A 115,343-nucleotide genomic window follows, 5' to 3' on the forward strand; every position below is an offset into this window, starting at 1 on the left:
CTGATTCTTTAAATATTTGGGCTAATTTATTTTGTTCTTCAAACTCAGGTATTTCATAATTAAATTCTTTTCTAGGATACTGTAAAACTATCCCAGGATGATAATATTTTAAATCAAAAGAATTTATATAACCAGTGGATGGAGCTAAATAGCCATAAAATTTATCATAATATCCATCTAATTTATAAACATGAATATTGTCTTTTTCTCTATACTTTGCAAGTTGTAATTTATCTTTCATCCCCTGTTCTTCAAATATTTTGTTTGCTTCACTTGTTTTCATAACTAATCTTTCTATTGGTAAATCGCTTTTTATAATTTTGTTCATTTGTTTCTTTATTAAATTTAAATCTTCTGGAGTTATATTTTCCTTTTTATGTATTTCTATATATAATCCTTTACTAAGAGAATGCTCTACACTGGTCTTTGCATCTTTAAATATATCTTTTGCAGCTTTTATAAATACAAATGTTAAAGTTCTGACATATACTCTAAAACCATCTTTATCCTTTATATCTAATAGTTCAATTTGACTATCTTTATTTATTTTATAGTCTAAGTGCATAATTTCATTATTAATACGAACACTTAAATAATTTCTATGAGTCTTATAATTAACTTTTTTAATAACATCTTTTATTGAGATTCCTTTTTCAAATTTCAAGCTTTCATTTCCATCTATACTAATATTTAGATCCATTTAATCACTCCTTTGATTGTATCAATTAAAATATATCTTAATATATTTCTAAAATAATAATTTAACTAAAAAATACTTTTTAGTATCTCATTATATTTATATTCTAATGGTATCTCAAAAGATTTACCATTTAAATATTCTAACCCATTATCTAAATTATTAAATTTAATTTTGTATGATACTAAAAATTGTGAATTTAAATTTATATTTTTATTTATCTTTTTATTTGTATATTTTTTATCTCCTACTATAGGATGATTAATAAAATTTAAATGTGCTCGTATTTGATGAGTTCTTCCTGTAATTAATTCAACTTCTAATAAAGTATATTCATCACTAAAAACTAAAGGTTTAATTCTAGTTTCAATCTTTTTAGAATTAGAAGTATTCTTATCAGTTATTTGAACCATATTATTTCTACTGTTTTTTATAATATAATTTTCTAATAACATTTCTTTTTCTACTTTACCATACACCAAAGCTTTATAATATTTATCAATATTTCTATTCCTAATAGCTTTATTAATATTTTTAAGTGCATTATAATTTTTAGTTCCAATTATTATTCCTGATGTATTTCTATCTAATCTATTTGATATTGCTGGGGTGAAAGTTTTCTCTAATTCAGGATTATATTCTTTTTTATCTATAAGATATTTAATTAATGCATTTGATATACTTTCTTTATCATCTAAATGTGAATGAGAAATATCGCCTTTCTTTTTATATATTAATATTATATTCTCATCTTCATATATTACATTTAATTTTATATTTGATTTTATTTCTTCATAATCACTTCTAAATTTATTAATTGTTTCCATAGATAAATATAACTTTAATTCATCATTTATATTTATAATATCATCTGGATAGGCTCTTTTAGAATTTAGCTTGATCCTCTTTTTTCTTATCATTTTTTGAATAAACCCCTTTGGTGCTTTATCCATATATTTAATTAAAAACCTATCTATTCTTTGTCCAGATTCATTTTCTGTAATTTTTATTTTTATCATCTTATACCAACCCTTATTATATAGTATATAACTATAATAATACTAATTTACTCATTAATACAAGGAATATTTTGCATATTAACTAGAATTGATTATTATAGCTTAATTATGATATGATTATATATGGATTTTAAATATTTAAACCTATAAGTTAGAAAGGAGAACATCATGAAAAACTTTTTTGAAAAACTAAAAGACTTTATATATGACTACATAGATTTTATAACAGTTATTTTAGTTATAATATTAATAGGAGCTATTATTTTTTGGAGATTAGATATATTATTTACAGATACTGAAGTAGATAACCCTAGTAATGAAAATAATACTAATGTAGAAGAACCTAAAGAAGAAAATAATCCTAATGATGAAAAAGAAGATGAGAACAACAATAGTGATGAAAGTGAAGAAAACCAAAAGGATGAAAGTGAAGAAGACTCAACAAATAAAGAACAAGAACCTTCTAATGATGTAGAAATCAATATAGAAGCTGGATCCTCATCAGAAAGTATTGCTGATACATTATTAGCTAACAATATAATCGATGATAAAAGAGAGTTTTTGCTTCGTTTATCAGATCTTGGTCTAGAAACTAAATTAAGACCTGGTACTTTTGTACTAAATCAAAATGATAATATAGATACTATAATTAAAACTCTTGCAAATCAAATTTAAGAAGGTGGCTAAGCCACCTTCTTAATATTTTACATTTACATATTCATCTATTAATGATTTCCTACTACTATCTATAAATACTTTTTCCTTTTTTAATATATCTAATATTTTAAAACTTTTAGAATGAAGTATCGCTTTATCATAATTTTTTAAATGGATTTCATATAATCTTCCTTGAAGACTATCTGAATTAACTTTTATATAATATGCTTCCATATTTTCAAATTTTAAAAATTTAAGTAACTTTAAAGTTGATTTATCTTTTTCTCCATAATAAAAATAACCTTCATCTAAAAAGGATTGATAATATTTTAATGGTTCACCTTTATCTTTTAAGTTTTTTGCTTCCATATAGTAATATTTTGCTAACATATTATAATATTGATAGTTATACATTCCTTTTTCAAAACTATCAATTTTTTTAAATGGTTTTATGTTTAATTTTTCTATAAAATTCACATTGGCCATTATATACTCTTTTTTAGAAATATCTCCTATTTTAAACTGCATTATTAAAGACTCTCTATGTTTAAAAAACTTCTCAAATTTACTTTCTTGCTTGTCACAAATCATTTTTACACCCTATCTATTTAAAATATCTATCTCTTTATTAGTTAATTCTCTATATTCGCCTAATTTTAAATTTGAATCTAATTCCACATTTCCCATTGATACTCTCTTTAAATATACAACTTTTTTACCTAAAGAAATAAACATTCTTTTTATTTGATGAAACTTCCCTTCTCTTATTATAACATAGCATTCAGATATTTCATTAGATTTTTTTATATCTAGTTCAGCAGGTAGTGTTATATCTTTTTCTCCAATATCTAATCCTTCTTTAAAAGCTATTTTATCACTTTCATCAAGATATCCTTCTACTTTAACATAGTATTTCTTATCTACATGTTTTTTAGGAGATAATAATTTATGAGCAAGATCACCATCATTTGTAAGTATTAATAAACCTTCTGTATCTTTATCTAACCTTCCCACTGGAAATGGATTAAAAGCTTTATATTCATCATCTATTAAATCTACTACAGTTTTACTATGATTATCTTCTGTAGCTGATATAACACCAGATGGTTTATTTAACATTAAATATATAAATTTTCTATAATTAATTTTTTTATTGTTAAATTTTATATTTTCTTTATAAGGGTCTATTTTAATAGAATTATCTTTTATAATTTCATTATTTATCTTTACCATACCAGATTTAATATTTTTCTTTATATCTTTTCTCGAGCCATATCCTAGATTAGCTAAGATTTTATCTATTCTTTCTTTTTTAGACAACTTAATCTCTCCCATATATTTTTTATTTAGAATACATTTTATATTTTAACACATACTAAAATTATTCTAAAATAAAAGGAGGTAAATCTATGTCTGTTGAAAAAACAAATTCACATCTTCCTGGAGTACAATGTAGTGTTAACACATGTTATTATTATGCTGAAGGTAACTATTGCAGTGCTGAAAAAATACAAATAAAACCAAAGAATGCTCAAAGCGTACAAGAAACTGATTGTGGGACTTTTGAAAAAAAATAGATAAAGGGCAATTGCCCTTTATCTAAATTTTTTTAAAGCTTTTCCATTTAAATAGTCACATTTGTGTCCTTGTGTTATTTCATTATCTATCATTTTTTGTAATATTTCTTCCTTTATCTTCCACCAGCTAGTATCCCAATTTACAAAAAGAGTGTCTTCCTTTGGTGCTCTACCTATTAATCTTTCTATTACGATATCTCCTTTTAAATATTTTAAAAATAATATTACACGATTTATATATTCATCTTTAGATATAATATTTATTTTATTTTGCTTATACATATCTCCTAAGACAGTATTTTCAACAATATAAAGTGAATGTATTTTAACTTGATCTATTCCAAGTGATGATATGATTTTAGCATTTTCAATTACATCAACGTTATCATCCCAAGGAAGATTTAATATAAAATGTACACATATTCTAAAACCATATTTTTTTATTCTTATTACACTGTCAATAAGTTCTGCCAAAGTATGCCCTCTATTTATCTTTTTTAAAGTATGATAATTTACTGTTTGAAGCCCTAATTCTATTGTTATATTTATACCTTTTCTTTTACTAAATTCTTTTAAAAACTCTAAATATTTATCTGATATAGAATCTGGTCTTGTAGATATTGAAACTTCTACTACATCCTCTATAGCAGATTGTTCTACTAAATACTTAAATTTTTCAAATTCCATATAAGTATTAGTGAAATTTTGAAAATATGCTATAAACTTTTTAGCTTTATACCTTTTTGATATATATTCTTTATTCTTTTCTAATTGTTCTTTTACAGAAATAGAATTAGATAATGACTCAAATCCAGTTCCAACCTCTCCACAAAAAATACATCCGCCTGTTCCAACACAGCCATCTCTATTAGGACAAGTTGTTTCTATATTTATAGGTAGCTTATATACTTTTTCTCCATACTTCTCTTTTAAAAATTGAGAGTATACTCTATAATATTTATTTTCATCCATTTAAATCACCTTTTTCTCTTGAATATTACCATTTTAACTTAAATTCTCCTAATTATCAATTAACAAAAAAATAGGCAGCTATTTAGCTACCCATTCTTTATTATATTTTATTTATACTCTCTTTTACTGACCATTTGAATTTATATAAAAATCCAGCAAGAACTACTGCTGCCGCAATGATTCCTACAGGATATGAAATTGTCTCTGGTAATTTAAACCCTTCTGGAGCTTGCAATATATAGGTGACACTTACTGCTGTCATAAAAGTACCTGGAATTGTAGCAATCCAATGATTCTTATCACTTACTATTAAATAAGCTGCTGTAGCCCATAAAACTATCATTGCAAGTGTTTGATTTGACCATGCAAAATATCTCCAAATTATAGTAAAATCTATTCTTGTAAGTAAAAATCCTACAATAAATAAAGGAATAGCTACTAATAATCTAGATTTTGTTTTAGATTGTTTATAATCTACTGCATCAGCTATTACAAGTCTTGCACTTCTAAAAGCAGTATCTCCTGATGTAATAGGAGCTGCTATTACTCCAAGCATAGCAAGTATACCTCCTACTCTACCTAAAAGTGAAGTAGATATTGTATTTACAACACCTGCTGTTCCTCCTCCATTAACTAAAGCATCATTTAAACCAACTACACCACCATCAAAGAATGTCATTGCAGCCGCTGCCCATATAAGAGCTATTATTCCTTCTGCTATCATAGAACCATAAAAAACTCTTCTTCCATATTTTTCATTTGGCAAACATCTAGCCATCATTGGTGATTGAGTTGCATGAAATCCACTTATTGCTCCACATGCTATTGTTACAAAAAGCATAGGCCATAATGATAATCCAGAAGGATGAAAATTACTTAAAGTAACTTCTGGTATATTATACCCTTTTATCAATAACATAGATCCAATTCCTACAGCCATTATAAGAAGAGCGGCTCCAAATAAAGGATATACCTTAGCTATAATTTTGTCTACTGGTAATATAGTAGCTAAAAAGTAATATACTATAATAATTGCTAACCAAATATTTAAGCTACCTAGTCCAGCAAAATTTAAATTAGCCAATAATTGTGCAGGTCCTGTCATAAAAACAGTACCAACTAATATAAGTAACACAACTGAAAATACTCTCATAACTTTTCTAGCATTTTCTCCAAGATAAATACCTACTATTTCTGAAACACTTTTACCTTCATGTCTTATAGATAGCATACCTGAAAAATAATCATGAACTCCTCCAGCAAAAATACTACCTAAAACAATCCATATAAATGCTGCTGGACCAAATAAAGCTCCCATAATAGCCCCAAAAATAGGTCCTAAGCCTGCTATGTTTAAAAATTGAATAAGAAATATCCTAGGCCAGCTTAAAGGCATAAAGTCTACTCCATCTTCCATAGTAATAGCAGGTGTTTTTCTATTCTCATCTACTCCGAAAACCTTTTCCACAAAGACCCCATAAGTAAAATATCCTAAAATTAAAATTACTATTGAACTTAAAAATGATACCATATAATCCCTCCTATAAAATTTATAGATTCATTATATAATTAATATACATATATTAAACTATTTTTAGCTTAAATGTATTAATTAATATATGAACTGCAATATAGGAAGTTAAAGTGATTTTAAATGATATTCATTATCGTCTTAAATTGTTTTACTTGACCTCTACTAACTGGTATGTGTTCATTATAACCTTTTAACTTAACATTATAAGTATTATTGAACCATGGTTCTATTTTTTCGATATAATCAATATTTATAATAAAAGATCTATGAGATCTAAAAAAATTATTCTTGTTTATATTTCTTTCTAAATGTGAAAGTGAATCATGATATATAAATTTGCCTTTTGTTGTTATAATAACTGTATTTTTGTCCTCAACGGTAGAAAATATAATATCTTTAGTTGATATAGGATAAAAAGCTCCATCTTTATATAATGTTAATTTAATACTATCTGATTGCTTTTTACTTTGTAACTGGTTTACAATTGTATTAATATTTTGTTGCATTTTTTCATCATTTAATTTTAAATTTTCCCTTATTTTTTTTAGTGTTTTTTCTAGTCTATTTTCTCCAATAGGTTTTAATAAATAATCTATTGCATTTAATTCAAATGCTTTTATTGCATATTCATCATATGCAGTAATAAAAACTATTAAAGGAATTTTAGTATTCTTCGTATTTATAATTTTATCTGCTAATTCTATGCCAGAAATTTTAGGCATATTAATATCTAAAAATATAATATCCGGTTCAAACTTTTGTATTAAATCAAATGCTATAATTCCATTATTCGCTTCATATATGATGTCTATATCATCATACTTTTCTAATAAATATTTTATTTCTTCCCTTGCTGGAAGTTCATCATCTACAACTAAAACCTTTAATTTCATATTATCACTTCCCCTTTTGGTAATAATATACTTACTTCAGTACCCATATCCTTATTACTTTTAATATTTAAACCATACTCACTTCCGTATATTAGTTGTATTCTTTTATGTACATTTAATAAACCTATAGATTTGTTATTTATATTTCCTGACAATATATCTTTAATCTTTTTATCTTCTATACCTTCTCCATTATCTTCAACAGTAATATGAGTCATGTCATCTTTACTAAATGCACTTATGATAATTTCTCCTCCTTCTAACTTGTTCATTATCCCATGCTTTATAGAATTTTCAACTATAGGTTGTATTAAAAGTGGTGGAAGTTTAACTTCTAAGTTTTTTTCTATATTAAACTTAATATCTAATTTATCTCCAAATCTTGCTTGTTCTATCTCTAAATAGGATTTTACATGTTCTAACTCTGTAGATAAAGTTACCAGCTCTTCAGTTTTATATAAGTTTTTTCTGAAATAAAATCCTAAATGTAATAATAATTCTCTTGCTCTATCAGGTTTTGTTCGTATTAAAGAAACTATTGTGTTTATAGCATTAAATAAAAAATGTGGATTTATTTGTGCCTGAAGTGCAGTTAGTTCAGATTTAGTGGCTAGTTCTTTATGCTCTTCAATTCGTCTCAATTCAATTTGAGTAGAAAATAAAGAGCCTAGTCCAAGTGCAAGTTTTACATCAACTGGTGAAATAGAACTCTCTCTTGTTTTATATAATTTTAAAGTACCAACTATTTTTTCCCCTTCTTTTAATGGTACAATTATAGCTGATTTTAATTTACATCTATCTTTTTTGCATAGGATTTCTATTGAATTATTAGCTATTTTATATTTGCCTGAATATATAACTTGCTTTGTTAAATCTGTCTTTATTTTATTCTCTGCAAAATGATGATCTTCACCTTCTCCTTTATGAGCAAGTATAATATCTCTATTAGTTAGTGCAACTGCTTTAAATGAAGTCATCTCATATATTATATCTGCTACCTTTTTAGAAGTTTCAATATTAAAACCCTGTCTAAAATGTGGCAAAGTTTCATTTGCAATTTTAAGTGCTCTTTCTGCTTGAAATGCACCCTCTCTTTCCTTATCTTTTAATACACTATTAACTATAGCAATAGTAATAGATATCCCTATTGCATTGGCTATTATCATGGGGATTCCTATTATACTGACAAGATTTATTGCTTCACTTAAGGGAGTAGCTACAGTTATTATTATAATCATTTGAATTATTTCTGCAATAGCACCAAAGAATAGAGAAAATAACCATTTATTATTAGAGCTAAAAAATTTTTTACTAAGCATTCCTGCCATTATGCCTTCTACTGTAGTTGATATTGCACATGCAAGAGCAGTAAATCCTCCTATATCTATACTCCATCTATGTACTCCAGCAATAAGTCCTGACATCATTCCTACAAATGGACCTCCAAAAAGTCCTCCTACAAAAACTCCAATTATTCTAGAGTTAGCTAATGCACCATCTACAGGCATGCCAGAATATGTTCCTACTATGCCTAATATACCAAAAAAGATAGAAAAAATTATCTTGTCTATATAGTTTGACTTTCTCTTAGAAATAAGTTGCCTTACTACTGAAACTTTAGATAATATAAATGAAAGTATCGCTATTATACTTATGCTATTAATCAAACTTCCTAAAATATAAAAAATCATTTTTATCCTCTTTTCAATTTGAAAATTTTATCCTAATTTATCCTATCATTTTTTTTAGATTTTGGGAAATAATAAATTATATATTGGAAAGGAGGAATATTTATGAATATAAAAGAAGGTTCTATTCCAACTGCACTTGGAGCTGTTGTTACCACAGCTGGATTAATTTCAAGACAAAAAGCTAAAAAAAGTTTAGCATGGGGAGTAGTGGGTTTTGGTCTTGCACATATAGTTTTAGGTGGTATAGATTATTTTCAACATAGAAATGACAATCTATAAAAAATAAGTGAAATGGCCTAGGCCATTTCACTTATTTTTTATCTACACTATATTTGTTTTTAAGTTCATTTGTTTTATCAATATAAATTTTATTTTGCTTCATTCCAATAAGTTGTTGTTTGATTTGATCTCTTACTTCATCTAATAATAATTGCTTCTCTTCTTTTTTATCTTCTAATTTTATTATATGATAACCAAATTGAGTTTTTACAGGCTCACTTATTTCTCCTACTTCCATATCAAATGCTTTTTCTTCGAATTCTGGTACCATTCTTCCTTTAGTAAAATATCCTAAATCTCCACCTTTTTCTTTTGATGGGCAAGTAGAGTATTTTTTAGCTGCTTCTTCAAAACTTAATCCTTCCTTAATTTCTGATAATGCTTTTTCAGCTTCTTCTTTACTCTCAACTAAAATATGTTTAGCTTTAGCTTGTTGTCCTTCTTTAAATGATTCTTTATTTTCATTATAATACTCAGTTACTTCTTCTTCAGATGCATCTGCACCACTCAATAAGCTTCTCATAGCATATTGCTTTAATAAACTTGATTTTGCTCTTTCCATTTCAAGTTTAAATTCAGCTTCTTCGTCCATATTTTTATCTTTTGCATCAAGGTAAAATAATTCTTGGTTAATTAATTCTTCCAATAATCTTTTTTTACCTTCTTCTGAATTAAATTGCATAGCTTGTTGTGGGCCTAGACTTTGAAGTAATTGCTGAATATCTTGTTCAGTTATCTCTCTTCCTTCTACTGTTGCTAATACTTTATTGTCCATCTAATACTCTCCTTTATAATAGTTTCATTATTATAATAACAGATATAATTATATCTGTCTAATTTAACAAAAAAAAAGAAGCTAAATGCTTCTTAAAGTATAAGATATAAAATTGTATATAATCCTGCAATTCCTATTAAAGTATATATTATTCTTGATATAATACTATCCTTTTTAAACAAAGCTTCAACTATATTAAGTTTAAGTATTCCAACAAGACCCCAATTTAATGCACCTATTAAAATTAATAAAACGGATAAAAGATTTATTATTTTCATATTGACTCCTCCTCAATTCAACTATTATTAATTTATATTTGAATAAGAAGAGAAATATTACTTTATATTAAATACTTTTTTTAATTCTATAGCTACACCAGAATTGTTGTTATCTTCACTAGAAATTATATCAGAAACTCTTTTTACTTGTTTATTAGCATTTTTCATAGCTATTCCAAAACCAGAATTTTTAATCATTTCCATATCATTATTATCATCACCTATTGTTACTATCTCTTCTCTAGAAATTCCTTTATCTTTAGCATATTCTAATATACTATTCCATTTTGACCCTAAAGGATTCATTATTTCGAGCATTGGACCTACCTTTTTTAAATTAGTCATTATATGATATGAAAATCTTTTTTCACTTTGAGAAATTGTATTAATAAATTTATTTAATTTTTCATAATCACCAAAATAACATAATACCATAATATTATTTTCTTTATATTCTAAAAAGTTATTTACCTTTTTACATCTATCTTCTTTATTGTCTAGATAATTATTATATCCTGTATAATCTTGATTTTTTTCTATTAAAAAGTCATAACCTTTTTCATATCCATTTATGTGAACTATGGGGTATAAATTATTTTTCTTTCCTTGTTCCAATATATAAATAAAATCTTTTTTATTTATATATTTTTCTAAAATGATTTTATCATCCTTTATATTTCTTATTACATTGCCATTATTTGATATAATAACTATATTTTTATTTAAATCTTTCATGAAATTCTTTGCAGCCCAATATCTTCTACCTGTAGCTATTACTATTTCAACACCTTTATCTATTAATTTTTTTAGTATATCTCTGTTTTCAACAGTCAGTATTTTATTGTCATCTAAAAGTGTACCATCTAAATCAATAGCTACTAATTTATAATTCAATTATATCACCTCTTATTATAGTAAATATAGGATAGCTTAAGCTATCCTATATTTTATAAAATTCATCAAATGATTTTTTTGTATAATAATGATCATCTACAGTTGTAAGTTCTCTTATGGAATGCATAGAAAGCATTGGTCCTCCTATATCAATTGATCTAATATCTAGTTGTGTTGAAGATATTGGGCCAATAGTAGATCCTCCTCTAACATCTGATCTATTTACAAATTTTTGATATGGAATACCTGCATTCTTACATATCATTTCATAAACTGCTGAAGTATCACTATCAGTAGTATATGATTGATTTGCATTTATTTTTATAACTGGACCAGCTTTTAATACAGGTTTATTTGTTGGATCATGTTTTTCAGTATAATTTGGATGTACAGCATGAGCCATATCTGCTGAAATTATAAATGAATTATTTAAACCCATCATAAACTCTTCTCTATTTTTATTCTGTGCAATTGAAATTCTTTCTAATATATTTTTGAGCATAGGCGAAGCTGCTCCTTGTTTTGTTCTACTACCTATTTCTTCATTATCAAAACATGCTAATACATTTGTAGCATATGTAGATTTTGAATTAATAATAGCATTTAATCCTGCATGAACCATCGCTAAATCATCTAATTTACCTGTAGATATAAACTCTTCATTTAATCCTATAATATTACCTTTATTATATTCATATAAAAATAAATCAAAATCTATTATATCTTCCATATTTACATTTAAATTATTTGCAATTTGTTTCAATAAATAATTTTCCTTTTCAAATTTTTCATTTATTAAAGATACTAATGGTAAAGTATGTTTTTGTTTATTTAATTCAATACCTTCATTTACTTTATTATTCATATGAATTGCAATGTTAGGAATTATTAAAATAGGTTTATTTATGTTTATTAGTTTAATATCAGGTTTTAACATATTATCGCTTTTTAAGCTAACTCTACCAGCTATACTTAAAGGTCTATCTAACCAAGTGTTTAATATAGGACCACCATATACCTCTGTATTTAGTTTTAAATATGTTCCAGCTTCTACTATTTCAGGATTTGGTTTAACTCTAAATGTAGGAGTGTCAGTATGAGCACCTATTATCTTAAATCCATTTTGTTCTATTTCCCCTTTCCCTAGTACAAATGCTATTAAGGCTGAATCATTTTTAGTAGTAAAGTATTTTCCTTCTTTTTCAATATTCCATTTTGATGTTGATTTTAGTTCTTTAAATCCATTTTCTATAAGTATATTTTTTATATTTTCAACAGCATGGAATTGAGTTGGACTTTCATATATAAATTCAATCAAGTCTTTTGCTAAATCTAATTGTTCAGACATTTTTAATCCCCCTTTATTTCTTATTCACCTTCTGAAAATAATTCATAATACGCTTCTGATACTATTTCAAATTCTTCATCATCTTCTATAGTATTAAGTTGTACTTCTCCACCAGTTTCTACATAACTATATAATAATACTCTTTCATCATCTTCAGGAAGTAATGCAATATACTCTTTATCTTCCACTTCAAATATTCCTAATACATAAGTTTTTAATGTCGTATCGTCATCTAATGTCAATTCTAACATTTCTAATTCTTCATGATTATGATCGTCATGATCATGACATCCACATTCATGGTTATGTTCGTGATCATGGTTACTATTACATCCACATCCATGGTTATGTTCATGGCTTCCTTTTTTACAACACTCTTTTTCTTCTTTACTCATTATAAAAACTCCTTTTATTTTATTTTTGATAATACTAACTTTAAAAATTCCCACATATTTTTAGTTGAACTAATACTTAACGCTTCATCAGGAGTATGAACATCATACATGTTAGGACCAAAAGATATCATATCTATATCTCCTAATTTTTCTTTAAATATACCACATTCTAACCCAGCATGAATTGCTTCTATTTTTGGATTTTCTTTGAATTTTTCTTTATATGCCTTTATGAAAACTTCTCTTATATATGAGTCTTTTTCATACTGCCATTCTGGATATTCTGCTTCTTGAATCAGGTTTCCTCCAATAAATTCTGATAATACTTTCTTTCTATCTAATATTTCTTGTTTTAATGTTCCTATTGAACTTCTAATAGCTGATTCAAATACAATTTTTCTATCAAATGTTGTAACTACACCTAAGTTAGTAGAGCTTTCTACTAACCCTTCTATATCCATACTCATAGTTTGAATTCCATTTGGTATAAGTCTATATAATAATAATAATTTGTCTAAAGTTTTTCTAGAGAAAACTCTATTAGCGTCACCTTTTATCCTATCAATATTAATATTAATGCCTGGGTCCTTTGTTTTTAATTCATTTGCAAGAATTTTATTCCAGCTTTTTATTTTTAATTCTAAACCTTTAAACTCTTCATTAGATAATACAAGTTTAGCATCGGCCTCTCTAGGTATTGCGTTCATTTTAGCTCCACCATTTACCTCATATAATCTTAAATCTATTTCCTTATTTAAATCATATAATATTCTACCTAAAATTATATTTGCATTTCCTCTATTTTTATCTATTTCCATTCCTGAATGTCCACCTTTTAATCCTCTAACAGATAAAAGATAAGATTCCGTATCTCTACTACATGTTTCCCATGCTATTGGCAATTCAATTTTAGTTCTAAGTCCTCCTGCACAGCTAACTAAAAATATCCCTTCTTCTTCAGAATCAATATTTATAAGTATTTTACCACTAAGATTTTCTTTTTTAACTTTACTAGCCCCAACTAAACCTGTCTCTTCTTCAGTTGTTATAATTACTTCTAACTCTGGATGATCTATATCACTTGAAGCTAATAAAGCAAGTGTATATGCAACTGCTATGCCATTATCTGCTCCTAAGGTAGTACCATTTGCTTTTATTAAATCTCCTTCGATTTTTAAATCTAAAGGATCTTTACTAAAATCATGTTCAGTATCCTTATTCTTTTCACAAACCATATCCATATGTCCTTGAAGTATTACAGTTGGAGAATTTTCATATCCTTTAGTTGCCTTCTTTTTAATTATAACATTTAGAGCCTCATCTTGAATCACTTCTAAATTATTACTTCTTGCAAATGAAACAAGATAATTACTTATATTTTGTTCTTCACCAGAACAATGAGGAATCTTAGTAATTTCTTCAAAATAATAAAAGACATCATTTGGTTTTAAATCTCTTAGTACTCCACTCATATAAACATCCTTTCTTTTATACTTGACATATATATTATATACCATGATTTAAAGATACAAAACTATAAAGATTTACTAATCTAAATTTTCTATAACTTCATCAATAGTTCCTCCACCTAAACATACATCTCCATTATAAAAAACAACACCTTGACCTTCAGTTATTGCTTTTTGTTTTTTATGGAAAATAACCTTGGCTTTATTGTCATTAAGTGGTATAACTGTAACATCTTGATCTCTTTGTCTGTATCTAAATTTAGCTGTACATGTAAATTCTTCTGTTGGCTTATTATTACTTATCCAATTGATATTTTCAGCTATCAATCCTTCTGAAAATAATGCAGGATTATTGGAGCCTTGAGCAGCATATAAAATATTGTTTTCAAGGTCTTTGTAAGCTACAAACCAAGGTTCACCAGTTCCAACTCCTCCTATTCCAAGTCCTTTTCTTTGACCTTTAGTATAGTACATAAGTCCATTATGTTTTCCTAAAATTTGGCCATCTATACTTCTTATTTCACCAGGTTTTGCTGGAATATAGTTATTTAAAAATTCATCAAAATCCCTTTCACCTATAAAACAAATTCCAGTACTATCTTTTTTATCAGCCGTTTTCAAACTATACTCATGAGCAAGTTCTCTAACTTTTGGCTTATCAATATCTCCTAAAGGGAACATTGATTTCGATAATTGATATTGATTTAATTGACATAGAAAATAAGATTGATCCTTGTTATTATCTTTACCTCTTAAAAGTTTATATTCTCCATCTATATACTTTATATTTGCATAATGACCTGTAGCTATATAGTCTGCTCCAAGTTTAAGAGCATGATCTAAAAATGCTTTGAATTTAATTTCTTTATTACATAATATATCAGGATTAGGTGTTCTTCCATTTTTATATTCATCTAAGAAATAAGTGAATACTCTATCCCAATACTCTTTTTCAAAATTAACTGTATAATATGGTATATCAATTTGTTGACATACTCTTCTTACATCTTCATAATCTTCTGTTGCAGTACAGTATTGTTCATCTTCTTCATTCCAATTTTTCATGAATATCCCTACAACTTCATAACCTTCTTGTTTTAATAATAATGCTGCAACAGATGAATCAACTCCTCCACTCATTCCTATTACAACTCTTGTATCTTTTTTTGATTTGTTCATAATACCTCTCCTTAAAATCTTTATCTATATTTAATATTATCTTTACCTAAAATATATTTTAAAATGTATAAATTATACTTCTCTATATTATAACATAAAGTAAGACATCCGCTAGGATGTCTTTATGCTGATTTTATTTCATCATTTTTAAATTTATTTTCTAATCTTTCCATATTAAACTCTTTTGTCATTTTAAATATTATTGGACTTAATGCAACTAGAGCTATTAAATTTGGTATTGCCATCAGTCCATTAAATATATCAGAGAATGTCCACACTATTTGGATTGGAAATACTGCACCTGAAAGACATAATATTACCCATATAATTTTGTAATAAGAAATTGCCTTCACTCCAAATATATATTCTAAACATTTAGAACCGTAATAATACCACCCTAGAATTGTTGAAAATGAAAAGAATATTAATCCTAAAGAAACGATATATCCTCCTATAACAGGTAATCCAATATCAAATGCATAAGTAGTAAGAGCAGCGCCTCTATAGCTTTCTTCGATAAACATAACTCCATCAGTTCCTATATTAACTATACCTGATACTAATATAACTAAAGCTGTCATAGTACATATTATAAGGGTGTCTATAACTGAACCTAAAGACCCTATAAGACCTTGAATTACAGGTTTATCATTAGTAGAAGCTGCATGAGCAATTGCTGCACTTCCAAGTCCTGCTTCATTTGAAAATACTCCTCTTGCTACTCCAAATCTGACAACTGTGCCTAAAACTCCTCCTCCTACTGCCTTACCAGTAAAAGCATTAGAAAATATCATACTAAAAGCTGTTGGAATAGCACTAATATTCATAAATAGTACAATTAATGCTCCGATTATATATCCTATTGCCATAATAGGAACCACTTTGTCTGTTACTTTACCAATATTTTTAATTCCACCTATTATAACAGCTCCAACTAATAAAGCCATTACTATTCCAGTAATCCACACGTTGACACCAAAAGATTCATTTATTGCTCTAGAAACAGAATTTGCTTGAACCATATTACCAATTCCAAATGAGGCAAGAAAACCAAATAATGCAAACGCTAACCCAAGCCATTTAAAATCTCTTCCATATTGCTCTTTCATACCTTTTTCAATATAAAACATAGGACCACCAGATTTTTCTCCTTCTTCATTTGTAATTCTATATTTTATAGCAAGCAATGCTTCACCATATTTTGATGCTCCACCAAAGGCAGCACTTACCCACATCCAGAACACAGCACCAGGACCTCCTGCTACTATTGCAGAAGCAACTCCAGCAATATTACCAGTCCCTATAGTAGCTGCAAGAGATGTCATTAAAGCTTGAAATGGTGTTATATCACCATCACCAGAATGCTCCTTAGAAAATAATAATTTCAATGATAAAGGTAACTTTCTAAACTGAATAAATTTAGTTAATAAACTAAGAAATAGTCCTGTTCCTACTAATAATACAATCGTTACTGGTCCCCAAACATAATCAGAAATTTGACCTAAAAATGCGTTAATACTCTCCATATACACCCTCCTTTTAGTAAGAAAAAGCAATTTTTTTACTCTTTACAATTTCTTAATAAAAGTATATTGTTTTGGTTTCACAAAGTTTCAAATAGTAACAATTAATTTTCAGAATATTCAGTGTTTATTTTTTCACAATGATAGGCTAGACCATATAAAAATTTTTTTAAATCTACTTTTCCTCTTTTGGAAGTTATCCCCTTTAGATAATTCATTTCAATCCTTACTTGCTCAAAATTAAATAAACTATTTGAATAATCCATAAATATTTCATTCATAAAATCCTCTAGTCCAATACTTGCAATATTCTCTATTGCAACATTTGCAGCTCGTCTCATTCTTTGTTCCATGGTTTTTGGATTATCAGTATATTTCTTACATATTTGCTTTAATGAAAAGTTTTTATTTTTCAACCCATTTTTTATGATATTATCAACAATTATTATTAAGTCAGTTGAACCTGCTTCCCCTATTATTCCCAATCTATATAATACTTTTTTTAAACAAATTTCATAATTTTGCTTTCTATTTGATTTTATATTACCCCCACCTATTAATTGTCTAATATTATTTATTTTTTTTTCTCGTTCAATATTATTAGTTACTTTATTTATTATAGTTTCAATCTCTATCGCATTTATCGGTTTAGTAATATAGTATTCTATACCATTCTTATAAGCTTTTGCTATCATATCTTTAGAATTTACTTGAGATATCATAATAAATTGAATATCAGGATAGATATCTTTTATTTCTTTAACTAAAGAAATTCCATCAAGTCAAGGTAAAAAAAGATCAATAAGTACTATTTCTGGCAAAAACTCTTTTATTTTTTCTATGGCATCTTTACCATTTAAAGAGTAATCAATTACATTTCCTAAACCTCTATCAGAAATAATTTTCTTTAATACTTCTACAATGCTAATATCATCTTCTACAATAAATATATTCACAATTATTCCCCCTCTAAATAATTTATTGGTATTGAAATAGTAAAATTAGTACCTATATTTTCTATTGAAAATACAGATATTTTACCATTAAAGTCTTGTTCAACTAATTTTTTAACTAAATTCAATCCTAAACCTCTTGAAACATTTCCAGTTTCGTAATTAATTTTTGTAGAAAAACCTGCTTTAAAAATATTCTTAATGTATTTTTGCTTTATACCATTTCCATTATCCTTAATTATAAATATATGACTTTTTTCATTTTTACTATGTATTAATTCTATTCTACCTTTATCCATAGATTCAATACTGTTTGTTAATAGATTTCTAAATATAGAAATTAATTCATAATGTTTATGTGTATAAAAATTTTCATATTCAGACAAATTTAGATCTATGAACTTATCCTTATTTTTAATCATTATATATAAACTATCTTCAAGTATTAAAAGGATTTCTTTAAAACTCATTCCAATTTCTGAAACATTAACTTTTACCACATCTTCAATTCCTTCTAATACTAAGGCATACTCTTTTTTAATTTCATGTACATTTTTTGCTATATCTAGTGAGTTATTTTGCCAAGATTCTTTATTATTTTTTTCTTTTATATTTTCAAATAATTTATATGCATCTTCCATAACATTTTCTATATAAATCATATTTTTTTCCATCCAATAAATTTGGGTTTTTAACTTAGATGACATCCAAACTAAATCTCTATATCTCTTTTCATGTTCCTCTTTCATTAATAACATATTATAATATTTTAAACCTGTTATAAAAATAGCTGAAATGCTTGACCTTACTATAGCAACTATAATTAGTAATTTTATTACTTGAATATAATTAATATTTTTATTTATATTTGCAAGTATAAATATTTCAGTTATGTTTGACAAAAAATCTATTAAAATTAGAGATAAAAACAAATTATGTATTTTCATATTTTTGTTTTTATTAACTACATAAACAAAACATAACCCATATATAGTATAAAAAATAACCTCAGGCCAAAATAAAAAAACGTTTTCTAAAACCCTACTTTTACCAAATGAGTAGACTATGATTCTTTGTATATATAAAGCTATACCACTTATAAATCCAATATAATAAACTCTCATATCTCTATATTTATATATAATTACAGGTAATATTATAGCACCAAAAGAAAATCTGAAATTAGAAAAAAATATATCTATATAAATTTGTGAAGCTAAAATCATAACAACTAACATAATTAATATTTTCTTTATTTTAATAATTAAAACCACCTCACAACTATAATACCATTTAGTATAATTATATCATTACTAATAAATTTTTCATAAAAAATAAAAAAAAGAAATTATGAACTCATAATTTCTTTTTAAATAATATACTGCCTATATAAATATAATTTAAAATTTTATATATTTTTTTAATAGACTGATAGTTGGAACTCCCAATATAGTTACTACTACAAATTCCCCAATGGCTACATAAAATATACTTGGTATTAAAGGTAGTCCAATTAATATATTTAATTGAAATCCTATTATTAAACCATTTGATATAGCAGGAAAAAGCGAAGCAATCCATATGTTATTTATTTTACTCATAGGATAAACTGCTAATAATGTAGCAATAGTACCTATTAACATATCTAATATACCTATGGTACTCCACATATTTGCAATAAATGTTCCTATAGTCAAAGACCATATATACATAGGATTATAAAAAGCTAAAAGTGTTAACATTTCAGAAATCCTAAATTGAATTTGTCCATAACTAAGAAATGGTAATGCAACTGTTAAAATAACATATATTGATGCTACAATACTTATTTTTGTCAATTTTTTTGTGTTAATTTTGCCCAAAATTTTACCTCCTTGTTTTTTAATTAGTGGGACCAAGGAAACACTATATAATTCTTAAATTATCTTTTTAATTTATCTAACTCTTCTAGTAAATTATCATTTAATATCTTTATATATGTTCCTTTCATTCCTAAAGATCTTGATTCTATAATACCAGCACTTTCTAGTTTCCTTAATGCGTTAACAATTACAGAACGAGTTATACCTACTCTATCTGCAACTTTACTAGCTACTAATAATCCTTCATCACCATCTAATTCTTCAAATATATGGTTTAAAGCTTCAAGCTCAGAATAAGATAACGTTTTAATCCCCATTTGAACAACTGCTTTTTTTCGAGTTTTTTCTCTTGTTTCTTCACTTTTAGAGCGTAACATTTCCATAGATACAATTGTTGCACTATATTCAACTAAAACTAAGTCATTATCTGTAAATTCATTTTCAGGTCTTGCTAGTACTAATGTTCCTAATCTTTCTCCATTTCCTTTCAACGGAACTATTGTTGCGAATTTATCATAACTTTCTCTGTCTTCAGTAAATATTTCTAATAAATTATCACCTGTTATATTGTGAATTACAGAATCAACTTTTAACAGTTTATTATTATATTCTATAGGAAAATTCTTGTTTCCTGTTTCAGGATCTACAATGATAGGGTTTTCAGCATCTTCTCTCAAACTAAGACCTATCACCTTTCCTTTTGAACTTATAACATACGTATTTGCATCTAATACCTCTTTTAAACTATCACTAAGCTTTGTAAAGTTTACAGGTGCATTTCCTGCTTCTTGTAAAATTTTATTAAGCTTTCTAGCTCTTTCTAATAATGTTGACATACAATTCTTCCTCCTTATTAACAATTACATTAAAATAATATTTGATTTATTTAAATCTTTAAAATATAAACTCTTTTTGAACAACACAACATTAAAGATTCTATATTATTTCGACTTATTTTGCAAGTAATGTTTATAAATTTAATTATACCCTAAATAATTAAATTATAAAAGTAAATTGCGTAAAATATTTTTAATATTTAGAAAAAACTGATAGGACTTTAGTACTATTTTTTCATTATAAATTCATTCTACTTTTATAAGTATATTTAATATTTCTCAGGAAACCTGTAATTTACTATGTTATAAAATGTACAATTAAAAATGATTTGTTAACTCTTTTTATAATTTGTTTTAATAAATAAATTTATACTTTATTTAAGTTATACTATTATTTATAATTATTGTAAAAGGAGTGATTATGTGTTTAAAAAAATATTTAGTTTTTTTATTATATTTATTATATTAATTTCTTTAATAACTATTAGTTCAGCACAAAATTTAGATTCATTAAATAATACTATGTATGATACTGTAGTAAAAAAAATTGAAATTTTCACAGGGAAAGTTTTAAAAGAATATAGTACGAATAATAATGATAAAATCCAGTTAGACTTTGAACATATTAATACTTCTTCTAAAAATAATAATATTAAAAAATTTTATGAATTAAAAAATACAAATGAAGATGATAAAGACAGCAATTTAATATCAATAAAGAAAAATAATGGACAAGCTAATGAAAAAGTAAACTTAGATACAAAAGTTAATATTGATTCAAAAAATAAAATCAAATCTAATTCTATTAATAATGATGAACCTAAAAAAGAAATTAAAGCTAAAGAAGATATAAAACCTGAAATTAAAACTAAATCTAATGAAAAATCAAATATTGAAGTTAAACCAAAGCCTAATACTGAGACTAAAAATAAAAATGAATCTCCCCCTAAAGTTGAATCAAACACAAGTACAAATACACAGCCTAAACCTTCTGTTCCTACATCAAGCTCTAGACAGTTTGAACTAGAAGTTATTAAACTCGTAAATATTGAACGTCAAAAAGTAGGGCTAGTTAATGTAACTGAAAGTAAATCATTAACTAATGTTGCAAGATATAAATCTAAAGATATGATAACTTATAATTACTTTTCTCATCAATCTCCTACATATGGTTCTCCATTTAACATGATAAAAAAATTTGGAATTACATATAAACATGCAGGAGAAAATTTAGCAGCAGGCCAACCTACACCTGAGTCAGTAGTAAATTCTTGGATGAATTCTCCTAGTCATAAAAAAAATATACTAAGTAATAATTTTACTAAAATAGGCATTGGATATATAAAAGATGATAATGGATATCCTTTTTGGACACAGATGTTTATAGGATAACAAATAAAAAAGAAGACTAATATTAGTCTTCTTTTTTATTTGTTATAATTCCATCTATACTAGCATCTAAAATATTTCTAAGTGCTTTAGTATTAAGTTTATTACTTGTATTTTTATTAGTTATTTTATTCCAAATCTTATTATACATTTTATCACCCAATATTAGTTTTTCATAGAATTTAATTTTTATTATATTAAAAAAAGGATTTTATGTTTTTTTATAGAATAATATCTATATACTATTATCATAAAAATTTTAAGGAGGACTTAATATGATTTATACTATTATAATTCTATCAATCTTATTAATTATTTCCCTAACATTATATGTTAGGTCACTAATAAGACTGAAAAAGCTAGAAAATCAAATGAACCTTATTTCTACAGGTGATTTTACTAAATCATTTAATACAATAAAAATGGGACAATTTAAAAAGTTAGGAATAATAATAAATAACTTACTAATGAATTTTAGAAAATTTATAGCTAATGTAAATTCCTCAACAGACCATGTCGAAGAATTTATCACAAATATGACTAATAATGCTAAAAATTTAAATGAAGGTGCTAGTCATAGCGCAAAAGTAATATCTGAAATAGCATCGAGTACAGAAAATCAAGCATCATCTATTATACAAGCCCATGATTATACTGAAAAAATAATAAAAGATTTTAATATTATTACTTCTAAAACAGAAGATGCAAAAAATAAAACTATATCTACTAAAAATATTGTACATAAAAACAATGAAATATTTAATTCATTACTAAATTCAATTAAGAAAAATACTAATAATAGTGTGGATTTAGTAGAAAAAATTAATAAACTTGAACAAAAAGCTAATGAAATAAATACAATAACAAAATCAGTAAATGATATATCAGAAAACACAAATTTACTAGCATTAAATGCTTCTATAGAAGCTGCTCGTGCAGGAGAAGCAGGAAAAGGTTTTGCTGTAGTGGCTAATGAAGTAAAATCACTAGCAAATGAATCCTCTAAGGCTTCAAATCATATAAGAGAGATTATAGAGACAATTAAAAACGAAATTTCAGCTATAGCAAACGAAATGCGTTCAGATTCAAATGATATGAAAAAAGATATATCAATTGCTGATGAAGCTAAAAATCATTTTAATAATATATTAAAATCTACTGAAGAAACAATGGATGTTATAGAATTAATAAATAATCTTGCAAAAGAAGAACAAGTTGTTATAAATAATATAAAAAGTTTTATGGAAGGTGTTGCTGCTACTTCTGAACAAAATACCAGCGCTACACAAGAAGCATCAGTTACAATAGAACAACAAGCTAATATGATAAATGATATGTTTAATTCTCTTAAGGAATTAGGAAATAAAACATCTGATATAAAAAAAGTAATAGATTTATTTGTAAAATCTTTTGATGTAGATGATAAAACTCAAGAATTAATTAATAAAGGGATAGATAAATTGTGTACTATGACTGAAAAAGATTCTATTAGAAGTTTTGATAGAGTTACTTCAGAAGATTATATGCAACAAGTAATAGATAAAAATCATAATTTTGAAATTTTAACATTGTTAGATTTAGAAGGGAATACTACCTCTATAAGTTATAGAAAAGACTTAGATTTAGGAAATCATGAAGATTTATATGACAATTTTGCCCATAGGGATTATTTTAAAGAGGCTATTAAAGGAGAAATTTATTTATCTAAACCTTATATTTCAACTGATAGTTTTAATTATTGTATAGCAATGACTACTCCTGTAAAGGACCAATCAGGAAATATAAAAGGTGTATTGATGGCAGACTTTAAAATTTCATAATATAAAATAAAAACTTTTATTCCTCTAGAGGAATAAAAGTTTTTATTTACTTACTATTTGCTGGTTCTATATTTATTTTTTTACCTTTAATCTTGTTATTCTTCATTATATCTAAAACTTTTTTACCATTTTCTTTAGGTACTTCTACAAAGGTAAATTTATCATAAATATCAATTTTACCAACTACTTCTCCTGGTAATCCAGTTTCTCCAGCTATTGCTCCTAATATGTCTTTTACTCTAATTTTATGTTTTTTACCAATGTTTATAAATAACCTCACCATGCCAGGTTCAGCACCAGTATTTCCAAAGTCTAAATCAGAAGAATCTTCTTTTTCTTCAATTCTACCCATTGACATATTAAGTAATGCTGCAGCAATATCAATTGATGTATATTCATCATCTAATAATTTATCAATATAATTTATTTCTTTAGTTAATTTTTCATTTTCAATTATATCTTTTATCTCATTTAATATTTTATCAGCCTTTGCTTCTTCAACTTCATTTACTGAAGGTGCTTGAAGTCTCTTAATATTTGTTTTAGTATATTTTTGTATATGCTTTAATTTATATATTTCTTTTCCTACAGCAAATGATATAGCCATTCCTGTTCTTCCTGCTCTTCCCGTTCTTCCTATTCTATGAACATAATATTCCTCATCTTGGGGTACATCATAGTTAAATACCATCTCAACATCATCAACATCTAACCCTCTAGCTGCCACATCTGTAGCTACTAATATATCAACATTTCCATTACGGAAACTATTCATAACTCTATCTCTTTGATTTTGTTTTAAATCCCCATGTAATCCATCAGCAAAATATCCTCTACCTTGTAATTCTACTACTAAATCATCTACCATTCTTTTTGTATTACAAAATACTAAACTAAGCTTTGGATTATATATATCAATTAATCTAGTTAATATTTCTAATTTATTTTTTCTTTTAAGTTCAATATAATATTGTTCTATACTTGGAACTGTAAGTTCTTTATGAACAACTTTTATAGTCTTAGCATTTTTTTGGTATTTTTTTGTTATATTAAGTATTGCCTTAGGAATTGTAGCTGAAAATAACAATGTTTGTCTATTTTCTGGAGTTTTATCTAATATTGTTTCAATATCTTCTCTAAATCCCATATTTAACATTTCGTCTGCTTCGTCTAATACCATAACTTTTAAATTTTCTAATTTTAATGTTCCTCTTCTCATATGATCCATAACTCTACCTGGAGTTCCTATTACAATTTGAACACCCTTTTTAAGTGCACCAATTTGTCTTTGTATAGGTTGACCACCATATATAGGAAGTGTTTTTATACCTGGCATATATTTTGCTAACCTTTTTATTTCCTCAGAAACTTGTATTGCTAGCTCTCTTGTAGGACATAATATAAGAGTTTGAACTGATTTATCCTTTAAATTAATTTTTTCTAATACAGGAATTCCAAATGCAACAGTTTTTCCTGTTCCTGTTTGTGCTTGACCTATTACATCTACTCCTGTTTGAATCTGTGGTATAGCTTTTGTCTGAATTGGTGTAGCTTCTTCAAACCCCATATCACTTATTGCACGTTCTACTTCTTTACTAATTTGTAACTCATTAAATTTAATTGTTTTCATTTAACTTTCCTTTCATATTCTATTTATTTTATGATGAATTCGATTATTACTATAGTATTTGCAAAATATATATTTTAATAACATTTTTAACAAAATAAAAGACTACAAATGAAGACTCTTCATCTGAAGCCTTTTTATAGCAGTTTTCCACAATAATATTATTATATACTATAAAGCTTTATATAACAAGAAAAATAAACTAATGTATTTTAATCTATTTCATCCTAATAACAATCTATTATATATTTTTCAATTAAAAATATATTTAAAATCCTCATAAATGATTTTAAAAAACATAATATTTAATAGGTGATGATATGAAAAACAAAATAATAAAATATATCTTTACATTGTTTATTGCTTCCATGGGACTTGTTTCTGTATTAGCGTGGAATGATGCAGTTAAATTATTATTTGAAACCATTTATCCTATTGATAAAAATGGACTTTTCATGAGATTTTTATATGCTACAATTATTACAATTGTAATTTTAATTTTTACAGCTATTTTATCTAGTTTTATTTATAAAGATGATGATAAAAAATAAATACGACAATTGTCGTATTTATTTTTTAAGTGTAATTCCTTTTTCAACAAATTCAATTTTTCCTTCTTTGAGCAATTTCCCTACTGCTCTTTTAAATGCGGCTTTACTAATTTCTAATTCTTTTTTTATTTCTTCTGGAGAACTTTTGTCATTTAAATTTATAAATCCTTCATTTAAACTTAATTTATTCATTATTTTCTCTGCATCTATATCTATTTGTTTGTACGCCTTCTCCCTTAAAGATAGTTCTAACTTACCATCTTCTCTTACTTTAACAACTCTAGCATTTATAGCTTCACCTATTTCAAATCTTTTAAATAACTTTTGTTTAGGTATAAGTCCATGATATTTATTATCTATAGCAACAAAAAGTCCTACATTTGGATTAAAATTATATACCATTCCAGAAACATTATCATTTTCTTCATAAGGAGAATTTGTTTTTAACATATCATATACATTCATAGTAGCACATAATCTATTTGACTTATCAATATAAGCACCTACTAAATATTTTTCTCCTTTTTTAACTCTACCCCTTTGTTCCGTAAATGGCAAAAATAAATCTTTTTCTAATCCCCAATCTAGAAAAGATCCAATCTTTGTGTTATCTACTATTTCAAGTAATGCTATATCTCCTAAAGTTATCTTTGGCTTTTTTACTGTAGATATTAATCTATCTTTTGAATCTCTATAAACAAATACCTCTATTATATCTCCAATTTGTATATCATCTCTTACTTCTTTTATAGGTAGTAAAACCACATCTTCATCATCATTTGATGATTTTAAATACACTCCTTGTGCTGCAAATCTATCTACTATTAACTCTTGTATCTCTCCTAATTTTATCATGCTATTCTCCTTTTATTCTACTCTTTTTCTACAAATGCCATTTTAGGTTGATTACACCTAGGACATTTCCAGTTTTCAGGTAAATCATCAAAACTTGTACCTTTTGGTATATCGTTAATTCTATCCCCTCTTTCTGGTCTATATATATATGAACATACAGTACATTTATAATCTTTCATATAATCTTCCTTTCAATCCTTTATTTATTTAATATTAACATATATCTGTTATATAATCATAGTAATTAATTAAATTTATTTATATAAATGAAATTTTTGGGTATATAATAATAAAATAAGAAAGAAAGGAATGTTAATATGAACCTAAAAGAAGCAAATATTACATATATATTTCATAGCAGCTTTATGGTAGAAACTAAAAATCATATTTTGATATTTGATTATATTAAAAATAATAATTTAGATATAAATACTTTAAATAATAAACTCTCATATACTACAAAAAAAATATATGTTTTTGTAACTCACTCCCATGATGATCATTTTGATCCTGATATATTTTCATTGAAAGAATTAAACTCAAATATAAAATTTATAATTAGTGATGATGTATCTATTCATAAACAAATAGAAAATTTATATTATATATCCCAATATACTTTCTTAGAATTTGATAATATATTAATAGAAACATATGGTACAACAGATAAAGGATTATCTTATTTTGTAAAAACAGATGGATTAAATATATACCATTCAGGTGATTTAAATTGGTGGCATTGGAAAAATGATGATAGAAAGTCTAGACTTAAAGAAGAGGAAGATTACAAGAAAGAAATTGATTTATTAAGAGATAAAGTTATAGATATATCATTTGTTCCAGTAGATCCTCGACTAGAAGAATATTATTACTTAAGTGCTGAATATTTTCTAGATGTTATAAAGCCTCAATTACTTATCCCTATGCATTTCGTTGATAAAATCGATATAACTCATCAATTAAGTGATAAGTTAAGTCATAAATATCCAAAATCTGAAATTTGGAAAATAAATACACCCTTAGAAATATATCATTTTTCAAAAGATAAAGAGTAGATGAATTACTCTTTATCTTTTTTTATATTAAGATCCATCTTTGGTATATCAACAAGTTCATAAGTAGCTGAAGCAAATTCTATCTTTCTACTACTCCCATTTACTTGTTCTAATATTTTCGAAAACAATAAATCTTTAGTATATCTTCTTTTCCTATAGTTAACCACATATCTAATAGTATATTCTACCCAATTATCATTAATTACCATAGTTATCATTGGTTTTGTAGTTGCATCTTCAATTAAAAATTTTCTAACCATTACATCCCATTGTTCTTCTGCTTTTTTTGTAAATTCACCAACTATTTCATTGGAAATCTCTTGTAGTATCTTTTTAGTATATACATGATCTGAACTAAATTTAATAGGTATTTTTATCTCATCCCACAAAAATGGAAAATTACCTGCATAATTATATACTGGTCCTTTAAATACAAAGCTGTTTGCAATCCTAACTATTCTTCCATTATACAAATCTCCATTTACCCATTCTCCAACTTCCATTATTGTCGTTCTTAGTATGCTAAGATCTATAACATCTCCTTTGATACCCCCTACCTCAACTCTATCACCAGCTTTATACATATCCCCCGTTGTAATTGTTATAAATCCAGCAACACTAGCTATAACTTCTTTTAAGGCAAAAGCAATTCCTGCACTAGCTACTCCTAATGTTAAGGTTACACCTCTTATGTCTTCTAAAAATACTATTACTATAAGTATAATTCCTAAAATATAAGAAAATAAATTTATAAATTTTCTAGTTTTATATCTATTATCAGACTGCTTTATATATGTATTTAATCTTTTTTTCATAAACCGAGTTATAATACTTAAAAATAAAATAATTAAACATGATATTACTATTTTTTGTATAATTGGATTGTTAAATATTTCTTTTACCTGATTAATCATTTATATCCTCCTTTTTTATATTATATATTTATATACCCTATATAATTAAGTTTTAATTTGATTATATACATATTCATAGGGGTAAAATATTATTAAAGAATAAAAGGAGACGATATTATGAGTATAGAATTAAAAATTTATTATGATTATGTTTGACCATTTTGTTATATAGGCTTAGGTATAGTCGAAAAATTAAAAGAAGAATATCCAATCAATGATATCTGGATACCTTATGAATTAAATCCTGATACTCCCAAAGAAGGAACATCTCTTAAAAATAAATTTAGTCAAGAAAAATTAGAAAAAATGAAAAAAGAAATAGAAAGAAAGGCAAATACAGTAGATATAGAAATTTATGATTTAGAATTTACTTCTAACTCACATAATGCGTTTAAGGTTTCTGAATGGGCTGAAACTTCTAACAAATTTAAGGATTTTCATAGAAGGGTATATGAAGCTAATTTTAGAGAAGGTCAAAATATTTATGATAAAGAAGTTTTAGCAATACTTGGAGAAGATGTAGGGTTGAAAAAAGAAAATGTATATAATGCAATAGATAGCATAAAATATGAAGAAAACCTTAAAGAATATAAAAAAGAAACAACTAAAAAAAATATTGATACTACTCCTACTTTTATAATAAATAACGAAAAAGTCGTAATAGGCACACAACCTTTGGATTATTTTAGAAAAATATTTGATAAAATAAACATCTAGTAATATTACTAGATGTTTATTCTACTTATTCATCAATTTTATCAATTCTGGAGCTATTAAAACATTATAATCATATCCAGTTTGTTTTACTTTTTCTTCTTCATTTTCAAAGCCTATAATAACTCTTTTAGAATTATCTTTAAAGAATATTAATATTTTAAATTTCATTTCACCTTCTTCAAGATTAATGTCATCTATCATACTTTTATTATAAGCATTTATTATGTCTTGAACTTCTTCATCTGAAGCTACATATTTTTTAAAATTATTCTTACTATTTATAATCTCAATTCTATCTACATTTTTTATGTCTATATTTTTCTCTTGTTCGACACCTTTAGGCATAGTTTTAGAAGCTTCATCCTTAATATTATTTTCTATATTAGTTTCTTGATCACATGATATAAATATAACCATAATAACAGATATAAATAATAATAATATAATTTTTTTCATATATTACATCTCCTAAAATCTAGTTATTATATTTCCAAAGACTATTATTATCTGTCGATATATTAATAATTAGATTTTCCTTTTCTAATTCTTGCAATAAGTTAATAGCATATTTTAACTTTTTCCCTTTAAATATAGCTTCATTAATATTATGTGTTGAAAAAGCCTTTTCTTCTTTATAAACATACTCAATAATTTTTATTTTATCTAATTTTCTTTTTCTAAAAAGATAAAAAGTAATCAATGTCACAATAAAAAGTAATATTATTAATAATCCAATAAAAGCAAAAAAGTTTATAATATTAGTCATAATTTCTATACTCTTTCAGATATTATTATTCCAATTAATCCTGGTCCTGTATGCACTACTAAAACAGGACTTATTTGAGTAAAAGTGGTGGAAACTACATTTTTAAGTTGTTTAATATTATCAAGAAGTTTCATTCCCTCATCATAAGCATTACCATGAGCTACAGCTACATTAATTTTATTATTTTGTGATTTTTCTTTTACAATATTATATAAGGATTTTATAGATCTGTTTCTTCCTCTTACTTTCTTATAAGTATAATAAGTTCCTTCTTTGTTTATTGAGATAATTGGTTTTATTTTTAATAACTCTCCTATAGTCCCTTCAACTCTACCAATTCTTCCACCTTTTTTTAGATATTCTAATGTTTCTACTACATAAAATGTCTCAGTTTTAGATATTACATTTCTTATCTTTTGAATAGTTTTATAATAATCATTAGTTCTCTCTAATTCTTTTGCACCTTCTAAAACAGGATAACCTAGTCCCATACTTAAGGATTTAGAATCAATTATTTCTATTTGTAATCCTTCTACTATATCCTTAGCATTTTTCATCATATTTATTGTTCCACTTAGCCCACCTGAAATAGTTGTAACTATAATATGAGTATAGTTTTCATTTTTCAACGCTTCAAATAATTCAATACAATCTCCTAATGAAGGTAAAGAAGTTTTAGGAATTTCTTCATCAAATCTTTCATATATATCTTCTGGTGTTATATCAACTTTATCTTTATATTCACCATCAGAATAAATTACTTTTAAAGGCATTATTTTTATGCTATATTTATCTATCAGATCTTTTGGTAAATCACAAGTAGAATCTGTTACTAAAGCAATTTTATTCATAGCAGAACTCCTTTCATTTATTTGTATTGTTTAATTATAGCATATAATCAATTTCTGTACATATTTAAAAACTAAACTCAATAATTTCTTTCACCTTAAAAGGGTAATCCGTTATTATACCATCAATATCATATTTTAAAACTTCTTTAATATCTGTTTCACTATTAACAGTATATACCCATATTTTTCTATTATTATCTCTAGCATGTCTTACAATTTTATTAGAAAGCATATTTTGATCAATTGTATAAAAATCTACATCTAAATAAGATAAGTCCCCTGCTGCAATATACATCACTTGACCTATTTTTATATTTGGATTTAAATCTCTTACTATTTTTAGAAGTCTATTGTCAAAAGATTGTATATATACACTATCTACCATATTATTCTTTTCTATTATCTCTATAGTTTTTCTTACTAGCTCTTTTTTAGGACCATAAGATTTTAATTCAACTATTACATTCATCTTACCTTTTACTTCCTTTAATGCTTCATCTAATGTAGGAATTTTTTCTCCTTCATATTCATTGGAATATGAAGAGCCTATATCAACTTTAGATAACTCATTATAATTAAGTTGAGATACACTTTCACTTAAGCCTGCAAGTCTTCTAAGACTTATATCATGGTATAACACTACTTCTTTATCTTTTGTGAGTTGTACATCAACTTCTATATAATTGATCTCTTTAGTTAACGCTGTTCTTATTGCGCTAAGGGAATTCTCAGGAGTAGTTACAGTATTGCTCCTATGAGCAGCTATCATAATATCTCGACCTAGATATATAGTTTCTTTATTAAAAAAGTAATTCACATTAAATGTAATTGTAATAGCTATAAATAATATAAAAGTTAATATATATCTTTTATTATATATAATCTTATAAAATCTTTTTTCCATATTTTTGAATTTGTCATTTCTATATGCATTTAAAGTATCACTAACATTTGATGTAAAACTTTGTATGCGTGAATAATACAGTCTAGTTAAAAATATTACGTTTGTAGGTACGAACATAGATAAAAATATATAGGTTATATAACTTGAAAAAGTTATAAATAATTCATCTATATAATTACTATCTATTATTGACCCAAGTTTATTAGCTATAAATGTAATAAAAGACACTATCAAAAAACCAGAGAATAAAACTAATCCATTGTATAAAATTAGTTTTAAAAATATTTTTATTTCTCTATCATCAGTTAATTTCCAACTGTGCTTTATTGATTTTAATATTGTTTTATTTTCAATAATAATAGCATGGAAAGTAAAAATCAGTCTTAAAAAAATATATAATACTGAAACTAAAATTGAAATATATATAACTAAATCAAATTTAGAATTTATAATACTTCTTCTTACATACAATGGCAAATTTAAATCTTTAGCTAAAACATTTGAAATAGGTAATTCTACAAATGGTGTTAATAAAAGCAATAAAAGAACGAGAGGCAAAATACCTAAGCTTAACATCCTAGGTATTTTAATAACAGTAGTTACAAATGAATTCAATATAGATATATCTTTACCAAAATATTGTTTTTGTGATATTGTAATTAATACTCCATATTCAATAAATATAAAAATAATAAATAATATAGAAATAAATATTAATCCAATTATCCCTTCGTATGAAAGAACTGTTTTAAACACATCACTATTAATTAATGATCTAGAACCTATTTTAATTAATAACCTTCCAACTATATATGAAATAATAGGGACAAATAAAAAAGAAGTTATTATAGTATGTATAATTTCAAATAAAATATATTTCTTATAAACTTTCTTAAAATCTTTAAAACTATTTTTAAACATTCTGATCATAAAATTTCATTCCTTTAACTTTAAAAATATAATATATTATATTCCAATTATAAAGAATAATTTACTTTTATAGAGAAAAGGCAATTGGAATATAAAAGTCCAATTGCCTTATTTTATTCTTGTGCTTTTATTTCTCCTGTAACTTCACTTTCTGTTTCTAGTGTAAAAGAATTTTTATATTCTTCAGTAGAAAAATATAAATTCCCATCTATCTTTGCATCTGATAATGTAAATCCATCAGATTCAACATATACATCACCTACAAAAGTTCCACCTTGAAAATTAGTATTTGGACTTTTGATTGTTAATTTTGGAGCTGTTATTGTGAATCTATCAGTAATGTTACGATCTTCATCTTGTGTATAAGGAGCTAACTTACGATATAATTCATTCTCAGAATCTCCTTTATCATAAAATTCTCCTTCTACTACTAAATCTTCTTCAAAAGTTAAATCATTTAATGTTGCTATTATCCAAGTACCATCAGCACTAATAGCTTCTTTAAAGGCAGATTCTTCATTTACTATAGATGGAGTAGTTGTAGCATCTGTATCTTCATCTACTGTATCTTTATCTGTTGCACCTTCATCTTCTACAGGTGTTTGTTCATCTTGCACATCATCTGTTGTATCATTATTATCATCTCCACAACCAGATAAAAGTGCAACTGCCAACACTAATGATATTAATAACGCTTTAATCTTCAATTTAAAACTCCTCCTTTGTCATTTTAAACTTACTAATTATACTACCCAATTACATTAATTTTAAAACGTATTGATTACTATATTTTAATATTAATTTTATAACTTTATAAATAAGTAATATTAATAATAAAATCTAATGATAATGAGAATACATATAAGTAAAAAATTAGCGTTATAAATTAAAAAAGTAGATTATAAAGAGTCCACATTCCTAATCCAAATGTAACAACTACTGAAATCATTCCCATAACATTTTGAAAAATATTATTTTTATATTTACCTAAAGTTTTATTATTAGATGTAATTACAAATAATATAGCAATAAAAGGTAGAAAAAAACCACTAGTTGCTTGGGCAAAAATAATAATCTGAGTTGGGCGTGCACCAAACATAGCAAATAATGTTCCAATTACAACAGCAATAACTGATACTATTTTTATCCTAAAATCGTTTTCTTTATTCCATTTAAATAATTTACCATAAATAATTCCTGTCATATATGGAGTAGCTATTGAAGAAGATAATCCTGCAAATACCAAACCAAAAGAACCAAAAATCCTCGCCCAATTTCCTAAAATTGGCTCAAGAGATTTTGAAAATACTAGAGGTGTATCTACTATAATACCAGATTGGTATAAAAGAGAAGATGTCACAATAATTAAAGATAAGGTCATTAATACTCCTAAAGATACATTGAGTTTTGTATCAAAATATGAATCTTTTAAATCTTCTTCATTAGTCCATTTATCTGAACTTGCAACTGAATGAAAAACTAAATTAACTGCAATTATAGTAGTCCCAATTAATGCAATAGTATTAACAATCCCTCCTGATGGAACTGTAGGTATAAAACCTTTTAATATATCTTGTATATTTGGTCTTACAATAATTGCAGTAATTATAAAAATAATACCCATTGCTGCAACAAAAAATTTCATTATAGTTTCAATAATTTTAGGAGTAGTAAATATTATTGCTATAATACATAAAAGACCCATAATTAAAGCAGATAACCATGTAGGTAGTTTAAATATGTCACTAAATCCTGATGTTGCACCTATTAAGTTCCCTGCTTCAAATCCTAAAGCAGTAAGCCCCATTACAATTGCAAATAAACCAATCACAAGTATCTTCCACATCTTACTTGCTGGCAATAATTCTAAACTTGCTTCAATAATATTTTTATTTGCTATTGTGGCTAACCTTGAAGCCATATTCATAATAATAAATAGTGAAACACCTGAGAATACAACTGCCCATAGCAAAGCATATCCAAATTCCACTCCAGCATTAGTAGCAGTTGTAATTGTACCAGGACCTACAAAAGCACTAGTAATAACTGCAGCAGGTCCTGCAGCTTTAATTTTTTGAATTAATGTTTTCTTTTTTTTCATCTCTTTCTCCTTGTACAATATTTTCAAACCTTTACTAAATAAATTAATTAAAAACAATAAAAATTTTTCTGTATTTATAAAATAGCTATAATGTTTTCGGACGTTTAATACATAAAATATATTATTAAAAATGGTTTAAGAAATATTTCTTAAACCATTTTTAAATTTATAAGATTCCATAAACAATACTCCCATTAAACATTACTGCTTTTCTTTTTGGAATTCGTGCTATAGCTTCAGCTGATGATTCGCAATCTATAAATACCATATCCGCTTTATCTCCAACTTTTGGCCAATTAATACTACCATATTTATCTAATGGCATTTTGCCTCTAGTTATAAATCCTAATGCTCTAGAAAGTGAGTATTCATCAATCCAGCCAAATTTTTCTGCCATTCTACTTGCTCTCTGTAACAAATCACCTGTTCCAAAGGGAGACCAATGATCATTTATATTGTCATTTACTACGTTTATATTTACTCCACGTTCGTATAATAATGATAAAGGAGGAGATGATACATCAATAGGTGAAGTAGAAGATATAGTAATATCTAAATATTTCAATTTTTCTATTAAAGGATTTATTTCTTTTATAGATAACTCACCTAATCCATAAGCATGACTTACTGTTACTCTTCCATTCCATTTAGCCTTTTCTACAAAATCAGCTAATCTTTCCATAGTATATAAACAGATATATCCAGGTTCATGTAAATGTATATCAACATCACTATCAAATTCTACAGCAATATCCATCATTTTTTCTAATGAACCATTAATATTATTATCTATTGTAGCTGGATCTAGCCCCCCTACAACTTCTACACCACTTCTCATAGCTTCTTTCATTGCCTTTATAGAATTACTTCTTAATAATCCATGTTGAGGAAATGCTACCATTTCATGAGTTAATTTGTCACTATAATCTTCTAGTGCCTTTTTTACAATTTCAATATTTTTTATTCCAGTTATAGGATCTACATTACCTTGAACTCTAGCATGAGTAACACCATTTGATGTAATTAAATCTAATAGCTTTTTAGCTCTATACTCAGTATGTGGTAAAAAATCTTCTAAAAATTCTTCTTCTTCCTTTATTCTATGGAATACACTTTTAAAAGGAGTACTTGCCTTCCAAGGGCCCCCGTAGTGTCCTTTATCTAAGTGAATATGCATGTCTGCAAAGGAAGGCAAAGCAAGACTTCCTTTTACATCTATTACATCTACATCACATTTTTCACTTATATAATTTTCTATTTTTTTGATTACACCATTTTCTATTAAAAAATTTTTATTTTCAGTATTTGTATCTATTATTTCTCCATTTTCCTTTTCAAAACCTTTTTCTATTAAGACATTCTTTAACCAGAATTTCTTTTTCATATTTACACTTCCTTGTAAAATTAGTCTGCAATTTCACTAAATTTCACTAAAGATTTTACAAAACAATCCATTGGTGCTTCTACAATACCTGCTCCCACTTGACCAATTCCAGGCTCTTTATGTGCCATACCTGTATTTATTGTAGGTAATATTCCAAGTTCTACAACTTTTCTAATATCAATACCTATTGGAGCTCCTGCAAAATCCATGTTTGGCATTTGGAAAGTATTACTCTTATCTAATGTTATTTCCCACATGTCTCTCGTATAATTTAAAGCAGCTTCTGAAGAATCAGCACCTACAAATCTAACTACAGCTGGTGCAGCCCCCATAGTAAATCCACCTAATCCTATTGTTTCAAGTATTGTACTATCTCCTATATCTGGATTTGCATCTTCTTCTGAATAACCTGGGAAATACAATCCTTTAGGCATTTTAACTGGAGCTTCAAACCACTCTTCACCAAGTCCACTTACTTTTATTCCAAAATTAGTTCCATTTCTACTCATTGCTGTAACTAATGTACATCCTTCTATCCCTTTCACTGGATCCATCATAGCTTTTCCAGCTGCCATTGCAAGATTTAAAAAGAATTGTTCATTACCAGTAATAAATGATGTTATTTTTTCTAACTCATTCTTATCATCAAGAACTTTTACCATAGTAGGTATTATTGCTTTACCAAATAATAAAGATGCAGCAATATTTCTTTGGTGCATTTCATCACCCATTGCAAGTGCTTGTGACATCATTACTCTTAAATTTATTGGTCCTGTTTCTTCTATTGCTTTTTTCATAGCTGGGGCTAAACTTTTTTCCATCCAATCAAGTCTTTCTATTACTTCATCTCCATTAGCTCCAAATCTCATTACCTTTCCAAGACCTTCATTTAATGTACAGTATGCATAGTTTCCATAAGTCTCATTTTTAACTTCATATAAAGGCATTGAATAACTTATCATACCAGTCATAGGCCCTACAGCACCCATGCTATGATTAGATACAAACTTAATTCCACCATTTTCAATTAATTTTATTGCTTCTTCATCACTTTCTGCTAATCTTTCATATTTAACAGCACCTATAATAGCTCCTTTTAAAGGACCTGTCATATCTTTCCATTCAATCGGTGGACCAGCATGACCTATAACATTTTTCTCCATTCCAGGTAGCACATCTTTAGCATATTTTATATCAACTAATACAGGCTGACCTTCCTGCATTCTTTTAATACCTTCTTCATTTGCTTTATTAATATCAAATTTCATATCCTATTTCCTCCTAGTAATTTATTTAAGTTTATTCAATATTTCTATTAATTTAGGATCTCCACCTGCAGGTGGTTTCCATTCTACTTGTATTGTTGTTATTTCTTGATCTTTATTTGCTTCATAGAATGTTTCTAATCCAATATTAGCAATTTTAAGTTCTTTTCCAAATAAATCATTCACCTTAGCCATATTATTTGCCTCCTAAATTACGAGATTTATTTATAATTAAAGATGCAATTCTAGCTGCTTGAGCATTACTTTCCATAACGATAACTCCAGCGTCTTTAAGTTTTTTCTCTTGTTCTTCAAAGTCTTGTATATCTTTATCTGTACCACATATTGATGATATGAAAGTTATATGTCTTCCATCTTTTTCTGATATTTGTCTAGCTTTTTCAATAGCTTTAACAGCTTCACCAGCTGGATCTTCATGTGAGCCATATCCTAATACTACATCTAATAATATAACTGATACTTCATTATCTTTAGCCTCTTCTTCTATTCTATCCACTCTAAGTCTTGGATCAATCATTGGATGAGGTCTACCATCAGTGAAGTAGTCATCTCCCATATCTAAGAATGTATTTTTTTCACTTATATCAACATTATTTAGTTCTTTTGTACCTTTAAGTGATATATTAGAATATATATTATCAACATCTTTCTTTACTATAAGCATACCTTCATAAGCAAGAGTTCCACCAGTGTATAAAGCTCTTATATATTTTTGTTCATCTTTTTTAGATGCTATTTCCTTTTCTACAATTTTAGTGATTTCTTCATCACTCATATCAAATATTACATTTTGGTATTCTTCTCCTTTAGAAGCATTAACAGCCATAACTGCAGCATCTTCTAATGTTTCAGCAAATATAGCTTTACTATCTTTAACTAATTCAGGATCCCCACCTAGAAAACAAGCTATTACTGGTTTATTTATAGATTCAACTCTATCTAGTATCTTTTTCATAACATTCTCTGCTGGTGGTTTTGATACAAGAAGAATAACTTCTGTTTCATCATCTTCTGCTAATGCATCTATACCAACCATCATCATTTTACCACCAACTTGTTCTTTCAAGTCACGTCCACCTGTTCCAAGGCCTTGTGATAAACCTGCACCTTTTTTATCAATTATACAACTTGTTTCTTGAAGTCCAGTACCTGATGCTGCCACCATACCTATATTACCTCTATTAATAACATTAGCAAAACCTAATGCAGCTCCATTTATTATAGCTGTACCACAATCAGGTCCCATCATTAATAAACCTTTTTCTATAGCTTTATCCTTCAATTCAATCTCATCTGTTATAGATACATTATCACTAAATAATAATACATTTAAATCATTATCTAGAGCTTTTTCAACTTCTGCCCTTGCATATTTACCAGGTATAGATATAACTGTAAAATTTAATCCATTTATTTTTTCTATCGCTGTATCTAATGTCTTAACTTTTAATTCACCACTTATAGATGCATTATTTTTCTTGTTAAGTTGATTTTCCACTTCATCAATTACCATTTGTGCTCTTTCTTCATCTTCAGCTATAACTCCAATTATCATATCGTTTGAATCTGAGTCTAAATTTTCCTCTAATAGTAATCCTGAATCTTTCATTAAGTTCTTATTATAGTCTGTGCCCATCATAACTGCAGCATTTTTAACTCCATCCATTGATGAAATTTTACTTGAAATAGTCATTAATGTTACTGAATCATAATAAGAATTTTCTTTTATAAAATTCTTAGTAATCATAAATTTACCTCCCAATTTATATTTAATAATTAACAATAATTTGTTTTTTAAAAAAACCTTTTCTTAAATGTATATACTAAAGGTATAAATAACCCTATATTCATATTATAAAATTTCCACCTATAACTCACACTATCAAGGTGCATAAAATAAATAAAAATTATTGTGCAAAATGTATAAACTATTAAATTTATACATTTAGTAATTTCATTGCTTTTAACCCTAGTTGCATTTCAAACAATTCATTTTGATCTTTAAAATCCGTATTTAATATTGACTTTATTTTATCCATTCTATATATAAAAGTATTTCTATGCACAAATGTCTCTTTAGAAGCTTCTGATATATTATTGTTATATTTAAAATAGGCTTCTAATGTAGATACCAAATTCGAATTATTTTCTTTGTCATATTCATATAGCCTATAAATAGTATTTCTATAAAATCTCTCTAATTCACTTTTATTTTCTATTGAAGACAATAAGTTATATATCATAAAATCTTCATATTGAAATAAGTATCCTTTATAATTTAGTTTTTCAGCAATATCTAATGCTTCTACTGCCTCTTTAAAGCTATCTCCAAGTTTTATTAATCTATTATATAATTTACCTATTCCAATACTTATATTAATATCCTCTATATTTAACCTCAAATTATGATACACTTTCTCCATAAATTTTTTAGATATATCTTTAGAGTATTTACTATTATTTATTCTATCTAATTGAATAAATAATATAATTTGATTTCCTCTATGAATACTAACTAAGTTTTTATTTTCCTTTATTGCAAGAGCATTAGAGACTTTATCAATTGTATTTCTAATACTTGCTAAAGTATTTTTATTTTGAAATATGCTTTTGTCATTTACTATTTCATAGTTATTTATTTTTATTACTACTGCTACGGACTTTCTATTTAAATATAATCCATGTATTTCTGAAAGGTGTTCAATAACCTTTTCTGATGTTATTCGCTCTTCTAACAAATCATCAAAGAAATCTCTTCTTATGGAATATTTTGTTGCTTCTATTTCTTTTCTTTTTATAATCTCTAAACTAGCTATAGTTGCACTATGCTCCATGGCCATGTAATCTAATTCTATTAGTTTTCTACCAGTTTCCCATATTATAATATAACCTAGTAACGTTCCTACTCCTGCTATTGGACGTATTCTAACCGCTATTTTTTTTCCTCCTAATAGATACTCTTTCTTTATAGCTTTTTTATATGAATGTATGTTAGAAGGTAAATTATCAATTAAACTTTGAGTAAAAACTCTTTCATTTTTATTTATATTTAAATACCTTTCTATAGGGAAAAAAGTCCCTTGTTTTTCCTTAAAACAAAGTAACTTTCCCATATCATCAACCATCATAACAGGATTTGATACTATTTTTACTAATTCACTACATATAGAATCAAGACCTCCTCCTTGTAAGGATAATTGAGTTAGTGTTTTATGAATCTCTATGCTTTTTTCTAATAATTCTCTTTGTTTATTATAAATTTGTTTATATATCAAATTACTTATATGAGATAAAGAGTAGTTATAAGGAATTGCTATAATAGGAAAGTTATATAATTTTGATTGTTCTAACATAATTTTAGGGAGATCATCAATATATCTTTTTAACTTTATCCCTAAACCTGAACAACCTTTTTCACTTAAGTCTTTTATTAGTGATTTTTGTAACTCATTATCATCTTTAAGCAAATATCCAGTTGTTAGTAATAGTTCACCTTTTTGAAGCCATTTTACTGTATCAGGATTATCCATTATATTTATATTTGTAATAACTTGTTCTTTACCTTTAAATCCACTAATTACTTTAAGATCTTCTATTTCTTTTATTTTAAGTACATCTTTTAATTTCACATATATCTCCCCATTTCTTGTTATAAATTATACCCTTATGTTTTTAATGTATAACAAGAAGAAAAATTATCCTCTCAATTTTGAGAGGATAACTTTCTAATAAAATGTTTTTACTTCCTTAGTTGTTTCAACTGTTATCTTTCCATCTTTTATAACATATAATCTTACAGGTAAGTCTATTATAGCTTTATCTATTTCTTGTGTATCTAATAAAACCATATTAGCTGAATTACCTACTTTTATACCATAATCTTCTATCCCTAGTGCTTTTGCTGGACTTTTTGTTATCATATCTAACACTGTAGGTAAATCATCAGCACCACCTAAATGAGCTGTAGGTATTGCAAGCATTGCTGTTTGAATTATATCTCCATTTCCATAAGGAGTAAACGGATTTCTTATATTATTTGTTGCAATTCCAACATTAACTCCTCCGTCTCTTAATGCTCTTACTGGAGTTAATCCTCTTCTTACATTATACTCATCATTCCTACCACCTAAATGAAGGTCAGTAGCTGGTAAACTAAATACATTTATTTTAGCTTTAGCCATATCTTTTATTACTTTATCTAGTTTCTCTTTAGAAAGTGCTCCAAGACTTGTTAAATGACCCACTGAAACCTTACCTTCGAATCCTTCTTTTATAGTCTTTTCACATAGATATTCTATTGAAGATCCTTCATAATCATCCATAAAATCTTGATGTAAATCTACAGGTTTATTATATTTTTTAGCTAATTCAAAAACAATATCAATATGTTCATTTGCATCTGTATCATTATATGGAATTCCTCCAACAGCATCAGCACCCATTTCCATAGCTTTATGCATCATGTCTAATGTTCCAGGAGCTTTTATAATTCCTTCCTGAGGAAAAGCAGCTACTTGTATATCTATTACATCCTTATATTCCTCTTTTAATTTCATTATAGTTTCAAAACCACCGAATCCTCCTGATGGATCAAATTCAGATTGAGTTCTTACATATGTTACACCATGTTTTATAAGCATATCTAAAGTAGCTTTAGCTCTTTTTTCAATATCTTCATTTGTAAAAGTTGGTTTTAATTCACCTGTAACTTCAATTGCTTCTTTTAATGTTCCGGATTTGTTAGGTTTACGATCAGCTATTAATGCTTTATCTAAATGTAAATGTGCTTCTATAAGTCCTGGAATAAGAACTTTTCCATTTGCTTCTATTTCTTTAGATGCTGATTCTGTAATTTCTTTTTCTATCTTAACAATTTTCCCATCATTAATAGCAACATCTACTAAATCTTCGTTATTTTCTAATCTTACTTGTTTTAAAATAATATCCATATTTATATCCTCCTTTATTTAATTAAGCTATAAATGAAATTATAAGTAATAATACTGTACAAGCTCCAACCCATTTAGCATTTCCCTTCACTACATCAATAATAGGTATTTGGAATCCAGAAGATAAAGCTTGCATTGTAATATTAACAAAACTAACTTGACTACCTAATCCAACACCCATAACTACAAATCCTAATGCTAAAGGTGTGAAATTTAAAGCTACTGCTATTGGTAAAACAAGAGTTAATATAGATCCTACATAAGCTCCAGCTGGTACACCTATAAGGAATCCTGAAAGTACTGCTGCTGGAACAGTGAATGCACTTGGTACTTGATCAGCTATACTTGCTATTACTGCAAAGGCGCCTGTATCTCCAATCATGTTTATAAACCCTAAAAATATACCTACATTAAATAATCTAACTAATATATATTGGGAACCATCAACCAATGACTTTACTGATTCTGAAACATTAAACTTAGTAAATATAGCGATTAATGCTACTGTTATAATAGTATAGAATAAAGGTGATAATATTGGAATTCCTATTGCATTATTTATTATAGGTCCAAAGATAACTGCAAATAACAAGAATATAGCAGGAATTGTATTAAACCACAATTCTTTTTTTGTCATATTCTTATATTCTTCATCTTCTTCTCCTTTAAATATAATCCCTCTTCTTTTTGCACCAACAAATGCTATTATAATTGCTATTCCAACAAATATTAACCAATAAGGTCTCATAGTTTCTACATAATTTTGAACTTCAATATTAGCTAATTTTGAAACTACTCCTGATTCTAAAGATGCTGGCGAAGTAGTAAATGATACTGCTGCTGCTATTGACATTGCTGCTATAAGTTCTGGTATTGCTCCTAGTGCTGCAAATGCAAGTGGTGCTATAACCATTGCACTACCTCCACCTACACCAGACATATATGTGGCAGCTGCTTGAAGTATAACTATAAATACTGCAAAGAATTCTACTCTACCTTTTATTGCACGTCTCACTAAAGTAAGTGATGTATTATAACTTCCAGCTTTAAATACAGCCATTGCTATCGCTGAATTTATTATCGGTACTGTTATCGATAACATGTTTGGCACTGCATCTAAGAAGAACTTATTAGCTTCTGCTAATGATATTCCTCCTATAATCATTGCCAAAATCCCACCTACAAGTCCAGCTATAAGCATATGAAATCTTTTAAATAATAATCCTAAAATCATTAATAAAGGTATTACTGTAATAACTGCATTAAATCCTGTTGGAGCTTCAACTTCTCCTATGTCAGCTCCAAAAGCTAAACTTGAAGAAAATAATAATAATAAAACCAATGAAACAATTAAAACTTTATTTTTTTTCATAACCTTCCTCCTAATATATATTAACTTAATGTTAAGCAAATGTTTTCAATTTGCTCACTATTAAATTTCTTTAGTTACATTCTAACAATTGAATGATTTCCCGCCAATGTGCAATAAATATATAAAAAATATTTTTTATTGTGCATTTTGTACAATTTTAAATTTTCATTTTATTATTATCTTTATAAATAAAATTCATTCATATATTATCAATTTAAACAAACAAATAAGCATTTAATAATTCTTATAAGAATTATTAAATGCTTATTTGTCAATATATAAAAGTTTCTATTTCTTTTCTCTCTCCTGCTATATATTCTAATTTATTCATAAATTCTAAAAAAGACTGTTCTTTTATATCTCTTGCATTTGTAGGACATATATTTATACATTTACCACAAAAAATACATGAATCGATATTAGTTTTCCTATAGTCAATTTTATCTATAGCATTTACTGGACAATTTTTTTCACATAAACCACATTGGATACAATTTGAATCTCCTATAGGAGTAGGTTGTTCTTTTAAAGGATGATAAGGATGATTCCCTTTTATTTTTATAGAATTCAATTTATTTATATCTGTAATAGTCAACATTTTCTTTTTTATATCCTTAGTAAACTTATATAAAATATCAAAATCTTCTTTATCAGGACGTGATTTCGCTACACTATGATTTAAACAATGCTCTCCTATAACAGTAGCTGCAGAGATAACTTTTATATTAATTTTATCTAAATTTTCTTTAAGTTCAAGTAAAGCATCCCCATAATCTCTATTTCCATAACTTACTATTGCAACTGCAGGTGTATTATTACCTTTTAAATTATTAAATATTTCTTTTGATATAATAGGTAATCTATCAGCATACACAGGAAATCCAATTACAACTAAATCATCTTCATTGAAAATTCTTTTTTTATTTCTTGATTCTAATTTAGTTAAATCAATTTCTAATACATCATTAGATAATTTATTAGCTATATTATTTACTATTTTTTTAGTACTTCCATTTGGTGAAAAATAAACTGATAATATTCTTTTGATATTCATTACACTCCCCCTATAAATAACATTTAATCTAAGGCAAAAATAAAGTTGATTTTGCTTTATTTTCTAATAAATCCATTAATATATTTTCTTTTTTTCCATTTGCAAGTATCATAGGTATTCCATATTTATTTACTTTTTTAGCTGCTTCAATTTTAGTTACAATCCCACCTGTTCCAAAATAATTTTCTTTACCAATAGTTATATTTTTTAACAATTCATCTATATTTGTAACTGTTTCAATCATAACAGCATCATCATATTCTTTAGGACTTTTATCATAAACTCCATCAATATCACTTAATAGTACTAATAAATCAGCACTAAATAAATTTGTTGTAAGTGCTGATAATGTATCATTATCACCTATTTTTATTTCTTCTACACATATTGTATCATTTTCATTTACGATTGGTATAATACCTTCATCTACAAGGGTAAATAAAGTGTTTCTTATATTTAAAGTTCTATAGTTATCTAAAAAATCTTCTCTAGTTAGTAATACTTGTCCAATTGTTAGATCATATTTATTAAAAGCATTTAAATAAGCATTCATAAGCTCAACTTGACCTATAGAACTTAATGCTTGTTTATAATGTATATCTTCTTTTCTTGACCATTTACCTATTGAACATACTCCTGATATTATCGCACCTGAAGAAACTATAATTACTTGTTTGTCCATTTCTCTAAGTTTAGATACTTGAAAAGTTAATTTATTTAAAAACTCTTTATTTATAGTTCCATCTTCATTAGATAAAGTATTACTACCTATTTTAATTACTATCTTTTTACTCCTTTTAATTATATCTGAAATCATTTAAATCATCTCACTTTCTAATCTGTCCATCTCCTACAATTGTATATTTATTTGAAACCAATTGATTTAATCCTACAGGTCCTCTGGCATGAATTTTTTGCGTACTTATTCCCATTTCTGCACCAAAACCAAATTGTGATCCATCTGTAAATCTTGTTGAAGCATTTACATATACTGCTGCTGCATCAATTCTTTTTTGAAATAAATTTGAATTTCTTAAACTCTCCGTTATAATTGCTTCTGAATGTTTAGTTCCATATTTATTTATATGATTTATAGCTTCATTTACATCATTAACAACCTTTATTGCTAAAATATAATCTAGATATTCTTCTATATAATCATTTTCCTTAGCTTCTTTTATATCTATAGCTTCTAAAGTATGTTTACATCCTCTTAACTCTACTCTATTTTCAAGTCGTTCTCTTAAATTAAGCAAAAATTCATTTTTTATATTTTTATGAATAAGTACAGTTTCACAAGCATTACATACTCCTGGTCTTTGTACTTTTGCATTTTCTATTATATCTAATGCTTTGTTTTGATCGGCTGATTCATCAACATATATATGACAATTTCCAACTCCTGTTTCAATAGTAGGTACAATTGAATTCTTTACTACAAAATCTATTAACTTTTTACCGCCTCTTGGAATAATTAAGTCAAGATATTCATTTAATTTCAACATTTCATCAACTAATGCTCTATCTGTATCATCAATTAATTCTATTATATTTTCAGATATATTACTATTTTTCAAGCCCTGCTTAATAGCATATACTAAAGCAATATTTGAATTTATAGATGATGAACTTCCTCTTAATAATATACAGTTTCCACTTTTAATAGAGAGTGAAAAAGCATCTACTGTAACATTTGGTCTAGATTCATATATTATACCTACAACTCCTAGTGGCACCGTCATTTTGCTTATAGTAAGTCCATTTTCTATTGTCCAAACTTCATCACTTTTCCATATAGGATCTTTAAGGGATATAATTTCTTGAATTCCTTTTATCATATTATCAATTCTATATTCATTTAGTAACAATCTATCAATTAATGAATCTTTCATACCATTTTTTTTAGCTATAATTATATCTTTTTTATTCTCACTTATTATTAAATCTTTATTCTCATTTAAACTTTCTGCAACTTTTTGTAATGCATTATTTTTATCTATTGTATTTGCTAATGATAAATCATAAGAAGCTTTTTTTAAACTTTTACTCTTTTCAAGTAAACTTGACATATTAATCATCCTTTCTTTTACATAATAATTTCATATAAAAAAGTCCTCATCTCATAAGAGACGAGGACTTTACTCGCGGTACCACCCTTGTTAGTCATAAAAGACTCACTTAACTAATCTTAACGCGACTAAAAACGTAACAGCTTAATCACTGCATACTCAGAAGTAGGTTCAAAAAGTTATCTTATAGGATTCTCAGCAATTTCCCATTCTCTGTTAAAGAATCACTTTTTTAATAATCTTCATCATAGTATTTATAACTATTAAAATATTAATAATATTATAGTGCTTCTTTTTTTGTTTGTCAATGTAAAATTCTTCTTAGAAATTCTCTAGTTCTTTTTTCTTTTGGATTATTAAATATCTGTTTTGGAGAACCTTGTTCTTTAATTATACCATTGTCCATAAATACAATTTTATCAGCAACCTCACGTGCAAAGTCCATTTCATGAGTAACTATAAGCATAGTTAGTCCAGTATCAGCTAGTTTTCTCATAACTTTTAAAACTTCTCCTACCATTTCTGGATCTAATGCAGATGTTGGTTCATCAAATAAAATTACATCTGGTTCCATAGAAAGAGCTCTTGCTATTGCCACTCTTTGTTTTTGTCCTCCTGATAAATATTTTGGCATATACTCAATATAACTATCCATACCAACTACCTCTAGATATTTTAAAGCAATCTTACGAGCATTATCTTGTGATTTTTTAATTACTTTTAAAGGACCTATAGTGCAATTTTCTAATACATTATAATTGTTAAATAAATTAAATTGTTGAAAAACCATACCTAATTTAGTTCTGTAATTATGTGAATCATTTTGTAATATATCTTTACCTCTATAAAGTATTTTTCCTCCATTTATATCTTCTAACAAATTAATACAACGAAGCAAAGTAGATTTTCCTGACCCAGATGAACCTATAATACATACCACTTCTCCTTTATTGACAGAAAAATTTATATCTTTTAACACTTCATTATCTCCATAAGATTTACTTAAATTTTTAATTTCTATTATGTTGTTCAACTATATCACCTTCCTTATGCTGCTTTAACATCTATTTCAATTTGACTTTTTACCCTATTATATCTTATAGGTTTATCTATTCTTTTCTCAATATTTCTTAAAATTCTAGTAATAGTAAAAGTAAGTAAAAAATAAATTATACTTGCTATAAAAAAAGCTTCAAAAAACCTAAAATTATTTCCTGCTATAGATTTTGTTTGAAAAAATAATTCTGTTACTCCTATAACATTTAAAACAGATGTGTCTTTTATATTTATAACAAATTCATTTCCTGTTGCTGGTAATATGTTTTTAATTACTTGGGGTATTATAATGTTTTTCATTGTTTGAAAATGATTCATTCCCAAAGCTTGAGCAGCTTCAAATTGTCCATTATCTATAGACATAATTCCTCCTCTAACTATTTCAGACATATATGCTCCTGTATTAATAGAAACTATAAAAATAGCAGCTAATAGTCTATTCATGTGTATATCAAATGCTAAAGCAGATCCATAGTATATGACCATTGCTTGTACAATCATAGGGGTTCCTCTAAAAAACTCTATATATATAGATAACATCTTATTAATAATTTTAATAACTATATTTTTCATTCTATTGTCAGAAAGAGGTATGCTGCGTATTATACCTATTAATAATCCTATAAAAGATCCAATTATAGTACCTGTTAAGGCTATAACTAAAGTGATTCCTGCTCCTCTAATAAACATAGGCCAATCTTCAACAATCATTTTTGATACATATTCAAAACTCATATTTTCCTCCTTTGATTTATGTCATCATTCCTGTGATGTAGGTTGATTCTTAATAGCTTTATCCATTATATCTTGACGCTCTTTCCCTGAAATACCTTTTAATATTTCATTTATCTTTGCCCTTAAATCACTTTCTTTTTTTAACCCTACAGCAATTGCTGTATCATCATCTGAAGTATTAAAACCCTCTTGAAAATTAACCATAGCAAAATTATCATTTGCAGCTATTGCACTTACTCCTTCTGGTCTTTCTGATACATATCCATCTATCATACCAGATTGTAATGCAACCCTCATAGCTGGAAAACTATCCATAGCTACATCTTTCAATACACCATCTATTTGATCTATTACACTATAATGAAAAGTATTTAATTGGGCCGTTACCTTTGCCCCTTTAAAATCATTAATAGATGTAGAATCTTCATATTTACTACCTTTTTTTACTATCATTACTAAATCTGATTTATAATAATTGTTACTAAAATCAATTGTTTCCATACGTTCTTTTGTAGGTGACATACCTGCTATTATTGCATCTATTTTGTTTGAAGTTAATGCTGGCAATAACCCATCCCATTCAAGTTTAACTATTTCTAATTCCTTGCCTAATCCTTCTGCTATTTTCTTTGCAATTTCTACATCATATCCACCAGCATATTCTGAGTTACCACTTATTTTAACTGCTCCGTTAGAATCATCTATTTGTGTCCAATTAAATGGTGGATATCCTGCTTCAAGACCTACTTTAAATGTATCACTATTATTTGATGATTCTGCACTTTCTATATTAGATTCTCCATTACATCCTATTAAACTAATATTTATTAATAAAATTAGAATTAACATTAAAATTATTTTTCTATTCATTTTTTATTCTCCCTTAAAATTATTTTTTTGTATAAAAATAAAGCACCCAACAGGATAGTTAGATGCTTTTATAAACATAGCAAAGCTAAGACATCCTCTCCCTTCTAGCTCAGTGTGAGATAGCACAACATTATCGCATGGAGCTAATATGCAATAATGACAGTCCCATATCTATTAAATATGGACCCAGCATTAGATTTTGGTATCTAAAACTTCGGCAACAATTCCTTTTACTATACTTCACAGACTTCCAATCTCCATATAGCTACTTATAATTATTGCGCCTCTACCCCACCTAGTAAGATGAGGATTTTTATTAAATTTTAATTTCATTTATGGTATCATGGTTATTTTAAAATGTCAAGAATATTTTAAATTTATCTATTATTCATTTTCTCTGATTTTTTCACACATATATTCATAGCATTAATAATAGCATTTCTAAATCCATCTTTTTCTAGGGATGATACTGCCTCAATAGTAGTTCCACCAGGTGAACAAACCATATCCTTTAATTCTCCCGGATGCTTTCCTGTTTCTAAAACCATTTTAGCAGAACCTAGAACAGCTTGAGATGCAATTTTATATGCTTTTTCTCTTTTCATACCATTTAATACTGCACCATCAGCCATAGCCTCTATTAACATAAATATATAAGCAGGAGAAGATCCACTAGTAGCAGTTACTACATCCATTAATTTTTCTTCAAGAATCTCCGCATCTCCAAAACTTTTAAAAATTCTTAGAATCTCTTCTTTTTCATCATTACTAATTTTATCATTAAAAGATATAGCAGTCATACCTTCTCCAACTAATGCCGGTGTGTTGGGCATCGCTTTAACTACTTTTAACTTTTTACCAAGATCATTCTCAATATTTTCTATTGATTTTCCTGCTGCTATATTTATAATTACTACGTCTTCTTTAATAGAATTTTTTATTTCATTTATTAAATCACTATAAACATTTGGCTTGACAGCTAAAAATAAAAAATCAGATTCTTTTGCTACTTCCATTTTATTTTTAGCTACAGATACTCCAAAGCTTTTTCTTACATAGTCTAAATTTTCCTTATGATTATCAAATACTAATATATTTTTAGAATTCAATATACTAGAATTTGCTATTCCTCCCACCATTGCTTTTCCCATATTTCCACAACCAATAAAGCCAATTATTTTATCCATTTTAAACACCTCATTATTTATATGTTTAGAAATAAATCTACTTTTTCCTGATTTAATACATCAATTATACCTAAATCACTCATTTTAGCATTTGGAATAACTGGAAGTGCTAAAGTTGCTATTCTAAGGAGTGGATTTTTTATGTCAACTAACCCAAATCCTCTCAAAGCATTTTTCATTTTTCCAGCTTCTTCTGCTAATTCTTTACAAGTTTTTTTAGAAAGAAGACCAGCTATAGGTAAGCTTAAATGTTCTACAAATTTTTCATTTTTAGCACAACTTATTCCTCCGCCAATTTCGATTAAATCTTTTGCTACTATATGACCATTTTTGGGATTATCGTAACAAATAGTTAAGTTATGAGAATCATGTGAAACCGTAGATGCAATAGCACCTTCCTTAGTTCCAAAATTCCTAACAATTCCATAACCTTTTGTTTTAAAACCTTTATGTCTATTTATAACTATAACATATTTCAAATCAGGATCATGGGATATATCTAAATAACCCTCTTTTACAGGTAACTCTTCTACAACAAGATCTGTGGTTGACGATTTAAGGGATCTATATTTTATTACATTTGTCTTAATATAACCTTCTTTTATAGGAGCTTTTATTTTAAAATCATTTTTTTCTATATTATCTACATACACTGTATTTATATTTTCTATTTCAAATTCTTTCGGCTCTATATCTTTTTTCATTTTTCCATTTTGAGCAACTAATTGACCTCTAAAAAATACCGATTCTGGCTTTATGTCTTCTAGAGAATCTACCACTAACATATCCGCTACATATCCAGGTGCTATTGCTCCTAAATTTCTAATATTTATTTCTCTTGCTATGTTTAAACTAGCACTTCTTATTGCATCAATTGGATTCATACCAGATTTCACTGCAGACTTTACAACATCATTCATATGTCCATTTTCTAAAATATCTTCAGCTTCTCTATCATCTGTGCATAAAGTAAGATAATCTAAATATCTAAATTTACCCACACCATTAACTATGTCTTCTACATTTTTAGATATTGAACTATCTCTAGCATCTACATACATTCCTACTCTCATTTTATCTACTGCTTCTTTAGCTGTTCTACTTTCATGATCAGTTGTTGGACCTGCACACATATATGCAGATAAATCTTTTCCACTTAAATAAGGAGCATGACCTTGTATAAATAAATCTTTTTCTTCCACTAAATTTAAAATATCTACCATTCGCTTATCATTGTTTATTACACCTAAAAAGTCCATTACTTCTCCTAAACCTATAACTCTATCTAGATTTAATATCTCTTCTATATCTTCTTTTTGGAATTCAGCACCTGCATTTTCTTTTCCTGGAACAGAGGGAACACATGATGGAGCAAGTATAAATTGATTCATCGGTACATCTATGCTATTATCTATCATATATTTTACACCATCTATTCCACAGACATTTGCTATTTCATGAGGATCTGTAATCACAGTAGTAGTTCCATTAGGAATAACAGCTTCTGCAAAATTCCTTGGGGTCATCATTGTGCTTTCTATATGTATATGAGCATCAATTAATCCTGGAATTAAATATTTTCCTTTAGCATCATAATGATCCTTAGCTTTTATTTTAACTTCATCTGTATTTAATCTTATATGAGAAATAAATCCATCATATATTCCAACATCACCTGTATATATCTCACCTGTAAATAAATTTAATATATTAGCATTTTCTATAGCTAAATCACATTCTATTTTACCTAAAGCTGATTCTATCAATTTCTTTTTATCTTTGGGCATAATTTTCATAATATTCATCTCCTTATAAAAAATTAGTATAGTATATTTAAATTACCCTATTATACCATACTAATCTTATTATTTATATTTACATTATTATAAAATAGTAAACTAATGGAATACACAATATATATATTCCCCAATGCACATCTTTAAATTTAAAAGTAACTAATTTCACAAAAGCATAAGATATAATACCTACACTTATACCATTAGAAATACTAGATGTATATGCAGTAAATATTATTGTAGCAAATGCAGGAAAACTCTCGGTAAAATCTGAAAAGTCTATATCTTTTATCCCAGATAACATTAATAACCCTATAATAATAAGCGCTGGTGCTGTAGCTTCTGATGGTATCATTCCTGCAATAGGTGTTAAAAATATTGTAAGTAAAAAACATATTGCAGTAAAAACACTAGTAAGACCAGTACGCCCACCTTCTTCAACTCCAGCAGCAGATTCTATATATGTTGTAACAACTGTTGAACCAAACAAAGCTCCAGTAACTGTAGCTATTGCATCTACTAAAAAAGGCTTATTTATATCTGGAAGATTACCTTCTTCATCTAATAAGTCTGCTTTAGCAGATACTCCTAACAAGGTTCCAAGAGTTGAAAAAAAGTCTCCCACAAAAAAAGTAAACATAAGCGGTATAAAACTCAATTTTAAAGCACCTAAAATATCAAGTTTTAAAAATATAGGTTCTATTGATGGTGGCAATGTAATTAAAGTATTTGGTACATTTGTTATTCCCATAGGTATACCAATTAATGTTGTAGCAACTATTGCAATTAATATACCCCCTTTTATTTTATTAGCCATAAGAATAACTACAATAGCAAGTCCTATTAATGACAAAAGTGCACCTTTATCACTTAAACTTCCCATTTTAATTGACCCACTGGAAAGATCCATAAAATGAGCACTATTAAAACCAATTAATACAATAAAGAAACCAACTGCAGCTCCTATTGCAAGTTTAATATTTTTAGGAATTAATTTTACTATTACTTCACGAAGACCTAATGCTGTAAGAATTAAAAATAATACCCCTGATATAAATACCATACCAATTCCTTCTTGCCAAGTCACAAGTCCCCCTGCTACAAGTGTAAAAGCAAAAAATGCATTACTCCCCATAGCTGGTGCCATAGCAAATGGTAAATTTGTAAAAAGCCCCATAACCAAAGTAAAAACTCCAGAAAGTAGTGCTGTTACTACTGTAACTGCTCCCACATCCATACCTGCAGCTTGCATAAAACTAGGCTGAACAATTAATATATATGCCATAGTCATAAAAGTTGCTACCCCAGCTGTCATTTCAGTTTTTATATTAGTATTTCTTTCATTTAACTTAAATATATTTTCTAACATATTAAAAACCCCCTTAGTCGTTTTCTACGTTTCCCATTGTAATACTTTTTTCGACAAAAGTCAACATTTTTTATAAAAATTAATTTATAGTTCGGTTTTTATGCTCCAGAGTAGCAATTTAATAATATAACAAAAAAAATATTCGTATTTTTCAATACGAATATTTTAATATTTGCTACTTCACTATTCATTTATTGCTTTTGACAATCTTTTTAATCCTTCCTCTAACATACTTCTTGAACAAGCGAAGTTTAATCTCATAAATCCTTCTCCATCTTTACCAAACCAAGTACCACCATTTAATGCTATTTTCCCTTTATTTATTATTTTATTTTCTAAAATTTCTCCATTACCTTCATATTTTCTTAAATCAATCCAGGCTAAATATGTAGCTTGAGGTTTTATAAATTTTGCCTTTGGAAGATTTTTATTTAAATATTCTTCAATAAACTCTATATTACCTTGCAAATATTTTAATAATTGTTCCAGCCAATCTTCTCCTTCCCTATATGCTGACTCAACTGCAGCTATACTTAAAGGATTTTGAAATCCGATATTATTAAGATCTAATATTTGTTGGAATTTTTCTCTAAATTCACTATTTGGTATTATAATATTAGATGCTTCCATACCAGCTAAATTGAACGTCTTACTTGGTGCAGTACATGTTATTGAATTCATTTCAAAATCTTTATTAATAGAAGAAATCATGGTATGTGTATGCCCTTCATATACTAAGTCATTATGAATCTCATCTGCCATTATTAAAACATTATTTTCTAAACATATATTACCTAGTTTTTCTAATTCAGCTTTTGTCCATACTCTACCTATTGGATTATGAGGACTACAAAGTATAAATATTTTTACATTTTCACTTTGTATTTTTTCTTCTATATCTTTAAAATTAATATTATATTTTTCACCATCAAATTCAAGGGGAGAATTTACTACATTTCTATTATTATTTTCAATTGAACGTCTAAAAGGATAATATACAGGTTCTTGTATCATAATACTATCTTTTTCATCTGTAAATGCTTGTATAATATAATTTATAGCTGGCACAACACCTGGAGTATACATTATCCATTCTTTTTCTATTTTATAATCAAAACGCTTATTTATCCATTCAACAATAGCATCATAATATGATTCTGGTCGTTTACTATATCCATATATAGGATGATTAGCCCTATTAATAATTGCATCTTCTATAGGCTTAGCTACTCTAAATTCCATATCAGCTACCCAAAGTGGTAATAAGTCATCTCTTCCAAACATCTCCTTCAATATTTCAGGATCCCACTTTCTAGAATAAGTATTTCTTCTATCAATTGTATTATCAAAATTATATTTAATATTAATTTTTATCATCCTTTCATAAATTCTTTATAAAACTAATTGTAGGTTTTATACCTTTATTATAAGGGTATATTAAAATTAAAGCAATGAAAGGATGATTTTATGAGTATATATGATATTGAAGTAAAAAATATTAATGGAGAAAAAGTTAAACTAGAAAGATTTAAAAATCATGTTATGTTAATTGTAAATACTGCATCTGAGTGAGGTCTTAAAAACCAATTTGGAGAATTGGAAGAATTATATCAAAAATATAAAGATAATGGATTTGTAGTTTTAGCATTTCCTTGTAATCAATTTAAAAATCAAGAACCACTTTCAAATGAAGAAATAAAACACAAGTATCCAACAAATTATGATATTACTTATCCCATATTTGAAAAATTAGATGTAAATGGTGAAAACGAGCATGCACTTTATAAATATCTAAAAAAAGAGCAAGGTGGACTACTGGGTAGTAAAAAAATAAAGTGGAATTTCACTAAATTTTTAATCGGTAAAAAAGGCAATGTTGTAAATAGATTTGCACCTACTACAAAACCTAAAGATATAGAAACTAATATAAAAGAATTATTATAATAAAAACAATCTATATTTATAATTTTTTTGAATAATTTTCTTTTTTTACTAAATAATATATTTATATCACTAACTTTCAAATAATATGTGATATCTAAATCTGAAAGGAGAATTATTATGAGTATAGGAAAATTAATTATTAAAATCATAGTAGCTGCTCTAGCTATAGCAATCACAGCTTTTTTTGTTCCAGGTATGTCAAACGAAGGAGGAGTATGGTCACTTGTCCTTGCTGCTATAGTCATTGGTTTACTCGATTGGACAATATTAAAATTAACAAGTATAGATGCATCACCTTTTGGTAGAGGTATAGTAGGTTTTATTGTGGCAGCTGTTATATTATATATCACCGGTATGCTTGTAGAGGGTTTTACAGTAACATTATTAGGTGCTCTTATTGGTGCTCTCATACTTGGAGTAGTAGATGTATTTATTCCTGAAGATAAAAAAGTAATGTAAATATAATAAAAGTTGGAATGATATATACCATTCCAACTTTTATTTATAATATTTTAATTTGTTATTTTACTAATTTATTTATTAATTTATCATCTGCTAAATTAGGTATAGTTATATGGTTACTGCCAGAAAACTTCTCATTATACTCTTTACAAGTTTCTATAGAGTTTTCATTTCTAGCCCAATTTCTTCTTGCAACTCCACCCATTACATCCCATGGAATAGAAGTTCTTAATATTTCATCAACTCTTTTGCTACCATCTAAAACCATACCAAATCCACCATTTATGGATTTACCTATTCCTACTCCTCCTCCATTATGAAGAGCTATAAGACTCATTCCTCTAGCAGCATTTCCTGCAAAACAATGTGTTGCCATATCAGCCATTATATTGCTACCATCTTTTATATTTGCTGTTTCTCTAAAAGGAGAATCAGTTCCTCCTGTATCATGATGATCACGACCAAGCATCACAGGACCTATATCACCTTTTCTTACCATTTCATTAAATTTTAATGCTATATCACGTCTTCCTATTGCATCTTGATATAATATTCTAGCTTCAGTTCCTACAACCAAACCATTTTTTTCTGCATCTCTTATCCAAATATAATTATCTCTATCTTGACCTCTTCTATTAGGATCTATTATATCCATCGCAGCTTTATCAGTTTTTATTAAATCTTCATGTTTTCTACTTAAACACACCCATCTAAATGGCCCATATCCATAATCGAATAACATAGGTCCCATAATATCTTCTACATAAGATGGGAATATAAATCCTTCTGATTCATCAACACCATTTTTAGCAATAGTTTTTTCACCTGCATCATAAATAGCTTTCATAAAGCTATTTCCATAGTCAAAGAAATATGTTCCGCTATTACTTAATTCTTGTATTAATTTGAAATGATGTCTTAAAGATTCATCCACAAGTTCAATGAATTTTTCTTTATCTTTATCTAAAAGTTCAGTTCTCTCATCAAAAGTTAATCCTTGTGGACAATATCCACCATCATAAGGAGCATGACATGAAGTTTGGTCTGAAAGCAAATCAATATTTATATTATTTTCTACTGCATATTCTAATAAATCAATTATGTTACCATGATATGCATAAGCAATAGATTCTTTATTTTGTAATGATTTTTCTACTTTTTCAAATAGTGATTTTAAATCTTCGTATGATTCATCTATCCAACCTTGTTCAAGTCTAGTCTCTATTCTTGATTTATCTACTTCTGCTATTATAGAAACTGCATTTGCAATTTTTGCAGCCTTTCCTTGAGCTCCACTCATTCCTCCAAGACCAGATGAAACAAATAAATACCCTCTTAAATCACCATCATCAGCAACATTCAATTTAATTCTACCTGCATTAAGAATAGTATTATAAGTACCATGAACGATGCCTTGAGGACCAATATACATCCATCCTCCTGCTGTCATTTGACCATAATTAGCTACTCCCATTGCTTGAGCTTTTATCCAATTTTTTTGATCATCAAACATGCCTACCATTAAAGAGTTTGTAATTATAACCCTTGGACTAGTTTCCGAAGATTCAAACACTCCTAGAGGATGTCCTGATGCAATCACAAGTGTTTGTGTATCTGTTAGGTTTTCCAAATACATTTTAACTAATCTGTATTGCATCCAATTTTGAAAAACTTGACCTGTTTCACCATATGTTACAAGTTCATAAGGATATAAAGCTACATCAAAATCTAAATTATTATCAATCATAACTTGGAATGATTTTCCTTCTATACATTTCCCTTTATATTCATCTATAGGCTTTCCATATAATTTACCTTCAGGTCTATACCTATAGCCATAAATTCTTCCTCGAGTAAGAAGTTCATCTAAAAATTCAGGTGCTATTTCTTCATGTAACTCTTCAGGAATATATCTTAAAGCATTTTTAAGTGCTATCTTAATCTCGTTTTGAGTTAGTGTTAATTCCCTAACAGGTGCTCTTCGTATGCCTTTAATAAATTCTTTTTTTGGTGGCAAAGTGTTTGGTAATTTAATATCCATCTTTAGTCCTCCTTATAATACTCTTCCAATTTTTTCTTCTACTTTAGAAATTAGTTTTTCATTTTTTAATATTTTTTCTGTTCGTTCTATATCTTCATTCATTATTCTATCTTCTGTTAAAGTAGGAATCTCTTCTCTAATTATATTATAAGCAATTTCACTTCCAGCTCCTAATCCAGTATCCCCTCTTAAATCAATAGCTTGACAAGCAGCTAACATTTCCATAGCTATAACTTTTCTTGAATTATTTAGTATATCTCTAGCATGCCTAGCCGAAATAGTTCCCATAGAAACATGATCTTCTTGATTTGCAGAAGATGTAATAGAATCAACACTGGCAGGATGAGCTAAAACTTTATTCTCTGACACTAAAGAAGCAGCAGAATATTGTACAATCATAAATCCAGAATTTAATCCACCTTTTTTAACTAGAAACGCTGGAAGTCCTTCACTAAGTGCAGGATTTACGAGTCTTTCAAGCCTTCTTTCAGATATATTAGCAAGTTCTGCTATACCAATTCCAAGAAAATCAAATGTTATTGCCATAGGCTGACCATGAAAATTACCTCCAGATATTACTTGCTCTTCTTCAGTAAATATTAAAGGATTATCAGTTGCTGCATTCATTTCAAGTTCTATCTTTTCTTTAGCATAACTAAAACAATCTTTACTAGCTCCATGTACTTGTGGAGTACATCTTAAAGAATATGCATCTTGTACTCTTTTTTCTCCTTGTCTAGTAGTCATTTTACTATTATTTAATAGATCTAAAAGATTTTTTCCTGTGTTTATTTGTCCAATATGATTTCTAGCTTTGTGTATTTTTTCATCATATGCATCTATTATCCCATTTAAAGCTTCATTTGTTAATGCTGCAGAAATATCTGCTAATTTACTTAAGTTTAAAGCATCATATATTGTTAAAGCACCTACTGAAGTCATAACTTGAGTTCCATTAATAAGTGCAAGTCCTTCTTTGGAAGTTAAATCTATAGTTTGAATTCCTGCTTTTTCCATAGCTAATTTCCCAGGTAATTCTTCACCTTTATATATAGCTTTACCTTCTCCAAGCATTACAAGAACCATATGAGCCAAAGGAGCTAAGTCACCACTTGCACCAAGTGAACCTTGCTCAGGTATCACAGGATGAACTCCTTCATTTAACATTTCTAATAAAGTGTTTACAGTTGATAATCTAATGCCTGAGTAACCTTTAGAAAGGGCATTAATTCTAAGTAACATTATACCTCTTACAACATCTTCACTAAAATGTTCTCCAACACCACAAGAATGACTTATAATTAGGTTTCTTTGTAGTTTTTTTGTGTCTTGTTTTGATATAATTACATCACTAAATTTTCCAAACCCTGTAGTTATACCATATACAACTTTTTCTTCATCAACATATCTATCTACTAACGCCCTTGAATTATTTATGTTTTTTATAGATTGTTCTGACAATTTAACCTTTTTATTATTTCTTACAACTTCAATAAACATATCTAAATCTAGATTTTGACCATCAATTAATATTTCTGTCATTTTATTCCTCCAATAATTATTTTATAATAAAACTGCTGCAATTGTCCCCATTATTAATAGTGGTATATTATAATGTAAAAATGTTGGAACAGAGGTATCCCATATATGATCATGTTGTCCATCTACATTTAATCCAGCTGTTGGACCAAGTGTACTATCAGAAGCAGGAGATCCTGCATCTCCAAGAGCACCAGCAGTACCTACTAAAGCAATAGTAGCTGCAGGACTAAATCCCATAGCTATAGCAATTGGTACAAATATAGCTGCTAATATAGGAATAGTTCCAAATGAAGTCCCTATACCCATTGTTATTACTAATCCTATTAATAACATTAGAAATGCTGATATTAATTTGCTACCTCCCATAATACTTACACTTGCTTCAACTAGAGAGTCTACCCCTCCTGTAGCCCTTATAACAGATGCATATCCTGAAGCAACTAACATAACAAAAGCTATAAATCCCATAAGACCTATTCCACCTGTTATAACATCATCCATATTGTTCCATTTAAACGCTCCAAAAACTAACATTATTACAAGTCCTACAATTGCTCCTAATGGTAGAGACCCTGTAGTTATCTGAATTGTAAATGCAGCTATAGCTCCTACAATTGCCCCTATATGAGACCGGTTCAAATTCGTATCTATTGTATAATCTGTATCAGCTTCCATTACTTCAGTTTCTTCATAATTTCTAGGTTTTCTATATGAAATTAAAATAGCTATAAATAGTCCTACTACCATTCCAAGACCTGGTAAAAGCATTGATTTCCAAACCATTCCTGTCACAACATCCATACCATTTTCTATTAAAGAGTCTCTAATTATATTATGAAATATAAGACCAAAGCCTGCTGGTATCATAATATAAGGTGCTTTAAGACCAAAAGTCAATGCACATGCTACAGCTCTTCTATCTATTTTTAGCTTATTCATCACTGTAATAAGTGGTGGAATTAATATTGGTATAAAGGCTATATGAACTGGTATTAAATTTTGAGATAAACATGCAATACCCGCTATCAAAAAAATAAATATAACCTTTTTGTTTTTTATTACTGAACCAATTTTTAAAGCTAATATTTCTGCTGCACCTGTTTTTCCAATAGCAAATGCTAATGCACCTAATAAAATATAGGATAAAGCAGTTTCCGCATTTCCTCCCATACCTTCTATTAAAACTGTCATTGTTTCCCCTAAGCCCATTCCTGAAATTAATCCTCCAGTTATGGCAGCTAAAATAAGTGCTATTAATATATTCACTTTTATTAAACTAAGAATAACCATTACTATTACTGAAATTAATACTGGATTAGTTAACATTACATCACCCCTTTTTAATATTTTATTTATAGTTAGTCCCAAAAAGAACTAATTAAAATAAATTATTAAATAATTTTAACATATTTCTTAGATATAAGCAATATACTAAAGTTAGTACGGGGTGATGAATATTAATTACATATAGATTTGTTCTACTTCAAAATCATCATTTAATTTAATATAGAATTGAAGTAATTCTTTTAAAGCATATGCAGGTACTGGCCCTACTAATTCAGTACTAACTACATTTACATTATATCTAGATAGTTCTGATTTAATAGTTTCATAAACTCTATGGATAGGTGTTTCCTCATAATTAGTAAGATTCATTGAAATTTGAACTTGTTTTTTCTCAGGTATATCTAGCGCTATAGCTCTTACATGCTTATAACCACCCTTAGCACCACGAATAGCTTTAACTACTTTCTTTGCAACTTCTTTATCTTCTGTATCTATATTTACATTAAAAGCTATAAGGGCAAATCTTACACCTGTAACAGTTGCTCCTGCTTTTGGATTAAACTCAAATGGACCTTCATCTGGAGCCCAGTTTTCATCCTTCATTTTTTCTTCAAATGCTTCATATTGACCTTTTCTAATTTTAACTAAACTCTTTCTATCATCTCTTGTAGCTGCATCTTCATAATAATATACAGGTACTCCAAGACTACCTAAATATTTTCCATATTCCTTAGCTATTTCTACTGCTTCTTCCTTTGATACATTTTTTACAGGTATAAATGGTACTACATCTATAGCTCCCATTCTTGGATGACTACCTTTGTGTTCAGTCATATCAATTAACTCAAGAGCTTTTTTTGATAATCTTTTTGTACCTTCTAAAACTGCCTTAGGATCACCTTTATAAGTGAAAACACTTCTATTATGATCTTTATCAGAGTTTTGATCAATTAGTTCTAAATCCCCATTTTCCATTAAAGCTTCTTTTACTTTTTGTACTTTTTCTAAATCTGTACCTTCACTAATATTTACTTCTGCAAGTAATACTTTCATTTAAACAACTCCTTTATTAATTAATTTATATATTATTTAAAAGTAATTTTGTTCTATTAATACTGAAAACATTTTCAATTACTACCATTTACATTATAACATATATACATTATTTTTTTAATATTAAATAAACTTAAGAACATGTAAGATTTTAACTCAAGTTCTAATTAATATTTCATCTATATATGAGTTTTAAAAGCTATTAAGAAAAAATATATTCCTACAATTATTATAATTAATCCTAATATTTTATATATGATATATTGAAATTTCATTTTTTTTGTTAATGAGTATAGCTTTTTAGATGATATTCCAAATATAAAAAAGATGATACTATGCCCTAATCCAAAGCTAAATAATATTAATCCTCCATATAATATACTTCCTTTTATCATAGCTAGTGTTAAAATTGATATAACAAAAGGTAAACTACAAGGTGTAAATATTAGTGACATACCTATATTTTTAATAATTTTCTCTATGAAAGTATCTTTACTATTACGTAATACTATTATCTGTATTGGAATTAAATCTTTTATATTAATTCCAAATAATCTAGATCCCATATATAAATATATAATACCTGCTAAAATATAACTAAATCTCATAAGAGTATGTAAACTAGACCCTAGCAAAGAAACTACCACACCTAGGATTGTTAAGGTTAAAGCAAATATAAGAGAAAATATTAAAACTTTAATTCCTCTTTTTGTAGTGTTTTTATCATTGATAACATTACCTATAAATATAGGTACCATAGATAACATGTGAGGATTTAAAGAAGAAACAAATCCTATAAAAAACATTATAAAATATGCTAATATTGAATTATTCATAATAATACCTTTAAAATTATCTATATACTCCAATTATATCCCTCCAAAAAAAGATAAGCTAAATATATTTAGCTTATCTTTAGTAGTTTGATTAAATTTTAAATTATAATTTTGGTTAAAATATTTTAATAGGAATAAAAGCAAGTAATACTTTTTTATATTCAATATATTCTTCTCCAAAATTAGCAATCATGATTTTTTCTTCTTTTTTAGATAGTATTATATAAATTATTTTATTTAGCATATTTCTCTATAATATAAAAAATTTCTTCTAATCTATCATTATCAGCTTTTAGAAAAGTATATTCTTCTATATGTTCTAAAGTATGTTGATGAATTAATTTTATATTAGATTTTTTTAGTATAGATTGAATAGCCAATATTTGCTTTGATATTTCTATACAATGTCTATCTTCTTCGACCATTCTTATAATAGCATCTAACTGTCCTCTTGCCGTTTTAAGATTATTTATTAGTTTAGACTTTTTAAATTTATTCATCACTACCTCCTAATTTCTACATATATAACAAAATATATCTTAGATTAAGCCAAAATATATTCTTACTAAATTACATATAAAAACTCATATCCTACTTTTTCAATTGCTTCTTTAAATTTAATTTCTTCTACATCATGATCAAGCTTAACTCTAGATTGTTGTTTTTCTAAATTAACATCTACAGATTTCACACCACATATATTTTGTAATGATTCTTTGACATGACCTGCACAATTTTCACAAGATAATCCTTTTAATTGTAAAGTCTTTTTCAATTTTTCATCCCCTTCCATGAAAACTAACTATTGCATTAAATATATTAACTATTAATATTTAATGCAATTTATATGCCAAGCAGAAACAAAAAAGGAGAACCCTAAGGTTCTCCTTTTTTCAGTATTAAATTTCAATATTACTTTTAAAAGCTGAATTAAAATGTGTTATATCAAACAACTATATTTTTTTATGTATGATATAATACATAAGTTTATTTTCACTAAGCATATTGATTAAAATATTTGGTTTTTTTTAATGCAATTCCTATTGGTATAAATATTAATGCTCCTGCAAATGCTTGAATAGAGTTTGCAGGAATACTGGTTGCTGCAACTAAAAAACTTCCTTTCATAATACCACCAGCAACAAAATATCCAAACACCATCCATAGAGCTCCAAATATTAACGAAATACTATTTCTAATATTTATCAAATTATCACTTTCACCATTAGAAATTAAGCCAACAAAATATCCCATTAGTCCTTTTATTATAAGAGTCGGAATTATCCAATGAGTATAACCTAAAAGTAAATCAGCCATAGCTGAGCCAATTCCTCCTGCAATAGCACCTTTCTTTTTACCAAAAATAATTGCTGATAAAAATATCATACTATCTCCTAAATGAATATAGCCTTCCGTTGAAACTACAGGAATTTTAATCATCATTGTTGATACAGCTACTAATGCTATCAAAAGTCCTAAGATTGTTAAATTTTGAATTTTGTTGTCAATTGTGTTTTTGCTCATAATAAATACCCCCTTGATATAAAAATTAACATTCCATTAATCTTAATTTTAGTTTATCACGGAAGTGTATTGCTGTAAATTCTATTTTACTTATTTAATTGATATTGTACCGCTACAATTTTATTTTATAATTTTTTATATATAATTAAAACCCAAAGTAAATACTTTGGATTTTAATTATATATACTATTTTATTTAACTACAATTACAGTTATTTTTGTTACTCTTAGCTCCTCCATGAGGACAACCAATACATTTAGCACCATTTTTCTTTTCTTTAACAACTTTGCCAATGGAAAGTCCGAGAATTGCTAATATCACTAACCCAACTATTATATTTCCCATAGTCATCTATACCGCCTCCTGTAATTTAAGTGCTGCTTTTTTATTACCTTTTTTAACAAGGTATGCCAGACAACCTATCATAAGTCCAACAACAATAGCACCTGGAATAAATCCAGCCCCTAAAGAACCTGTTGTGAATAATGTTCCTACTTGATAAGTAAAGAAAGCTACTGAATAACCCATCCCAAATTGGAATGCAATGCCACCCCAAAGCCACCTATTATCTTCCATTTCTGAATTCATAGCACCAATAGCAGCAAAGCATGGAGGGGTAAATAAGTTAAATACAAGATAAGATAATGCTGCAACTGAAGTTAATCCCATAACACTTGCAACATCTTCAGCTCCTGATATTAATGCAAACTCTTCAGTATCTATGAAATTTGTTATTGAATAAACTACTGCTAAAGTACCAACTACATTTTCCTTTGCAATAAATCCAGTAATTGCTGCTGCAGCTAACTGCCACGTACCAAAGCCTAATGGAATAAGAATTAAAGCAAATGGTGAAGCAATACTAGCTAATATACTTGTATTTTCTGTACCTTTAGCTACTACTTCAAATCTCCAATTAAATGTTTGCATAATTTGTACTGTTGCGTTACAAAGAAGTATAATTGTACCTGCTTTTATAATAAATGCTTTTGCACGAGAAAACATTGAAATAATACCTCTTTTAATACTTGGAAATTTATATTCTGGTAACTCCATAATGAAGAATGATCTTTTATTTTTTTCTCCAGTAATTCTTACTACAATTAAAGCGCTAATAATTATAATTAGAATTCCCATGAAATACATAGATGTACCAATCCATGCTGAATTTCCAAAAAATACTCCAGCAAATAATGCAATGACAGGTAATTTTGCACCACATGGCATAAAAGGAGTTAACATTGCAGTAGTTCTTCTTTGTCTTTTATTTTTTATAGTTCTAGTTGCCATAATACCAGGAATAGCACAACCTGTACCTATCACCATAGGAATAATAGATTTACCTGATAAACCAACCTTTTTAAAGAAACGATCCATAAGTACTGCAACACGTGCCATGTAACCACAATCTTCAAGTAATGCTAATAAGAAAAATAATACCATTATAAGTGGTAAAAATCCGACTACAGCACCTACTCCACCAATAATACCATCTAAAAGTAATGAGCTAAGAATTGGTGATACATTTTCGCCTAATATACCTTCTACTGACACATATAGTCCATCAATCCATCCTACAAGTGTATCTGCCACTAATGGTCCTAAATGCTCTTGAGAAATTGAAAATACCGCCCACATAATAAGTGCAAAAATCGGTAATCCAATCCATTTATGTGCTAAAATTCTATCTATAGCATCCTGCTTGGTTTGTTTGTTGCTATCTATTTTTCTTATCTCAACCTCTTTAACAATATTTTTCACAAAATTATAGCGTTCTTTATCAGATTCTTTAACAGCTTCAGCATCTTTCAGATCAATATATTTATATTTAAAAGGAGCCTTTTGTTTAGTCCCTTTAACCTCCATAGCTTTAGAAATTAAAGTATCTAAATTATTATTTTTAGATTGAGTTGATATAGTCTTTACTATAGGACAACCTAAATATTTACTTAATGCTTCTACATCAATCTTTGTATTTTTTCTTTCATTTATATCACTTTTGTTTAGAGCTACCACTACAGGAATATCTAATTCCATTAGTTGAGTTGTAAAAAATAAACTTCTACTTAAATTTGTAGCATCTACAATATTAATTATTACATCAGGATTTTCATTTTTAACAAAATTACGTGTAATAGTTTCTTCTGATGTAAAAGGTGACATAGAATAAGCACCTGGCAAATCTACTGCTATAATATCTGCCCCTGTATTATTTAAATTCTTTTTAATATTACCTTCTTTTTTTTCAACGGTAACTCCTGCCCAATTTCCTACATGTTCAATTCTTCCCGTAATAGCGTTAAACATAGTTGTTTTACCACTATTAGGATTACCTGTTAATGCTATTTTCATAGTATTCCTCCCCAATTATTTAATTTAAATTTATATTAAATATTAACCTTAGTTAACTTTATACAATAATTACTTTTGCAAGTTCCAAGTCAATGCTATATCTTGCATCTTTTACAGATATAACATAATTTTCTGCCAACACAGATATAACAGTTACTTTTTCTCCTTCATAACAACCTAAGGTAAAAAGAAAATCCTTCATCTCTTCATCATCTGTTTCAATATCTTTTATTGTATATTCTACATTCATCTTAGCTTTAGATAAGTTTTCCACTATATCACCTTTTGCCTCTCTACATTCATAAATTCTATTTATAATTCCACTAACTAAACTCTCAGTCATATATGTACGTACCCCCTTTATACAATATTTTTAATTCATTTTTATTTGAAGTATGATATTTAAGTCGATCTAATATTGATTGTTAATATTAAATCGTTAAAAAAAGAACATTTAAAGCTATTTGATAACAATTATCATTCTTGATGATATTATACGCCAATTGATAATCTTTGTCAATAAGTTTTCAATCTTTATTTTAAATAAAATAAAACTTCGATTTTTGAAAAATCGAAGTTTCGTTTATATTACATTTCAAACAACTCTCTTACATTTTTAAGTTCTTTACTTATTTCTATAGATTGAGGACAATGCGTATCACAAATTTTACATTCTATACAATTTGAAGCGCTTTTTTCTTTTAACTTTTCATATCCGTTATCTTCTTCAAATACATAATAATTATTATATATACTAAAATTCTTAGGAATATCTACTCCTTGTGGACATGGCATACAATAACCACATGCTGTACAATTTACTCTAATTCTACTTTTATAAATATCTTTTACTTTTTCAATAGTATTTAATTCTGTTTTTAATAGTGAGTTAAATTCTGCATCTTTAGCTATATTTATATTTTCTATTACTTGTTCCATTGTACTCATTCCACTAAGTAATATTGAAACTTCGGGATGATTCCAAACCCATCTTAATGCCCATTCAGCAGGTGTTTTATTACCATCTTCATTATTAAATAGTTCTATTACTTCTATAGGTAGATTATCTGAAAGCTTTCCTCCTCTTAAAGGCTCCATAATAACTATTCCAAGATCTTTTTCATATGCATATTTTAAACCTTTAAGTCCAGCTTGATAATCTTCATCCAAATAATTAAATTGTATTTGACAAAAAGAAAAATCATAATAGTCTATAATTTCATTAAAATATTCTTGTTTATCATGATAAGAAAATCCAGCATATTTAATCTTACCTTTCTTTATAGCACTATCCAAAAATTCATCTACGCCAAGAGATTTTAATTTTTCCCAAACTTCTTTATTTAAAGCATGTAACAAATAAAAATCTATAGAATCTATTTCAAGTCTTTCTAATTGCTCATTTAAATATTTATTCATATCTTCTCTAGTTTCAATAAGCCATGTAGGTAATTTTGTAGCTATCTTTACTTTTTCTCTATAACCGTCTTTTATTACTTTTGCAACAAAAGGTTCACTTTTACCTTTATCACTCATACCATTACCATGATAGGGATAAGCTGTATCAAGATAATTTAATCCGTTATCTATTGCATACCTTACCATCTTTATAGATTTTTCTTCATCTATTTCAGATGAATCTCCACCAAGTAAAAGTGGAAATCTCATACATCCAAAACCAAGAATAGATACCATTTCATTAGTTTTCCCAAATCTTCTATATAACAATCAATACACCCCTTTTTTTGAATTTACTGAATTTTCATATGTTAATATTATATCATTGATTTATATTAAAAAGAAATCTCATTATATTTATGCATAATAGGTGAATTATTAAAGCTTCAGTAATTAACATTAGTACAATGAGTATGCTCAAAAGAAGAATCAGAAGATGTTTTACAAGACAGTTTCATAAAAGCAATAGAATATATTGATGTAGTAAATGTTCAAAAATTCCACTCTTTGCTTTTTACTGTGACTATAAACAACTATAATAGCTATGTCAAAAGAAAAAATATTATAAAAGAAATTAATATAGAAATAGTTCAAGATATATATTAAAATAAATAATGGGTAGTGAAATAGAATTATAATATCTTTAGAAAAAGAAAAACTATTCAAAGAAATAAGTTAATTTATCTGATCTAAATTGTATCTATAAGTGCATGTAGTAATATGCATGGTGTTAATGACTTTGTTTGAATATATATTTTGCCAAATAAAAATCCTATGTATGTTTGAATACAAGTAGATAGAACAATAATTACAGAGATTTCATTATAACCTAAAATATGAGTCAAACCAAAAATAACAGATTGAATTATGTTGGCTTTATCTTCTCTTATTTCAAATGCAAGTAATCCACTTAAAAAAAATCCTCTGAAAAGTACTTCCTCTACTATACTTGGATAATATAATTTTTGTATGAAATTTTTTATATAATAACTAATTGTGTTAATCTCTGTTAAAGAGTTAATAATAGTTACCAGTTCTAACAAAATAAATATAGATACAACTATAAAAAAACTTTTAGGAGTTATACTCCAGTTAAAATCACTTAGTCTTACTTTGAATAAATAACCTAGTAAAATAGTCATTGTCAATGGTAATTGGAATAGTAATCTCAATTGATTAAGTGTATAATTATCTGTATTTATACCATAACTAAAAAGTTGAATACCAATATATACTAAATAAATAAAAATAAATGCATACAAAAAGTTTTTTTCTTTTTTGATATCACTTTTGTAATTTATTAATTGATTTTTAAAAATAATTAATGCTAGTAAAGAAAGTATACATGTTAATATAAAATTTGTATGAAATAAAAAAATCAAAATTAGACATATAATAACAAAAAACACTTCTATTAATGATAACTTTTTATCATACATCTCAATACTCACCTCTATTTTTCTAAAAAATATCACTTATACTATTTAATTTCTCTCAAACAATCGGTATATAAATCTCTACCAAATGCTTATCTCCTTCTTCCTCTATAGGAGGGTAATGCTCAAAAGAAAACCTATCATCAGGTTTATAACAACTATTTGGAAGCCACTCTGTGTACATATAATACCAAGCTTTGCCATATTCATTTGAGTCTACCATAAAACTTCCAACCCCATATAATCCTTCTGAAAGAGTCAGTACACCAATATCCCCACTAATTGCAACATTTCTGTCAACAGACATACAGACGCTGATTCGTAAATCTTTTTGGTCTGTTTCATTTCCAAAATCATGATATATAACAAACCATCTTGAATCTGCTGAAATAAGATTTCTTTGATTTGCCCATTGATATAATTTGTTAAACAAATGAGAAAAAAGCTCACTATCTCCTTTATATGGTCCTGTATATCTAGTATAAATTAACTTAATTTCCTTTTCATTTCGTATTTCAATATCTAGTGGTTCAATACTCATGTCAATCTCATGAAAGGACTGACAAACAAAATCAGATTTACTTACAATCCCATTTGTTTTTCGATAGTTACTACCGCTAATCCCATATTTAGATTTAAAAGCCTTAGCAAAAGAGGCTTGACTAGAAAATCCGACACTCATAGAGATATCAATTATTGATCTCTTTTTATCTGCTAAAAGCATATAAGCTGCCCTTTCCAATCGTATCCTTTTGATGAATCCATATAAGCTTTCTCCTGTCATAACTCTAAATATTCTTTGAAAATGATATTCACTAAAATTAGCTATTTGAGATAGTTGTTTAGTTGAAAGAGATTTATCTAGATGGTTTTCTATATAATCTTGTACTTTATTAATTTGTTTAATATAAGGATTTTCATCTTTTATATGCATATAACATCACCTTAATTCTTTTGATAAATCGTATCATATTTAAGACTACTTAATCAATTGTTTCTATTTCAAATTGTACACAACAATTATTATAGTCTAAGTACTAAATCTACATCATTTCTTTTGATAACCAGCTTTGATAATATGCCCTCCTTGATTTCCTCCCCTTGGACCCATTTCTATAATGTAGTCACATGACTTAATCATTTTAAAGTTATGTTCAATTATAATAATAGTAGCACCTTTTTCTTTCAGTTCCATTAAAACCCCTATCACCTTTTCAATATCATCTTCATGTAGGCCAGTTGTTGGTTCATCTAAAATATAAAGAGTATTTTTACAATCCTTTTTGTATAATTCTTTGGCCAACTTTATTCTCTGTGCTTCACCACCTGACAAAGTTGAAGCATTTTGACCAATCTTAAGGTAACCTAAGCCAACTTTATTTAACATAGACAGCTGTCTAACAATCTCCTTTTCTTCCTGAAAGACCTCTACTAAATCATGAATCTCAATATCAAGAATATCTCCTATAGATAAATCTTTTCTTTTAACTTCTAGCACCTCTTTAGAATACCTTTTACCATAGCATTTATTACAAGGAAAATGTACATCGTCCATATAGTGCATATTAACTAAAACCTCTCCGAGACCACTACACTCTGGACATTGCCCCTTCTTTGAATTAAAGCTAAAAAATTCTTTTGAAAGATTAGTATTTTTTGCTTGTTTAGTATCTGCATAGCACTTTCTTATTAAGTCAAACACACCAGTATAGGTGCCAGGATTAGATCTTGAGTTACTACCTATTGGTTTCTGATTGACATGGCAAACATCTTCAAATGATTCTACACCGATTACTTGTTGAAACGACCCTAACTCCTCCACATTTCTTCCTAATGATTTCATGAGATAAGGATACAAAGTCTTTGATATGAGACTGCTTTTCCCAGAACCACTAACGCCTATAACTGCTGTCATCATACCAATTGGTATTTCCACGTCAACATTTTGTAGATTATTGGTAGTAACCCCTTTAAGTTGAATATAGGAAATCTTTCTAGTATCAAGAAATTCCTCCGCAACCTCTTTGTTTTTATCTTGATATCTATCATTTACAATTTGAATGTCATCAAAGTCATCATTATAACCATTTAGTTTAAGCTGTTGTTCAATTTCTTGTCGGTTTTTTACAGAAATTAAATTTCCACCATATCGCCCAGCCTTTGGTCCCATTTTAATATGCATGTCAGCTATGGTCATAAAACTTTTTTTATGTTCTACAATGATAACTGTATTTCCATGTTTTTTTAAATCTACTATGGTATTCATTAAAAAGCTATAATCTCTTGGGTGTAATCCCTTTGAAGGTTCATCCATAATATAAAGAATATTTGATAGTCCTGTTCCAAATTGTGTAGCTAACTTCAGACGCTGAGCTTCTCCACCAGACAAACTAGGTATACTTCTATCAACTGTTATATAACTTAATCCTACATCTTGTATTCGTTTTAATCTTTGATTTAGCTTTATAAAAAGCATTTTAGTTTTATCTTGCTGATATTTTGTAAGTTGCCTGTAAACTCTATGGCACCACATCCGTAGATCATCAATGCTTTGTTTCACAATCTCAGGATATCTGTACCCATATATATTAACCAACCTACCATCCTCTAATAAACGTTCACCTTGACAACGGCTACAGATCTTTTTTGACATATATCTCTTTGTTCTATCAATACCTCTTATAGTTTTGGTATCATGGGTCAATCTTTGAATAAGATTGACGGCTCCTTCAACAGGCCTTGTAATAACTCCACTTCTTCCATTTGAATTCTCATATTGTAGGCTCACTTCACGCCCATTTGAACCATAAAAGAATTGATGTTTAAATTCCTCTGGCAAATTTAAAAATGGTAACTCAATATCCACATTTAAATCATCAGCTAAAGCCAAAATCTCTCCTCTCATCCAATTTGCATTTGGTTTCTTTTTATGTTTTCTTAAATCACCATATAGTGATGAAGCACTGTCTAGCAATGATTTCTCTGGAAATTCAACAATCTTATCTACATCTATACTCTTCTCTACTCCTAAACCTTTGCAAACTGGACACATATAATCTGGATTATTATAGCTAAATACTTGAGGTATTAAATCAAATAAAATTTCACCACATCCATTACAAACATTAGTATTATCAACAACTCGATGACATATTGGACATACTCGCTCACCAATAGTTGCAAATACAAGTCTTAATATATCTGTTATCTTAGTTACTGATCCCACTGTAGATCTAGGATTAACTCCTAGAGTTTTTTGTTTAATCGCTATAGCTGGTTGTAATCCAGTTATATTGTCAACATATGTCTTGGAAAATGTATCAGTTAACATTTGATTTGAAAGCACTAAATCCATAAACTGTTTTTGACTCTCAGCATAGATTGTATCAAAAGCTAAACTAGATTTACCACTACCACTAACACCAGAAATTAGATTAACACTATTTTTAAGAATGGATACATATACATTTTTCAGATTATGAATATGTGCATTATATATATGTATCTCTTGGTTATTATATTCATCTTTTATAACACTATCAGTCTCAATTTCATCACAAAAATCAGAATACTGATCACTTATTGTTATATTTTTTTGGCAGTTTTTATCCGATGTATCTATCTCTTTTGGCTTATCAAAGCTTTTATAGTTCGTCCAGTGCGATACCCAAGGAGGTAAAGTAGCTCCCTCTATTTTATCCACTGATGGTTGATAAAACATAATTTGAAATATTTTTGACCCTGGAAACCCGTCAAAGCCTTCAATATAAATAATACCATTATGATAATCTACCTGCTCTACACGTACAACTGTTGATCCTATTGGATTTGGTCGGACTGGCGATCTTGTTGCAAATATTCCCATATTAGGTGCATTATTATAAGGAGGATTACACGTTCTATTCCTTCGAAAAGAGTCTTTATCAAAGCGATGAAAATACCATAAAATTCTAATATAGTCACCTTTCTTGATAAATTGAGTACTATCAGAACTAAATTTAATATCACCAAGTATATTTTTCTCAAGTTTAATTACTTCTCTGTTACCATACATACTGTACTCACCAATGATATAATCTAAATAATTTAGGCAAAATCTATTTTCAGGTTCTTCTCCGCTAAGTATAACTTCTTCAGCAGGATAATAAGGCTTTATATCAATCAATTGCCCTAAAGATTTTCTCTTATCAAACCTTTCTAATTCAGTAGTATTTTTTTGAGTGTTCAGTATATAATTCTCTGGTATTTTGAGTATGACTTGGCCTATCTTTTCATTAATTTCTAGAATTTTCGTTACATATACTTCAATTCTATCTTTTATAAGGGAATACAACATACAATGAGAAAACATATCTAGCTTATTCAATGCTTTTTCATATCCTTCATGTAAATTTACAAGAATTACTTCATTCTTATCTTCTATACATAATGTTCCAATTTCTAGCCATTTCATAATGATCCTCCTATTCTCTTAACCATCTGAAACCATTATATCAATTGTTAGTAAAAAATACTTTTCCATTAATGCTATACTACTATGGCTATCCATAATTTTGATAAAAATCATCAGTATAGTCAAGATTACAAAAAATAATGAGTATCTATTTTTAAATCTATTAATAATATAACTGAAAACTATTCATTTTTTGTCCATGTCATTATATATTCCATAAATCCTGAATCTTCATTTTGTTGCTCTTTTTTCACTATAAAACCACAATGTATATAAAAATTAACTGAAGATATATTTTCAGTATAAACTGCTAATTCTAAAGGTGAATATAAAGATTTACAATAGTTTAGTAGTTTTTTGCCTATGCCTTGTCCTTGATACTCTTCTAAAACAAATAAGGCACCAATAAATGCATTGTCTATAACACTTATAAATCCTTTAATCATACTATTTTCTTTATAAATAAAAGTTGTGGAACCAGGCATATATTGATATTTAACAAGGTTATAATTTTTAATCCAATACTTTTCTGGTATAAAACTATGAGCAGTAATGTTAGTCTTTAACCAGATATTCATAATTTCTTCAATTTCAAACTTTTCTAATTGTTTAATCATTTTTTCTCTCCTTATTTTACATATTAATTATACAAATCTGTTAATCTAAAATAATACTTTGTAATGATTCTTTAATATCTTTTATATATGTTCCGCCATGATAGCATATAATTCTATCTATTTCATAATTTAATAACTTATTTATAGATTTTTTTGCATTATCTATATCTAAAGTATACTGTGGATATGGTATCATCAATTTATCATTTTCTACTATTAATGCATCTCCTGAAATTAATGTTTTACTACTTTCCAAATAAACTGAAATATGGCCTGGCATATGCCCTGGGGTAGCAATTATTTCCATACCTCCAAACCAAGAAAAAGAATCCCTATCTTTTAAGCACATGTCTACCTGAACATTTTCTACTTTTTGAATAAAACGCTGAAACTCCTTTGCACTTTCCTTTTCCTCCTCAGGAATTTTATCGTATATGGCCTCTGCTTGCTGTAATCTTAAAGATTTTTCCTTACCACTAATATATTTTTCATCATCAATCGATGAGAGAACCTTTATATGTGGGTACTCTCTTTTAAACTCTGCCAAAGCTCCCATATGATCAAAATCATGATGTGTTATAATTATTTTTGTTAATTTACTAATATCCACTCCATCCTTTTTGGCAGCACCCTTTATTAAATGCAAAAAATTAGGATATCCACAATCAATTAAAATAACTTCACTTTTATCACTTAATATAACTGGATAAATGGTATTTTTATCACCATTAAAATCAAACTTTATTTCTAAAACCGCTAGTTTATTCATTAGTTTACTCCTCCATAATATATTTATAAATATATTAACCTTACTTTCTATAATTACTCAAGTTCTTAAACGATTCTGTATCAAAGTTGTTCATATTTACCTGTAATATTTCAACTAAAAAAATCGGTATTAAATTATCTAAATGGATAATAATTACCGATTTTTTTAATTATATATTCTTTTGTTGTCTAATTATTCTTCTTATACTATGTTCAGAGAGGTAATAATTCTGTGCAAGTTTTTTAATAGATATTCCTTCATTATATTTATTAAAAATTTCTTTGTTTCTTTTTTTTAAAATGTCTTTTGTTAAAGTATTTTCTCCCCAAACTTTTTTATTGTCATATTTTATTGGTATATATAAATATCCACCCTCTATATATTCTTGAATGAGTTGGACAATATATTCTGGCAGTATATTTTGTGCATTTTCATATTTCATATCTTTTGCTCCCATCTACTTTGATATCCCTAAATAATGAAGCAAAGAGCACACAAAATAACATTACCTAAATTAGTCTATTAAATTAGGCCCTGAACAAATCATTGTTCTGTTTATTCTGTGTAATCTTTGCACAGAGCCAAAGTAGGCAGTATGTTTTATCATATAATTCATTTATTTTTCCCTCCATTTATCTATTAATAATTCATAATTACATTAAAATATTAGTATTAAACTATCTATGTTAAATACTTTATTACATTGTATCTACTATATAAAATTAATTCAACTATTAACTATATCAGTTTTTTTCTAAATACACTTTGATCTATAAACTTTATATTATTTAACTGTCTAATTAACTGTAAACTATTATATATCAAAATCATCATCCATATCAAAACTTAAATCAAAATCATCATCATTTAGATGTACAACTTCCAAAGTCTTCTCATAATTAGTTGATTTCTTTGAAAAGAAGTCATGCTGAGTAGTTTCTACATTTAGTCCATTTAATACAATTTGATTTATACTTGTAATCTTATAATGTTCTTGTCTACCCATGTTTGCTAGAGCTTTATTGGCGTTATATTTTAAATATTCCTTTACATCTGAAGTAAGTCCTATATCTGTATATATTTGTTCTGTATATTTAAATTCATTTCTCATCAGATTTTCAATCATTTCTATAACTTCTTTATCTGCCCTTATCTTTTCAGAAACATTTAGTTTTTCATATCTTTCTTGAGCAAGTAGTCCTACAAATATTCCATGAATAGATTCATCTGCTACAATTTTTTTAATTATATCAGCACTTGCTACCATTTCTCCCTGTCCTGCTAACCATAGAGGAAGAAAGAAACCACTATAAAATAAGAAACTCTCTAACATAATAGATGCAACTAAAGCCATATAAATATCATAGTCATCAACCTCTTTATGGTCTAGTTTTCTATATTTTTCATCTATTATATTTGCTTTGTATTGTAAATATGGATTTTCCTCTACCCATTTAAAAATATTATTTATCTCACTTGTAGTAGCAACTGTTGTAAAAATAGTTGAATATGATTTAGCATGTATAGTCTCCATCATACACATAAAAGAAAGAACAGATTTATTTTGTAAAGAATCAATATGATCTATTACTTTTGGCATTCCTGTATGACTTTGAAGGGTATCAAGGAGTGTCAAGCCTCCAAGCACCTTTTTATAAGCTTCTTTCATATTATCATCTAGTGATTTATAAGAATTTATATCTTTAGATGGTATATATTCAGTATCAATCCAAAATTGCTTTAAGTTTTGTTCCCAAAACAGTTCTACATAGTCATTATCTAAATTATTCCAATTTACTGCTTTAAAAATTTTATTTGTCATTTTATTCTCCTTTTATATTTATTAAACAGAACAAGTTAAGCATTCTTCAATAGTAGATTTTCTTGTACGAGTATAATATAAAGATTTTAATCCTAGCTTATGAGCATATATATAATACTTTGCTATATCACGAGTTGAGTCTAAACTATTTGTATGAAGTATTGCTGAAATACCTTGATCTACATGTCTTTGTATTACAGATATCAGTTTTATTACCTTCATTTGATCCATATCATATGCTGATTTATAATATTCCTTATTTTCATTATTTAAATATGGCATAGGATAAAAAGTAGTACTATCTCCATATTCTCTTACTTCAATAGGATCTACTATAGGCATAATAGAAGCTGTAGAGCTTTGAATGTAAGACGTAGACTGATTAGGTGCTATAGCAAGTCTATAAGCATGATAAACTCCATACTTCTTAACATCTTGTTTTAACTCTTCCCATTGTTTTATACTTGGTATTTCTATATCTTTAAATATTTCTTTAATTTTTTCCGTCTTAGGTAAATAATTTTCTTTTACATATTTATCAAAATAGTTTCCATTTGCATATTCTGATTTTTCAAAGTCCAAGAAGGTTTCTCCTTTTTCCTTTGCAATCTCCATAGAACGTTTTAAAGAATAATAATTTACCATCATGAAAAACACATTACAAAAATCTAACGCTTCACGACTTTCATATTCTATTTTGTTTTTAGCTAAAAATCCATGTAAATTCATAGCTCCAAGTCCTACACTATGAAGTTCATCATTTGCCTTTTTTATTGATGGAACTATATCTATATTTGTAATATCTGATACTGCAGTTAAAGAATCTATGGCAGCACTTACAGCTTCCTTTATTCTTTTATTTTCCATCACATTTACAATGTTTAAAGAACCCAAATTACAAGAAATACCTCTTCTTATTTTATTTTTCTCATAATAAGATCCAATATCTGAAACCTCTGATAGCTGCATAATCTCAGTACATAAATTAGAAAACTTAACATCTCCTATTTCTTTTAAAGCATGGTTTTCATTTGCATTTCCTTTAAAAAATAGATAAGGATATCCACTTTCTTTTTGAGTTTGTGCAATCTTTACAAGTAAATGTCTTGGGTTTATTTTTTTCTTCTTAACATTAGGATTTTCTATTAGTTTTTGATACATAGTATCCATATTTATTTCATCTAGATACATACCGTATTCTTTAAATACAGTATGAGGCATAAATACATAATATGGTTCATCTTTGCTCATAAGTTCCATAAACTTATCTGGGATGATAACTCCTATTGATAAAGATTTAATCCTAACCTTTTCATCTACATTTATCTTTTTGGAATCTAAAAATTCTTCAATATCCCAGTGAAATATATTTAAATAGGCAGCGCCTGCACCTGCTCTCTGTCCTAATTGATTCGCATAAGAAAATATATCTTCTAAAATTTTCATAATAGGAAGTACTCCACTTGCTCTACCTTCTATATCTTTTATAGATTCTCCTCTAGCTCTAAGTTTAGATAAGTTAAAGGCTACTCCGCCCCCTATAGAAGATAGTTTCATCGCTGAATCAAAAGCATATCCAATATTATTTAAATTATCTCCAATTTCATCTAGGAAACAAGAAACAAGTTCTCCAGAACGTTTCTTTCCTGAATTCAAAAATGTAGGGGTAGCTGGTTGGTATTCCTGATTTATTAAAGAAATAGCATATTCATGAGCTTTGTCAATATTACCTTTTGTCAAATAAAGAGATGCTACTGCAATCCTATCTTCATAACGCTCTAGAAATTTTTCCTCCGTATTATCACGAAGAGCATAACTTTGGTAAAACTTGAAAGCACTCATAAAAGAAGTAAATCTAAATTTCTTCTTATATATTTCATCAAATAAACCTTGCATCTCTTCTAATGTGTACCATTCATAAAAATCTATATAATAGTTATTTTCGATTAAATAATCTAGTTTTTCCTCTAAATTATGAAAAAATACAGTGTTTTTATTTACATAGTCTATAAAATAAGATTTAACTGCTTCCTTATCTTTATTTAAATTATACTGATTCTCATCTTCTTGTATCATTATTTCATTGTTTAATAAAATCCATTTTTTAATTGCCATAATGTGATTCCAAACCTCCTATAACTTTTTCTATAATTTCTTGTGTTCCTGATAATTCAAACTTAACTAAAATTGGAACATTATATTCTTCACTAATTTTATTTGCTGCCTTACCATACATAGGTCCCCAGTTCATATTTCCACTAGAGCTAACACTCCTAATATATATATGGTTATTTTCTAAGAATATTTTAGTTTTGAATGGTACTTGTCCAAAATTTGTAGTATATGTTATTAGATGATAATCTTTTTCTAATTTTAATCTTTCTTCTATCTTATATAGCTTCCATTCAAACAAGCTATTCTTTCTATTAGATAATCTTTCTCTCAATCTATTTATAAATCTTTCAACATTTCCTGTTTTGCTGTCATACACTATATTTATTTGTTTCATAATAAGCTCCTTTTATTTTTATGTAATATACACTATAATGTGTATTATTATTATGTTTCACACTATATATAGTATTATAATTGATAATGATTGTCAAGTAGGATTGCAAAAAATAAAATAATACATTTACTCGTTTATGTGTTTTATCTATAAATTATTAAAGGAGAGTTATAGATGGCATCTATAACTCTCCTTTAATTTTTAACATTTTGTATGATACTATTATATATATCTATAGGTATCTTATTCCATTTTCTTAGTGCTTAAATATCAGTAGTCTTTACATATATCTCTTTAAAAATCTTATTTGTTGCGTTACGATATTTTTCTATTCTTTTATAATCTTTTTCTGAAGGATTTTTGATTCGAGATAAATCCATATTATCAGATAAATCAGCTAGTTTTACCTTACAGGCTATTTCATTCTCTAAGATCCTATTAATAAATTTATCATAAGATTCACTATATCTCTTGGTTAATGCATCTAGAGATAATAAAACTTCATCAGAGAATCCTTGATTTTTCAAATATTCTAAGGTAATATCTGTATCTTCAATTACATCGTGAAGGACTCCACATATCTTTTCAATTTTAGTCTTTCCTGATAACATTACCCTAATTGGATGTAATATATAAGGTTCTCCTCCTTTGTCTACTTGTCCTTGATGAGCCGTAGTTGCTATTATTATTGCTTTTTCAAGCATAATTTTCACCTCTCTTATTTTTGGAATATCCAGGTTCTATTATTTATATTATGTAGTCTTAAAAAGCTTTTTTCAAAGCACTTTTTATATAAATACAAAAGCTAATCAAAAACTTCTTTTCTTATCCTTAACTACATCATTAAAAAGTACATACAGAACTTTTTAAAAATACAATCAATAGGTATTATATTGAATTATTTATATTAAGAAATTACCCAATCCTCCCAATAATATTTTAAATAAAATATTATCTTTCCAGTATACAAACAATAATAACTTTAAACCATATTATAAAGATGTCTTTTTTAATGAAAGACTTACTCTTGAGATTATTATGCTTGGTGCGTTATCCGTGCGACCTATTCTTCGTCCCTATAACCATTTCAATCTCTTTAGTAAGCTTCTCTATGATACGAGTTCTCATTATATCCATCAGCACTATTTACTGTTTCCTCATTTTTTTTCATAGCTTCTTCCCTTTCTTTATAAAATAAAGGAAGTTCCTTATGCAAAAGAGTTTTGACGGAATAGCACACAGGCTTGAAAAAATCACCGTTTCCATCTAACTTCAAAGGACATCCTCCTCCACAAAGAAGAGAATATGTACAATCCCTACATTCAGGAATTTTTTCTATGTTACGGTTACGTATTGAGTTTTCCTTAAACTCAGTTAAGGGATAATACTTTCCTATAGAAAAACGTTCCTTGCCAACACACCCCAAACATGGATAAATATTTCCATAGGGATCAAATGCCATACCATCTACGTGGGCGTAACAATAAGAGTACAAAGGATTTATACCTCTGCCATATACTAAGTGATCTAATATTGAATTCTTTTTAGTTATAAAATTGTTTCTTCTTTCTCTATCCTCGAACGAATACTTTATATCCGAAAGATATATTTCACTCATTATATCAATTCGTTCATCATAAGTGTCTCCAACCAGTGTGGTTAATTCAAATGATAGGTTGTCCTTATATTCTGAAAATTTTTCAAGTAGATTTTCTCTTAAATCAATTCCTTCCTTGTAATTGCTTTTCTCAAGGTTCATTCTAATTCGAATATTTATCCCACTTTCTAGACATTTCTCTACACCACCCATAATTTTTTTGAACGTAGGCTTTCCATTAGCTAATATCCTCCTACTATTGTGAGACTCTTCACTTCCATCTAATGTGATTAAAACTTGAGAAATATTTATAGATAAAAGTAAATCAAGGAATTCTGTCAGATAATACCCATTGGTAAAAATTTGATATGTTTTATCGGGAGCTTTATTAACAAGATGTTCCAAAGCGGGTCTAGTTTTTGGAAGCAACGGCTCTCCTCCAAAAAGACATATTGTCTGAACGCCCTCACCTGCGAGCTTTAAGGCAGCATCAATTTGTTTAGGAGTTATAACCTGTTTTTTAAGATAGGCATCCCCCTCAAAGCAATAAGGACATCTGAAGTTGCAGTCATAAGTCATAACAAAGACGGCAGTTCTTTGGTCCTTTTGCCTTTGAACGTGCTGGTTACGCAATACCTTTAAAATTTCATTCTTTTTAGCTACTTCCTCTTCGTAGTTATTTACCAGATATCCCCTAGATTGAAGATTACTCAATAACTCATCCTCCAAATCATTTTCTGTTACAATCTCTTCACAATCCTGCCATCTGGACAGGGTTTTGTAAATAGGCTCATCAATTTCATCCATAGTGCCTGTTAAAGAGTTTATCAGCAGTTTTTTGTTATCGTGTATGTCTACAAATATCATGTGTTTAATTAATTTCATTACTTTCCCTCCCTAAAACTGATTGTTATATTAATCAAGTCCATGTTTATCGGGGATGTCCTATATATAAGACAAATACCCATCATCTCCATTAAGTTTATAGTGCACACATAATTTCGCAACAACTCACATTGCCAAGAAATACAATAAGCAAAATGTTTAAAGGAATATTATTTATGATAAAAACCCTTCTATCACTGAATAATTTGATTATTGTGATAGAAGGGTTTTGTAACTTAGCTTTTTTTGAATTAAATATTCAGCAAGAGAGTAAGCTAAATTACTTTACTAAACTTAGCAAGCACAACAAAACTGACTACCAATTCCTATCATTGGTCCCATTTCTGAGCTCTCCTGATTAGCTACATTTTGTAAATTCCAACTAGATTCAATAATTGGCTTCATTTTCATTATACTTTCACCCCCTAGTATAGTATGACATTCTACCTCTTTTTGCATTATCTCATGATGTATATATGTATTATATTAAAGCATTTATCAAAAGTCAAGATTAATTTTTCAAATTTTAAGAATTTTTCAACTTTTTACAATTTCCTACATTATTTTTATGAATCTTTATACTTAGATTAGGGGGAATTTTCACTATTTTTATTGAAAACTATCACCATAGGGTATTCTACTTACTCTTCTAGTGGCTCTCCATTGATCAGTTTCTTAATCCATCTAAGCATTTCTTTAGTTTTCCATGCTCTAGATATGGTTTTATAGTAATTCATTCTTCAATTTTTCCAAACGATAGTCAAATTTATACTTCGCTCGTCTAGGATTCCCTTCTGCTCTTTTTATAGAAAGAGTGTTCAAATGGTAACTCACAGACCATAAAGTGTCAAAAGAAAGCTTTTTATCATATTGACATAAAAACCCTTTTTTACCAGACGCAATTTCTATACCTAATTCTCTCGAATAGTCTCTTCGACTTTCCAGATTTTTGGTGACAGTATCATAACGGTCTAATGTTGAATACCAGTTCTCTTCTGGCTTACAATCAAATTTTTTCATTTCTTTTTTAATAAAATGATTCGTAGCAACAATAAATCTTTCATCGGATTTAGGATACCTGATTGCCATATGATCTGGACACATTTCTACAACTGCTAAGTGTCCTAATGCATCTGCTAATACAAAACACTGTGAGGTCATTGACGGTATGTTCTCAAGCAGTTTAATCGCTTCATCAACATCTTTACATTTTTCCAATAACATTCTCACAATCATCAAAAAATTCAAACCTGGCTGTATTGTTCTAGGTGATACAAAAGTCATTCCTACCGCTAAACCATGTTCATTTATTCCATCTTCTTTTCCTATCAAACTATCTCCATGTCCTAAAAAAACACTCCCTTTATTAGGGTTATAAAGGGCGCTTTCTGTGGTCTTTCTAAGTTGAACAAACATGTCATGATTTCTAACAAAATAAACTTCATCTTCCTCAACATATGCAAAAGTTGTGCAGCCCACATCAAATGAATAGGCTCCTGCTGTTATTAAAAATGTTCCAAATTTTAAATAGTCGACATATAGCCCTTCTGCCATACCCCGGATTTCATCGATAATCTCAGGATATATGCTTTCACATATTTTTAAAGATTTCTTCCCCATCCCAATTCTTTCAGTGTTGAAATCCAGCAATGGTGACAAATCAACTTGGTGTTTTTTTAATAGTTTTCCATAGTGATTTCCCATTTCATAGTGAGTCCCTTTAAATCTTGGTTTATACATTATCTTCCTCCTTTTATCTTTCTATAAATAAGTTTATCAGATTATATTTTATTTTCTTGACATCTGTTGCTTTTTTATAGGAACCAAGATTTCCATGAAACCAGTTTTTTGCTCAAAAGAAAAATCTTTGCTGTAACGCTCAATGATATAGTTATCATCTAAAATCATATGAGATTTCTTAAACCATGAAAAATAAATATAGCTGTATAAGTGATGTAAATACTCAAATGTTTGGGTTAATCTAAAACATGCATATACTTGATTGCTAATCAATGATTGATCCATCTTTCTCTTGGCATCATCAAATACACCACCTATAAAAACATTTTGCTGCTCACTGAAATCTATCTTCCTTGGTTCACAACCAACACTTTCCCAAATCATATATAAGTAATCTCCATTTGGCTGTATACAGTTCTCAGAAAAATATTCAAGCAATTGGCTCCAATAGCTTTGAACATTCATTGTCATTAAATCAACTGTTCCTCTAATACCAGTAAGTTTTAGTTGATCAATAGACTCGAAATACGGCACATAATTTGATTGAAAATGAATATTGGAAAGCTTTCCTTCATCAATACAATCCATGACTAACAACTTATTTTCATTTGGATTCTTTCTAAATTCACTTGGTGATATACTAAAATATTTCTTGAAAGCTCTTGTAAAAGACTCATGTGAATTATAGCCAAATGCAAATGCTATATCAATTATTTTTTCATTCGTAAATTTTAGTTTTTTAGCAATAATTGTAAACTTTCTCTTTCTAATATAGTCCGCAATTGTTTCATTTGTCATCGTATAAAAGATTCTATGAAAATGGTACTTTGAAAGAAAAATATGATCAAATAAATGATGATATACATTTTCTTCGAACATATTATTCTCAATATAATCTATTGCGGAAAGTACTGTTTGCTGATAATCCATTATATCACCTACTATTCTATACCCTTTTATTTCAAATCAAGCAATCTTTAACGAAGTTGAATTTTTCAATATCTCTCCGTCAGTATATATATTTTATCATATAGAATCCAAATCAACATAAACAAACATTTGTGCATCAAAAATGGTGAAATACACTCTTACCATTCAACAAAATTGATTGTATTGGATTTATTCTCAATATAGTGTCATGCGAAAAAATCTTGCTAAGTTAAATAAAATCAATTATTATAAGTAGTCACACCACTATCTCAATGCCTGTTTTGGCAATTTAATAAAACTAAAATATATCATCTAAACCTAACTGTTTATATTGATATACTACTTGTTTGGGAGTATCTCTAATCTCCTAAATAAATTAAAGAAGGAGCATACCAATGAAAATAGATTGAGAAATATTGATTTAAATGTAGTGATTACAGAAGAAGAATAAGAATTAATTTTAAATAGAATGGGTGCTATAGATGCAACAAATATGGGGACCTTTATTTAAAAAATGGCTATTAATAGAGAATTTTTTATTATGAATAATATGTTTTAAAGAAATGAATATGACCCTAACTAGGGTTAGATCTAATATATGCAGTAAGATAAATTCATCAAAAGGATTTTTCTAAAAGCGAGGTACCAAAAGAATTAGGTATTCCTTTATTACTGCCACAAATTATTTGGATCAAAATATATTACTCTTTAACTGTAATCATATATTTATAATATTCTAATGAATAGTTCATTATTACAAAGCTTTAAATGTGTATTCTATATATATATTTATAATAATTTAATATTTATAAATGAAAGCAAACTATTTAACTAATTAGTTAAATAGTTTGCTTTCATTTATTTCTTCTCTATCAAACAAGCCGTCTCCAAATGCATCTACACATAGGTATTATACAATTTAACAGAACACATTATCCTTGGAGACATTTTTTCATTTTTACCCCAGAAATACTTTTTCCAAATAGTATACTGCTTAAATATTTTCTATTTCCAACGCTTCCTTAGCCATCTGAACGTATTTATCAACACCAGATACCAATGCAAATTCTGCAATTGAAACTGGATATGCAGCTACCAGTTCAATAATATGTGCTTTCATCTTTGGCCAATAATACCCACCTGCTTCTTTATAGGCTACAATTAGCTTCTCAAGTCCTTCTTCGCCAAAAGCGCTATAATTAAAAACAAAGTCATTTGAAATATCTGTAACCTTAGCTTCAGTCCAGTCGATTAATCCAGTCACATTATCATCTTTATCAATCAAAGTATGCCCAGCATGAACATCTCCATGGATCAATCCAGTTTTCTTTGGCCACATTTCCCCGTTATTAATCCATGCCTGCCATCTGTTCCATAGATTCTCACCTACACCAAACTTTGCTCTTACAACATCCATGCGCTGTTTCATTGATATCCTTGCTTCTTCTGGTGTATGTACCAGTATGTCAAGCTCATCAACTCTATCACCAGGTATGCTATGAAGCTCTGCTAATACTTTACCAAGAGAGTTGTGAAATGATTCTGGAACATTGTTAATATCTATCTCCCAAACATAGTTTCCTATATTATGGTCTATAGTTCCTGCTGGTACACCATCTAATTTCTTGTAAGCTATTAGCTCATCTGTGTAAATAATCCAGTTGGGTGCTTGAAAAGATCTAGCATACTGATTTACTAAATCTAATGCTTGTTTTTCTACCTTTGTTCTAGGCATAACATCTTCACGTCTAGGTAATCTAAGCACCCATTCTTTTTTACCTTCATCTAGTGCAAATACAACCTGAAAATCAAGTCCAGATTCATTAAACTGCATTGTTTCTTCTTTAAGAAAAAGATTATGTTTTTTAGCTATTTCAATCACTTGTTTTATATCTTTACTCATTCAAAATCACTCCTATCTAAATTTTTAAAATCTCAATTATGAACTTATTGCATGCTTTGATATAGCTATAATAATTTTATTCCAATCATTATAGTTAAGCTCATGCCCAGCACTATCTAAAGTAATTAAAACTGCATCTGTTATGATTTTAAAAAGGTGAACCCCATGTTCATAAGGGATAATTGGATCTTCCGTTCCATGAACTACAAGTGTAGGAGTATTGATTTCATCGGTTCTGGACAAATAAGAACCCCATCCTTTTACAAACCCATGGTTTTCCATACTCTTTAAATTATTCGCTCTGTCAAAATCCTCTTCAGCCAATTTCCTTATTCTCTCTACATCAAAGGGATGCCTAAAGCCTACAATAAGTTTACTTCTATTTATCATATATTCTACTACTTCCTCTTTATCATGGAAGTTAGTGGTTTTAATATTAGCTATAGCCTCTGGTACTCTGCTATCTTTTTTAGAAAGATTAGGATCGAAATTTGATGTCATAACTAACGAAATAGTCAATACCCTATCTGGATACTTTAAGGCAACTATCTGAGTAATAATTCCCCCCATAGACATGCCGACTATGTGAGCCTTATCAATTTTGTAATCATCTAAAATCTTAACTGCATCATCTGCCATGTCTTCAAATGTATACTTTGGACTACCATACTCGTAAGTAACTGATTTGCCAACATCTCTATTGTCATAACGAATAACATGAAATCCTTGATTACTTAATCTATTACAAAACTCTTCTTCCCACCAAATCATTGATGCAGTAGCTCCCATAATCAACAAGATAGTTGGATTATTAATATCTCCAAAACTCTCAGTACAGATATGAACATCATTAAAATGAATTATTTTTTCTGTCATAACTTACCACCACTTTTCTAATTTTGTTTGATAATATCATTACCTAGATACAATTAAGTCCGAATAATTTGATTAGCAACAGCCTCAAATAATAACTCTTTGATTCTTTCATAATTATATTGCTTCAACTCTCCCTTTTGAGAACCTATTAATAATGCTGATCTTAGAACTCCAGCTATAACGCCTGGGTCTTCATCGATAATCTCCTTAGAGTCTTGACGTGATTTAATAAACTCCAATAGTGGAACAATACTCCTCAGATTTTCAGAACCGATATATTGTGGATTTAGTTTTCTTGATACAATTTTGTATTCTTCAAGGTCATAAATCAACCTTCGGGTCAATATTTTGGATTCTAATTCCAATGCCATTTTATTTAAATATATCTTTATAGCTGAATGTATATCCTTAGCGGCCAAAACCTCTGACCAAACCTGCTTTTCAATTTGCTCTCCCTCACGTGCTAATAGTTTCATATATAGCTTTTCTTTTGACTCAAAAAATACATAAAAGGTACTCTTTGCAATTCCAACAGAGGAAGTAAGGTCTTCAATAGAAGTACTTTTAAAGCCTTTATTTATGAAAGAGTGATATGCCACATCAAATAATTCTTCTTTAATTTGTTCTTTCTCAGATTCAGTAAATTTTCCCATTTCTAAATCTACCTCCCAACATAAAAATATAAAAACATATTTTTTATTTGTTTTTATAATAACAAAAAATTATATGTTTGTAAATAGTTATATTCTACTTGGCTCAAGCTTTTTAGCAGTTAAATTTGACTTTGATAAAAAACTTTGAATAGTTGATAAAGATATATATCCCCTATCAATTAGTTCATTATAAATAATTTTTGCTCTACGTTTTTATACATGATGATACTAATATGCGTAAATATTAGAATAGACCCCCTATAAAATTTATGGGGGTCTGAAGTAGGTCTCATTAAACTTCTATTTCTTCTTGACAACAGGTATCCATATTTCACTTCTAAAAGTTGGTGAAGTTGTATCCTGACTTTCGTTCCACAAGATTTCTGGTCCTTCTGCTATTTCATAATTTGAAGATGGAAACCATTCAGAATAAATACGTCCCCAAACATTTTGAAGTGTCTCTGGAAATGGTCCTAATGCTTCGAATACAGCCCATGTTGAAGCTGCAACTCTAAGTTCTTCTAGATCACTTGGACATTCATTATTTGTTGTTACACCAATATAATGATCAAGCTCTCCCTTTTCTTCCATTCTATCTTCCGAAAAGTTTGTAGATGCACTAAGCAATCCTATAGGCTCTATATTAGATAACTCCTTAAGTTTACTGATTATTTCACCATCTAAGCTTTTCCACATCCATTCAATCTCTTGATTTACTCCGTTGAAAATAATAGGCACCCTTTTCTTAATACCAACTATGCTAAATGCTTCTTTTTCTTCGATTCGATAGTTCATTTCATTTCCTCCTTTAATTGATAATTGAAAGTTCATTGGTGGATATGCTTTTAGTGATTCTCCTTTATTTCTGGCCAATGATGGTGTTACACCATGCATACATTGAAATGCTCTTGTAAAAGAATCAGGAGAACTATATCCATATTTAATGGCAACGTCGATTACCCTTATGTTGCTATTAATAATCTCAAAAGCTGCAAGAGTCAATCGTCTTCGACGAATATATTCCGACAAAGTAACACCTGCAAGGAAAGAAAACATCCTTTGGAAATGGTACTGGGAACATAAAGCTACCTTAGCAACTTCTTTTAGGTCAATATTATTTGTAAGATTCTTTTCAATATAGCTTAGTGCTTCATTCATTCTTTTAAGCGAATCCATTTGCATGACCTCCTCTCATCAATATAATAGCAGGAATTGGATCTATTTACCCTACATACCTTGCACAGTTATGTAGGATTATTTTCTTGAAATGCAAAAAACAAGATTTGATCGACCTAATCAAATCCTGTCTTCTATTTATAACATGTCTACTTTTTCTAGGTAAGCACTGTAATGCAAATTTCAAGCTCTCCAATAGACACTTTATTCTTAAAATCTTACCCATTTGTTATAAACTTAAAATCCTTTAAACCCAGCTATTTCATTTATTTCTTCTCTATCAAACAAACCGTCTCCACATGAACAGTATGATTAAATCAAGACTTTTTCTATATTTTATCATATCTATGTATAACTTTGTAACACTTGGTTTTATCGTCTTTAAAGATACAAAAAAATAAATTGTATTTTATTATATCATTATATATTTTTATATAACTTTCTTATGGGTGGCACAAGGGTGGAAAAATTCATCCTTGCCACCTTATTATTCTATTAAGATTCTTTATTTATTACTATCATCTATTTCTGTTTTTCTTTCTGCATTAGAAAGTATCTTTTTTATCCTTTCTAAAATTTCTTCTGTCTTGCTTTCATCTATGAATTCATCATCAAATTGAATTGTAGCGTTGTCTAATTTAAATTCTTTTACTATCATAACTCATTTCTCCTTTCTTTTGACATATCTTTAAACTCTTCTAAATTATCTTTTTCACTCAAATAAATCACTCCTTACATAATACTTTCTATTTTATTTCTCTAAAATTCTTTTTTAAACATTAATAATACATAATTAATTTAAAATCAGAGTTCCCATTATAAGTTTATGTTATATTAATCTAAAAGTAAGACCATAATTTCTTATAATAATTTTAAAATTAGTCTACTAGAAATAAGGAGTTTTTATACTATGAGAGTATCAGTAAAAGAAGCCGCAAAAACATTAGAAGTATCTGAACAGTTTATCCGAATTGGATTACAAAGAGAATTGCTTCCTATAGGTACTGCAATAAAAATGAGTAGCAAATGGACTTATCATATTAGTCCAAAATTATTGAAAGAGTATATTGGAGAACATAATTAAAGAGAATTTCAGATCATATTTTTCATATTAAAACTTTAATATTTCTTTTTAAATTAAATCACCTTACCCTTTAAGTATTTTTTGGATATTACTCTTATTGATCACTATATATAATATTCTCACAGAACTTTAGTTCGATATAAATACAAAAATAAAAGTATCTTTACTTATTATAAGATACTTTTTAATTTACATTCTTATCATTAACATTTTTATGATTTTTTTTATATTCGTGTAATTGTTTCTTTAACCATTTATTTTCTTCTTCTATACTAATGAATTCATCAAGAATTTCATTGACATCAGAAGTATCTTTGCTTTCTAATACTTCATTTCTTTTTATTAAATATTTATTTGTTTTTCTTAGATCTGTATTTTCTTTAATAAGAATCTCATAGCAAGACTTAAATGGTTTGTATCTTTTGGCACCTTCATAATTATCTGAATCTATCATATTATGATTTGGATCTAACCAATATATATAAAAACAATTATCAACAATAAATCCATGCACTCTACCTTTACTTTTAGATATTCTAAATTGTACACATTCTAACTGTTTAATTGTTTTTTCATCAAATAATTTATATTGAAAATTGGTTTGAGAAAAATTTTGGGGATGAGCATCAAATACTGGATTTGTAGCAATCTGTGTCCAAGTTCTATTACTTATTTCCTTTAATATATCAATCAGTTCTAAAAACCAATTATCACATATTTTATTTACTCCACCTAAATTGAAATATTTATGTTTTCTATCAAAATACTTAAATGAAAAAATAATTTCAGATTGTTTATTTTTCTTAAATTCTTCAACGCTTTTTACAGTTATATTTTTAGGTGTTTTTTTATCACTTTTTTTTGGCTGAACACTAGATAAGGCATTAAATTTATCTGACTTATATTCTTTTTTAGTCATTTTGAGAGTTTTTAAACTCCTCTAAATAAAAATCCCTCATAATATTTTCATCAATAACATTATTGGACCACTCTAACATCCCAAGCCCTTCTCTTGCAGATAACCAAGGTAATTCTTTATGAGTCAATACTTCAAGATCATTGCCATCTAAATCTCCATATATTCTGTATATCTCTTCAATAAATTCATAAATTTCTTGATTTTGCTCAATATTTTGAGGTGTTTCTTCATTTTTAATAGGTGTCCAACCATTATCTTTATATTTATCATATAACTCTGGTGAAACTGGTCCATGAATCCAAGCTTCAAATTTTGAATCTATTAATCTTTCATTATAAAGAGCTAAATACCAAGCTTGTGCATAATAACAAAGCTTTTGTAATTTCTTATGTGTCATAGACTCCATATTTAGAAAGGTACTAGCGATATCAAATATTGTTATCTCCCTTTTCATTTTAAATCCTCCCTTTATTTTGTGCAAATATATAACATTATCCATGTATAAACCCCTCCCACTAATATATATTATTAGTAGTTAGAATTATTGACATTAAATTTAATATTATATACATATTTTTACTGGTAAATTATATATATCACTCTTGGTTATATTTTACTAGAAGCAAATTCAAAAGTAAATACCACTATATATAGAATTTTAATAGTGATATAATGCTTTTAACAACTATAGCTTGTACATTATCATCATTTATATAATATATATACCCTAATATTAGTTAAAAATAATAAAAAAATAAGGCTAGGGATTTCTCCCTAGCCTTATAATCAATAAAATCTTTCAATTAATTAAATTATCAATCTTTATTTATCCTAGTACTATTTCCTTATTATTTATATCTAAAATTGATATCTTTAATTCACCACCTAAATTATTTTCTACTAAGTTTGCTAATTCTTTTAATGCATTTTCAAATTCTATTAATCTAGTTTCATCTGTTAATTCAATACATAAAAAAGCATTAGTTGTATCTTCAATAAGCATTGTTCTTACTGCCTCTCGCCAGTTCCAACATCTACAAATTGCACCTTTATTATCTTTATAAACTATTTCACCTTCATACGGAGGTGAATTTTCTTCTGAGCCTAGAGGGATAAACTCTTCATTTCCAATAGCAGTAGTTAATCTTATATCACCATCAAATTTGTCTATATCCTCACCACCACATGGTAATGCATATCTTAATGAAATAGAATTATAAATATCAACTAGTGGATTAATAGGTCCTATATGATTTCCTTTATGAACTCTTTTTAATAATGCCTCTATAGATGATCTTGCTCCTTTTTTTGTCTTAAATTTTTTAAATGCTTCTCTCCATACCTTTATTACAGGATTTTCACTAAATTTTTCATTTTGTAAATATTTTAATGCTTCCTTTTCTGACTCCGAAATCATTTCCAAATATTGTTCCTTATCTTTTATAGTATTATCTATATTATGACAAGTAACAATTCCAATTTTCGAATTAGGAAATAAACTCCAAAAAGAATCTTCAATTACAAATTTTTTCATTATAATACCTCCTTGATTATATAATTTAAAATATATTATTTATTAAAAAGTAAAAATAAACTTTTACTCTAAAAACTACATTTAGTAATTAAAATTTATATTATATTAATTGTATTAACTGTATTAAATTATACAAGTGTTTTACTCATTATAAAATCAGTTTGTTTTTCATCTCCCATGTAAAAAGAGTGGGATCCAATTTGAACAAAACCCATTTTATTATAAAAATCAATAGCATTTTTATTCTTTTCCCATACTCCTAGCCATATTTTCTTTTTATTATCATTAATTGCAATATCTATAGCTTTGTTTAACAAATGCTTACCAAGACCATTATTTTGATATTCACGTTTTATATAAATCCTCTCAATTTCAAGATATTCATATCCCATATCTTCTGTTTGAGCATTATTAACATTCAATTTTAAATATCCAACTAATTTTGTGTTAAGGTAAATAAAAAAGAATTGTGAACAACTATTTAATAATTCTTTTTTTAATTGTTCTAAGTTAAATGCACTATCTAAATAATTATTTATATTTTCTTCTGAATTTTGATTCTCAAATGTTTCTTTGAATGTTTCATAACTTATTTCTTGTAATTTATGTGAATCTTCAATACTACATTTTCTTATCTCTATATTCATATAACTATATCACTCCTTTTTTACAATTAATAATTTCTCTTATTTCCCTTTTTTACAAACTCCCAATCTTTTTCTATATTTTTTCTTGCTCTTTTAAGAAAATTAATAAAAACTTCCACTTCTTTTTTAGAAAATCCTCTTAATGTAACATCATTGGAATATTCATGCTCTCTCTTTATAAAACTATAAACGTCTTTTCCTTTTTCTGTTGAAAATAGTTTTTTTATTTTTTTATTATTTGCATCTTGTTTCTTTTCAATAAATCCATTAATTTCAAGTTTTTTTATAGCACGAGCTACTGTTGTTCTATCTACTTTTATCATTTCTGCTAACTTTTCTTGAATTATTCCAGGATTTTCATGTATTCTCACAAGATATAAATACTGTCCCTTTGTAAGATCGTATTCCTTAAATTCTATATTACTTATGGACTCTAATGCTCTTGCTATCATACCAATTTCACGAAGAGTTTCTTCCATAATTACCTCCTTAGTACATATTTTATTGCAAATACAACAAAAAGCATATATAGATTATATTATATTTTTATTGCATTTGCAACAAAACATGTTTAATAAATATTTTAATCATAAACATAAGGCTAGAGAGCACTTTCTAGCCTTAAAATAATTACTTATTGTATTATTTCTAAAAATATCATTTACACATTCTATCTTTTTCAATACACCTTAAAAAACCTTTTTTTCTCTTTGTAATTTGTATATAAGTTTCTTTATCTATCTTTTTTTCTAAGTAAAGTTTATCTGAAAATTCTATAAACTCTTTTGTTAATTCTACTAAGTCATTTTTGGTATCCTCCATATTAAAACCTCCTAGTAAGATTCTTACTATGTTTAACTTAATTATTCTACAAAGTATAAAAAATTCCTTTATAAATCGTATGACAAATATAGATTTTTTTCGTCAAACCAAAAAAATGACAATATCTAGTTTAAATTTTTTATATTGCTAATTTGGAATAATTGTAATATAATTGGAAAAGTGAGGAAAAATTCATAAAGGTGTGATGTATATGGAAAACTTAGACTTAGATAATCTTGAGACTAAAATAATGACACTGAAAAAACAATTAGATAAACTACTTCATAAAAATAACTCTATAAACACAATAGAAATAATAAAGATCAGTGAAGAATTAGATGAAGTTCTATATCTATATCATAAAATAAAATCAACTGACATAAAAAAAGACCAGGACAAGTAGTCCTGGTCTTTTTAATTTACTCTATTTCTTTATTTTCAGATTTTAGATAAGTTGAATATCCATCATTTTCAAGCTCTTCGATTAAATCCTCAGCTTTATGCTTGTTATGGAAATACCCAACTTGCACTCTATATGCTTTATTGTCTTCATTTTCTTTATCCTTCTTAGCTTTTAATAATTCAGACAGCTTACCTTGAGTTTTAGGTCCAGCATATCCATCTATATCAAGGCCATATTTTCTTTGAAACTCTATAACAGTTGATCTTGTAGCATTTCCATAGTGACCATCTGCACCAAATCTTTTGCCTTTATATTCGAATACAAAACCAAGTTCCATCAAGCCTTTTTGAAAATCTTGAACCTTAAAACCTGAATCTCCTAGTTTCATATAGTTTCTTTCATTATGTGAAGCTTTATATTCTACACCTATATATTTACATATGCCTTCAACTGCTGCTTCAGCATATCTTTTCCAGTTATTTTTTATTTGTGACACATCATCTCCTTTAGAATCTGCAAATCCATACTCTATTATAATAGTTTCTACTCTTCCAGTTAAACGGTGCATGTAATAGTAGTCTTTTCCTTTCAACCTTGGATGTTTTTTCGTGAATACTCTTCTTAAATTTTGTCCTTCTTCAACTATTTCATTTGCAATTAATCTTGCAAGTTTTCCATTACTATATATAGAATGTATAGTTTCTACTCCATCTCCACCACCTGCATTTAGATGATTGCTTATACATATATCTGTTCCTGAATTTCTAACTATTGAAGTACGTTTTTCTGGATTTAAGTAAGTATCACTATCTCTAGTTAATTTGACGTCCACCCCTAAGTTTTTAAGTATATTATATTGATACTTAGATATTTTAAGAACCATATCTTTCTCTTTCCAATATCTATTTGTTCCTCCTCCTGGATCTCTTCCTCCATGTCCTGGATCTATTATAATCTTCTTAGTCATTATTTTTCCTCCTTATATTTCAATACAGCATCTGCCTTTTGAGCTTCTTCTGTAAAACTGTTGTTTTTCCACCCAGCAACTATAGCCATAACAACTGTAAGTATTGTAGATACTCCTTCATAAATTTGTTCATCACCGAAACTAATCAATTCAAATTTAAAAAAACTAATTGAAACTTGATTAATTAATACTAAAAACAAACCTACGATTCTTACCCATGTTGCTTTATTTACACCTTTAAAATTAAAATCCATTTTATATTCCTCCTATAAATTTAATTTGGATAAAATTATTGCTGAAATAATAGTGATTAAAATAGGTGTAGCTATTCCAGTTATAATCCACCATTTTGATTTATCAATACTTTTAGCTATCTTTTCAACATATTTTTCTAAATTCCTTACTACCTCTTCCATTCCTCTGTCATTTACTTCTAGAGTAGTAACTCTATTTTCTAATTTTCCTATATCTTCTGTATTTCTTGCTATATTACTATCTATAGACTTAAATTTATCTTCTTTCACACATGGATCCATACTCCACCTCCTCTAAAAATAAAGAAGGGCATTAAAAAAACACCCTTCTAGGTGCTTATATCTGTGGTGTTGCTATAATCATATCTTTTTCTTCTGTTGTTATTCTTCCTTTAGTAACTTGACCTTGCAGATATTGCTCATCTACTTTTTTCATAATCCACATATTCAAGAAAAAACTATAAAACATTATACTTCACCTCCTAGCATCATTAAGATCATATTTTCTAGTTGATCTATTCTTTCTTCATTAGTCGGTTTTATATCTTCTTCTAGATCTTCATATACTCTAGCAATAAAATTTTCTTTTATAATGTTTGTTTTAGTAGTATCAAATACTAATTTACCATTATTCTCTAATAGATAGTTATATAGACTATCATCAATTTTTGTACATTGCTCTATAATTTCTTTTGAATGTATATCTTCATCATAGAATTCATAATTACCTTCTATATCTATTTTAATATACATCTAATCACCCCACACTTGATAACATATTCTAAAATCTGATGTTGGTTTGCTGCCTGAACTTCTAACATAAAATATTATTTCTGATCTAGTTGGTTGTGCTGTTATTGTTACATCTAAAGGTGCACCACTTTGATATTTTGGAGTTGCTACTACATTATAAATGTTATTTGGTAGTGTCATAGGTAGTGTAACTCTTATATATCCTGTATTTCCACTAGCAGAATATACAACCTCTCCCCAGACCATAATAAAATCATTGGGAAGTTTTGTATAGCCATTACCATTTTTATTATATGATCCATTAAATATTGGACCATCTTCAAAACTATGTTTTTCTGCCCTAACTCTAAATTGTTTCATAGTTCTACTTGATGAACGTGGTCCTATAACTACTTCACCCATATCAGGTGTGTCTAACCAAGCACGAGATATAGCTCCTGCAAGTGAAGTGTTATCTCTATAAATTACATAGCCACCACTCATGTTTATTAGTGGGAATTCATCATTTTGTCCATATGGTGATGCTAATTGTAATACTCCTTCTCCTTCTCTATAGGTTGTACCTATACTCATTCCTGTTTTTGCAAGCTCTCCAGTTATAATAGCAGTGGGTAATATTCTATCTACCCTTACAATATTAAATTTATCTTCTACTTCTATTCGTATATCATATGCTGCATCTATTAAATATCCAGGGTAATAACCCCATGTACTCATTATAGATAAACTCCATGTATTATTGTAAATTGCAGACCATGTAGGGTATCCTTTAGGTTTTTTGTATATTCTTATAGTACAAGTATTTTTTTCTATAGTTCCTACTTTTAAACTACTAACTTGCCCTAATATATCTACTCCTAAATATGTTCCCATTCCATCTTCTGTCCCTGATGAATTTAAATATCTTTTAGGTACAACTTTTTGTATGTCTGGAGGTGCATAATTTGCAACTGTAATATCTAAAGTTCTTGTAAAAGTTCTATTTCTACTATCTGTTAAAGTAGCTGTTATGGTTAGTGTCCCACTTTTATTTATTAAATCTGTAGTAATAGCACTGCCTAAATAATTTTTATCATTTATGTGTATTGCATAGCTTTTTATAGTAGCATACTTATTTGCAACAGCATCTCTAAACCATATACGTATTTTTGATAAAGTTTTTATATATAAATCTATTTCAGAATTAATTACAACTGGTGCATCTTCCCTATGCCCTATGCTACTAAAGTAAGGCTTTATATCAGAAGGTACTTTTGCTACTATTGTAGTTTCTGTTCTATCTCCAATTTGTTTTGTACCTTTATATGTTGTTAATTTAAGGGTAACTGTAGCTTTAGTTGCATCTGGTATTTCTTCATATATTCTATTCTGCCTTGTAGTATCTAGGCTAACAGATATTGAAGGTCCACCAGTCCACTCTCCTATATATTTTGTACCCAAATACATTGTAACTTTATGAGTAAAGGATGCATCTGCACGTTGTACCCCTACTCCAAAGGCTGTATCAATATCAAAACTTTCTGGCACTCCACTCATTGTAGATGCACGAGGTATATCATTTAATCTGAAATTACCTTCTACATGTCTTGTGTCTATATAAGTTCCTGAAAGTGTAACTTTTAAATCATATGATGCATAAATCTTAAAAGTTTTTTCTCCTACATTGTTATGATAAACTTTTTTTGTTGCACTTCCTAATAACTTCTTTTGTCCAGCACTTATTGAAGAATTAGCAGTAAAATTATATCTTGAACCATCTATTGTAATATAGCCATTATTCCTACTACTTGCATATATAGCATAATCACCAGTTAGATAAAAATTAACTGTTACTAAACTATAATTTTCTTCTATATTTTGTGTAGCAGACCATTCAGCTATTAATCTCCATGTATCTTTAAAAGTATTATTTATAGATCCACTAAGCATTACTCATCACCTGCCCACTGTATCAATGTTTTTGTGTCATTTTTTTTAAATAGATGGTTTCCTATTTTTGCATCTTCAGTAACTATTAATTTTTTAATATAAGAATTTTGAGCATCAAACCATTGAGAATCTACTCCATTATCCGTAAATGCTAATATATCATTCATTAATCTTAATTTAATTTTGCTATCTGATTTTCCTATTTCAAATCCATTCCCACTAAAATCAAAGAAAGTTGTTACTTCATTCATCTGCCCATTTATTCCTGCATAGTCATTTGTTAACTTACTAAAAGATAAATTCCAAGCTTCAGCAGTTTCTGATATCTTTTTTTCATAAGCTTCTATTACTTTACCATCTGCATCTTGATATTCAGCTCTCATAGTATTAGTTACACTTTCAGCTGTTGCCTGTATACTAGAATTAAAATCTACTGCAAGTTGTTGAGTTTGTTCATTTATTACTTCTTGTTGTTTTTCATCAGAGCTTGTAGCAAATTCTTCTGCTTTTCTTTTTATCTCTGACTGTATAAATTCTTGAGCATTATTTAATTTTTCTTGATATGCTGCTATTCTATCTTTATAAATAATAAATCTAGCATCTACTTCTTGTTTTTCTGTAGTTGTTGTTTTTCCATCTGATATTACATTATTTATATAATCTATTAAATTATTAAATGCTGTAATATAGTTATTGTATGCTGTATTTTCTTCTACTTTATATGTTCCTGTTAGATGTTCATTATTATATATAGATTGATGCATCTTATATATTTGTTGTTGTTGTGATTGTAGTGTATTAATATATTTCTCTACTGCTTTAGCTTCAGATTCTTCTATTATTCCATCTTTGAAAGTTGTGCTAACATCATTTTGGAAGTTATCTAAATTATTTGATACATTATCAATTTTATTATCTACATAATAATTAGATATAGTCCATGTATAATCTAAAGGATCATTGCTTTCAATTTGAGAATTTTTATTATAAGCTTTACCTATATATTTTTTATTTAAAGGATCATCACTTATGTTAGTTCCATTTATATCATCTGCATATTTAGTCCACTCATATATAGGAGCTTTTTCTATTTCTTCTTCTACTTTGGTTATTACAGTTTCCTCTATGGTTTTACCACTGCTAAGCCTAATCTTTAGACTATTCCCATCAAATAGTAGCGAATAGTCCTCTATTGAATTTCCTATTAGTAAAGTACCATTACTCAAATCAAATTTAACTTTACCACCTTGAAGAATTCCTGTATTAATTACATCAGCTATAATACCACTACCATCCATAGCAGTAGTCCAATTCCATTCACCATTAGCCAATTTACTATTAGCTATCCTTATTAAACCACCTTTTATTTGTACTGCCATAGTAGAGCTTACTTCATCAGGTTTATCTATTGTAAGAATCCCATCGCCTTTTCTATGAAATACATAACCACCAGTGGCATTGGCTTTATCATTAAACTCTTCTAATAGATTAAATATATAGTTAGCATTAATAGTACCATCTTGATTTATAACATCAGCTCTATCCCATACTCCAGATTTATCTCTGAATTGATTTATAAACTTCTCATTCTCATTGAGCTTTGAGGTTATATCATCTATAAAATTTCCTAAAAGAATTTCATCATTTTCAGGATTTAAAATATCTTCCTTATATGATAAAACTCTTGCCTTTACTCTTAATGGTGGATTGAATTCCCTATCTATAACACCTACGGTATCTCCAAGTTCTACTCCTTCATGTTCAAGGCCATCTATAGATTTAAGATCAATGACTTTTCCTTCATAGGAAATTTGTATTTGACTTCTTTTCAAATATTCTTCATATGTTAATCTTAGAAGTTCTTCTGGGTCCTCTACATCGTCAAATTCGACTTTATCAAATGTATGCTTTTTATTACCATTTTTATCAAGTCTTCCCCATTGTTCAAGTATTTCTGAATCAAATAAATATTCTTGGCCAAGTGGTTTATCTACTGGATCACCATTTGCAATGCTCCATTCTACTTTTGCAAAAGTAATCCTACGACCATAGCCATCACCTATTTGCTCTCCCTTTCCATATCCGTAAAGAGCAGTTATAATATCATTTTCATGTACCTTTCTATTTATAGATACAAGATCCTTTGAAAATTCATATCTTTTACCTCTATCCGCTCCCCTTCTTGCTAAAAGGTCTATATATCTATGCAGTATCTTTTTGCCCGATACTTCTAGTCTAGTACGTATTTCACCTTTCCAGTTTTGAGCTGTCATGTTGATAGCTTCTTTTCCAAACATATGATAGAAATTTGCGCTACTGATACCTAAATCATCAACTAGTCCTACTTCTATCCTGGAATTACTAAGTGCACTCTCCATTCCTATATTTGCAGTAGTATCTTGAGGTCTCTTATCCTCAATATAGTCCCCCCAAGTTTCATAAATGAATTCCTCACAATATACCTTCATAGTAATTCCATCAGTCTCATGAGGCTCTTCTATACCTCTGATAATAAATTCTCTCCATTTACCCCTTCTATCTTTATAAAGAATTCTTCCATTCTTTTCAATGTATTTAGCATTTTCATTTCCACCGAATATTGCAAACTCTATAAAATGTTCTCCATTAATTTCTTCCTTTCGAAAAGCAGTTAAAAGATCTTTGAGATTGCATTTAAATTTTTCATTTCTATCAAAAATTTTAAATTCCATTATAGCCACCTCTCAATATATGAAAGAGTTGCATATACCCCTAATGGCTCTATTTTGATTTGATATTCTCCAGTAGGTATAGAAAAAAAATCACTTTCTAAATATAAATCTTCCATAATAAGAACTCCATTTTTTCTTATAGACTCTTTTTCTAAATCTATAACTACTTCATCCCCTGTTACAAAATTATTTTCTATATACAAAAACTCTCCCGTATCAAGGAGAGTAATTTTTATATATGTGATATTTGAATTAATTTGTACATTTATAATTCCTTTTGTTTCATATGTTCCATTATTTAAAAGTATGTTGTCATCAAGTGTTTCTGTTATTTCCTCTCCATAGCTAATTGGATCAGGACAAGCAAATACAAGTGTAGTGGAACCAGTGTATAGCAATTTTTCAAATTCAGTATTACCATCTAATATTGCTATATCATATTTATCATTTTCATCTGTAACTAGTTTTTTTGGTTCTTTGGTATATAAAAGCTTTGCTAATTCTCTCATCTTATCTCTTACTTTATTTTTATTTTCTTCTATTAATCTTATATCTACTTCAATATATTTCACTTCAAGGTTATTTTTTATGAATGTAAGACCTCTTTTTCCTGGTATAGTTATCATGTTAGTACTTATTGGAGGTAGAATAGATTTTCTCACATTTTCAATATTTACATATTCACTAAAATCCGTATTATTAAATATCAAATTCAACATTACTTCCTACCTCCCCTTCTCCTCATGTCATCTAATTTTCTTGCTACTCTATCTATGTCAGCTTCTTCTCTTACTATCATTTGTTTTACTACTATTGTACTTCCTATTCCGCCTATTTTCTCTAAAGCTTTAGCCATTAAACTTGGTAATTTATTTAAAGGCATTATAGCTTCTCCACCAGTTCTAGGTTCTGCAAATCCTTGTAACCCAGCCATAGTTGGTATTATAGTTGGACGCTTTAATATACCTCCTTGGGCGTTCCAAGATATTTTTGGATATGGCACCTCATAACCAAAAACTTTTTTAAATCCTTTAGATATAGACATTTTTGGTATGCTGGGTTTTGGTATTTTGAGCTTCATGCCAGAAAAGAAACCCTTTATTTTTTCTACTATATTACTTATAGTATTTTTTGCAGATTCAATAGGATCAACTATTGCACTTTTAGCAGCATCAAATTTAGATTTTGCACTACTTCTTAAACTTTCAAATTTACTTATTGCATCATTTTTCATAGCATTTATAGTGGAAAAAACCCTGTCTTTAGCACTTGAAATAGGATTAATTATATTACTTTTAATTTTATCCCATGCAAATTTAGCTACAGATTTTATGACATCCCAAGCTTTTCCCATAAGTCCTGTTATTACTTTTAAATACGTACTTAATATTGATTTAACTAAACTTATTGAACTTGTTATTATAGATTTAATACCATTCCAGGTATCTTTAAGCAAACCTTTAATAGCATCCCATGCACCTTGCCAGTCACCTTTTATTACTGCAAGAACTACTTTTATTATTCCTTTTATTATGTTTAATACAGTAGTGACTACATTTGATATAACTGTGAAAGCTTTAGTTAAAATAGTAATTATATCTGTACCATATTTATTCCATATCGCTTTACTTGTTTCTATAAATACAGTTATTATAGCTTTTAAACCTTCTATTGTTACACCAATTATTTCTTTAACTTTAGTCCATACTTCTTGTACTTTTATCCGGAAATCTTCATTATTCTTATATAATGCTACAAATATAGCTATTAATCCAGTTATTACTGCTATAACAATTCCAACTGGTCCAGTAATAGCTGTAAAGGCGGCGGCAAGTCCTCCTCCGCCCGCTCCTGCGGCTGCTCCTCCACCAAATAAACCAATTACTGAACTTAATCCAGTGGCCAGTGTTCCTATTACCATTAATAGTGGGCCAATCGCTGCAGCAATTGCTGCTATAACTAATATTACTTTTTGTGCAGCTGGAGACATGTTATTAAAGCTTGTAACCACTTTCGTTATCCCTTGAGTTACTTTAGTCATTATAGGTTGTAACGTTTCACCAAGTGTAGCCATAGAATTCTGAAATTCTTGTTGTGACTCTTTATTCTCTACTAATTCTTTATTATTTTTTCTATATTCTTCATTTACCTTAGCAAGTCCAGTATCTGCTAGTGTTTGTAAAATATAATTTTGTTCCTCACCTTTCTTTTTAGCTTCTGCCAAACCTTCATTAAACGTATCTAAATTCATCCCAGAGCGTTCAAGCATTTCAGCAAAAGGACCAACTGCTTTTCCAGTAGCCAAAGTTTCTTGAAGTCCATCTGCAAGCCCTTCGATCTTTAATGTATCGGGAAATTTGATTACAGCACCAGAAAGAGCATCCATAGCCTGAGTCATTCCCTGTTCATCAAAACCTGTAGCTAAAAGGTTAGATAAGGCTTCTACATTAGAATCTGTTTCATCACTTACAGCTGACAAATCTACAAGACTTTTCTTTATTTTATCTGTTCCTATACCAGCATTTTTTGCATTTGTTTCAAGCTTTGCTAAGTCTCCTCTAAATTCTTCAGTTCCTTTTGTTACTGCAGCAAAACCCCCCACTAAAGGTAAGGTAACTTTTGTAGTCATGGATTGTCCTATACCTTTTAATTTAGATCCCATATCCTTTAATTTTTTACTTGCTTTAGCTGCAGTATCACCAGTTCTTTTTTGTGCCTGTTCAACTTCTTTTAATTGATTTTCATAGTGACCTAATTTACTTTCAGTTTCAACTATTTCTCTTTGAAATGCTCTATATTGCCCATCATCTATTTCACCATTTTTATATTGGTTTGAAACTTCTTGTTGTGCACTTTTTAACTTTTCTAGCTTTTCTTTTGTAGTATTAACTTGATTACCTAGGAGTTCTTGTTTTTGAGCTAAAAGTGTAGTATCTTTAGGGTTAAATTTTAAACCTTTATTTACTTGTCTTAACTCCTTAGCTATATCCCTAGATTGTTTATTCACATTTTGAAGTGCCTTATCCAGTCCTGTAGTTTCTGCACCTATTTGAATAGTGATACCTTTGATATTCTTAGCTATGATACTCACCTCCTAGCCCATATATCTTTCAATATCAGCTTGTGTAGCTTCTCTCCTGCCATCTGTTTCTTCTTCACCTGCCCATATATCTACAAATCTAAAGAAATCATTCAAATTAAAAAGACTAAGTTCTTCAAAACTTAGTCCCATCTTTTTTGCAGCTACTAATATCTCTATCTCAGGATTTTCAGAAATTTTATTATTTGGTTTGTTCGACTTTTCCTTGTCCTCCACGAAAGAAACTTTCTTGTGCCTCTGTTATTATATTTAACATCATATCAGGATCTTCAAAATCTACATATTCTAGACTTTCCATCCACTGTTCAAAGCTAATTAATTGTCCAGTCTTAGCAGTTTTATGCATAGCCCAAGCCATTTGTAAAACTATAATTGAATCTAGTTTTGAAGGATCTTCTTCCATTTCAGAGAACTTCATTAGATTTCCTATTAGATCTTCTTTAAATTCCTTTTTATAAAAATAGAGGGTCATAGGACCCCCTGCTAATTTATATTCTTTTTCTCCTATTTTTACATTTCTCATATAATCATACCTCCTATGCTACCACTTGATTTGGTTCTACTACACTGTCAAAGAAACTGTCATATACACTCTGATTTGTTTCAGATAATTCCAAAACTCCTTTTGTTATAAGCTTGCCACTTATTTCTGTAGGAGTTACCTTTAATGTCAATGTTTCGGTATTTGGTTCTACATTTTCCGCTTTTGTTCCATGCTCTTTTGTAGGTCTACTAGACTTACAATTATAATATACATATCTTTTATTTTTTACATTTCCTTTTACTTGATATAAAAGAGCAAAAGGTTTTTGGACTCCATCTGCTATTTCAACTAACATTCCATTCGAATCTTTTTCCCATCCTAACATTTTTACAAGTACATCATCTGGAACCAATGCCATTTCTAAATCACCTGTATAACCATTGTTACTTGTCATAGAAAAATATGCTATATTATCAGCATAAAAAGTAGACTCTTCACCTTCTGGATTTAATGCTAAATTTACTGCTCCTGGTATTTTAATTGGTGCTTCAAATGTTCCTGTAGTCTCATCTAAAAAAGCTACATGTACATTTTCAAGACCAAATACTATTTTGTTTTTCTCTCCTGCCATTTCATTCACTCCTATCAAATTTGTATTTCATAACTTACTTGATACAGTTTTTCTGCATTAATATAAGTTTCATATTTCTGCCAAATTATTTTATTTTCATAAAATATAGTTTCTATTTTTTCTTCATCTGCAATGCTTTTTTTATTGGAATATAGTTCAATTATACAGTCACTAATAGGAAAATATACTTCATTATCAGCTAGAAAATTATCACTACCTTCAACGAAATATATGATATAAGGTAATTCAGGAGGATTTGTAAAATTAGAATATGCTATAGGTAAATTTACTTGCTTTAATATATTGTAAAGCTCTGATATTCCCATTAACCTTTTCCTCCTGATATTATTATTTTTTCAATTCCCTGTTCAGTTTTTATAATTGCAGCTTCTTCCACAGGTTTTATATGAACTCTTGGAGCCACTCTACCACCATTTCTTTTTGCATGGCCTTTTTCAAGTAAATGTGTTAGCTGATATACTTTATTTGATATTACATATCCACCTTTTACTTTTTTCTTTCTCCAACCTTTAGCATATTCACCTGTATCTTTAGGACTATTTGCTTTTAATTCTTTTACTGCAGTATCTGCTACTTCTTTTAACTCAATTTCTATTCCTTCTTTTACATCATCAGTATATTCTTTGATAGCTTTTGCTATTTCATCTCCAAGTCCTTCAAGTGTTGTTCTAACCACTTCCAATCACCTTCTCACAAGTTAGCTCTATTTCTTCGCCTGATAGTGATAAACTACTATTATCTACTGTATCACCTTTATATGTTCTAATTACATTATATTTATTGCCTTGAAACTCAACTTTTTGCTCTCCTTGATACTCAAAAGAGTGTACTATTAATTTTATTTCAGGTTTTAGTCCTGCTACTTTTGCATTATAGAATTCACTACCCCCTATATCTTTAACCTTACAAAGAATAGTTCTTTCAATAAAGGTAGCTACTTCTTGACCTATTTCATCTTTAATGATCTCTTCATCAATTAATTTAACCTCATGATCATACATTTTGAGTGCCCCAACTATGAATCATCAAGTTGTGCAATCTAAATTGCAGATGTCTTGGCATGCCTTTTTCACTATCTCGTGACTGATACCTCCAGGTTGAATAATCTACTACAAACATTAGATGATAAGAATTATTAATATCTAAATTTATTCCTTTTTCATCTTCTAATTCTTTTATGATTGCTTCAATGATTGCAATTAAATAGGTATCTCTAACTGTAGTAGAGATACCTAACCTTGCTTTTATTAAGTTTAATATTTGTGTTATATCCATTTACATCAACTCATTTTCAGCTTTTAGTGCTTCTTCTTTACCTTGGATTTTTTCACCATTTGAAAGCTCATACCATCCTCCACCAGTATGCTTAGGAAAGTCGGTATTATCAATTGTTTCTTCTGTGTCCTGTATTTCTTCAAATTCTTCAACTAGTTGTCCATATTTAGTAGAGTTTATTTCTTCAAATCTTTCTTTTGAAACATCTATAATAGTTCCTATAGGTTGAATTTTCTTTTCTCTTTTATCATAGAATCTTCTTATAACTTTTGATTTCATTTTATATCCCTCCTATTAAACTGCTGGTTCTGGAGTATAAGTTACATAAAAGCCTGCTTCACTATCAACTTTTTGCACATCAAATCTTACAAACCCTGCGAGTAATTGACCATACACTTCATGATCTACCCATTTTACAGATGTTTTCTTTCTATTAAACAATTTAGCAAATTCCTTAGGATCTCCTATAAAACCTACTAAATCTCCTGCATTAATTCCTATTACATCATCATCTAATACTATTACTTCATATCCAAACAACTTTTTACCTGATGATGACTTTATATCATCTTGTAACAAATATCTCCCATTCTTATCTTTTGTTAAATCCAGCTCATTGAATAAAGATGCTGAGAGGATAGCTTTTGTTCTGTACACCTTCTTAATCCCTGTATTAAATAGAGTTTTTAATCCATCTATTCCCGTCACCGCTTTAGCATTTGCGGATTTAAGTACAGTAGCTATAGCATGGTTTTTAGTGTTTAAATCTTGGTCTGATATCTCTTCTGATATCATTCCTGCTACATCATAATCTGCATCATCAATAACTTCTTGAGATACAGGTATATATCCTCTATAAGTTTCAATGTCATATGGCACTTCTGTGATTACTGGTTTAGCAAGTTCTGGATTTTTTGATAACTCTGCAACTGATGCCATTTTGCTACCTGATTTTTTTATAACTGGATATTTTCCTGAACCACTGTGAACAGTTACCTCTCCTATAATTTTAGTTAAATCAAGTTCATCTTCAAGTGCGTCTTTTGGCTTCAATAATTCTTCTGGAATCAAAGCCCCACCTTCTACTGATGTGAACCCTGCTCTATCTTGTCCTTTGCTTTGTACATATCTTTTTATACCTTCTCTAATTTCCATATCATCAACACCTCTATTTCTTTTTTTGTTTTCAGGCTCTTTAGAATTAAGTTGATCTAATTCTCCTTCTAGTTCTTTTATCTCACCTTCAAGTTTATTTTTCTTTTCTTGCAATTCTTCTTTTTCTTTTTCTAGTTTTTCTGTTTCTTCATCAACTGCATTTATTTCTTCTTCTGTTTCAGCTTCTTCTATAGATTTTTCTAATTCTTCACTCCTTGTCTTTATTTTAGTTTCTTCCTCTGTATATTCATTTAAAACTTTTCTTGCCTGTTCTATCTTCTTAGATAACATTAATTGTTTTAGCATATTTTATTCAACCTCTCTTTTAATTTATTTTTTCTTACTTCTATTTTCCTTTTACTATGTTGTTCTACTTCTTTTTTTCTAGCTTCAATAGTTGTATCTTCATAAGCAGGAAATGTTGTTATAGAGACTTCATGTAAGTCTATTTCTTTAATGGTCCATTTTATAGTTCCATCTTCTCTATAGTCAGTTTCTTCATTTAAAATATTAAATCCAAATGAATTTCCTGATACATCCCCTCTTTTTACTCTCTGATATATATTTACTGCATCTGTATCATTAGAGTTTATTTTAATTGTTCCAAATAAACCTTTACTATCAACTTCTAATAACAATGTATTAGATTTGTTTCTTCCTAAAACTAAAGTAGTATCATGATTGATTAATGCTCTAATATCATTGCTTAAAGTATTTTTACATGCATCAGGTGATATTTCTTCATATGCACCTGGCCATAATTCTGTTTCTCTATTAAACACTATAAAATAACCCTCTAGATACATATCACCTTCTTGTTCTTCTCTTACTTTTAAATCAGCTGTGATATTTCTCACTTGCCTTTGTTTTTCTCTACTCATTATTTTCACCACCCTTCAACTTTTGCTGATTACCCAATAAATCAGCTGGTACATAGTTTTCTAATACTATTAGTTCGTTCATTTCAGGATCTGGACTCATACCTAACCAATCTCTCAATTCATTTCTTCTTAATGTATTTCTATCAACTAAAGCTGTTCCAGCCGTAACTAAATCTAATAAGTCATATGCATATAGTGACCGTGGGTTTAATTTAAAATATAAATCAGGACTATAAAGTAATTTCTTTGTGAGCTCCTGCTCTATTGATTTTGCTATAGGAAGTATAGTTGAATTTATAAAATTATTGTACTCATCTTTATTAAATGTACCTACTCCTAAAATAAATGCTGGAACTTTAAATATAGATGCTACTGTTTTTTTATCAATTTCTACCGCTTCATTTATGGCTAAGTCTTTAAGTGATAATGGTTTTACCTGGTCAACCTTTACTAAGTCAGCAGGTATTACCCAAGGTTTACCTCCACCAGTTTCTGAAATATACTTTTTCAGTATTTCATCTCTACCTTCTTCACTAGCAAGTTCTTCTGTCATTGCATCTACACTTACTATTATTGAGGGTTTCCACTTATCACTCATAAATGCTTTTTTGGTAGCTGTAGCTTGACTAAGATTATCTACTATATCTTTTAGTGCTAATCTGTACCCTGTTCCTTTCCATGGTCTTTCAGCATCTGGGTTAATGACAAAATGTAGTAATTCATCATTAGTATATAGTCTATCTTCATATTTAATTTTATAACCTCTACTGGATTCTATGAATTCCCATTGACTAGGTTTTAGAGGTATTAAATCATCTATTAACCCTTCTTTTATTACAGGATAAATTATACTATTACCTTCACCTTCTAGTAATAATGTCCTTACTATGTTATGCATCCAATTTTTTCTGGTAGTTAAAGAATAAGGAGCAATATCGATCTTCCTAGATAATTCATTTTTAATTCTTACATCTCCATCTTCCGTATTTTTCATTAGGTGTATTGTCATAGAGGAAATTAAATCGGCAATTTTGTCTGCTGCTATTTTTACTTCTGGATGATTTGATAATTTTGTATATCCAGGAATAATTAACTTTTCTCCTATATCATCTTGCGATAAAATCCATTGAAGAGTACTATTAGGTTCTGCTCTCGTATTTTTTTTACTCTTAAATAAAAATCCCAATATTAATCACCCCCCCGCCACATTAAAAACGCTAAAGCTATAAACAAAGATCCTGTCGCTATAAAACCAGCTACTTTATTGAACATAAAAAAACCTATTGAAATATTTATTATTCCAATAAGTAAAATTATTTCTATTAAATTATCTAGTAAAAATTCTTTTATTTTTTTCATGCTATTTTCCTTCCAACCATTTTTTTGCTGCTCCTGCTTTTTCCATACTTTTTAATTTTCTTACTGCTGCAAATACACTTGCATCAAATAAATCTATTCTCATAGTGTCTTCAACCTTTTCATATTGAATCATATCATCAGTTTTTTCTATTGCCCTAACATTTTGTACGCAATACTCATAAGCATCTGAATGTACATAATAAAATTTACCTGCTATAACCTTTTGTTCTATTAGCCTAAATCCTTGAGATTTGTTATAAAAATATTGTGGTTCATCTACTATATTAAATCCTTTTTTCTTCATACCTAAAAAGAACTCTTGACCAAACTTCCTATCAAAGCCTACTTGTTTAATTTTAAAACCCATACTTCTCATTAATATAAACCAGTTTATAACATCGGAATAATTTACGATAGGATTGTTACTCATAGTTAAAAGACCATCATCTTCCCATCCAAAAAGAGGTATATTATCTTCTTCAGCTTTTTTATGTGCCATGACTCTAGGGAAAAAAGCATGTGTAATTACAATATCTACATCTTTATACCTACCATATAAGGCAGCTCCTGTAAGGTCATGAAGTTTTGAAAGGTCAGCCCCACCAAACCAATCAATTTTAAGTTTTGACAATTCTTTTAATGTCCATGTGTATTTCTTATCACTCGCCCTGAATTGATCTATATTAAAATATGCTTTCATAGCATTAGTGTAAATATTAAGGGATTTTGCTAAGTAAGATTTTCTTTGTTGGGGATCATTTTGCGCCTGGTATGCATCATTTAAAAGTTCCTGGCCTGAAATAGATACATTATAATTTGGATTAGCTTTTTCATGCTCTAAAGGATTTGTATAATCTACCTCTCCCGTTTCAGGATCTTGGTCAGCTTTTGCTATAAATATAAAAATAGATTCAGCTCCACTATCACTTACAACTTGATCCAATATCTTTTGACAATAAACCATTCTGTTATAACAAAAACTATTCATGTTATCTCCAGCAGTTGTTATACCAATACAAAGTGAATTTCTATAAGCTTTTCCTGATTCCTTTATAGTATTATATTGACTAGCACTCTTATATAAATGTAATTCATCTAATATCTGTATAAGAGTATTTAATGAATCCATCTTGTCACTATTTCCAGCTATAGTTTCAATTCTCATATAACCATCACCAAGGTCACCACTTATACTATGCTCTTGATTGTTATCTAAAATTCTAAAGTTTTTATCTTCTCCCATATTTCTAAGATTATAAAGAAGAAAATTAAAACTTTGTAAGGCTTGTTTGAGTAAATTTCCAACTACAACTATCTCAGCTCCCGATTTTCTTTCTAGTAATCCCAATCCCCAAGCTAAAGCACTCATAAATGGAGTTTTACCCTGTTTTCTTGGTAGCATTATAAAAGATTCTTTAAACCTTCTTAGGATAGTTCCTTTATGGAAAAACCCTAATAAGTTATATACTAAAAATTTTTGCCAAGGTCTTAATAAAAAAGGAGTACCCCTAAGTGGATACCCTTGCATATTCTCACCCTTTTGATGCACAAATGTTTTTTCTATGATTTGAATAACAAACTCTGCATCTTTAGGATTAAAATCATATTTATCATTTTTCAGGTCCCTTTTAAATCTTTCACATGCTTGTATTATTTCTTTACATGCTACTTTCTTTTTAGTTACTATACTTTCTACATAATTCATTACCTCTTCATAGTTTTTATGTTGTTTCATCCATTATCCAACTCACTTAATATACTAGCTAAACCAGACTTCTTTTTTATATCAGGTGTGATAGATTGAAATGATTTAGGATTAAGACATAACATATTTAAATAAGTCGCAATATCCATCCTTAATTTTTCTATAGCAGATAATAATGGAGTTTTTCTTTCATTTGTTGCACCTGCTTTATTTGTATATTCTTCCGTTATTTTATATCCACTTTCTTCAAATTGTTCTAAGAAATTTTCATATTGATGCATCATTCCAACTAAAATATCAATTGTATTTTTGTATTCTAATTTGTATATTCCAAGCTCTTTCATTCTTTTAATTATTTGTTTTTCTATTGTTGCTTTCTGTCTACTCAATTCTACCACCCCCTTTTTAAAATTACTCAGTCTATTGGAAAAACTTATCCCTCCTCGGTCCCTATATTTATTTTTTAGAACTTAAAAGGTGGGGGGATACTTTATTAAACCAGAACATTCCTTTTTCTGTTAATTTATTTGTAATTCTATCATGGAAACTATTATGACATTTAGTACACACACTAAGTAAATTTACATTTACATACTTATACTTGGGATAGTCTTCAGCAGGCATAACATGGTGTACTATTGTTGCTGCAGTAGTCTTGCCATATCTTTTGCAATGTCTACATAAATACTCATCTCTCTTTAATATTACTCTTCTTTTTCTTTTCCACTTCTTAACTTTATAATTCATATATATTTCTCCGTATAAAAAGAGAACCCTAAGGTTCCCTAATTTATTCTTTATTATTTAAATCCTCTATGCTTTTATTTAATCTACTTAGCTGTCTTATTATCATCCAGTTCTGTTCAACCAATGCAGATAGATATGTAACCTTAGCCTGTTCTTCTGCCTTAGCAAAACTTAAGGCCATACCTGCTTTAAATGCCCCATTACCCGCTAAATCTCCTGCTATCTTCTGAAGTACTACTAAATCCTTTTCATCGAGATCTTCAAGCTGATACCTCTCCATAAACTTTTGTAGTTTTTCCTTCTGCTTTTCTTCCTTTGTTTTCTTTTCACCAAATAATGCCATTAACCTTACCTCCCTTTTATATTTCCTTAATCAACTTTATTGTTCATATTAAATGCTCTCTGTAAGAGATCTAATAACATTGTATATTTGCTTTCATCTTCATCATCTCTTTTATCATCATTACTAAAAATCACATCATATCTACCAAAGAATTTATAAGCTAGTTCCTCCATAATTTCATCTTTTCGTTCATTTGGTAATATTGCTAAATAAGGTTTAATTGCTGATAACTCCAATTGCATTTGTCTATTATACCTTTCATTCTCTAAATGTTTACTAGCTTGTCTAGAACAATATGCAGTTAATGTACCTATAGCAGATACAACTATAATTCTTGATGAAAATAATGCCCAATTAACTTCATTTGTGGGTAAGTTTAAATTTTTAAAAGAGTTTACAAAATTAATACTAAAACCTATTAATCCTATTATAGATAACACCGTTGTAATTTGCCAAATTATTCTAGAGCTTTTTTCTTTATTAGCAAATTTATCATAACCCTCTGACATATTTTTAATAGCAACAGAATTTGAAAGTTTTTTTAATTCATCTTTATATTCATCAAATTGTTTGAAATATTCTTTAACTTTCGAATCATATTCTTCTTCAATTTTTATTCGTGTATCTTTTAATTCATTAATTAAAGTAAAAAATATTTCTTTATTACTTTTTTCAATTTCTTTAAAATTTGAATTAAATTCATCACTCACACGCTCAAAATCTTCATTTATATTATGCTCCAAATCACTAAAATCTTCTTTAAATTTATCCTTTAAGTTACTAAACTCTTCTATACGATTCTCTTGTGATTTACTAAATTGAGTATTAAATTCATTTATTTGGTTCTGTGACTGACTTATTACTGAGTTAACTCTACTTTTTTCAGCACTTATTGATTCAGTAATTTGTTCTAGTTTAGATTCTCTTTCATTTATTGTTTGTACTGATTTATTATATTCATCCTTTAATTTCTCAGAATATTCATTATAATCTTTATGCATATTATTCATTAAATGAGATATGGATTTTCTAAAATTACTTATATCGTTCCTTATATTCTCAATATCATCCGGACTCTTAATATTATTTATTAATGACATTATATGTATAATATTATTCGTATTAGCTATAATGTTATTTACATGTCCTTGATTTAAATTGCTAATATATGAATTAAGATTCTGCGTAGCACTATTTATATTACTATAAATATTATCTAAAGTATTTTTAGATACAAAATAAGGATCTACTGCTTCTAAATCATTTACTAATCTTTCTTTTACTAATTTCAATCTTGTTATATGTTCTAAATTCGC

Annotated in this window: 124 protein-coding genes, 1 riboswitch and 1 other annotated feature (2 of these 126 only partly in view); of the genes, 12 read left to right on the forward strand and 112 right to left on the reverse strand. The window is 27.9% G+C overall.

Going from position 1 to position 115,343, the window contains the following annotated elements; all coding sequences use genetic code 11:
* Positions 1 to 700: the start of a nucleoside kinase gene (locus tag E0D94_RS10665; protein WP_165442943.1), read on the reverse strand. Its footprint begins 962 nt before the window's first position; 700 of the gene's 1,662 nt are visible here — the first part of the coding sequence; its start codon is at positions 698 to 700; its stop codon lies off the left edge, out of view.
* Between the two features lie 65 nt (positions 701 to 765).
* Positions 766 to 1,716 carry an RluA family pseudouridine synthase gene (locus E0D94_RS10670; RefSeq protein ID WP_130807549.1) on the reverse strand — a complete coding sequence of 317 codons (951 nt, stop codon included), beginning with the start codon at positions 1,714 to 1,716 and terminating at the stop codon, positions 766 to 768.
* A 168-nt stretch (positions 1,717 to 1,884) separates the two neighbouring features.
* Between E0D94_RS10670 and E0D94_RS10675 the strand changes: the two genes are divergently transcribed.
* Positions 1,885 to 2,391, forward strand: a complete 507-nt coding sequence (locus tag E0D94_RS10675) for an MltG/YceG/YrrL family protein (protein ID WP_130807550.1) — start codon at positions 1,885 to 1,887, stop codon at positions 2,389 to 2,391.
* A gap of 21 nt (positions 2,392 to 2,412) precedes the next feature.
* Here E0D94_RS10675 and E0D94_RS10680 read toward each other — a convergent pair whose 3' ends face one another.
* Both E0D94_RS10680 and E0D94_RS10685 read right to left on the reverse strand, forming a co-directional pair.
* Entirely contained in the window at positions 2,413 to 2,964 is a 552-nt protein-coding gene (locus E0D94_RS10680; protein ID WP_130807551.1) for a DUF6648 family protein, read from the reverse strand.
* Between the two features lie 9 nt (positions 2,965 to 2,973).
* Positions 2,974 to 3,708: a pseudouridine synthase gene (locus E0D94_RS10685; protein ID WP_130807552.1), complete on the reverse strand. Its 735-nt coding sequence runs from the start codon at positions 3,706 to 3,708 to the stop codon at positions 2,974 to 2,976.
* 74 nt (positions 3,709 to 3,782) lie between these two features.
* Here E0D94_RS10685 and E0D94_RS10690 point away from each other — a divergent pair, with 74 nt between their 5' ends.
* Entirely contained in the window at positions 3,783 to 3,950 is a 168-nt protein-coding gene (locus E0D94_RS10690) for a DUF1540 domain-containing protein (protein ID WP_130807553.1), read from the forward strand.
* A gap of 18 nt (positions 3,951 to 3,968) precedes the next feature.
* On the opposite strand, the gene mnmL is transcribed toward E0D94_RS10690, so the two are convergent.
* The 4 genes from mnmL to E0D94_RS10710 form a co-directional block, all read right to left on the reverse strand.
* Entirely contained in the window at positions 3,969 to 4,922 is a 954-nt protein-coding gene (mnmL, locus tag E0D94_RS10695; protein WP_130807554.1) for a tRNA modification radical SAM protein MnmL/YtqA, read from the reverse strand.
* Between the two features lie 100 nt (positions 4,923 to 5,022).
* The gene (locus tag E0D94_RS10700) at positions 5,023 to 6,453 is read right to left on the reverse strand and encodes a carbon starvation CstA family protein (protein WP_130807555.1); all 1,431 of its coding nucleotides are present in this window, start codon (positions 6,451 to 6,453) and stop codon (positions 5,023 to 5,025) included.
* A gap of 119 nt (positions 6,454 to 6,572) precedes the next feature.
* Positions 6,573 to 7,349, reverse strand: a complete 777-nt coding sequence (locus E0D94_RS10705; protein ID WP_130807556.1) for a LytR/AlgR family response regulator transcription factor — start codon at positions 7,347 to 7,349, stop codon at positions 6,573 to 6,575.
* Positions 7,346 to 9,040 carry a LytS/YhcK type 5TM receptor domain-containing protein gene (locus tag E0D94_RS10710; RefSeq protein WP_130807557.1) on the reverse strand — a complete coding sequence of 565 codons (1,695 nt, stop codon included), beginning with the start codon at positions 9,038 to 9,040 and terminating at the stop codon, positions 7,346 to 7,348. The genes E0D94_RS10705 and E0D94_RS10710 overlap by 4 nt, the downstream gene beginning before the upstream one ends.
* Before the next feature lie 102 nt (positions 9,041 to 9,142).
* Here E0D94_RS10710 and E0D94_RS10715 point away from each other — a divergent pair, with 102 nt between their 5' ends.
* Complete coding sequence (locus E0D94_RS10715; RefSeq protein WP_130807558.1) at positions 9,143 to 9,319, forward strand: asparagine synthase; 177 nt, start codon at positions 9,143 to 9,145, stop codon at positions 9,317 to 9,319.
* A 31-nt stretch (positions 9,320 to 9,350) separates the two neighbouring features.
* On the opposite strand, the gene E0D94_RS10720 is transcribed toward E0D94_RS10715, so the two are convergent.
* The 13 genes from E0D94_RS10720 to codY form a co-directional block, all read right to left on the reverse strand.
* Complete coding sequence (locus E0D94_RS10720) at positions 9,351 to 10,094, reverse strand: peptidylprolyl isomerase (RefSeq protein ID WP_130807559.1); 744 nt, start codon at positions 10,092 to 10,094, stop codon at positions 9,351 to 9,353.
* Between the two features lie 92 nt (positions 10,095 to 10,186).
* On the reverse strand, positions 10,187 to 10,372 hold the full coding sequence (locus E0D94_RS10725) for a DUF378 domain-containing protein (protein WP_130807560.1): 186 nt from the start codon (positions 10,370 to 10,372) through the stop codon (positions 10,187 to 10,189).
* Between the two features lie 57 nt (positions 10,373 to 10,429).
* Entirely contained in the window at positions 10,430 to 11,266 is an 837-nt protein-coding gene (locus E0D94_RS10730; RefSeq protein WP_130807561.1) for an HAD family hydrolase, read from the reverse strand.
* A gap of 46 nt (positions 11,267 to 11,312) precedes the next feature.
* Positions 11,313 to 12,614 carry a M18 family aminopeptidase gene (locus tag E0D94_RS10735; RefSeq protein WP_130807562.1) on the reverse strand — a complete coding sequence of 434 codons (1,302 nt, stop codon included), beginning with the start codon at positions 12,612 to 12,614 and terminating at the stop codon, positions 11,313 to 11,315.
* A 20-nt stretch (positions 12,615 to 12,634) separates the two neighbouring features.
* Positions 12,635 to 13,009: a DUF1292 domain-containing protein gene (locus tag E0D94_RS10740; protein WP_130807563.1), complete on the reverse strand. Its 375-nt coding sequence runs from the start codon at positions 13,007 to 13,009 to the stop codon at positions 12,635 to 12,637.
* 14 nt (positions 13,010 to 13,023) lie between these two features.
* Positions 13,024 to 14,481 carry an aminoacyl-histidine dipeptidase gene (locus E0D94_RS10745; RefSeq protein ID WP_130807564.1) on the reverse strand — a complete coding sequence of 486 codons (1,458 nt, stop codon included), beginning with the start codon at positions 14,479 to 14,481 and terminating at the stop codon, positions 13,024 to 13,026.
* A 75-nt stretch (positions 14,482 to 14,556) separates the two neighbouring features.
* A complete protein-coding gene (mnmA, locus tag E0D94_RS10750; protein ID WP_130807565.1) occupies positions 14,557 to 15,657 on the reverse strand; it encodes a tRNA 2-thiouridine(34) synthase MnmA in 1,101 nt (366 codons plus the stop codon).
* 122 nt (positions 15,658 to 15,779) lie between these two features.
* Entirely contained in the window at positions 15,780 to 17,183 is a 1,404-nt protein-coding gene (locus E0D94_RS10755) for an alanine/glycine:cation symporter family protein (protein WP_207289756.1), read from the reverse strand.
* 101 nt (positions 17,184 to 17,284) lie between these two features.
* Complete coding sequence (locus E0D94_RS10760; RefSeq protein WP_278044710.1) at positions 17,285 to 17,953, reverse strand: DNA-binding domain-containing protein; 669 nt, start codon at positions 17,951 to 17,953, stop codon at positions 17,285 to 17,287.
* A 9-nt stretch (positions 17,954 to 17,962) separates the two neighbouring features.
* Complete coding sequence (locus E0D94_RS10765; RefSeq protein WP_165442944.1) at positions 17,963 to 18,136, reverse strand: response regulator transcription factor; 174 nt, start codon at positions 18,134 to 18,136, stop codon at positions 17,963 to 17,965.
* Between the two features lie 2 nt (positions 18,137 to 18,138).
* Positions 18,139 to 19,371 (reverse strand): ATP-binding protein, encoded by a 1,233-nt coding sequence (locus tag E0D94_RS10770; protein ID WP_130807569.1) that lies wholly within the window; start codon positions 19,369 to 19,371, stop codon positions 18,139 to 18,141.
* Between the two features lie 162 nt (positions 19,372 to 19,533).
* Complete coding sequence (locus E0D94_RS10775; protein WP_130807570.1) at positions 19,534 to 19,995, reverse strand: QueT transporter family protein; 462 nt, start codon at positions 19,993 to 19,995, stop codon at positions 19,534 to 19,536.
* Positions 19,996 to 20,054: 59 nt separating this feature from the next.
* A complete protein-coding gene (gene codY, locus E0D94_RS10780) occupies positions 20,055 to 20,831 on the reverse strand; it encodes a GTP-sensing pleiotropic transcriptional regulator CodY (RefSeq protein WP_130807571.1) in 777 nt (258 codons plus the stop codon).
* Between the two features lie 423 nt (positions 20,832 to 21,254).
* Between codY and E0D94_RS10785 the strand changes: the two genes are divergently transcribed.
* Complete coding sequence (locus E0D94_RS10785) at positions 21,255 to 22,223, forward strand: CAP domain-containing protein (protein WP_242620532.1); 969 nt, start codon at positions 21,255 to 21,257, stop codon at positions 22,221 to 22,223.
* Positions 22,224 to 22,245: 22 nt separating this feature from the next.
* Here E0D94_RS10785 and E0D94_RS15125 read toward each other — a convergent pair whose 3' ends face one another.
* Complete coding sequence (locus tag E0D94_RS15125; RefSeq protein ID WP_278044700.1) at positions 22,246 to 22,371, reverse strand: hypothetical protein; 126 nt, start codon at positions 22,369 to 22,371, stop codon at positions 22,246 to 22,248.
* A gap of 124 nt (positions 22,372 to 22,495) precedes the next feature.
* Between E0D94_RS15125 and E0D94_RS10790 the strand changes: the two genes are divergently transcribed.
* Positions 22,496 to 24,040 carry a methyl-accepting chemotaxis protein gene (locus E0D94_RS10790; protein WP_130807572.1) on the forward strand — a complete coding sequence of 515 codons (1,545 nt, stop codon included), beginning with the start codon at positions 22,496 to 22,498 and terminating at the stop codon, positions 24,038 to 24,040.
* 46 nt (positions 24,041 to 24,086) lie between these two features.
* Here the strand turns inward: E0D94_RS10790 and E0D94_RS10795 are convergent, their stop codons facing one another.
* On the reverse strand, positions 24,087 to 25,670 hold the full coding sequence (locus E0D94_RS10795) for a DEAD/DEAH box helicase (RefSeq protein ID WP_130807573.1): 1,584 nt from the start codon (positions 25,668 to 25,670) through the stop codon (positions 24,087 to 24,089).
* 317 nt (positions 25,671 to 25,987) lie between these two features.
* On the opposite strand from E0D94_RS10795, the gene E0D94_RS10800 reads away from it, so the two are divergent.
* Positions 25,988 to 26,218, forward strand: coding sequence for a DUF5654 family protein (locus E0D94_RS10800; protein ID WP_130807574.1), 231 nt, complete (start codon positions 25,988 to 25,990; stop codon positions 26,216 to 26,218).
* Between the two features lie 18 nt (positions 26,219 to 26,236).
* Here the strand turns inward: E0D94_RS10800 and E0D94_RS10805 are convergent, their stop codons facing one another.
* The gene (locus E0D94_RS10805) at positions 26,237 to 27,073 is read right to left on the reverse strand and encodes a CvfB family protein (RefSeq protein WP_130807575.1); all 837 of its coding nucleotides are present in this window, start codon (positions 27,071 to 27,073) and stop codon (positions 26,237 to 26,239) included.
* Between the two features lie 17 nt (positions 27,074 to 27,090).
* On the reverse strand, positions 27,091 to 27,252 hold the full coding sequence (locus E0D94_RS10810; protein WP_130807576.1) for a rubredoxin: 162 nt from the start codon (positions 27,250 to 27,252) through the stop codon (positions 27,091 to 27,093).
* 138 nt (positions 27,253 to 27,390) lie between these two features.
* Between E0D94_RS10810 and E0D94_RS10815 the strand changes: the two genes are divergently transcribed.
* Positions 27,391 to 28,128 carry an MBL fold metallo-hydrolase gene (locus E0D94_RS10815; RefSeq protein ID WP_130807577.1) on the forward strand — a complete coding sequence of 246 codons (738 nt, stop codon included), beginning with the start codon at positions 27,391 to 27,393 and terminating at the stop codon, positions 28,126 to 28,128.
* Positions 28,129 to 28,133: 5 nt separating this feature from the next.
* Here the strand turns inward: E0D94_RS10815 and E0D94_RS10820 are convergent, their stop codons facing one another.
* Positions 28,134 to 29,042, reverse strand: a complete 909-nt coding sequence (locus E0D94_RS10820) for a mechanosensitive ion channel family protein (RefSeq protein WP_130807578.1) — start codon at positions 29,040 to 29,042, stop codon at positions 28,134 to 28,136.
* A 168-nt stretch (positions 29,043 to 29,210) separates the two neighbouring features.
* On the opposite strand from E0D94_RS10820, the gene E0D94_RS10825 reads away from it, so the two are divergent.
* Positions 29,211 to 29,759 carry a DsbA family oxidoreductase gene (locus E0D94_RS10825; protein ID WP_130807579.1) on the forward strand — a complete coding sequence of 183 codons (549 nt, stop codon included), beginning with the start codon at positions 29,211 to 29,213 and terminating at the stop codon, positions 29,757 to 29,759.
* Between the two features lie 21 nt (positions 29,760 to 29,780).
* Here E0D94_RS10825 and E0D94_RS10830 read toward each other — a convergent pair whose 3' ends face one another.
* The 23 genes from E0D94_RS10830 to E0D94_RS10940 all read right to left on the reverse strand — a co-directional run bounded on the left by E0D94_RS10830 (position 29,781) and on the right by E0D94_RS10940 (position 55,815).
* Positions 29,781 to 30,215, reverse strand: coding sequence for a hypothetical protein (locus E0D94_RS10830; RefSeq protein WP_130807580.1), 435 nt, complete (start codon positions 30,213 to 30,215; stop codon positions 29,781 to 29,783).
* A 19-nt stretch (positions 30,216 to 30,234) separates the two neighbouring features.
* Positions 30,235 to 30,525: a hypothetical protein gene (locus tag E0D94_RS10835; protein WP_130807581.1), complete on the reverse strand. Its 291-nt coding sequence runs from the start codon at positions 30,523 to 30,525 to the stop codon at positions 30,235 to 30,237.
* Positions 30,526 to 30,530: 5 nt separating this feature from the next.
* The gene (locus tag E0D94_RS10840; protein ID WP_130807582.1) at positions 30,531 to 31,376 is read right to left on the reverse strand and encodes a DegV family protein; all 846 of its coding nucleotides are present in this window, start codon (positions 31,374 to 31,376) and stop codon (positions 30,531 to 30,533) included.
* Between the two features lie 64 nt (positions 31,377 to 31,440).
* A complete protein-coding gene (locus tag E0D94_RS10845; RefSeq protein WP_165442945.1) occupies positions 31,441 to 33,201 on the reverse strand; it encodes a glycerophosphoryl diester phosphodiesterase membrane domain-containing protein in 1,761 nt (586 codons plus the stop codon).
* Positions 33,202 to 33,323: 122 nt separating this feature from the next.
* Positions 33,324 to 33,917 carry a hypothetical protein gene (locus E0D94_RS10850; RefSeq protein ID WP_130807584.1) on the reverse strand — a complete coding sequence of 198 codons (594 nt, stop codon included), beginning with the start codon at positions 33,915 to 33,917 and terminating at the stop codon, positions 33,324 to 33,326.
* 179 nt (positions 33,918 to 34,096) lie between these two features.
* Entirely contained in the window at positions 34,097 to 35,311 is a 1,215-nt protein-coding gene (locus E0D94_RS10855; RefSeq protein ID WP_130807585.1) for an NRAMP family divalent metal transporter, read from the reverse strand.
* 166 nt (positions 35,312 to 35,477) lie between these two features.
* The gene (locus tag E0D94_RS10860) at positions 35,478 to 36,695 is read right to left on the reverse strand and encodes an amidohydrolase (RefSeq protein ID WP_130807586.1); all 1,218 of its coding nucleotides are present in this window, start codon (positions 36,693 to 36,695) and stop codon (positions 35,478 to 35,480) included.
* Positions 36,696 to 36,715: 20 nt separating this feature from the next.
* Positions 36,716 to 37,963 carry a YlbE family protein gene (locus E0D94_RS10865; RefSeq protein WP_130807587.1) on the reverse strand — a complete coding sequence of 416 codons (1,248 nt, stop codon included), beginning with the start codon at positions 37,961 to 37,963 and terminating at the stop codon, positions 36,716 to 36,718.
* A 21-nt stretch (positions 37,964 to 37,984) separates the two neighbouring features.
* Positions 37,985 to 38,155, reverse strand: coding sequence for a fdrA domain protein (locus E0D94_RS10870; RefSeq protein WP_130807588.1), 171 nt, complete (start codon positions 38,153 to 38,155; stop codon positions 37,985 to 37,987).
* A gap of 1 nt (position 38,156) precedes the next feature.
* Complete coding sequence (gene fdrA / locus E0D94_RS10875) at positions 38,157 to 39,728, reverse strand: acyl-CoA synthetase FdrA (protein ID WP_130807589.1); 1,572 nt, start codon at positions 39,726 to 39,728, stop codon at positions 38,157 to 38,159.
* Positions 39,729 to 39,918: 190 nt separating this feature from the next.
* Positions 39,919 to 41,610, reverse strand: a complete 1,692-nt coding sequence (locus E0D94_RS10880) for a PucR family transcriptional regulator ligand-binding domain-containing protein (RefSeq protein WP_130807590.1) — start codon at positions 41,608 to 41,610, stop codon at positions 39,919 to 39,921.
* A gap of 96 nt (positions 41,611 to 41,706) precedes the next feature.
* Positions 41,707 to 42,930 carry an amidohydrolase family protein gene (locus E0D94_RS10885; RefSeq protein WP_130807591.1) on the reverse strand — a complete coding sequence of 408 codons (1,224 nt, stop codon included), beginning with the start codon at positions 42,928 to 42,930 and terminating at the stop codon, positions 41,707 to 41,709.
* Positions 42,931 to 42,952: 22 nt separating this feature from the next.
* Entirely contained in the window at positions 42,953 to 44,302 is a 1,350-nt protein-coding gene (locus tag E0D94_RS10890; protein ID WP_130807592.1) for a citrate transporter, read from the reverse strand.
* Positions 44,303 to 44,573: 271 nt separating this feature from the next.
* On the reverse strand, positions 44,574 to 45,356 hold the full coding sequence (locus E0D94_RS10895; RefSeq protein WP_130807593.1) for an EFR1 family ferrodoxin: 783 nt from the start codon (positions 45,354 to 45,356) through the stop codon (positions 44,574 to 44,576).
* A gap of 28 nt (positions 45,357 to 45,384) precedes the next feature.
* Entirely contained in the window at positions 45,385 to 46,173 is a 789-nt protein-coding gene (gene proB / locus E0D94_RS10900) for a glutamate 5-kinase (RefSeq protein WP_130807594.1), read from the reverse strand.
* A 10-nt stretch (positions 46,174 to 46,183) separates the two neighbouring features.
* Entirely contained in the window at positions 46,184 to 47,425 is a 1,242-nt protein-coding gene (locus tag E0D94_RS10905; RefSeq protein WP_130807595.1) for a glutamate-5-semialdehyde dehydrogenase, read from the reverse strand.
* Between the two features lie 53 nt (positions 47,426 to 47,478).
* Positions 47,479 to 47,683 (reverse strand) — a binding site (T-box leader).
* 46 nt (positions 47,684 to 47,729) lie between these two features.
* Complete coding sequence (locus E0D94_RS10910) at positions 47,730 to 48,458, reverse strand: amino acid ABC transporter ATP-binding protein (protein WP_130807596.1); 729 nt, start codon at positions 48,456 to 48,458, stop codon at positions 47,730 to 47,732.
* Positions 48,459 to 48,472: 14 nt separating this feature from the next.
* On the reverse strand, positions 48,473 to 49,216 hold the full coding sequence (locus E0D94_RS10915) for an amino acid ABC transporter permease (RefSeq protein WP_130807597.1): 744 nt from the start codon (positions 49,214 to 49,216) through the stop codon (positions 48,473 to 48,475).
* Positions 49,217 to 49,240: 24 nt separating this feature from the next.
* The gene (locus E0D94_RS10920) at positions 49,241 to 50,086 is read right to left on the reverse strand and encodes a transporter substrate-binding domain-containing protein (RefSeq protein ID WP_130807598.1); all 846 of its coding nucleotides are present in this window, start codon (positions 50,084 to 50,086) and stop codon (positions 49,241 to 49,243) included.
* 112 nt (positions 50,087 to 50,198) lie between these two features.
* A riboswitch (Lysine riboswitch) is annotated at positions 50,199 to 50,383 on the reverse strand.
* Positions 50,384 to 50,463: 80 nt separating this feature from the next.
* Positions 50,464 to 51,273: a pyrroline-5-carboxylate reductase gene (gene proC, locus E0D94_RS10925; protein WP_130807599.1), complete on the reverse strand. Its 810-nt coding sequence runs from the start codon at positions 51,271 to 51,273 to the stop codon at positions 50,464 to 50,466.
* A gap of 17 nt (positions 51,274 to 51,290) precedes the next feature.
* Positions 51,291 to 53,069 (reverse strand): adenine deaminase, encoded by a 1,779-nt coding sequence (ade, locus tag E0D94_RS10930; protein WP_130807600.1) that lies wholly within the window; start codon positions 53,067 to 53,069, stop codon positions 51,291 to 51,293.
* A 79-nt stretch (positions 53,070 to 53,148) separates the two neighbouring features.
* Positions 53,149 to 54,438 carry an NCS2 family permease gene (locus tag E0D94_RS10935; protein ID WP_130807601.1) on the reverse strand — a complete coding sequence of 430 codons (1,290 nt, stop codon included), beginning with the start codon at positions 54,436 to 54,438 and terminating at the stop codon, positions 53,149 to 53,151.
* A 183-nt stretch (positions 54,439 to 54,621) separates the two neighbouring features.
* A complete protein-coding gene (locus E0D94_RS10940; protein ID WP_242620533.1) occupies positions 54,622 to 55,815 on the reverse strand; it encodes a MalY/PatB family protein in 1,194 nt (397 codons plus the stop codon).
* Positions 55,816 to 55,905: 90 nt separating this feature from the next.
* On the opposite strand from E0D94_RS10940, the gene E0D94_RS10945 reads away from it, so the two are divergent.
* Both E0D94_RS10945 and E0D94_RS10950 read left to right on the forward strand, forming a co-directional pair.
* Positions 55,906 to 56,382, forward strand: coding sequence for a glutathione peroxidase (locus E0D94_RS10945; protein WP_130807602.1), 477 nt, complete (start codon positions 55,906 to 55,908; stop codon positions 56,380 to 56,382).
* 117 nt (positions 56,383 to 56,499) lie between these two features.
* Positions 56,500 to 56,841, forward strand: a complete 342-nt coding sequence (locus E0D94_RS10950) for a phage holin family protein (protein ID WP_165442946.1) — start codon at positions 56,500 to 56,502, stop codon at positions 56,839 to 56,841.
* Positions 56,842 to 56,902: 61 nt separating this feature from the next.
* On the opposite strand, the gene E0D94_RS10955 is transcribed toward E0D94_RS10950, so the two are convergent.
* The 31 genes from E0D94_RS10955 to E0D94_RS14880 all read right to left on the reverse strand — a co-directional run bounded on the left by E0D94_RS10955 (position 56,903) and on the right by E0D94_RS14880 (position 90,961).
* Positions 56,903 to 58,885, reverse strand: a complete 1,983-nt coding sequence (locus E0D94_RS10955) for a urocanate hydratase (protein WP_130807603.1) — start codon at positions 58,883 to 58,885, stop codon at positions 56,903 to 56,905.
* A gap of 12 nt (positions 58,886 to 58,897) precedes the next feature.
* Positions 58,898 to 60,427, reverse strand: a complete 1,530-nt coding sequence (hutH, locus tag E0D94_RS10960) for a histidine ammonia-lyase (RefSeq protein ID WP_130807604.1) — start codon at positions 60,425 to 60,427, stop codon at positions 58,898 to 58,900.
* A 21-nt stretch (positions 60,428 to 60,448) separates the two neighbouring features.
* Positions 60,449 to 61,753: a Na+/H+ antiporter family protein gene (locus E0D94_RS10965; protein ID WP_130807605.1), complete on the reverse strand. Its 1,305-nt coding sequence runs from the start codon at positions 61,751 to 61,753 to the stop codon at positions 60,449 to 60,451.
* A 135-nt stretch (positions 61,754 to 61,888) separates the two neighbouring features.
* Entirely contained in the window at positions 61,889 to 62,767 is an 879-nt protein-coding gene (ftcD, locus tag E0D94_RS10970; protein WP_130807606.1) for a glutamate formimidoyltransferase, read from the reverse strand.
* A gap of 179 nt (positions 62,768 to 62,946) precedes the next feature.
* Positions 62,947 to 63,636, reverse strand: coding sequence for a cytochrome c biogenesis CcdA family protein (locus E0D94_RS10975; protein WP_130807607.1), 690 nt, complete (start codon positions 63,634 to 63,636; stop codon positions 62,947 to 62,949).
* Positions 63,637 to 63,718: 82 nt separating this feature from the next.
* Positions 63,719 to 63,847 carry a hypothetical protein gene (locus tag E0D94_RS15130; RefSeq protein ID WP_278044701.1) on the reverse strand — a complete coding sequence of 43 codons (129 nt, stop codon included), beginning with the start codon at positions 63,845 to 63,847 and terminating at the stop codon, positions 63,719 to 63,721.
* On the reverse strand, positions 63,837 to 64,103 hold the full coding sequence (locus E0D94_RS10980; protein WP_130807608.1) for a metal-sensing transcriptional repressor: 267 nt from the start codon (positions 64,101 to 64,103) through the stop codon (positions 63,837 to 63,839). The genes E0D94_RS15130 and E0D94_RS10980 overlap by 11 nt, the downstream gene beginning before the upstream one ends.
* A 65-nt stretch (positions 64,104 to 64,168) precedes the next feature.
* Positions 64,169 to 64,378, reverse strand: a complete 210-nt coding sequence (locus E0D94_RS10985) for a heavy-metal-associated domain-containing protein (RefSeq protein WP_165442947.1) — start codon at positions 64,376 to 64,378, stop codon at positions 64,169 to 64,171.
* A gap of 221 nt (positions 64,379 to 64,599) precedes the next feature.
* Positions 64,600 to 65,127 carry an ECF transporter S component gene (locus E0D94_RS10990; protein WP_130807610.1) on the reverse strand — a complete coding sequence of 176 codons (528 nt, stop codon included), beginning with the start codon at positions 65,125 to 65,127 and terminating at the stop codon, positions 64,600 to 64,602.
* Between the two features lie 195 nt (positions 65,128 to 65,322).
* The gene (locus E0D94_RS10995; protein ID WP_130807611.1) at positions 65,323 to 65,478 is read right to left on the reverse strand and encodes a FeoB-associated Cys-rich membrane protein; all 156 of its coding nucleotides are present in this window, start codon (positions 65,476 to 65,478) and stop codon (positions 65,323 to 65,325) included.
* Positions 65,479 to 67,479, reverse strand: a complete 2,001-nt coding sequence (gene feoB / locus E0D94_RS11000) for a ferrous iron transport protein B (RefSeq protein ID WP_130807612.1) — start codon at positions 67,477 to 67,479, stop codon at positions 65,479 to 65,481.
* Positions 67,480 to 67,537: 58 nt separating this feature from the next.
* The gene (locus tag E0D94_RS11005; RefSeq protein WP_130807613.1) at positions 67,538 to 67,822 is read right to left on the reverse strand and encodes a FeoA domain-containing protein; all 285 of its coding nucleotides are present in this window, start codon (positions 67,820 to 67,822) and stop codon (positions 67,538 to 67,540) included.
* A 245-nt stretch (positions 67,823 to 68,067) separates the two neighbouring features.
* Positions 68,068 to 69,207: an aldo/keto reductase gene (locus E0D94_RS11010; protein ID WP_130807614.1), complete on the reverse strand. Its 1,140-nt coding sequence runs from the start codon at positions 69,205 to 69,207 to the stop codon at positions 68,068 to 68,070.
* A gap of 419 nt (positions 69,208 to 69,626) precedes the next feature.
* Complete coding sequence (locus E0D94_RS11015; protein WP_130807615.1) at positions 69,627 to 70,376, reverse strand: CPBP family intramembrane glutamic endopeptidase; 750 nt, start codon at positions 70,374 to 70,376, stop codon at positions 69,627 to 69,629.
* A gap of 55 nt (positions 70,377 to 70,431) precedes the next feature.
* Entirely contained in the window at positions 70,432 to 71,307 is an 876-nt protein-coding gene (locus E0D94_RS11020) for an AraC family transcriptional regulator (protein ID WP_130807616.1), read from the reverse strand.
* 114 nt (positions 71,308 to 71,421) lie between these two features.
* Positions 71,422 to 74,826 (reverse strand): TrmO family methyltransferase domain-containing protein, encoded by a 3,405-nt coding sequence (locus E0D94_RS11025; RefSeq protein ID WP_130807617.1) that lies wholly within the window; start codon positions 74,824 to 74,826, stop codon positions 71,422 to 71,424.
* Between the two features lie 182 nt (positions 74,827 to 75,008).
* Complete coding sequence (locus E0D94_RS11030; protein ID WP_130807618.1) at positions 75,009 to 75,443, reverse strand: N-acetyltransferase; 435 nt, start codon at positions 75,441 to 75,443, stop codon at positions 75,009 to 75,011.
* Between the two features lie 40 nt (positions 75,444 to 75,483).
* Positions 75,484 to 76,212, reverse strand: a complete 729-nt coding sequence (locus E0D94_RS11035; RefSeq protein ID WP_130807619.1) for an MBL fold metallo-hydrolase — start codon at positions 76,210 to 76,212, stop codon at positions 75,484 to 75,486.
* A 169-nt stretch (positions 76,213 to 76,381) separates the two neighbouring features.
* Positions 76,382 to 76,654 (reverse strand): CD3324 family protein, encoded by a 273-nt coding sequence (locus E0D94_RS11040; RefSeq protein WP_130807620.1) that lies wholly within the window; start codon positions 76,652 to 76,654, stop codon positions 76,382 to 76,384.
* A gap of 372 nt (positions 76,655 to 77,026) precedes the next feature.
* Complete coding sequence (gene nrdF, locus E0D94_RS11045; protein ID WP_130807621.1) at positions 77,027 to 78,034, reverse strand: class 1b ribonucleoside-diphosphate reductase subunit beta; 1,008 nt, start codon at positions 78,032 to 78,034, stop codon at positions 77,027 to 77,029.
* Positions 78,035 to 78,055: 21 nt separating this feature from the next.
* On the reverse strand, positions 78,056 to 80,149 hold the full coding sequence (nrdE, locus tag E0D94_RS11050; protein WP_130807622.1) for a class 1b ribonucleoside-diphosphate reductase subunit alpha: 2,094 nt from the start codon (positions 80,147 to 80,149) through the stop codon (positions 78,056 to 78,058).
* Positions 80,139 to 80,543: a class Ib ribonucleoside-diphosphate reductase assembly flavoprotein NrdI gene (nrdI, locus tag E0D94_RS11055; protein WP_341274574.1), complete on the reverse strand. Its 405-nt coding sequence runs from the start codon at positions 80,541 to 80,543 to the stop codon at positions 80,139 to 80,141. The genes nrdE and nrdI overlap by 11 nt, the downstream gene beginning before the upstream one ends.
* A 263-nt stretch (positions 80,544 to 80,806) precedes the next feature.
* The gene (locus E0D94_RS11060) at positions 80,807 to 81,247 is read right to left on the reverse strand and encodes a GTP pyrophosphokinase (protein WP_130807623.1); all 441 of its coding nucleotides are present in this window, start codon (positions 81,245 to 81,247) and stop codon (positions 80,807 to 80,809) included.
* Positions 81,248 to 81,639: 392 nt separating this feature from the next.
* Positions 81,640 to 83,025 carry a radical SAM/SPASM domain-containing protein gene (locus tag E0D94_RS11065; RefSeq protein WP_130807624.1) on the reverse strand — a complete coding sequence of 462 codons (1,386 nt, stop codon included), beginning with the start codon at positions 83,023 to 83,025 and terminating at the stop codon, positions 81,640 to 81,642.
* Between the two features lie 723 nt (positions 83,026 to 83,748).
* Positions 83,749 to 84,765: a C45 family autoproteolytic acyltransferase/hydrolase gene (locus E0D94_RS11070; protein WP_130807625.1), complete on the reverse strand. Its 1,017-nt coding sequence runs from the start codon at positions 84,763 to 84,765 to the stop codon at positions 83,749 to 83,751.
* Positions 84,766 to 84,813: 48 nt separating this feature from the next.
* Positions 84,814 to 85,695, reverse strand: a complete 882-nt coding sequence (locus E0D94_RS11075) for an AraC family transcriptional regulator (protein ID WP_130807626.1) — start codon at positions 85,693 to 85,695, stop codon at positions 84,814 to 84,816.
* Positions 85,696 to 86,689: 994 nt separating this feature from the next.
* Entirely contained in the window at positions 86,690 to 87,598 is a 909-nt protein-coding gene (locus E0D94_RS11080; RefSeq protein WP_130807627.1) for an Mph(B) family macrolide 2'-phosphotransferase, read from the reverse strand.
* 36 nt (positions 87,599 to 87,634) lie between these two features.
* Entirely contained in the window at positions 87,635 to 88,396 is a 762-nt protein-coding gene (locus tag E0D94_RS11085; RefSeq protein ID WP_278044702.1) for an alpha/beta fold hydrolase, read from the reverse strand.
* Positions 88,397 to 88,527: 131 nt separating this feature from the next.
* Complete coding sequence (locus tag E0D94_RS11090; protein WP_130807629.1) at positions 88,528 to 89,127, reverse strand: TetR/AcrR family transcriptional regulator; 600 nt, start codon at positions 89,125 to 89,127, stop codon at positions 88,528 to 88,530.
* A 300-nt stretch (positions 89,128 to 89,427) separates the two neighbouring features.
* Entirely contained in the window at positions 89,428 to 90,303 is an 876-nt protein-coding gene (locus tag E0D94_RS11095; protein WP_130807630.1) for an AraC family transcriptional regulator, read from the reverse strand.
* A 505-nt stretch (positions 90,304 to 90,808) separates the two neighbouring features.
* Positions 90,809 to 90,961, reverse strand: coding sequence for a hypothetical protein (locus E0D94_RS14880; protein ID WP_165442948.1), 153 nt, complete (start codon positions 90,959 to 90,961; stop codon positions 90,809 to 90,811).
* A gap of 252 nt (positions 90,962 to 91,213) precedes the next feature.
* Between E0D94_RS14880 and E0D94_RS14885 the strand changes: the two genes are divergently transcribed.
* Positions 91,214 to 91,387 (forward strand): hypothetical protein, encoded by a 174-nt coding sequence (locus E0D94_RS14885; RefSeq protein WP_165442949.1) that lies wholly within the window; start codon positions 91,214 to 91,216, stop codon positions 91,385 to 91,387.
* A 184-nt stretch (positions 91,388 to 91,571) separates the two neighbouring features.
* Here E0D94_RS14885 and E0D94_RS11100 read toward each other — a convergent pair whose 3' ends face one another.
* The 6 genes from E0D94_RS11100 to E0D94_RS14890 all read right to left on the reverse strand — a co-directional run bounded on the left by E0D94_RS11100 (position 91,572) and on the right by E0D94_RS14890 (position 95,309).
* Positions 91,572 to 92,306 (reverse strand): hypothetical protein, encoded by a 735-nt coding sequence (locus tag E0D94_RS11100; RefSeq protein WP_130807631.1) that lies wholly within the window; start codon positions 92,304 to 92,306, stop codon positions 91,572 to 91,574.
* On the reverse strand, positions 92,299 to 92,760 hold the full coding sequence (locus E0D94_RS11105) for a Panacea domain-containing protein (protein WP_130807632.1): 462 nt from the start codon (positions 92,758 to 92,760) through the stop codon (positions 92,299 to 92,301). Before E0D94_RS11105 ends, E0D94_RS11100 begins: the two co-directional genes overlap by 8 nt.
* Before the next feature lie 372 nt (positions 92,761 to 93,132).
* On the reverse strand, positions 93,133 to 93,840 hold the full coding sequence (locus E0D94_RS11110) for a B3/B4 domain-containing protein (protein ID WP_130807633.1): 708 nt from the start codon (positions 93,838 to 93,840) through the stop codon (positions 93,133 to 93,135).
* A 128-nt stretch (positions 93,841 to 93,968) separates the two neighbouring features.
* Positions 93,969 to 94,487: a spermidine/spermine N(1)-acetyltransferase gene (paiA, locus tag E0D94_RS11115; RefSeq protein WP_130807634.1), complete on the reverse strand. Its 519-nt coding sequence runs from the start codon at positions 94,485 to 94,487 to the stop codon at positions 93,969 to 93,971.
* 26 nt (positions 94,488 to 94,513) lie between these two features.
* The gene (locus E0D94_RS11120) at positions 94,514 to 94,966 is read right to left on the reverse strand and encodes a MarR family winged helix-turn-helix transcriptional regulator (RefSeq protein WP_130807635.1); all 453 of its coding nucleotides are present in this window, start codon (positions 94,964 to 94,966) and stop codon (positions 94,514 to 94,516) included.
* A gap of 178 nt (positions 94,967 to 95,144) precedes the next feature.
* On the reverse strand, positions 95,145 to 95,309 hold the full coding sequence (locus E0D94_RS14890; protein WP_165442950.1) for a hypothetical protein: 165 nt from the start codon (positions 95,307 to 95,309) through the stop codon (positions 95,145 to 95,147).
* Between the two features lie 211 nt (positions 95,310 to 95,520).
* Between E0D94_RS14890 and E0D94_RS11125 the strand changes: the two genes are divergently transcribed.
* Entirely contained in the window at positions 95,521 to 95,712 is a 192-nt protein-coding gene (locus tag E0D94_RS11125; RefSeq protein ID WP_165442951.1) for a Spo0E family sporulation regulatory protein-aspartic acid phosphatase, read from the forward strand.
* A gap of 16 nt (positions 95,713 to 95,728) precedes the next feature.
* Here the strand turns inward: E0D94_RS11125 and E0D94_RS11130 are convergent, their stop codons facing one another.
* The 26 genes from E0D94_RS11130 to E0D94_RS11245 all read right to left on the reverse strand — a co-directional run.
* Complete coding sequence (locus E0D94_RS11130) at positions 95,729 to 96,679, reverse strand: N-acetylmuramoyl-L-alanine amidase (protein ID WP_130807637.1); 951 nt, start codon at positions 96,677 to 96,679, stop codon at positions 95,729 to 95,731.
* A complete protein-coding gene (locus E0D94_RS11135; protein ID WP_130807638.1) occupies positions 96,679 to 96,933 on the reverse strand; it encodes an SPP1 phage holin family protein in 255 nt (84 codons plus the stop codon). Before E0D94_RS11135 ends, E0D94_RS11130 begins: the two co-directional genes overlap by 1 nt.
* Before the next feature lie 12 nt (positions 96,934 to 96,945).
* A complete protein-coding gene (locus E0D94_RS11140) occupies positions 96,946 to 97,215 on the reverse strand; it encodes a hypothetical protein (protein ID WP_130807639.1) in 270 nt (89 codons plus the stop codon).
* Positions 97,216 to 97,270: 55 nt separating this feature from the next.
* The gene (locus tag E0D94_RS15135) at positions 97,271 to 97,402 is read right to left on the reverse strand and encodes a hypothetical protein (protein ID WP_278044703.1); all 132 of its coding nucleotides are present in this window, start codon (positions 97,400 to 97,402) and stop codon (positions 97,271 to 97,273) included.
* On the reverse strand, positions 97,402 to 97,686 hold the full coding sequence (locus E0D94_RS11145; RefSeq protein WP_130807640.1) for a hypothetical protein: 285 nt from the start codon (positions 97,684 to 97,686) through the stop codon (positions 97,402 to 97,404). The genes E0D94_RS15135 and E0D94_RS11145 overlap by 1 nt, the downstream gene beginning before the upstream one ends.
* Positions 97,687 to 99,615 carry a DUF859 family phage minor structural protein gene (locus E0D94_RS11150; protein ID WP_130807641.1) on the reverse strand — a complete coding sequence of 643 codons (1,929 nt, stop codon included), beginning with the start codon at positions 99,613 to 99,615 and terminating at the stop codon, positions 97,687 to 97,689.
* Positions 99,615 to 102,326 (reverse strand): phage tail protein, encoded by a 2,712-nt coding sequence (locus tag E0D94_RS11155; RefSeq protein ID WP_130807642.1) that lies wholly within the window; start codon positions 102,324 to 102,326, stop codon positions 99,615 to 99,617. The genes E0D94_RS11150 and E0D94_RS11155 overlap by 1 nt, the downstream gene beginning before the upstream one ends.
* Positions 102,326 to 103,045: a distal tail protein Dit gene (locus E0D94_RS11160; protein WP_130807643.1), complete on the reverse strand. Its 720-nt coding sequence runs from the start codon at positions 103,043 to 103,045 to the stop codon at positions 102,326 to 102,328. The genes E0D94_RS11155 and E0D94_RS11160 overlap by 1 nt, the downstream gene beginning before the upstream one ends.
* A complete protein-coding gene (locus tag E0D94_RS11165; protein ID WP_130807644.1) occupies positions 103,045 to 105,417 on the reverse strand; it encodes a phage tail tape measure protein in 2,373 nt (790 codons plus the stop codon). The genes E0D94_RS11160 and E0D94_RS11165 overlap by 1 nt, the downstream gene beginning before the upstream one ends.
* Before the next feature lie 3 nt (positions 105,418 to 105,420).
* Positions 105,421 to 105,642, reverse strand: coding sequence for a hypothetical protein (locus E0D94_RS11170; RefSeq protein ID WP_130807645.1), 222 nt, complete (start codon positions 105,640 to 105,642; stop codon positions 105,421 to 105,423).
* On the reverse strand, positions 105,608 to 105,949 hold the full coding sequence (locus E0D94_RS11175; protein WP_130807646.1) for a hypothetical protein: 342 nt from the start codon (positions 105,947 to 105,949) through the stop codon (positions 105,608 to 105,610). The genes E0D94_RS11170 and E0D94_RS11175 overlap by 35 nt, the downstream gene beginning before the upstream one ends.
* Positions 105,950 to 105,962: 13 nt before the next feature.
* Positions 105,963 to 106,541, reverse strand: coding sequence for a major tail protein (locus tag E0D94_RS11180; RefSeq protein WP_130807647.1), 579 nt, complete (start codon positions 106,539 to 106,541; stop codon positions 105,963 to 105,965).
* Positions 106,542 to 106,555: 14 nt separating this feature from the next.
* Positions 106,556 to 106,867: a hypothetical protein gene (locus E0D94_RS11185; protein WP_130807648.1), complete on the reverse strand. Its 312-nt coding sequence runs from the start codon at positions 106,865 to 106,867 to the stop codon at positions 106,556 to 106,558.
* Positions 106,867 to 107,238, reverse strand: coding sequence for an HK97 gp10 family phage protein (locus E0D94_RS11190; protein WP_130807649.1), 372 nt, complete (start codon positions 107,236 to 107,238; stop codon positions 106,867 to 106,869). The genes E0D94_RS11185 and E0D94_RS11190 overlap by 1 nt, the downstream gene beginning before the upstream one ends.
* Positions 107,231 to 107,563, reverse strand: coding sequence for a phage head closure protein (locus E0D94_RS11195; protein ID WP_130807650.1), 333 nt, complete (start codon positions 107,561 to 107,563; stop codon positions 107,231 to 107,233). Before E0D94_RS11195 ends, E0D94_RS11190 begins: the two co-directional genes overlap by 8 nt.
* Positions 107,556 to 107,837 carry a hypothetical protein gene (locus E0D94_RS11200; protein WP_130807651.1) on the reverse strand — a complete coding sequence of 94 codons (282 nt, stop codon included), beginning with the start codon at positions 107,835 to 107,837 and terminating at the stop codon, positions 107,556 to 107,558. Before E0D94_RS11200 ends, E0D94_RS11195 begins: the two co-directional genes overlap by 8 nt.
* Positions 107,838 to 108,116, reverse strand: a complete 279-nt coding sequence (locus E0D94_RS11205) for a hypothetical protein (RefSeq protein ID WP_130807652.1) — start codon at positions 108,114 to 108,116, stop codon at positions 107,838 to 107,840. It abuts the gene before it with no gap.
* A gap of 15 nt (positions 108,117 to 108,131) precedes the next feature.
* Positions 108,132 to 109,298 carry a phage major capsid protein gene (locus E0D94_RS11210; protein WP_130807653.1) on the reverse strand — a complete coding sequence of 389 codons (1,167 nt, stop codon included), beginning with the start codon at positions 109,296 to 109,298 and terminating at the stop codon, positions 108,132 to 108,134.
* Positions 109,292 to 109,873: an HK97 family phage prohead protease gene (locus tag E0D94_RS11215; protein ID WP_130807654.1), complete on the reverse strand. Its 582-nt coding sequence runs from the start codon at positions 109,871 to 109,873 to the stop codon at positions 109,292 to 109,294. Before E0D94_RS11215 ends, E0D94_RS11210 begins: the two co-directional genes overlap by 7 nt.
* Positions 109,866 to 111,059: a phage portal protein gene (locus E0D94_RS11220; protein ID WP_130807655.1), complete on the reverse strand. Its 1,194-nt coding sequence runs from the start codon at positions 111,057 to 111,059 to the stop codon at positions 109,866 to 109,868. The genes E0D94_RS11215 and E0D94_RS11220 overlap by 8 nt, the downstream gene beginning before the upstream one ends.
* A gap of 2 nt (positions 111,060 to 111,061) precedes the next feature.
* Positions 111,062 to 111,232, reverse strand: a complete 171-nt coding sequence (locus E0D94_RS14895) for a hypothetical protein (RefSeq protein ID WP_165442952.1) — start codon at positions 111,230 to 111,232, stop codon at positions 111,062 to 111,064.
* 1 nt (position 111,233) lies between these two features.
* Positions 111,234 to 112,967 carry a terminase large subunit gene (locus E0D94_RS11225; protein ID WP_130807656.1) on the reverse strand — a complete coding sequence of 578 codons (1,734 nt, stop codon included), beginning with the start codon at positions 112,965 to 112,967 and terminating at the stop codon, positions 111,234 to 111,236.
* A complete protein-coding gene (locus E0D94_RS11230; protein WP_207289758.1) occupies positions 112,964 to 113,326 on the reverse strand; it encodes a P27 family phage terminase small subunit in 363 nt (120 codons plus the stop codon). Before E0D94_RS11230 ends, E0D94_RS11225 begins: the two co-directional genes overlap by 4 nt.
* Positions 113,327 to 113,393: 67 nt before the next feature.
* Positions 113,394 to 113,684 carry an HNH endonuclease gene (locus tag E0D94_RS11235; protein ID WP_130807657.1) on the reverse strand — a complete coding sequence of 97 codons (291 nt, stop codon included), beginning with the start codon at positions 113,682 to 113,684 and terminating at the stop codon, positions 113,394 to 113,396.
* A gap of 43 nt (positions 113,685 to 113,727) precedes the next feature.
* A complete protein-coding gene (locus E0D94_RS11240; protein ID WP_130807658.1) occupies positions 113,728 to 114,027 on the reverse strand; it encodes a hypothetical protein in 300 nt (99 codons plus the stop codon).
* Between the two features lie 26 nt (positions 114,028 to 114,053).
* Positions 114,054 to 115,343, reverse strand: partial view of a hypothetical protein gene (locus E0D94_RS11245; protein WP_130807659.1) — the 3' portion only. 105 nt of this gene lie beyond the right edge of the window; 1,290 of the gene's 1,395 nt are visible here — the last part of the coding sequence; its start codon lies beyond the right edge, outside the window; its stop codon occupies positions 114,054 to 114,056.

Source organism: Senegalia massiliensis (assembly GCF_900626135.1).
GTDB lineage: Bacteria > Bacillota > Clostridia > Tissierellales > SIT17 > Anaeromonas > Anaeromonas massiliensis.

Bases quoted from the DNA above. Each gene is read 5' to 3' on its own strand.
- E0D94_RS10670 (WP_130807549.1), bottom strand. From the start codon at position 1,716: ATGATAAAAATAAAAATTACAGAAAATGAATCTGGACAAAGAATAGAT.
- E0D94_RS10675 (WP_130807550.1), top strand. From the start codon at position 1,885: ATGAAAAACTTTTTTGAAAAACTAAAAGACTTTATATATGACTACATA.
- E0D94_RS10680 (WP_130807551.1), bottom strand. From the start codon at position 2,964: ATGATTTGTGACAAGCAAGAAAGTAAATTTGAGAAGTTTTTTAAACAT.
- E0D94_RS10685 (WP_130807552.1), bottom strand. From the start codon at position 3,708: ATGGGAGAGATTAAGTTGTCTAAAAAAGAAAGAATAGATAAAATCTTA.
- E0D94_RS10690 (WP_130807553.1), top strand. From the start codon at position 3,783: ATGTCTGTTGAAAAAACAAATTCACATCTTCCTGGAGTACAATGTAGT.
- mnmL (WP_130807554.1), bottom strand. From the start codon at position 4,922: ATGGATGAAAATAAATATTATAGAGTATACTCTCAATTTTTAAAAGAG.
- E0D94_RS10700 (WP_130807555.1), bottom strand. From the start codon at position 6,453: ATGGTATCATTTTTAAGTTCAATAGTAATTTTAATTTTAGGATATTTT.
- E0D94_RS10705 (WP_130807556.1), bottom strand. From the start codon at position 7,349: ATGAAATTAAAGGTTTTAGTTGTAGATGATGAACTTCCAGCAAGGGAA.
- E0D94_RS10710 (WP_130807557.1), bottom strand. From the start codon at position 9,040: ATGATTTTTTATATTTTAGGAAGTTTGATTAATAGCATAAGTATAATA.
- E0D94_RS10715 (WP_130807558.1), top strand. From the start codon at position 9,143: ATGAATATAAAAGAAGGTTCTATTCCAACTGCACTTGGAGCTGTTGTT.
- E0D94_RS10720 (WP_130807559.1), bottom strand. From the start codon at position 10,094: ATGGACAATAAAGTATTAGCAACAGTAGAAGGAAGAGAGATAACTGAA.
- E0D94_RS10725 (WP_130807560.1), bottom strand. From the start codon at position 10,372: ATGAAAATAATAAATCTTTTATCCGTTTTATTAATTTTAATAGGTGCA.
- E0D94_RS10735 (WP_130807562.1), bottom strand. From the start codon at position 12,614: ATGTCTGAACAATTAGATTTAGCAAAAGACTTGATTGAATTTATATAT.
- E0D94_RS10740 (WP_130807563.1), bottom strand. From the start codon at position 13,009: ATGAGTAAAGAAGAAAAAGAGTGTTGTAAAAAAGGAAGCCATGAACAT.
- E0D94_RS10745 (WP_130807564.1), bottom strand. From the start codon at position 14,481: ATGAGTGGAGTACTAAGAGATTTAAAACCAAATGATGTCTTTTATTAT.
- mnmA (WP_130807565.1), bottom strand. From the start codon at position 15,657: ATGAACAAATCAAAAAAAGATACAAGAGTTGTAATAGGAATGAGTGGA.
- E0D94_RS10755 (WP_207289756.1), bottom strand. From the start codon at position 17,183: ATGGAGAGTATTAACGCATTTTTAGGTCAAATTTCTGATTATGTTTGG.
- E0D94_RS10770 (WP_130807569.1), bottom strand. From the start codon at position 19,371: ATGTTAGTTGTTATGATTTTAGCTTCACAAATTTATATAGATATATTT.
- codY (WP_130807571.1), bottom strand. From the start codon at position 20,831: ATGTCAACATTATTAGAAAGAGCTAGAAAGCTTAATAAAATTTTACAA.
- E0D94_RS15125 (WP_278044700.1), bottom strand. From the start codon at position 22,371: ATGTATAATAAGATTTGGAATAAAATAACTAATAAAAATACAAGTAAT.
- E0D94_RS10790 (WP_130807572.1), top strand. From the start codon at position 22,496: ATGATTTATACTATTATAATTCTATCAATCTTATTAATTATTTCCCTA.
- E0D94_RS10795 (WP_130807573.1), bottom strand. From the start codon at position 25,670: ATGAAAACAATTAAATTTAATGAGTTACAAATTAGTAAAGAAGTAGAA.
- E0D94_RS10800 (WP_130807574.1), top strand. From the start codon at position 25,988: ATGAAAAACAAAATAATAAAATATATCTTTACATTGTTTATTGCTTCC.
- E0D94_RS10805 (WP_130807575.1), bottom strand. From the start codon at position 27,073: ATGATAAAATTAGGAGAGATACAAGAGTTAATAGTAGATAGATTTGCA.
- E0D94_RS10810 (WP_130807576.1), bottom strand. From the start codon at position 27,252: ATGAAAGATTATAAATGTACTGTATGTTCATATATATATAGACCAGAA.
- E0D94_RS10815 (WP_130807577.1), top strand. From the start codon at position 27,391: ATGAACCTAAAAGAAGCAAATATTACATATATATTTCATAGCAGCTTT.
- E0D94_RS10820 (WP_130807578.1), bottom strand. From the start codon at position 29,042: ATGATTAATCAGGTAAAAGAAATATTTAACAATCCAATTATACAAAAA.
- E0D94_RS10830 (WP_130807580.1), bottom strand. From the start codon at position 30,215: ATGAAAAAAATTATATTATTATTATTTATATCTGTTATTATGGTTATA.
- E0D94_RS10835 (WP_130807581.1), bottom strand. From the start codon at position 30,525: ATGACTAATATTATAAACTTTTTTGCTTTTATTGGATTATTAATAATA.
- E0D94_RS10840 (WP_130807582.1), bottom strand. From the start codon at position 31,376: ATGAATAAAATTGCTTTAGTAACAGATTCTACTTGTGATTTACCAAAA.
- E0D94_RS10845 (WP_165442945.1), bottom strand. From the start codon at position 33,201: ATGTTTAAAAATAGTTTTAAAGATTTTAAGAAAGTTTATAAGAAATAT.
- E0D94_RS10855 (WP_130807585.1), bottom strand. From the start codon at position 35,311: ATGAAAAAAAAGAAAACATTAATTCAAAAAATTAAAGCTGCAGGACCT.
- E0D94_RS10860 (WP_130807586.1), bottom strand. From the start codon at position 36,695: ATGAAAAAGAAATTCTGGTTAAAGAATGTCTTAATAGAAAAAGGTTTT.
- E0D94_RS10865 (WP_130807587.1), bottom strand. From the start codon at position 37,963: ATGAAATTTGATATTAATAAAGCAAATGAAGAAGGTATTAAAAGAATG.
- E0D94_RS10870 (WP_130807588.1), bottom strand. From the start codon at position 38,155: ATGGCTAAGGTGAATGATTTATTTGGAAAAGAACTTAAAATTGCTAAT.
- fdrA (WP_130807589.1), bottom strand. From the start codon at position 39,728: ATGATTACTAAGAATTTTATAAAAGAAAATTCTTATTATGATTCAGTA.
- E0D94_RS10885 (WP_130807591.1), bottom strand. From the start codon at position 42,930: ATGGATATTATTTTAAAACAAGTAAGATTAGAAAATAACGAAGATTTA.
- E0D94_RS10890 (WP_130807592.1), bottom strand. From the start codon at position 44,302: ATGAAAAAAAATAAAGTTTTAATTGTTTCATTGGTTTTATTATTATTA.
- E0D94_RS10895 (WP_130807593.1), bottom strand. From the start codon at position 45,356: ATGAATATCAAAAGAATATTATCAGTTTATTTTTCACCAAATGGAAGT.
- proB (WP_130807594.1), bottom strand. From the start codon at position 46,173: ATGATTTCAGATATAATTAAAAGGAGTAAAAAGATAGTAATTAAAATA.
- E0D94_RS10905 (WP_130807595.1), bottom strand. From the start codon at position 47,425: ATGTCAAGTTTACTTGAAAAGAGTAAAAGTTTAAAAAAAGCTTCTTAT.
- E0D94_RS10915 (WP_130807597.1), bottom strand. From the start codon at position 49,216: ATGAGTTTTGAATATGTATCAAAAATGATTGTTGAAGATTGGCCTATG.
- E0D94_RS10920 (WP_130807598.1), bottom strand. From the start codon at position 50,086: ATGAATAGAAAAATAATTTTAATGTTAATTCTAATTTTATTAATAAAT.
- proC (WP_130807599.1), bottom strand. From the start codon at position 51,273: ATGGATAAAATAATTGGCTTTATTGGTTGTGGAAATATGGGAAAAGCA.
- ade (WP_130807600.1), bottom strand. From the start codon at position 53,069: ATGAAAATTATGCCCAAAGATAAAAAGAAATTGATAGAATCAGCTTTA.
- E0D94_RS10935 (WP_130807601.1), bottom strand. From the start codon at position 54,438: ATGTTAGAAAATATATTTAAGTTAAATGAAAGAAATACTAATATAAAA.
- E0D94_RS10940 (WP_242620533.1), bottom strand. From the start codon at position 55,815: ATGATAAAAATTAATATTAAATATAATTTTGATAATACAATTGATAGA.
- E0D94_RS10950 (WP_165442946.1), top strand. From the start codon at position 56,500: ATGAGTATAGGAAAATTAATTATTAAAATCATAGTAGCTGCTCTAGCT.
- E0D94_RS10955 (WP_130807603.1), bottom strand. From the start codon at position 58,885: ATGGATATTAAATTACCAAACACTTTGCCACCAAAAAAAGAATTTATT.
- hutH (WP_130807604.1), bottom strand. From the start codon at position 60,427: ATGACAGAAATATTAATTGATGGTCAAAATCTAGATTTAGATATGTTT.
- E0D94_RS10965 (WP_130807605.1), bottom strand. From the start codon at position 61,753: ATGTTAACTAATCCAGTATTAATTTCAGTAATAGTAATGGTTATTCTT.
- ftcD (WP_130807606.1), bottom strand. From the start codon at position 62,767: ATGAAAGTATTACTTGCAGAAGTAAATATTAGTGAAGGTACAGATTTA.
- E0D94_RS15130 (WP_278044701.1), bottom strand. From the start codon at position 63,847: ATGCTAAATAAAATAATTTATATAATACTATCTAAAAAAGAAGAAAAA.
- E0D94_RS10980 (WP_130807608.1), bottom strand. From the start codon at position 64,103: ATGAATAAATTTAAAAAGTCTAAACTAATAAATAATCTTAAAACGGCA.
- E0D94_RS10990 (WP_130807610.1), bottom strand. From the start codon at position 65,127: ATGAGCAAAAACACAATTGACAACAAAATTCAAAATTTAACAATCTTA.
- E0D94_RS10995 (WP_130807611.1), bottom strand. From the start codon at position 65,478: ATGACTATGGGAAATATAATAGTTGGGTTAGTGATATTAGCAATTCTC.
- feoB (WP_130807612.1), bottom strand. From the start codon at position 67,479: ATGAAAATAGCATTAACAGGTAATCCTAATAGTGGTAAAACAACTATG.
- E0D94_RS11005 (WP_130807613.1), bottom strand. From the start codon at position 67,822: ATGACTGAGAGTTTAGTTAGTGGAATTATAAATAGAATTTATGAATGT.
- E0D94_RS11015 (WP_130807615.1), bottom strand. From the start codon at position 70,376: ATGTATGATAAAAAGTTATCATTAATAGAAGTGTTTTTTGTTATTATA.
- E0D94_RS11020 (WP_130807616.1), bottom strand. From the start codon at position 71,307: ATGCATATAAAAGATGAAAATCCTTATATTAAACAAATTAATAAAGTA.
- E0D94_RS11025 (WP_130807617.1), bottom strand. From the start codon at position 74,826: ATGAAATGGCTAGAAATTGGAACATTATGTATAGAAGATAAGAATGAA.
- E0D94_RS11030 (WP_130807618.1), bottom strand. From the start codon at position 75,443: ATGATTAAACAATTAGAAAAGTTTGAAATTGAAGAAATTATGAATATC.
- E0D94_RS11035 (WP_130807619.1), bottom strand. From the start codon at position 76,212: ATGAATAAACTAGCGGTTTTAGAAATAAAGTTTGATTTTAATGGTGAT.
- E0D94_RS11040 (WP_130807620.1), bottom strand. From the start codon at position 76,654: ATGAAATATGAAAATGCACAAAATATACTGCCAGAATATATTGTCCAA.
- nrdF (WP_130807621.1), bottom strand. From the start codon at position 78,034: ATGACAAATAAAATTTTTAAAGCAGTAAATTGGAATAATTTAGATAAT.
- nrdE (WP_130807622.1), bottom strand. From the start codon at position 80,149: ATGGCAATTAAAAAATGGATTTTATTAAACAATGAAATAATGATACAA.
- nrdI (WP_341274574.1), bottom strand. From the start codon at position 80,543: ATGAAACAAATAAATATAGTGTATGACAGCAAAACAGGAAATGTTGAA.
- E0D94_RS11060 (WP_130807623.1), bottom strand. From the start codon at position 81,247: ATGCTTGAAAAAGCAATAATAATAGCAACTACGGCTCATCAAGGACAA.
- E0D94_RS11065 (WP_130807624.1), bottom strand. From the start codon at position 83,025: ATGAAATTAATTAAACACATGATATTTGTAGACATACACGATAACAAA.
- E0D94_RS11070 (WP_130807625.1), bottom strand. From the start codon at position 84,765: ATGTATAAACCAAGATTTAAAGGGACTCACTATGAAATGGGAAATCAC.
- E0D94_RS11075 (WP_130807626.1), bottom strand. From the start codon at position 85,695: ATGGATTATCAGCAAACAGTACTTTCCGCAATAGATTATATTGAGAAT.
- E0D94_RS11080 (WP_130807627.1), bottom strand. From the start codon at position 87,598: ATGAGTAAAGATATAAAACAAGTGATTGAAATAGCTAAAAAACATAAT.
- E0D94_RS11090 (WP_130807629.1), bottom strand. From the start codon at position 89,127: ATGGGAAAATTTACTGAATCTGAGAAAGAACAAATTAAAGAAGAATTA.
- E0D94_RS11095 (WP_130807630.1), bottom strand. From the start codon at position 90,303: ATGGATTCGCTTAAAAGAATGAATGAAGCACTAAGCTATATTGAAAAG.
- E0D94_RS14880 (WP_165442948.1), bottom strand. From the start codon at position 90,961: ATGATAGTAAAAGAATTTAAATTAGACAACGCTACAATTCAATTTGAT.
- E0D94_RS14885 (WP_165442949.1), top strand. From the start codon at position 91,214: ATGAGAGTATCAGTAAAAGAAGCCGCAAAAACATTAGAAGTATCTGAA.
- E0D94_RS11100 (WP_130807631.1), bottom strand. From the start codon at position 92,306: ATGACTAAAAAAGAATATAAGTCAGATAAATTTAATGCCTTATCTAGT.
- E0D94_RS11105 (WP_130807632.1), bottom strand. From the start codon at position 92,760: ATGAAAAGGGAGATAACAATATTTGATATCGCTAGTACCTTTCTAAAT.
- E0D94_RS11110 (WP_130807633.1), bottom strand. From the start codon at position 93,840: ATGAAAAAATTTGTAATTGAAGATTCTTTTTGGAGTTTATTTCCTAAT.
- paiA (WP_130807634.1), bottom strand. From the start codon at position 94,487: ATGAATATAGAGATAAGAAAATGTAGTATTGAAGATTCACATAAATTA.
- E0D94_RS11120 (WP_130807635.1), bottom strand. From the start codon at position 94,966: ATGGAAGAAACTCTTCGTGAAATTGGTATGATAGCAAGAGCATTAGAG.
- E0D94_RS14890 (WP_165442950.1), bottom strand. From the start codon at position 95,309: ATGGAGGATACCAAAAATGACTTAGTAGAATTAACAAAAGAGTTTATA.
- E0D94_RS11125 (WP_165442951.1), top strand. From the start codon at position 95,521: ATGGAAAACTTAGACTTAGATAATCTTGAGACTAAAATAATGACACTG.
- E0D94_RS11130 (WP_130807637.1), bottom strand. From the start codon at position 96,679: ATGACTAAGAAGATTATAATAGATCCAGGACATGGAGGAAGAGATCCA.
- E0D94_RS11135 (WP_130807638.1), bottom strand. From the start codon at position 96,933: ATGGATTTTAATTTTAAAGGTGTAAATAAAGCAACATGGGTAAGAATC.
- E0D94_RS11140 (WP_130807639.1), bottom strand. From the start codon at position 97,215: ATGGATCCATGTGTGAAAGAAGATAAATTTAAGTCTATAGATAGTAAT.
- E0D94_RS15135 (WP_278044703.1), bottom strand. From the start codon at position 97,402: ATGTTTTATAGTTTTTTCTTGAATATGTGGATTATGAAAAAAGTAGAT.
- E0D94_RS11145 (WP_130807640.1), bottom strand. From the start codon at position 97,686: ATGTATATTAAAATAGATATAGAAGGTAATTATGAATTCTATGATGAA.
- E0D94_RS11150 (WP_130807641.1), bottom strand. From the start codon at position 99,615: ATGCTTAGTGGATCTATAAATAATACTTTTAAAGATACATGGAGATTA.
- E0D94_RS11155 (WP_130807642.1), bottom strand. From the start codon at position 102,326: ATGGAATTTAAAATTTTTGATAGAAATGAAAAATTTAAATGCAATCTC.
- E0D94_RS11160 (WP_130807643.1), bottom strand. From the start codon at position 103,045: ATGTTGAATTTGATATTTAATAATACGGATTTTAGTGAATATGTAAAT.
- E0D94_RS11175 (WP_130807646.1), bottom strand. From the start codon at position 105,949: ATGAGAAATGTAAAAATAGGAGAAAAAGAATATAAATTAGCAGGGGGT.
- E0D94_RS11180 (WP_130807647.1), bottom strand. From the start codon at position 106,541: ATGGCAGGAGAGAAAAACAAAATAGTATTTGGTCTTGAAAATGTACAT.
- E0D94_RS11185 (WP_130807648.1), bottom strand. From the start codon at position 106,867: ATGGGAATATCAGAGCTTTACAATATATTAAAGCAAGTAAATTTACCT.
- E0D94_RS11195 (WP_130807650.1), bottom strand. From the start codon at position 107,563: ATGTATGATCATGAGGTTAAATTAATTGATGAAGAGATCATTAAAGAT.
- E0D94_RS11200 (WP_130807651.1), bottom strand. From the start codon at position 107,837: ATGGATATAACACAAATATTAAACTTAATAAAAGCAAGGTTAGGTATC.
- E0D94_RS11205 (WP_130807652.1), bottom strand. From the start codon at position 108,116: ATGAAATCAAAAGTTATAAGAAGATTCTATGATAAAAGAGAAAAGAAA.
- E0D94_RS11210 (WP_130807653.1), bottom strand. From the start codon at position 109,298: ATGCTAAAACAATTAATGTTATCTAAGAAGATAGAACAGGCAAGAAAA.
- E0D94_RS11215 (WP_130807654.1), bottom strand. From the start codon at position 109,873: ATGAGTAGAGAAAAACAAAGGCAAGTGAGAAATATCACAGCTGATTTA.
- E0D94_RS14895 (WP_165442952.1), bottom strand. From the start codon at position 111,232: ATGAAAAAAATAAAAGAATTTTTACTAGATAATTTAATAGAAATAATT.
- E0D94_RS11225 (WP_130807656.1), bottom strand. From the start codon at position 112,967: ATGAAACAACATAAAAACTATGAAGAGGTAATGAATTATGTAGAAAGT.
- E0D94_RS11235 (WP_130807657.1), bottom strand. From the start codon at position 113,684: ATGAATTATAAAGTTAAGAAGTGGAAAAGAAAAAGAAGAGTAATATTA.
- E0D94_RS11240 (WP_130807658.1), bottom strand. From the start codon at position 114,027: ATGGCATTATTTGGTGAAAAGAAAACAAAGGAAGAAAAGCAGAAGGAA.